Raw genomic sequence first — 112,946 nt, forward strand, 5'->3', positions numbered from 1 at the left:
TACGCGCCGTTCATGACCTCGACGCTGCAGCAGGAGGCCGGCCGCAAGCTGAGGTTCTCCTCGGAGCGCACCATGAGCATCGCGCAGCGTCTCTACGAGAACGGCTACATCACCTATATGCGTACCGACTCGACCACGCTGTCGCAGTCGGCCATTGACGCCGCCCGCAACCAGGCTCGTCAGCTCTACGGCGAGGAATACGTGCATCCCACGCCGCGGCAGTACACCCGCAAGGTCAAGAACGCCCAGGAGGCCCACGAGGCCATCCGGCCCGCCGGCGACGTGTTCTCCACCCCGGGGCAGCTGCACAGCCAACTCGACAACGACGAGTTCCGGCTCTATGAGCTGATCTGGCAGCGCACGGTGGCCTCGCAGATGGCCGACGCGCGCGGCACCACGCTGAGCCTGCGCATCGCCGGAGCCGCGAGCACGGGCGAGCAGGTCGTGTTCAACGCCAGCGGCCGCACCATCACGTTCCCGGGCTTCCTGAAGGCCTACGTGGAGAGCATCGACGACCTCGCCGGCGGCGAGGCCGACGACGCCGAGAGCCGGCTGCCGAACCTGACGCAGGGGCAGCGCGTCGACGCCAAGGACCTCAGCGCCGACGGGCACACCACCTCCCCTCCCGCCCGCTACACCGAGGCCTCGCTGATCAAGGCACTCGAAGAGCTCGGCATCGGCCGGCCGTCGACGTACAGCTCGATCATCAAGACCATCCAGGACCGAGGCTATGTCCACAAGAAGGGCAGCGCGCTGGTGCCCTCGTGGGTGGCCTTCGCGGTGATCGGCCTGCTCGAACAGCACTTCAGTCGGCTGGTCGACTACGACTTCACCGCCGCCATGGAAGACGAGCTCGACGAGATCGCCGCCGGCAACGAGCGGCGGTCCAACTGGCTGTCGAACTTCTACTTCGGCGGCGAGCACGGCGTGGACGGTTCGATCGCGCGCGCCGGCGGGCTCAAGAAGCTGGTGGGCGGCAACCTCGAGGAGATCGACGCTCGAGAAGTCAACTCCATCAAGCTCTTCGACGACGCCGAGGGTCGTGCGGTCAATGTGCGGGTGGGCCGCAACGGCGCCTACCTGGAGCGCATGATCGTCGGCGAGGACGGCGAGCCGACGCCGCAGCGGGCCAACCTGAAAGACGAGCTGACCCCGGACGAGCTGACCCTGGAGTTGGCCGAAAAGCTCTTCGCGACACCGCAAGAGGGCCGTTCGCTGGGCGTGGACCCGGAGACCGGCCATGAGATCGTCGCCAAGGACGGCCGGTACGGGCCGTACGTGACCGAGGTGCTGCCCGAACCTCCCGAGGATCCCGACGCGGGATCGACGGCGAAGAAGGGCAAGAAGCCGACCGGGCCGAAGCCGCGCACCGGATCTCTGTTCCGCAGCATGGATTTGGAGACGGTGACGCTCGAGGACGCGCTCAAGTTGTTGTCGCTGCCCCGCGTTGTCGGTGTCGACCCGAACTCCGGTGAGGAGATCACCGCGCAGAACGGCCGCTACGGCCCATACCTGAAGCGCGGCACGGATTCTCGTTCACTGGCCACCGAGGACCAGATCTTCTCCGTCACGCTCGACGAGGCGCTGAAGATCTATGCCGAGCCGAAACGCCGTGGGCGCCAGGGCGCGGCGACGCCTCCGCTGCGCGAGCTGGGTAACGACCCGGTGAGCGGCAAGCCGATGGTGATCAAGGACGGCCGGTTCGGTCCCTACGTCACCGACGGGGAAACCAACGCGAGCCTGCGCAAGGGTGACGACGTGGCGTCGATCACCGACGAGCGGGCCTCCGAGCTGCTCGCCGACCGTCGGGCCCGCGGGCCGGTGAAGCGCGCCAAGAAGGCACCGGCGAAGAAGACGGCCGCGAAGAAGACGGCCGCGAAGAAGGCGCCGGCCAAGAAGGCCGCCAAGAAGGGCTGAGCGTCAGGTCGAGTGGCTGACGTCGCCGCGGACCTGCCCGTCGCGGCCGGCGTTCCGGGCGATCGCTTCGCTCGGTGAGGCCAGGTGGACCGGCCGGGCCAGCTGCGTGGGCCCGGTGCGGCCGCGCAGTTCCACGATCTCCCCGACGTCCCAGCACAGCGCCTCGGCATCGAGGGCGTCGCTGACCGCGACCGCCGAGGCCAGTACGTGACCCTGTTCCAGCTTGGCGAGCTCGGTCAGCCGCGCGGCCTCGTTGACCGGGTCCCCGATGACGGTGTATTCGAAGCGGGCCTGCGCGCCGATGTGGCCGGCGATCGCACGGCCGGCCGACACCCCGATGCCGAAGTCGGTTTCGCCGAGCACCTTGATCAGCTCGTCGTGCAGCTCGCGGGCGGCGGCCAGCGCGGCCCCGGACGCGTCGGGATGTTCGATGGGCGCGCCGAAGATGGCCAGCGCGGCGTCGCCCTGGAACTTGTTGACGAAACCGCCGTGGCGGTTGACGGTGTCGACCACCACGCGGAAGAAGTCGTTGAGCAGGTTGACGACCTCGGCGGCGGGGATGGTCGAGGCCAGCCGCGTCGATCCCACCAGGTCGACGAAGAGCACCGCGACCTCGCGTTCCTGCCCGCCGAGCTCGGTGCCACGCTCCAGCGCCCGCCGTGCGACGTCCTCGCCGACGTAGCGGCCGAACAGGTCGCGGAGCCGTTGTCGTTCGGCCAGGTCGCGCACCATGTCGTTGAAGCCGGCCTGCAGCAGGCCGAGCTCGCTGGCGTCGTAGATCTGCATGTGCGCGTTGTAGTTACCGCGCTGGACCTCGCCGAGCGCCCACCGCAGCTGGCGCAGCGGGTCGGCGATCGACATGGCCACCAGCACCGTTGACGACAGCCCGATCACCAGCGCGACGATGGCCAGCAGCAGGATGGTGGTCAGCAGCCGGTCGGCCGGGGCGGTCAGTACCGCGAACTTGCTGGCCACCAGGGCCAGCACGATGGCCAGCACCGGCACCCCGGTGGACAGCACCCACGTCAGCACCTGACGCAGGATCACCCCCGGCGCCTGGAAGTTCTCCGGGACGCCGCCGCGCAGCGCGGCCACGGCGACCGGCCGCAGCACGCGCTCGGACTGCAGGTAGCCGATGATCGCGGTGGCGGTGGCGCCCAGCGCCGTCGCCACGGCCACCACCGGCGCCGACTTGCTGGCCACCGGCCAGCTGGCCACGATGAACACCACCGAGCCGAGCAGCCAGTTCATGCCGCTGATCAGCGACCGGTAGAACGGCATCTTCAGCGCCCGCATGCGGGCGACCTCGGTGTCCCCGGGGTCGCGGTCGCCGAGCAGCATCTCCCGGCGCTGCCAGCGCATCACCGGGATCAGCATGCGCAGCGTCAGATAGGACGCGACGGTGAACGAGATGAACAGATAGCCCAGGAAGATCGCCAGGTTGTAGGCGGGCAGGTCCTGCAGCTGGATGCGGTCCTCGGGCGGCAGCCCGAACCGCAGGAAGCCGAGCACCAGCAGCGCGCCGATGATGTCGGCCTGCAGCATGCCCAGCGTGAACACCGGCCACGGGGTGCGCGCGACCCAGCGGACGAATGCGCTGATTCGCCCCGTCTCGGTCGCGTCGGTGGTCATTGCTTCACCGTAATAGGCGGAGCCGACGCTGACGGGGCCTCTGGGACTGACGTGTCGGTTCGCAGCATTACTGTTATCGGCGATGGCCGGGGTTTTCTCACGTTTGGTGGGTCAGGACGCAGTCGAGGCGGAGCTCGTCGCCGCGGCGCGGGCCGCCCGTGGTGATGCGCCTCACGTCGACGGCGATGCCGAGGTGGGCGTCATGACCCATGCCTGGCTGATCACCGGTCCGCCCGGCTCCGGTCGCTCGATCGCGGCACTGTGTTTCGCGGCGGCGTTGCAGTGCACCGCCGAGGGGACTCCGGGCTGTGGACAGTGCCGGGCCTGCTCCACGACGATGGCCGGCACCCACGCCGATGTGCGCCGCATCGTGCCGGAGGGGTTGTCCATCGGCGTCGACGCGATGCGCAGCATCGTGCAGATCGCGTCGCGCCGGCCGGGCACCGGTCGCTGGCAGATCGTGGTGATCGAGGACGCCGACCGGCTCACCGAAGGCGCGGCCAACGCGCTGCTCAAGGTCGTAGAGGAGCCGCCGCCGTCCACCGTGTTCCTGCTGTGCGCTCCGTCGGTGGATCCCGAGGACATCGCGATCACCCTGCGGTCGCGGTGCCGCCACGTCGCGCTGACCACGCCGCCGGTGTCGGCCATCGCGCAGGTGCTCATCGATTCCGACGGCATTCCGGAGGTCGCCGCGAACTGGGCGGCGTCGATCAGTGGTGGGCACGTGGGGCGCGCGCGTCGGCTGGCCACCGACGAGCAGGCCCGCGAGCGGCGCAAACGCGCGCTGGGCCTGGCCCGCGATGCGGCCACCCCGTCGCGGGCGTACGCCGCCGCCGAAGAACTGGTCGCAACCGCCGAGGCGGAGGCCAAGGCGCTCACCGAGGGCCGCAACGAAAGCGAGGCCGAGGAGTTGCGGACCGCGCTGGGCGCGGGCGGCACCGGCAAGGGCACCGCGGGCACCATGCGTGGCGCCGCCGGTGCGTTGAAAGACCTGGAGAAGCGGCAGAAGTCCCGGCAGACGCGCGCCTCCCGCGACGCGCTGGACCGCGCGCTGATCGACCTGGCGACCTACTTCCGGGACGCGCTGCTGGTCGCCACCGGCGCCGCCGACGTCACACCGAACCACCCGGACATGGCCGAGCGGGTCGCGGCGATGGCCGCGCACGCGTCGCCGGAAGCGCTGCTGCGCTGCATCGAAGCCGTCCTCGAGTGCCGGGAGGCGCTGTCGGTCAACGTCAAGCCCAAGTTCGCCGTCGATGCCATGGTCGGCACCGTCGGGCAGGCGTTGCGCAGCTGAGTTGGGCGGTGGGGAAGCCCTGCCGTAGACTCACTGCCGCCCGACAGCGCCGCCTTAGCTCAGTCGGCAGAGCGATTCACTCGTAATGAATAGGTCGGGGGTTCGATTCCCCCAGGCGGCTCCAACGTTCACCCTCCGCGCCGTTCGTAAGTCAGGAATGGCAAAGAGGCCTCTCCGCTGGGAAACTCTCGTCCAGAGTGGCGCGGTCCGAGGCGATATTGGCGGATTCCATCGTGTGACCCGTGGTGCATACTTCTGGCGGGGCCAGTCGTACGCGATCGCTGGGGAGGTGGTGACGAATTGAGTGTCGACATCTTCAGGGATCCCCTGTTCACCCCTCGAGAAGTCTCCATCTACCTCGAAATCCCGCGATCGACGGTCTACAGCTGGCTGCGTGTAGGGTCGCGCGGCGGCCCACCGCTTGTGCATCAGGTGCCGGTGGCGCGTAAGGGAATGGCTTCAGTTCCGTTCGCAGCCTTGGTTGAGGCCTTTGTTCTGCGTGCGCTCCGTAATGAACTGAGGTTCACCAAGCGACAGATTGCTGACACCGTCGCTGATGTACGTGAGGTTTTCGGTACCGATTTCGCTCTGGCCAGCAAGCGGATCGCAACTGACGGCATCGACATCTTCATCCAGCACGCCGAAGACCAATTTGCGCGGGTTGGCGACCACCAATTCTTGATCCGCGAAATCGTCGGTGACTATCTCCGATACATCACGTGGGACGACAAGACGGACTACGCCGCACGATTGAGACTGCCTGGCTTCGGCGAGGACGCCAAAGTGGTCGTCGATCCGCGATTCGCGTGGGGAGACCCGGTCGTTGAGCGAAATAAGGTTCCGGTCCGTTCGGTGCTGGACCTGTGGGCCGCTGGTGAACCGTTGACCGTGGTCGCTGACGAGTACGGGTTGTCCATCGCAGAGGCGGAAGAGATATGTCGCGTTGGACTCAAACGAGCCGCCTGAGTTTTTCCTTGACCGAAGCCTCGGCAAGCGGGTTGCGGCGGGGTTGACGGAGCTGGGTTGGCTCATTCATCGAGTAGTCGACCACTTTCCGGACGACGCCCAAGACATCGCCGACGACGTGTGGATGCGGTATGGCCTCGAACGGGGCTGGTACCCGTTGCACAAAGACGGTCGCATTCGAGGAACCGAGGCGGAACGGCGGCCGCTGATCGAGTTTGACGCTCCAATGTTCTACCTCGATAACCAACAACTCAGGATTGTGGAAATGGTCCAGCGGTTCCATTCAGCGCGTCACCAGATCTACATGAAGGCCCGAAATTCGGGGGCAGCGTGTTACGCGGTGTCGGCGGGTGGAATTAGAAGAACCTGGCCATAACGAACCCCATCTCTCAGCCCAGACGGCTCAAACCGTCGCCGGCGAGCTCCTCGCGCACCGCGTCGACGCGGCCGGTCATCGCCAGCAACAATGCCTCGCCGGCTCCGCGCACCTCGGGGCCACGGCCGGCCGACCAGTCCAGATCGGTGGCGACCAGGCGCAGACCGCGGGTGCGTCGCGTCGCGATGACGGGGCTGACGCGCGCGTAGGTCAGGCAGACGCGCAGCGCGTCCTCGGAGATCGGCCGCGCAAGTCCCAGCGGGCGGCGGATGTCCTGCTGGTGGATCAGGCACTCGATCAGGGCGACCCGCCCGCCGTAGAGGCCACCGGCCCCGGACGGTGCGGCGTCGCGGTGCATCAGGTCGACCAGTTGTGCGGGCGTCAGGGCCACGGATGTCGGTTGGATCGCGGCGTTGACGCGGTCCACGTCGCCGCGGGCGGCCAGCATGCGCTTCAGGAGCCGTGCAACCCCTTGGTCGAGGTAGCCGACGGTGTGGGCGGCGACGTCACGCACGGACCAGCCCGCGCACAGGGTGGGTGCGGTCCATTGTTCGGCGGTCAGCCCCGCCAGCAGGTCGGCGAATTCGAGGCGTTCGCGGTGGGCAAGCCGGCGCACGCGGACCATGCGAGGACGTTAGCCCTCGAGAACCTCGCGGGCCACCTTGCATGCGGCGCTGGCGGCCGGGAATCCCGCGTACCCGGTGGCGTGGTAGATGACCTCAGCGATTTCGTCGTCGGTCAGTCCGTTGGTGCGGGCGATGGCGACGTGGATTTTCAGTTCGTCGGTGGCGCGCAGCGCGATCAGGATGCCGAGCGTGACCAGGCTGCGGTCGCGCCGGCTCAGTCCGTCGCGTCCCCACAGCCGCCCGAACACGTTGTCGAGGCTGAGGTCGAGCAGTTCAGCGCCGAACTCCTCGCTGCGCACCGGTTCGTCGGGCAGCACGCCGGGCAGCAGTTCGCGAAAGATCCGGTATCCCTGGTCACGCGCGTCAGTCATGTGCCCAGCGTCGCATGGTCTATCGCGGCGCCAGGAAACCCACCGGTCCGGCGGCCAGGCACACCGACAGCGCCGCGGTGGCGGCGCGGGCGGTGATCATGTCGCCGGCTCCTGGCATCCGGACGTACACGCGGTTGAGGCCCGGCCGCACCGGCACCTTGACCTCGTCACCGTCGGACATCGACAGCATCATCGAACCGTCGCTGTTGGCGAGGTAGTTGATCTCGACCGTCCAGTCCGCCGGTAGGAGCGGGCCGTCCAACGGCATGTGCGCCGGGAAGTCGGGCTGCACCAGGTAGCCGCACTGCGGATCGGGACCGGGCCGGATCGCGCGCACCCACGTCACCAGGGCGTCCACGACCCGGCCCTGCGGGTCGAGCATCCGCAGATCGGTTGTCGCCGAGGCGAACTCGGGCCGCTCGGGTAGCAGCGCGAACATGTGCGAGGCCAGGTTCTCCGGCCAGGCCACCCGTTGCAGCACCAGGGGATCGACTTCCTGGTCGAGCATCGGCGCATCCGAGGTCCGGTAGGCCTCGGCCAGACCGGCCTGGGCATTCTGCAGGTAGCTCTTGGTCGGGTTGTCGCGCCAGCTGACCAGGAACGTCGCCGTCGAATACAGGCAGCTCGCGACGAATCCCGTTGCGACACAGGCGACGAGCACAGACCTGCCCCTCGAGCGGTCCAGCCGGGCGGTGCCGGGCCGGTTGGGTGCGCACAGCGCGACCGCGCCGAGCAGCGCCAGCATCACCACCAGGTCCGGCAGATAGCGCAGCGTCTGCGCCAGTTCGAGCGCGGTGAACCGCGACGACCGCATCAGATAGATCGGCACCTGGCAGGCCACCGCGTAGCCGGCAGCTGCCAGCCACACCACGCCGATCCGCTGCTTGCGCACCAGCGACAGTGCCAGCACGGCGGCCAAGACCACCCAGCCGAGGACCATCACCGCCACCCCGGGCGTGCCCCACGGGGACGCGGGTGCCCAGCGCTGCCAGTCCCACGGCCCGCCGACCAATCCCGGCACGATGCCGTGGGTCACCGAGCGTGCCAACAGATCCCACGTCATCGCCAGGTCGAAACTCCACCGCTGCTGATCGACGACCACCAGGTACACGCCGATCCAGGCGGCGGTCAGCGCCGCGGTGGCCGCCCACAGCCGCGCGCCGCGCCGCCAGACGTGCCGCACGGGCGTAGCAGTACCGGTGACGTGGAAGTACAGTGCCGCGACGACGAATGCGGCGAACGGAATGATGCCCGACTTCTCGAAGAACAGCAGCGCACCGAAATACACCAGCGCGCCCGACACCGCGTAGCGCGGCCGCCCGGTCCGCACCAGCAGGATCGCGTCAGCGCACACCCATGCCAGCGCGGCGATCATCGGCAGCGCGTTCAGCGCCGCGGCCCACCACGCGAACGACGGCACCGCCAGCGGGGTGAACAGCGCAAAAGCCAACGGCGCCAACAACACCGGGCGCCAACCCAGGATCACCCACAGCGCGCGCAGCAGCGCCAGTGCGGCGAGCAACGCGAGCACCACCAGGCTGACCGCCGGCCCCACCCAATTCAGCGGCGCCAGCCGCGTGATCGCCCCCGCCACCAGGAACGCACCGGGCATCACGTGGCCGTCGTGGTCGTCGAACAGATAGCCCGGGGACAGCAGCGGCTGCGTCCCGGCGCGGCCGACCAGGATCAGGTCGTCCCAGTAGAAGTAGCCGCCGAACGCCAGCACCGCCCGGATCACCAGGTGCAGCGCGATCAGCGCGACCGCGGTGCGGGCGACCCAGTTCCGCGCGCCCGTCAGCGGGCCGCCTTCGCGGTCGGATAGGACTGGCCTGCCGCCTGTCGTGCCGACCACGCCGAGGCGACCATGTCGGTCAACGAGTGCCGCATCTGCCAGTCCAGATCCCGTGCGGCCAGGTCCCCGTTGGCGACGATGCGCGCCGGGTCCCCGGGGCGGCGCGGCGCGATCTCCGGTTCGAAGTCGACGCCGGTGACCTCCCGCATGGTCGTCATGATCTCCCGCACCGACGTGCCCGACCCACTGCCCAGGTTGTAGACAGCCTCGATGGGCCGGCCTTCGTCGAGTCGGCGGGCCGCGGCGACGTGGGCGGCGGCGATGTCGGAGACGTGGACGTAGTCGCGCACGCAGGTGCCGTCGGGGGTGGGGTAGTCGTCCCCGTTGATCCGCGGGGTCTGACCGCGCAGGAGCATGTCGAACACCAGCGGGAAGAGGTTGAACGGGCTGACGTCGAACACGGCGTCGGATCCCGAACCGACCACGTTGAAGTAGCGCAGGCTCGTGTGGCGCAGGCCGGTCGCGGCGCCGACGTCGCGCAGCAGCCACTCACCGATCAGCTTGCTCTCGCCGTACGGCGACTCCGGGCCGGTGCCGGTGCTCTCGTCGACGACCTCGCCGGACGGCGTGCCGTAGGTGGCCGCGCTGGACGAGAACACGAACCTGTCGACGCCCGCGTCGGACGTGGCGTTGAGCAGCGTGACCATCGCCGACACGTTCTGCTCGTAGGTGTGCAGCGGACGCTGCACCGATTCCCCGGCGTACTTGTACCCGGCGATATGAATGACGCCGGTCACCTCGTACGTGTCCAGGGTGGCGCGCACGGTGTCGCCGTCGAGCAGATTCGCCTGCACGAAGGGCACCCCCTCGGGGATGAACTGCGCCAGCCCGGTGGACAGGTCGTCGATCACGACGGTGGGCAGCCCCGCGCCGCGCAGCGCGCGCACCACGTGTGCGCCGATGTATCCGGCGCCGCCGGTCACCAACCAGGTCACGATGTCTCCTTCGTCGGGGAGGGTCGGTATGCCACCGTAACGAGTGCGCCCAGGTGCACGGCGATGCCCAGCAGCGGACCGCACAGCAGCGCCACGATCGTGCGGGCCTCGAGGTCCAGCGGCAGCAGGAGGAGCAGCGCCGCCACCACCGTCGCGATGACCCAGCCCGAGGCGTACGCGCGGTGCAGCGCGGCAGCCACTGTCGCCGCCCCGGTCAGCGTCAGCAGCGCGATGGCCACCGCAGCGGCCGTCAGCCATGCCAGCAGCGCTCCGTCGGCGTCGTATTGGGTGCCGAACGCCGCCCGCAGCAGCCACGGTCCGAACGCGCCGGCCAGCACCACGCCCAGCGCGCCGAGCGTGACGACCACCGCGGTCGGTGTGAGCAGCGCCCGCAGCCGGCGGGCGCGCTGGTCGACGAAGTGGGCGATGAGATTGCCCTGCATCGCGGTCAGCGGCACCAGCAGCGGCGCACGCGTCAGGGTGACCGCGAGGATCACCACCCCGCCGGCCGCGCCCAACTCGTCGGAGGTGGCCTGCAGCAGCACCGGGAAGCCCATCACCAACACCGCCGATGCGCCCGACGCCGCGATCGAATGGCCGGTGCCGCGCAGGAACGCGCGCGTGCCGCCGGGGGTGAGCAGTGGGGCCGCCGCACGCGTGGTCGGCGACACTGCGAGCATCAGCAGCCACGCCCACGCGCCGGCCACGCTGGCCCACAGGTAGCCGCCCAGACCCCAGCCCAGAGCGAAGCCCGCGGCGGCCACCACGACCCGTAGCACGGCGTCGGTGACCATCAACGCGCCGTACTGGGACCACCGGTCCAGGCCCGCCAGCAGCCCCAAAAGTGTGGTGTGCACACAGAATCCGGCCAGCCCGAAGCACAGCAACACGATGCTGAGCCGCTGCTGCTCGACGAACACGTGGCCGGCCCACAGGGGCGCCGTCGCGCCGATCACCGCGGCCGCGCCGATCCCGACGCCCGCCGCGACACCGATGGGACGCGTGCGTTCGACGGGGGCCGGTGTGTAGGGCGCCGACCGGACCTCGCGGGTGGTCTCCTGCAGCAGCCCGAACGAGGCGCCGCTGACCAACCCGAACGCGCCCCAGAACACGCCGAACACGGAGAAGCCGGCGGGTTCGAGATCGCGTGCGGCCAGGTACAGCACCGCATATCCGCACAGCGCGGAGGCCGCGGTGGCCACCCCGACGCGGACCACGCTGCCCCGGGTGACGGCGCCGGCAGGACCGGCCGTCGCGTCGGTCACGCCCACACGTCCAGGGCCGGCAGTTCTTTCGAGTACAGCCAGGCCTGCCACAACGGTCGCAGCGAGGAGTCCGAGTAGTGGGCGGCCAGCCCGGTGAAGTCGTCGGTGACGGCGGTGGAGTGCCGGTACCGGGACGTCCAATCCTTCAGCAGCGCAAAGAAATCGGTGTCGCCGAGCTGCTTGCGCAATGCGTGCAGGGTCAGCGCGCCGCGCTTGTAGACGCGGTCGTCGAACATGTCCTGCGGTCCGGGGTTGGCCAGGACCATGTCCTGCGGCGAGTCGGCGAGCTTGGCGTAGTAGTGGCGGGCCAGTTCGTCGGCGCTGCGCCCGCCGCTGTGCTGCGACCACAACCACTCCGCGTAGCAGGCGAAGCCCTCGTGCAGCCAGATGTGGCGCCACCGTTGCGCGGTGACCGAGTTGCCGAACCACTGGTGCGCCAGTTCGTGGGCGATGAGCCGCTCGGCGGCGCCCTGGCCGTCGCAGTGATTGGCGCCGAAGATCGAAATGCCCTGCGCCTCAAGGGGAATCTCGAGCTCATCGTCGGTGACCACCACGGTGTAGCCGGTCGACAGCGGGTAGGGGCCGAACAGTTCGACGAACAACTTCATCATCTTCGGCTGCTGGGCGAAGTCGTGGTCGAAGGCGCGGCGCAGATGGTCGGGTATTACGGCCGCCATCTCCACACCGTTCTTGGTCATCCGGTGTCTGCGATACATGCCGATCTGCAACGTGATCAGGTACGTCGAGGTCGGCTCGGTCTGTTCGTAGACCCAGGTCGTCATGCCGGCGCGGGCGCGCCGGCTGACCAGCTCGCCGTTGGCCAGCGCGTAGTACGGGCTCTCGGTGGCCACCCGGATGCCGAAGCTGGCCTTGGCGGCCGGGTGGTCGTCGCACGGGAACCACGACGACGCGCCGTTGGGTTGCCCGGCCACCAGCACACCCTCCGTCAGCTCCTCGAAACCCACTTCGCCCCAAGGGGTTCGGACCGGTCGCGGGTTGCCGCCGTAGCGCACCGCGATCGTCATGGCAGCGCCGGCGGGCAGCTTGTCGGGCAGCGTGATGTGCAGCTTGTTCCCGGTCGCGCGGAACTGCGCGGGCCGGGCCCCGTTGACGGTCACCTTCGACACCGTCAGCGCCGCGGACAGATCCAGTGAGAACGACTTGAGCTGAGCCAGCGCGACGGCGGTGATGGTCGCGGCGCCGCTCAGCCGGTTGCTGGCGACCTTGTAGTCGAGCTCGAGTTCGTACCGCGACACCCGGTAGCCGAAGTTCCCGGTACCGGGCAGGTACGGATCGATGACCGGCGCCGACGCCTTCGACCGCCTGCTCACGCCGCCGCGGACTTCTTGGATTTGGCGCCGCCGTTCTGCGCGCCCTTCTTGCGACGCGCCGTCCACGGCGCGATCGGGTTGCCCTGCCAGCGGGTCGATGCCGGGACCTCGTCGCCGCGCACCACCAAGGACGCCGGACCCACGGTGGCGCCGGCGCCGATGCGGGCGGCCGGCAGCGCGACGCAGTGCGGTCCCAGCGTGGCCCCTGTCTCCACCGTGACGGTGTCCATCCGCATGATCCTGTCGTGGAAGAGGTGGGTCTGCACGACGCAGCCGCGGTTGACCGTGGATCCGTCGGCCAGGGTCACCAGATCGGCTTCGGGCAGCCAGTAGCTTTCGCACCAGACACCGCGGCCGATCGACGCGCCCAGCGCCCGCAGCCACACGTTCATCACCGGCGTGCCGGCGGCGGCGCGCGCGAACCATGGTGCCGCGACCGTCTCGACGAACGTGTCGGCGACCTCGTTGCGCCACACGAACGACGACCACAGCGGATGCTCACCGGCGCGGATCGGACCAACGATCAGCCATTTGGCGATCACCGCGACCGCGCCGGCCACCGCCCCGACCGTCAACAGGACCGCGCCGGCCACCGGCACCGTCCACCACCATCCGAGCTGCACCGCGACCGCCTGCAGCGCGCCGAGCACCGCGACCCCGAGCGCGAACGTCACGATGACCGGCACCACCCGGCAGGTCTCCACGGCGGCGCGCAGCGCCTTGAGGCGCGTCGACGGCGCGAACGTGCGCAGCGCGTCGGCCGCGGTGGGCCGGCGCCGCAACCGCACCGGCGGGCTGCCCAGCCACGACGAGCCGGTCTTGGCTTTGGTCGGGGTCGCCGACAGCACGGCGACCAACCCGTCGTCGGGCACCCGTCGGCCCGGTTGGGTGATGCCCGAGTTGCCCAGGAACGCGCGCTTGCCGACGGTGGCCCGCGCGACGTGGATCCACCCGCCGCCGAGCTCGTAGGACGCCACCATGGTGTCGTCGGCCAGGAACGCGCCGTCCTCGATCACGGTGAACTTGGGGATCAACAGTGCCGTCGAGATCTCGGTGCCGTGACCGACCTGCGCGCCCAGCAGCCGCAGCCACACCGGGGTCAGTAGGCTCGCGTAGATCGGGAACAGGTAGTTGCGGGCCGCGTCCATCAACCGTTCGGTGGCCCACAGCTGCCAGCCGCAGCGACTGCGGACGGGGTGGTAGCCCTCGGTCAGGCCCAGCCCGAGCACCCGCACCCCGAGGACGGTCAGCGCGGCGTAGACCAGCAGCGCGGTCAGCGTCGCCGGTACCAGCCACAGCAGTGCCGGCGCCACCGCCGCGGTCACCGTGTCGGTGCCGCGCACCGCCCAGCCGATCACGGCCAGCCCGGCGCCCAACGCGACCAGCGGCAGGGCGGCCAAAACCAGCGACGTCATCCCGAACACCACCGCCCACTGCGGTGCGCGCGGCGGGCGGTGGTCCGGCCACGGGTGCCGCGCTTTGCCGGACTTCACCGCCGGTGAACCCTTCCAGTACTGCGCGTTCTTGACCTTGCCGACCACCGCCGAACCGGGGGCCACCGCGGCGTTCTTGCCGACGACGGCGCCGGGCAGCAGCGTGGTGCGCGCGCCGACGGCGGCGTCGTTGCCGACGGTGATCGGGCCGACGTGGAACTGGTCGCCGTCGATCCAGTAACCGGTGAGGTCGACCTCGGGCTCGATCGAGCAGCGGTGCCCGAGTGTGAGCATCCCGGTGACCGGGGGCGCCGAATGCAGGTCCACCCCCTGGCCGACCGAATTGCCCAGGGCGCGTGCGTAATACACCAGCCACGGGGCGCCGGCCATGTTCTCGGCGCCGCTGGCGGCGGCCAGGCGTTCGGCCAGCCACACCCGCAGATGCTCGTGGCCGCCGCGCCGGTAGGTGCCCGGCGCGAGGCTGCCCACCAGGATCCGCGCGCCGAACGCCGCGATGCCCATGCGGCCCAGCGGCGTGACGAACAACAGGAAGCCGGCCAGCACCCACCACCAGCTGACCGGGCGGGCCCAGCCGACGAGATCCAGCGCGGCGGCGACGTTGTTGGCCAGCAGCAGCCACACCACCCACTGTGCGCCGGACAGGACGGCCAGCGGCAGCGTCGCGAGCACCTGCACCGCCTGCGACCAGCGCGGCACCGGCGTCACCGTCCTCGGGGTGACCTCGGGCGCCGGCGCCATCTCGTCGAGGTAGGCCGCCAACGAGCCCAGCCGGGGGTGGTCGTAGAGGTCGGCGACGGTCACCTGCGGGTAGCGGGCGCGCAGCGCGGCGATCAGCTGCGCGGCCGACAGCGAGCCGCCGCCGAGGGCGAAGAAGTCGGCTTGGGGCCCGTCGACCGGCGCGCCGAGCACGTCGCGCCACAGCCCGGCCAGCCAGCCCGCGGTGCCGGCCAGGTCGGTGGCGTCGGCGTCGCGGTCGTCGCCGACGGGCCAGGGCAGTGCGTCGCGGTCGACCTTGCCGGAGGTGCGGGTGGGCAGTTCGTCGACCACGGCCAGTCGCGGGACCAGCGCGGCGGGCAGCTGCTCGGCCAGCTGGACGCGGGCTGCCGCGACGTCGAAACCGGCCGGGTCGGCGGCCACGACGTAGCCGACCAGCACCGGTGTCCCGCTGCGGGTGCGCCGCACCGCGGCCGCGCCGCCGGCCACGCCGGGCAGATTGACCAGCGCGGTGTCCACCTCGCCGAGTTCGATGCGCCGGCCGCCGACCTTGACCTGGTCGTCCGCGCGACCCAGGAAGTACAGACCGTCGGCTTCCAGCCGCACCATGTCGCCGCTGCGGTAGGCCCGGCTCCACGCGAGCGACGGCATGGGCGCGAATTTCTCGGCGTCCTTGTCGGGGTCGAGGTAGCGGGCCAGTCCGACGCCGCCGATGACGAGCTCGCCGGATTCTCCGATGCCGACCGGTTCACCGGCCGCGTCGACGACCGCGAGGTCCCAGCCCGGCAGCGGCAACCCGATGCTGACCGGACCCTCACCCGTGAGCCGGGCCGCGCACGACACCACCGCGGCCTCGGTGGGCCCGTAGGTGTTCCACACCTCGCGCCCGACGCCGTCGGGACCGGCCGCCAGCCGCTCGGCCAGTTCCGGTGGGCAGGCCTCGCCGCCGAAGATCAGCAGCCGCACCGACTCCAGCGCCTCCGGCGGCCACAGAGCCGCCAACGTCGGCACCGTCGACACCACGGTGATGTCGCGGGACACCAGCCACGGGCCCAGGTCCATGCCGCTGCGCACCAGCGACCGCGGGGCCGGCACCAGGCAGGCGCCGTGGCGCCACGCCAGCCACATCTCCTCGCACGACGCGTCGAACCCGACCGACAACCCGGCCAGCACCCGGTCTCCCGGGCCCAGGGGCGCGTCCCGGCAGAACAGCGTGGCTTCGGCGTCGACGAACGCCGCCGCGCTGCGGTGGGTGACCGCGACACCCTTGGGCGTGCCGGTGGACCCGGAGGTGAAGATGATCCACGCGTCGTCGCGGCTCAGCGGCGACGCGGCGCGCCAGCCGCGCGACGAGCCCGGCCCGCGGATCAGGCCGCGCTCGGTGATCACGGCGACGACGTCGGCCTCGGTGAACACCAGCTCGGCGCGCTCGGGTGGGTCGTCGGCGTCGACCGGGACGTACGCGGCGCCGGCGGCCAGCGTCGCCAGGATGGCGACGTAGAGCGCGTAGCTGCCCGACGGCATCCGGATCCCGATCCGGTCGCCGCGTCCGATGCCGCGCGCCGCCAGCCACGCCACGCTGTCCTCGATGTCGCTGACCATCTCGGCGTAGGTCAGCTGCACCTCGCCGTCGTCGAGCGCGGGTGCCTCCGGATGCCGGCGCGCGGTATCGAACAGGATGTCGATCAGCGTGCGCGGCGGCGGCGCCTGCGCAGACAGGAGGAACTGGGCCGGAATCTGCGGCGTGAAATCCGCTGCTGTCACGGGTACAGACCCTAGGCGTCTTCGGCGGGCTGTTGTGTCCGGGCGGTCCGGCGTGCGCGTGTCGGCCACCGCCCTGGCAGAATGGCCCCGATTGGAGGGGAGTATTCCTTCGCCGCGGTGTCGTCATCACGTCGTCCGTCGTCGGACGACCGGTGTCGCGGGTCGCCCGTCACGGGCGATGGAAGAGACCTCCGGCGTTGAGACGACGACCGGAGGTTGAATTTGAACGTCAGCGGGCTCGAGTGGGCGATCACGCTCACGGTGACCATCGCAATCCTGCTCTTCGACGTGATCGTGATCGGGCGGCGGCCGCACGAACCGTCGCGGCGCGAAACGGCGACCGCGCTGAGCTTCTATGTGGGACTGGCCATCGCGTTCGGCCTGTGGACGTGGTTCTTCCACGGCAGCCAGTACGGCGTGGAGTTCTTCGCAGGCTGGCTCACCGAATACAGCCTTTCGGTGGACAACCTGTTCATCTTCTTGATCATCATGGCCAGCTTCAAGGTGCCGCGGATCTACCAGCAGCAGGCGCTGCTGGTCGGCATCATCCTGGCGCTGGTCTTCCGCGGCATCTTCATCGCGCTCGGCGCGGTGGCCATCCAGCGGTTCTCCTGGGTGTTCTACCTGTTCGGCGCGTTTTTGATCTACACCGCGATCAAGCTGATGCGAGACACCGAGCACGACGACGACGCCGACAACGCGGTGGTGCGGTTCGCGCAGAAGCGGCTGAAGTTCACCGATACCTGGGACGGGCTGCGGCTGTGGGTGAAGGAGAACGGCAGCCGGGTGATGACGCCGATGTTCCTGGTGATCGTCGCGCTGGGCACCACCGACCTGCTGTTCGCGCTGGACTCCATCCCGGCGATCTACGGGCTGACCCGAGAGCCGTACCTGGTGTTCACCGCCAACGTGTTCGCGCTGATGGGTCTGCGCCAGCTGTACTTCCTGCTCGGTGACATGCTCAAGCGCCTGGTCTACCTGTCGCAGGGTCTGGCGTTCATCCTCGGCTTCATCGGCGTCAAGCTGCTGCTGCACGCCCTGCACGAGAACGAGCTGCCGTTCATCAACGGCGGTGAGCACGTGCCGGTGCCGGAGATCCCCACCCTGGCCTCGTTGGGCGTCATCGTCGTCACGCTGCTGATCACCACTGCCGCCAGCCTGTACAAGACGCGGGTGCACGACGTGCGCAACGGCGGCACGGCGCAGCCGTCCCCGGAACCGACCACCGACGCCGGTCCGCCGCGCTGATTGGGCTCGGGGTGATCCCAACCGTCGTGGGTGCGCGGGCGCCCGGCTAGCGTGTGCCGGTGCGGCTTTTCGTTTCGGATGACACCGGTGTGCACGAGCTGACCGACGGCGCCGATCAGGCGGTCGTCCGGGTCAGCGCCCGCGACCTGCAGCAGGCCCGGCGGACGTGTCAGCGCATCCGCGCCCGAGCCGCGGACACCGCCGCGATTCTCGACGTCGCGGTGGCCGTCGCCGACGACTACCGCTCCGCGCGCAGTGCGATCTCCGCGGCCGCCCCGGACACCGTGCAGTACGCGGGCACCGTCGAAGGACTGGTGGGTCTGATCGCCGACATCGGCTCAGCCGGCGTGGCCGACGGGGTGACGCTGATCGCCGCGTCGCCGCAGCAGGATGTCGCGGCGCTGGGTCGCGCGGTGCTGGACCGGCTGCCGGCGCTGGCTCACCAGTTGTCGTAGCCGCCCTCGGGGCCGAGCATTCGTTCCAGGCGCGTGCGGTTGATGCGCGCCAGTTCGTTGCGCACGATCTTGCGCTCGGTGTCGTGGTCGTTGTGCAGGCGGTCGCGCATGGTGGCCAGCATCGTTTCGGCGCCGCAGCCGTTGACGAACATCACGAAACCGAATCCGAAGTGCTCGAGATAGGTCTTCGAGGCGGCGGCCAGCTCGGCCATCACCTCGGGGCGGTGGTCGGTGATGGCGCACTGTTCGGCCGCGGACTTCTCGCTGCCCGGCCGGCGCCCGACGTCCGGGTAGGCCTGCAGGATCGAGTCGATCGACTCCTCGCTCAGCCCGAACAGCAGCTCGTCGGCCAAGCGGAACAGCTGGTCGTGATTCTCGAACGGCCGTGCCCGCGCCAGGTCGGCGGCCAGGGGCACGCTGTAGCAGCACTCGAAGACGCAGTGCACGGCCCTGCGCAGCGGCAGGGCATTGAACGCGTCGAGCCCAATCCCTTGATGCAGCAGCACCCCGTAATGATCGGAAGCGCAGGGGACAGCGGCGTTACGCCGTGTTACAGGCAGGCAAATTTGTCGCGCTGGGCTGGTGGCTTGGGTCGCTTGAGTGGCGGCGCGGGGCTGGTGCGTCGCAGACGTCACTTCTGTCCCAGCTATCCACGTTTTGCAGCGACCTACTCGCACTTTCGCTGCAAAAAGCGGATAGGTGGGGCTTTTGAGGCCCAAGCGACGCAAGCGACCTGTGACCCCAGGCGCCCGGGGCTCAGTAACCCCAGGCGCCCCAGGCTCAGTGACCCCAGGCGCCCGGGGCTCAGTGACCGGAGGTCTTGAACCGCTCGATCGAGCGCTTGACCTCGGTTTCGGCCTCTTCGCGTCCCACCCAGTCCGCGGCCTTGACGAACTTGCCGGGCTCGAGGTCCTTGTAGTGCACGAAGAAGTGCTTGATGGCGTCGAGGTCGAACTGGTTCACATCGCCGATGTCCTGGATGTGGTCCCAGCGCGGGTCCGCCAGCACGCACAGCACCTTGTCGTCGCCGCCGGCCTCGTCGGTCATGCGGAACATGCCGACCGGGCGCGCCTCGACGACGCAGCCCGGGAACACCGGCTCCGGCAGGAGCACCAGCGCGTCCAGCGGGTCGCCGTCCTCGCCGAGGGTGTCCTCGATGTAGCCGTAATCCGTGGGGTAGCCGAACGAGGTGAACAGGTAGCGGTCCAACTTCACCTTGCCGGTTTCGTGGTCCACCTCGTACTTGTTGCGTGACCCCTTCTGGATCTCGATGAGGACGTCGAACTGCACCGCCGCGACTCCTAGGTGTGTATGTGCTCGGCCAATGACTGGGGGTCGTCTGTCGACGACGCGGGTTAACCCTAGACGAGCGATACCCTGCACTACATGCGGCCCACTCGGTGGCGACGATCCACCTTCGTGATCCTCGGCCTGGCAGTTGTGCTGCTGGTGGCCGTGGTGGCCGCGGCGACGGTGGTGGCGGCACGCCAGCCCGGCGAGCAGGTGGCCGTGCCGCCCGCCCCCGCTCCGGCGTCGGCGCAGCCGGCGGTGGTGCCGGTGACCGACTCGGCGGCCAAGCCGACGTCTCGCGGCCTGGCCGCCGCGCTGGCCCCCGTGCTTGCCGACCCGAACCTCGGCAGATTCACCGGCCGTATCTCCGACGCGATGAGCGCAGAGGTGCTCTGGGAGCAGGGCGCGCGCATCCCGATGCAGCCCGCGTCGACCAACAAGACGATGACGGCAGCGGCCGCGCTGCTGGCCCTGGACCGTCAGGACCGCCTCACCACGCGGGTGGTGACCCCGTCACCGGGTGTGGTGGTGCTCGTCGGCGGCGGCGACCAGACGCTGTCGGCCGCACCGCACGGCGAGGACACCTGGTATCGCGACGCGGCCCGCATCGTCGACCTGGCCGACCAGGTGCGACGCAGCGGTGTCGCGGTCAGGACGGTGCAGGTCGACGTCAGCACCTACCGCGGCCCGTCGATGGCCGTCGGCTGGGACCCGCTCGACATCGACGGCGGCGACATCGCGCCGATGGAGTCGGTGATGCTCGACGGCGGCCGCACCCAGCCCGTCACCGTGGAGTCCCGACGCTCGAAGACCCCGGCTCTGGACGCGGGCCGCGCGCTGGCGGCCGCACTGCGGGTGGATCCGGCCACGGTGACGGTGCTGCCGTCGGCCGCCCGCGGCCGCGAGATCGCCGCGGTGCAGTCTCCGCCGCTGATGCAGCGGCTGCGCGACATGATGAACTTCTCCGACAACGTGATGGCCGAGTCGATCGGCCGCGAGGTGGCCGCCGAGCTGGGGAAACCGCAGAGTTTCGACGGCGCCGCCGAAGCCGTGCTGGCCACGCTGAAGAAGGCCGGGATCGACACCGCGGGAGCCAGACTGCTGGATTCCAGCGGACTTTCGGTCGACAACCGGCTGACGGCGGCCACCCTCGACGAGGTCGTCACCGCGGCCGCGGGTACGGAGAGCCCGCAACTGCGCCCGCTGGTCGACCTGCTGGCGATCGCCGGGGGCAGCGGCACGCTGTCCTACCGCTACCTCGACACCGACGCCGCCGGCTATCTGCGCGCCAAGACCGGATCGTTGACCGCGACGAACACGCTGACCGGCATCGTCACCGACGCCGACGGCCGGGTGCTGACGTTCGCGCTGCTGTCCAACGACGCGGGCCCCACCGGCCGCACCGCGCTCGACAAGTTCGCCGCGACCCTGCGAACGTGTGGGTGCCGCAAGTGAATCGGCCCGCGAAAACCACGTTCAGCGTCGGGCGCGCGGTGGACTGGGAACTGGCCGCCACCCTCGGCGGCAAGCTGGCCCGCCCGGAACCGCCGGCCACCGACTACACCCGGCGCCAAGCCGTCGAGCAGCTCGCCGAGTCCGCGCGGGCATCGGAGATCCCGGTACGTGAGGTCACCGGCCTGATCGAGGGCGGCGAGATCCCGGAGGCCCGAATCGTCGACCGGCCGCAGTGGATTCGCGCGGCCACGCAGTCGATGAGGGTGATGACCGGCGGAAGCGATACCGACGCCAAGCCGGGCATGATCAGCGGCCGCATCGCCGGAGCGCAGACGGCCGCGGTGCTGGCGTTCGTGTCTTCGGGAATCCTCGGCCAGTACGACCCCTTCGGTGTCGACGGGGGAGAGCTGCTGCTGGTCTACCCCAACGTGATCGCGGTCGAACGGCAACTGCGGGTGGTGCCCGAGGACTTCCGGATGTGGGTGTGTCTGCACGAGGTCACCCACCGCGTGCAGTTCCGCGCCAATCCCTGGCTGGCCGACCACATGTCCAGCACGCTGGCGGTGCTCACCGAGGACGCCGCCGACGACCTGACGCAGGTGGTGTCCCGGCTCGCCGAGTATGTGCGCGGCCGCAGATCCGCAGCGCCGGATGCGAATTCGGCGGGTGTGCTGGGTCTGCTGCGCGCCGTGCAGTCCGAGCCGCAGCGCGAGGCGCTGGACCGGTTGCTGGTGCTGGGCACGCTGCTGGAAGGCCACGCCGAGCACGTGATGGACGCCGTCGGGCCCGCGGTGGTCCCGACGGTGGCGACCATCCGGGCCCGCTTCGACCAGCGTCGGCAACGCAAACAGTCTCCGCTGCAACGGATTGCGCGTGCGTTGCTGGGTGTGGACGCGAAGATGAGCCAGTACACCCGCGGCAAGGCCTTCGTCGACGAGGTGGTGGGCACGGTCGGGATGGCGCGCTTCAACACTGTGTGGACCGACGCCGACACCCTGCCGCGTCCCGCCGAGATCGATGTGCCGCAGCGATGGATCGACCGGGTGCTGTAGCGCAGGTCCGCGCCGCGGTCGCGCAGTTCGCGCGCGACCACCAGCCGGATCCGGCCGCGTGGTGTGTGGCGCTCTCCGGCGGCGCGGACTCGCTGGCGTTGACCGTCGCCGCCGCCGCGCTGCGGCCCACCACGGCGTTGATCGTCGACCACGGGCTGCAGCCGGACTCGGCGACGGTAGCCGCAACCGCGCGCGGACAGGCACTGTCGGCGGGTTGCGTTGACGCGCAGGTGATTTCGGTGCGGGTGGGCACAGCCGGCGGGCCGGAGGCGGCAGCCCGCGCGGCCCGGTACGACGCGCTCGAGAGGACCCGCGACGGCCGGCCGGTGCTGCTGGCGCACACCCTCGACGACCAGGCCGAGACGGTGCTGCTCGGGTTGGGTCGCGGCTCGGGTCCCCGCTCGATCGCCGGGATGCGGCCGCACGACCCGCCCTGGTGTCGTCCGCTGCTCGGTGTGCGCCGCACGGTGACGGTCGCCGCGTGCGCGGAGGCCGGGGTGACGGCATGGCAGGACCCGCACAACAGCGACCCGCGCTACACGCGGGTCCGGCTGCGCACCGAGGTGCTGCCGCTGCTCGAGGAGGTGCTGGCCGGCGGGGTGGCCGAAGCGCTGGCGCGCACCGCCACCGCGCTGCGCGAGGACGGCGACACACTCGACGAACTGGCCGACGCGGCGCTGGCCGGTCTCGGCGCGCAACCGGACGTCGCGACGCTGGCGGCGCTGCCCGGCGCGGTCCGGCGGCGTGTCCTGCGCGGCTGGCTGCTCGCTCACGGCGCGTGCGACCTGACCGACAAACACATCCGCGGCGTCGACGCGCTGGTCACAGCGTGGCGCGGCCAGGGCGCGGTCGCGGTGCCCGGCACCGGCCGCCGCGAGCGGTTGTTCGCCGGCCGGCGGGGCGCCACGCTGCGGCTGCACCGCGAACCGGTCTGACCGGGACACCGGGGCGGGTGGACGCGTCGGTCCCCGCTACGCTGGGGCCCGTGGCTGCGAACGCTGGTCAGTTGTATGCCGGGGATATCAAGTCGGTGTTGCTGTCGGAGGAGCAGATTCGTTCCAAGACCGAAGAACTCGCGGCCCAGATCGCCGACGAGTACCGGGACGCGCTGGCCACGCCCGGCAGCCAGGATCTGCTGCTGATCACCGTGCTCAAAGGCGCGGTCATGTTCGTCACCGACCTGGCCCGCGCCATCCCGCTGCCCACGCAGCTGGAGTTCATGGCGGTCAGCTCCTACGGCTCGTCGACGTCGTCGTCGGGTGTGGTGCGCATCCTCAAAGACCTCGACCGCGACATCAACGACCGCGACGTGCTGATCGTCGAGGACATCGTCGACTCCGGGCTGACGCTGTCGTGGCTGCTGCGCAATCTCGCCACCCGCAACCCGCGATCCCTTCGGGTCTGCACCCTGCTGCGCAAACCGGAGGCGGTGCGCGCCGACGTCGACATCACCTACGTCGGCTTCGACATCCCCAACGAGTTCGTCGTCGGTTACGGCCTCGACTACGCCGAGCGCTACCGCGACCTGCCCTACATCGGCACTCTGGAACCGAAGGTGTACGAAGGGCACTGAGGAGCGCACAATGCGGGCATGGCCGACACCGCGCTGAGGATCTGCCCGTTCTGTGAAGCGACCTGCGGGCTCACGCTGACCGTGGAGGCCGGGCGCGTCACCGGCGCCCGTGGCGACCGCGACGACGTGTTCAGCGCCGGCTTCATCTGCCCCAAGGGCGCGAGCTTCGGTGAACTCGACAACGACCCCGACCGGTTGAGCGCACCGCTGATCCGCCGGGACGGCGTCCTCACCGAGGCCGGGTGGGACGAGGCGTTCGCCGCCGTGGCCGCCGGCTTCGGCGACGTCGTCTCCACACACGGCGGCGCCTCGGTCGGCGTGTACCTCGGAAACCCCAACGCGCACACCGTCGCCGGCTCGCTCTACCCGCCGCTGATCATCCGCGCGCTCGGCACCCGGCAGGTGTTCTCGGCCAGCACGCTCGACCAGATGCCCAAGCACGTCGCGCTCGGGCTGATGTTCGGCAACCCGGTCGCGTTCACCGTGCCCGACCTCGACCGCACCGACTACCTGGTGATCATCGGCGCCAACCCCCTGGTGTCCAACGGCAGCCTGGCCACCGCACCGGACTTCGGCGGCCGCCTGCGCGCGCTGCGGCGTCGTGGCGGCCGGCTCGTGGTGATCGATCCGGCGCGCACCCGCACCGCCGAGCTGGCCGGCGTGCACCTGGCTCCGCGCCCGGGCACCGACGCGGCGCTGCTGTTCGCCGTGGTGCACGTGCTGTTCGACGAGGACCTCGTGGACCTGCGCCATCTGTCCGACGACGTGGCCGGCCTCGAGCAGCTGCGCGAGCTGGCTGGCGATTTCGGGCCCGACAAGGTGGCGGCGTACTGCGGCGTCGACGCCGACGCGATCCGCCGCCTCGCCCGCGAGCTGGCCGCCGCGCCGAGCGCCGCGGTGTACGGCCGCATGGGCACCTCGACCGTCGAGTTCGGCACGCTGGGCAACTGGCTGGTCGACGTCGTCAACGTGTTGACCGGCAACCTGGACCGGCCGGGCGGGGTGATGTTCCCGTGCTCGCCCACGGCCCCGCGCCCACGCCGCGGGGGCCGCGGATGGCGCACCGGCCGCTGGCACAGCCGCGTGTCCGGCCATCCGGAGGTGCTGTCCGAACTGCCGGTGGCCGCGCTGGCGGAGGAGATCGAGACGCCCGGCGACGGCCAGATCAAGGCGATGATCACCATCGCGGGCAACCCGGTGCTCTCAGCGCCCGACGGCGACCGGCTGGACCGCGCGCTGGCCGGTGTCGACTTCATGGTGAGCGTCGACCCGTACCTCAACGAGACCACCCGGCACGCCGACGTGGTGCTGCCGCCGCCGGCGCCGTCGCGCAGCCCGCACTTCGACTTCGCGCTCAACGGCCTGGCGATCCGTAACAACGCGCGCTACTCACCGCCGGCGCTGCCGCTGTCGGACCGCCCGGACGAAGCCGAGATCCTGTCGCGGATCGCGTTGGCGCTCTATGGAATCGGTCAGGACGCCGACCCCGCGCTGGTCGACGAGCAGGTCATCGCGACGACGCTGGCCAAGGAGAGCACCGACCCGGACTCACCGGTCGCCGGGCGCACGGTCGACGACCTGCTCGCGCAGCTGCCGGCGGGCCGCGGCTACGAGCGCCGCCTGGACATGATGCTGCGGCTGGGCGCCTACGGCGACGCGTTCGGCGCGCGCCCCGACGGGCTGACGCTGGCCCGGCTGATCGCCGCCCCGCACGGCATCGACCTCGGCCCGCTGCAGCCCCGCCTGCGCGAGGTGCTGCGCACCGAGTCCGGCCGCATCGAGCTGGCCCCGCCGGCGTTGGTCGCCGACACCGCACGTCTGCGGGCGGCGCTGACGTCCACACCGGCCGGCCTGGTGTTGATCGGCCGGCGGCATCTGCGGTCGAACAACAGTTGGATGCACAACCTGCCCGCGCTGGCCGGCGGCACCAACCGGTGCACGCTGCGTCTGCATCCGGCCGACGCCGCCGATCTCGGCGTCACCGACACCGCGCGCGTGAAGGGTCCCGGCGGGGAACTGGTGGTGCCGGTCGAGCTCGACGACGGCATCCGTCGCGGCGTGGTGTCACTGCCGCACGGCTGGGGCCACGACCGCGCCGGCACAGGTCAGCGGGTGGCCGCGGCCGCGCCGGGCGTCAACGCCAATCAACTCAACGACGGGGCGACGCTGGATCCGCTGTCGGGCACCGCGGTGCTCAACGGCATCCCGGTGCTCGTCGAAGCCGTCAGGTGAGCTCCCAGATCACCGTCACCGCGAACCCGACGGTCTGCTGACCGGGCTCCAGCGGCACGGCCGCCTCCATCGCGCGTGGCGCAGCGGGCATCATCGGTACCGGCGGGGTCGGGCCGCCGGACTCGTTGATCGAGATGACCTTGCCCAGCGTCAACCCCGACAGCTGCGCGTACTGCTGCGCTCGGTCCTGCGCGTCTTCGAACGCACGGGCGCGCGCGTCGCGGACCAGCTGCGAATCGTCGTCGATCGAGTAGCTGATCGAGTTGACCCGCGCGGAGTTCCCGCCGGTCTCGACCACCAGCCCGATCGCGTCGGAGGCCTTGGCGAGGTCGCGGATCTTGATGTTCAGGGAGTTGGTGGCCCGGTACGCCGTGATGGTCGAGTTGTCCGACCCGCCGAACTGCGGCTGCAGGCTGGCCTCGGTGGTCGCCAGGTCGCTGCGGTCGATACCGAGTCCCACCAGGGCGTCGATGATGGCCTGCGCCCGCTCGTTGGTGTCGTTCATCGCGGAGGTGGCGTCCGGCGCCAGCGACTCCATCGATGCGTTGACCGTCAGCGTGTCCGGGGTGCCCTGCACTTCACCTTCGCCGACGACGGTCACCTGCCGGCTGTCCGAACTCGGTGCCGGGGTCGGGCCGGCCTGGGCGTCACACGCGGTCAATGCTGCGATCAAGAGTCCGACGGCAGCGACGATCTTGACTCTCATGCACGGCAGAGTAGTCAGCCGGGGTGTACCTGCGAGAGGAACTCGATCAGCAGGCGTGTCACGTCCTCGGGTCGCTCCTCGGGCAGCCAGTGCCTGGCGCCGTCGATCATCACCTCGCGGTAGTCGCCGGTCACCACTTCGCGCACGCGGTGGCGCGGGGTGTAGGCCAGGGTGGCGTCGGCGCTGCCGCCGATGAACAGCGCGGGCACGTCGACGGTCGGCGCCTCGGTGTGCGCGGTCAGCTCCCAGTTGCGGTCGAAACAGCGGTACCAGTTCAGCGGGCCGGTGAAGCCACCCCGGGTGAACTCGTCGACGTAGACGTCGAACTCCGCAGACGTGAGCCAGCCGGGCAGCCCGCCCGGTTCGGGGAGGCGATCGAGGAAGCCGGTCGGCTCGGCGGCCACCTCGCCGTCCACCGCGCCCATCGCGAACAGCCGGCGGAACGTCGTCGCCGGGTCGCGGGCGAGCTCGGCGTCGGCCGGGCCCGACTCCTGGAAGTAGAGGATGTAGAAGAACTGATCGCCGAAGATCCGGCGGAACGCCTGAGTGGTCGGCACCTTCGGCCGCGGCACCGGCGGCAGGCTCAGCCCCGCGACCGCGCGGAACCGGTGCGGGGCCAGCAGCGGCGCCGCCCACGCCACCACCGCGCCGAAGTCGTGGCCGACCAGCACCGCCTGCTCGGCGTCGACGTCATCGAGCAGGCCGACGACGTCGGCGGTCAGCTCGTCGACCGAGTAGGCCCTCACGTCGTTGGGCTTGTCCGATCCGCCGTAACCGCGCTGGTCAGGGGCCAGGACGTGGTAGCCGGCAGCCGCCAGCGCCGGAATCTGGTGACGCCACGTGAACGCGAGCTCGGGGAACCCGTGGCAGAGCACCACCACCGGAGCGCCGCGCTGCCCGGCCTCGAGCACCCGCAGTGTGACACCGTTGGTTCGCACCATCCGAGCGCGCACGAGAAACCTCCGTGAACTCCGGGCTCCAGCCTGATCGTTCCCTCCGCTAGCTCCGGGCTCCAGCCTGATCGTTCCCTCCGTGAACTCCGGGAACTGCCAATCGTTGGTCTAGCGGTAGCCTTGACTATTCCAGCTGCGCATATTGGAAGGATTTGTTGGCGGGGACGTCCCGTCGGCTGTACACATTGATGAACCGTATTCACTCATGAACCGCAAGAATGTGATCCGCACGCTCACGGTGATCGCCGTGGTGCTGCTGCTCGGTTGGTCGTTCTTCTACTTCAGCGACGACACCCGCGGCTACAAGCCCGTCGACACATCCGTCGCGATGGCGCAGATCAGCGGCGAAAACGTCGAGCGCGCCCAGATCGACGACCGGGAACAGCAGCTGCGCCTGGAGCTGAAGAACGGCAACAGCGACACCGAAGACAGCAAACAGATCATCACGAAGTACCCCACCGGGTTCGGCGTGCCGCTGTTCGAGGAGCTGCAGGACAAGAACGTCAAGGTCAATACCGTCGTCAATCAGTCCAGCATGCTCGGCACCCTGCTGATCTACATGCTGCCGCTGCTGCTGCTCGTCGGTTTGTTCGTGATGTTCTCCCGCATGCAGACCGGCGGCCGGATGGGCTTCGGGTTCGGCAAGTCCAAAGCCAAGATGCTCAGCAAGGACATGCCCAAGACCACCTTCGCCGACGTCGCCGGCGTGGACGAGGCGGTCGAGGAGCTCTACGAGATCAAGGACTTCCTGCAGAACCCCACCCGGTATCAGGCCCTGGGCGCCAAGATCCCGCGCGGTGTGCTGCTCTATGGCCCGCCCGGCACCGGTAAGACGCTGCTGGCGCGCGCAGTCGCCGGAGAGGCCGGCGTCCCGTTCTTCACCATCTCGGGTTCGGACTTCGTCGAGATGTTCGTCGGCGTCGGCGCCTCCCGTGTGCGCGACCTCTTCGAGCAGGCCAAACAGAACAGCCCGTGCATCATCTTCGTCGACGAGATCGACGCCGTCGGCCGCCAGCGCGGCGCCGGCCTGGGCGGCGGCCACGACGAGCGCGAGCAGACCCTCAACCAGCTGCTCGTCGAGATGGACGGCTTCGGCGACCGCCAGGGCGTCATCCTGATCGCGGCCACCAACCGGCCCGACATCCTCGACCCGGCGCTGCTGCGTCCCGGCCGCTTCGACCGCCAGATCCCGGTGTCCAGCCCGGACCTCGCCGGCCGTCGCGCGGTGCTGCGGGTGCACGCCCAGGGCAAGCCGATCGCCCCCGACGCCGACCTCGACGGGCTGGCCAAACGCACCGTCGGCATGTCCGGTGCGGACCTGTCCAACGTGATCAACGAGGCCGCGCTGCTGACCGCCCGCGAGAACGGCACCGTGATCACCGGCGCCGCACTCGAGGAGGCCGTCGACCGCGTCGTCGGCGGGCCACGCCGCAAGAGCCGCATCATCAGCGAGCAGGAGAAGAAGATCACCGCCTACCACGAGGGCGGTCACACCCTGGCGGCCTGGGCGATGCCCGACATCGAGCCGATCTACAAGGTGACGATCCTCGCGCGCGGGCGTACCGGCGGCCACGCCGTCGCCGTCCCCGAAGACGACAAGGGTCTGATGACCCGCTCGGAGATGATCGCCCGGCTGGTGTTCGCGATGGGCGGCCGCGCCGCCGAGGAACTCGTGTTCCGCGAGCCCACCACCGGCGCGGTGTCCGACATCGAGCAGGCCACCAAGATCGCGCGCGCCATGGTCACCGAGTACGGCATGAGCTCCAAGCTGGGCGCGGTGCGCTACGGCACCGAGCACGGCGACCCGTTCCTCGGCCGCACCATGGGCACCCAGGCCGACTACAGCCACGAGGTCGCCCGCGACATCGACGACGAGATCCGCAAGCTCATCGAGGCGGCCCACACCGAGGCGTGGGAGATCCTCACCGAGTACCGCGACGTGCTCGACACGCTGGCAGGGCAGCTGCTCGAGAAGGAGACGCTGCACCGCAACGAGCTCGAGACCATCTTCGCCGACGTGCGGAAGCGTCCCCGGCTGACGATGTTCGACGACTTCGGTGGCCGCATCCCGTCGGACAAGCCGCCCATCAAGACGCCGGGCGAGCTCGCGATCGAGCGCGGCGAACCGTGGCCCAAGCCGGTGCCCGAACCGGCGTTCAAGACGGCCATCGCGCAGGCCTCGAAGGCCGCGGCCGAGGCGGCCGCCAAGAACGGCAACAACGGCACCAACGGCACGCCCGCCGGCCCCACCCAGCCGGACTACGGCGCCCCCGCCGGCTGGCACGCGCCGGGGTGGCCGCCGCCTCCGCAGCAGCCGCAGCACCCCCAGCAGCAGCCGCCGCAGCGTCAGCCGCACGGCGCGCCGCAGCAGCACCCGCAGCAGGGGTACTGGTATCCGCCGTCAGGTGGCTGGCAGGGCGCCCCGCAGCCCTACTACCCGCCGTACCAACCGCAGCCGCAGCCCGGTCAGAACGAACAGGGTCATGAGAACGGCAGGGACAACGGTCGCAACGACGCTCCGCGTCGGGACTAGGCCCGCCGACAACTGAATGGAGACTTCGATGACGCAGTCGCACAACAACTCGGCGACGGTCACCACCGGCGTATTCGACCAGGAGCGCGCCGAAGCCGCGGTCCGCGAACTGCTGATTGCGGTCGGCGAGAATCCCGACCGGGAAGGCCTGGTGGACACCCCGGCCCGCGTGGCCCGCGCCTATCGCGAGATCTTCGCCGGGCTCTACACCGATCCCGACGACGTCCTCAAGACGATGTTCGACGAGCAGCACGACGAACTCGTCCTGGTCAAGGACATCCCGATGTACTCCACGTGTGAGCACCACCTGGTCTCATTCCACGGCGTCGCGCACGTCGGCTACATCCCCGGGGAGGACGGCCGCGTCACCGGCCTGTCCAAGCTGGCCCGCGTCGTCGACCTGTACGCCAAGCGGCCGCAGGTGCAGGAGCGGCTCACCGCTCAGGTCGCCGACGCGCTGATGCGCCGCCTCGACCCGCGCGGGGTCATCGTCGTCATCGAAGCCGAACATCTGTGCATGGCGATGCGCGGTATCCGCAAGCCCGGCGCGGTCACCACCACCTCGGCCGTGCGCGGACAGTTCAAGACCGACAAGGCATCTCGCGCCGAAGCTCTGGAACTGATCCTGCGCAAGTGAGCCTCGCTGACATGCCGCCGTCTGCCGCCGCCAGCGTGGCCGTGATGGGCGTCGTCAACGTCACCGACGACTCGTTCTCCGACGGCGGACTGTTCCTCGACCGGGACCGCGCCATCGCCCACGGGGTGGCGCTGGTGTCCCAGGGCGCGGTGATCGTCGACGTGGGCGGTGAGTCCACCCGGCCCGGCGCTGTCCGGATCGACCCCGAGGTGGAGACCGCGCGCGTGCTGCCGGTCGTCAAAGAGCTTGCGCAACAGTCGATCACCGTCAGCATCGACACCATGCACGCCAAGGTCGCCGAGGCTGCCGTCCGCAACGGCGCCGCCATCGTCAACGACGTGTCCGGCGGCCGCGCCGACCCCGACATGGTGCGGGTGGTCGCCGACGCCGGGGTGCCCTGGGTGCTGATGCACTGGCGGTCCGTCGACCAGGACCGGCCGCACACCGTGCCCGACTACCGCGACGTCGTCGCCGAAGTGCGCGACGAACTGATGGCCGGAGTGGACGCCGCGGTGCGCGCCGGAGTGGACCCGGCCAAGCTGATCATCGATCCCGGGCTGGGTTTCGCCAAGACCGCACAACACAATTGGGCACTGCTGGCCGCGCTGCCCGAGTTCGTCGCCACCGGGATCCCCGTGCTGGTCGGGGCGTCGCGCAAGCGATTCCTGGGCACCCTGCTCGCCGGACCCGACGGCACCCCCCGGCCCCCGGACGGCCGCGAGACCGCCACCGCGGCCATCTCGGCGCTGGCGGGATGGCACGGAGCGTGGGGTGTGCGGGTGCACGACGTGCGGGCTTCCGTCGACGCGCTGGCCGTGGCGGCGGCCTGGCAGAACGCGGGGAGGCCGCATGACTGACCGGATCGAGCTGCGCGGGTTACGGGTGCGCGGCTTCCACGGCGTCTTCGACCACGAACGCCGCGACGGCCAGGACTTCGTCGTCGACATCACGGTGTGGGCGGACCTGTCGGCCGCTGCCGACAGCGACGACCTCGCCGACACCCTGGACTACGGCGCGCTGGCCCAGCAGGCCGCCGCCGTGGTCGCCGGACCGCCGCGGCAACTGATCGAGACCGTGTCCGCCGAGATCGCCGACGGCGTGATGACCGACGAGCGCGTGCACGCCGTCGAGGTCACGGTGCACAAGCCGTCGGCGCCCATCCCGCTGGACTTCGCCGACGTGGCGGTGGTGGCCCGCCGCGAACGAGGAGCGCCATGACCTCCACGGTGCTCTCGATCGGGTCGAACCTCGGCGACCGCCTGGCCCACCTGCAGTCCGTCGTCGACGCCCTCGGCGACACGCTGCGCGCGGTATCCCCGGTCTACGAGACCGACGCGTGGGGCGGCGTCGAGCAGGGACCGTTCCTCAACGCCGTCGTGCTGGCCGAGGACCCGTCCCGCGACGCGCACGGCTGGCTGCGGTTGGCGCACGAGATCGAGGACGCGGCGCAGCGGACCCGCACCCAGCACTGGGGGCCGCGCACCCTCGACGTCGACGTCGTGCAGGTCCGCGCCGACGGCGTCGAGGTCACCGTCTCCGACGACGTGCTGACCCTGCCGCACCCCTACGCTCATCAGCGCGCGTTCGTGCTGGTGCCGTGGCTGGCGGTCGAGCCCGACGCGACGCTGACCCACGCCGGCTCACACGCCGACGTCGCCGCGCTGCTCGCGGCGCTCGACGCGGCCGAACGCGCCGGGGTGCGGCGCACCGACCTGACCTTGGTGGTGCGCTGATGGGTCTGACCCGGGTGCGCGACCTGGCCGTCGCCATCGCAGCGGTGGGCGTCCTGAGCTACCTGCTGATCCGCGTCGTCTACCGCTGGTTCCCGCCGATCACGCTGTGGACCGGGATGTCGTTGCTCGGGGTCGCCGTGGCCGTTGCCGGCTGGGGCTTCTATGTCCGTGCCCGCATCCGCGACGGCGACATCGGCGTCGGAGTCGACCGGCTGCATCCGCTGGCGGTGGCCCGATCGGTGGTGATCGCCAAGGCGTCGGCCTGGATGGGCAGCATGGTGCTCGGATGGTGGCTGGGCGTGGCGATCTACCTGGTGCCGCGCCGCAGTGAGCTGCGGGTGGCCGCGCAGGATTCACCCGGCGTCGTGGTGGCCGCGCTGTGCGCGTTGGCGCTGGTGATCGCTGCGTTGTGGCTGCAGCATTGCTGCAAGTCACCCGACGACGCATCGGCCGACGCCGACGCCGCGCACAGTTGATCAGGTGCCGGTGGAATCGCCGTGACGGTCGACACGCCAGGCGACCAGTGACAGGTACAGTCGGCCCATGATCGATCCGACCCGCGGCGCCCGGCTTCGGCGCAGCGGTCGAAGGCCGGGTTGGATCTTGATGACGGTGTTGCTGGTGCTGGCCATCGCGGCCAGCTCCGCACTCGTGTTCACCAATCGCGTCGAGCTGCTCAAACTCGCCGTGATCCTCGCGCTGTGGGCCGCTGTGGTCGCGGCGTTCGTGTCGGTCATCTACCGACGCCAGTCCGACAGCGACCAGGCCAAGGTGCGCGACCTCAAGCTCGTCTACGACCTGCAGCTGGAACGCGAGATCTCCGCCCGCCGCGAATACGAGCTGACCGTCGAGTCCCATCTGCGGCGCGAACTCGCCGCCGAGCTGCGCGAGCAGTCCGCCGACGAGGTCGCGGCGCTGCGTGCCGAGCTGGCCGCACTGCGCGCCAACCTCGAGTACCTGTTCGACACCGATCTGTCGCACCGCCACGCCATCGAGAACGAGCGCGCCGGACAGCCCGCGCTGGGGGAGTGGACGCCGAGCGCCGATACCGCGGGCCGGGTCAGCAGCAGCCGCGTCGACACCGCCGAGAGCCCTCCCGACCTCGATCCCGCCGCCCCCGACACCGTCGAGAGCCCGATCATCGACGTGCCTGCCGTCCCGCACCCGCCGGAGGAGGAACCGGCCGGAGGCACGCACCGACGCGACGGCGACGAACCACCCCGCCGGCGCCGCTACCGGGACGAGACAGCCCCCGAGCCGCAGTGGACGCCCCCGACCCCGCCGCAACCACAGGCGCCCGAGGCGCACATGCCGTGGCTGCCGCCGACCCCGCCTCCGCAACCGGCGCCGCAGCACTGGGCCCCGCCACCGGAGCCGCCGCAGACCGAGTACGTCGGCCGCCGCCGCCGTGAAGAGCAGACCGAACCCGTCGGCAGGCACTACGCGGCACCGGAACCGGAGCCCGAACCGCAGCCGGAGCCACCCCAACCCGACGAGGACGACGGCGGTGGAGCGCACACCGGCGGCCAGTCGGTGGCCGAACTGCTCGCCCGGCTGCAGGCCTCACCGGCGCCGGGCGGGCGTCGAAGGCGCCGCGAGGAGTGAGTTAGGCTCTGCACCGACCGTCCGGTACCCGTTGTCCGGGACCGGAACGAACGATGAGAATCTGCGAGGTCGTCTGCGATGGTGCAGCCCCCCGCCGGTGGCCATGACGGGCTACGTCCCGCCCGCCTCACGATCGGCCTGATCTCCGCCGGCCGCGTCGGCACCGCCCTCGGCGCGGCGCTCGAACGTTCCGACCACGTCGTCGCCGCGTGCAGCGCGGTCTCGGCCGAGTCGCGGCGGCGCGCGCAGCGCTGGCTGCCCGACAGTGCGGTGCTGCCCGTCGACGAAGTGCCGGCCCGCGCCGAGCTGCTGCTGCTGGCGGTGCCCGACGCCGAACTACCCGCGCTCGTCAGCGGTTTGGCAGCGACCGGGGTGGTGCGGCCCAATACGATCGTCGCCCACACGTCCGGCGCGAACGGCGTCGCGGTGCTCGCACCGCTGACCGAACAGGGCTGCCTGCCGCTGGCCATCCACCCCGCGATGACGTTCGCCGGCACCGACGAAGACGTCGACCGGCTGCGCGGCACCTGCTTCGGAATCACCGCCGCCGACGAGATCGGTTATGCCATCGCGCAATCGTTGGTCCTCGAGATCGGCGGCGAGCCGTTCCGGGTCCGCGAGGACGCCCGGACGCTCTACCACGCCGCGCTGGCGCATTCGGCCAACCATCTCGTCACCGTCGTCCTCGACGCGGTCGAGGCGTTGCGCGCGGCGCTGTGGGGCCAGGAGCTGTTGGGACAGCAGATCATCGACGACAACCCCGGCGGCGTTGCGGAGCGGATCGTCGGCCCGCTGGCGCGTGCGGCCCTGGACAACGCGCTGCAACGAGGGCAGGCGGCGCTGACCGGACCGGTGGCGCGCGGCGACGCCGCCGCGGTGGCTCGGCATCTGCAGGCCCTGACCGAAGTGGATCCCGATGTGGCGCAGGCCTATCGGGCCAATGCCCGGCGGACCGCCCAGCGGGCGGGCGCACCGAAGGACGTGTTCGACGCACTCGCGGAAGCAGGACAGTGATGATCCCCGGCAAGACACCGAAATTCGTGCCCGGCCAGCTCAACGTGTACTCCCGGCCCGCCGATGTGTCCGCGGTGACGCGCGCGCTGCGCACCAGTGGCCGCCGCGTCGTCCTGGTGCCGACCATGGGCGCGCTGCACGACGGCCACCTGAGCCTGATCCGGGCCGCCAAACGGGTCCCGGGCGCGGTGGTGGTGGTGTCGATCTTCGTCAACCCGTTGCAGTTCGGCGCGGGCGAGGATCTCGATGCCTACCCGCGCACGCTCGACGACGACCTGACCGCGCTGCGCGAGGCGGGCGTGCAGATCGCGTTCACCCCGACCGAGGACGACATGTACCCGGGCGGCAAACGCACCAGCGTGCTGCCCGGGTCGCTCGCCGACGAGCTCGAAGGAGCGGTTCGCCCAACGCATTTCGGGGGCGTGCTGACCGTGGTGCTCAAGCTGTTCAACGTGGTGCGGCCCGACCGCGCCTACTTCGGGGAGAAGGACTACCAGCAGCTGACGCTGATCCGGCAGATGGTCGCCGACCTCGATCTGGGCATCCAGGTGGTCGGCGTGCCGACGGTGCGCGAAGCCGACGGGCTGGCGATGTCGTCGCGCAACCGCTACCTCGACGCCGACCAGCGCGAGCAGGCCGGTGCACTGTCGGCGGCGTTGCTGGCCGGGATGTACGCCGCCGGCGGCGGAGTGGCCGCAGCGCTGGATGCCGCGCGCGCCGTGCTCGAGGAAGTGCCCGCGCTCGAGGTCGAGTACCTGGAGGTGCGGGACCCGATGCTGGGGCCCGCACCGGAACGCGGCGCCGCCCGGATGCTCATTGCGGCGCGCCTGGGCCGGACCCGGCTGCTGGACAACGTCGCCATCGACATCGGCGCCAGCGCCGGTATCGACGGCCACCCCGGGAGCGCCACCGACCAGATGCCTTGGAGGAATTGATGTTTCGCACCATGCTGAAGTCGAAGATCCACCGTGCCACGGTCACGCAGGCCGACCTGCACTACGTGGGATCGGTGACCGTCGACGCCGACCTGATGGACGCCGCCGACCTCATCGAAGGTGAACAGGTGACCATCGTCGACATCGACAACGGGGCCCGCCTGGTGACCTACGTGATCACCGGTGAACGCGGCAGCGGTGTCATCGGGATCAACGGTGCCGCAGCACATCTGGTCCATCCCGGGGACCTGGTCATCCTGATCGCGTACGCGACGATGGACGACGCGCAGGCGCGGACCTACCGGCCGAAGGTGGTGTTCGTCGACGCCGCCAACCGACCGGTCGACCTGGGCGACGATCCCGCCGCCGTCCCGCCGGACGCCTCCGGGCTGCTGGCGCCGAGGTGATGGCGTGCTGCTTGCGATAGACGTCCGCAACACCCACACCGTCGTCGGATTGATCTCCGGCGCCGGGCAGCACGCGAAAGTGGTGCACCACTGGCGCATTCGTACCGAGCCGGAGGTGACGGCCGACGAGCTGGCCCTGACCATCGACGGCCTGATCGGTGACGACTCCGAGCGGCTCACCGGCGCGTCCGGGCTGTCCACGGTGCCGTCGGTGCTGCACGAAGTGCGGGTGATGCTCGAGCAGTACTGGCCGGCGGTTCCGCACGTGCTCATCGAACCGGGCGTGCGCACCGGGATCCCGCTGCTGGTGGACAACCCGAAAGAGGTCGGCGCCGACCGGATCGTGAACTGCCTTGCCGCCTACCAGAAGTACGGTTCGGCAGCCATCGTCGTCGATTTCGGCTCCTCGATCTGCGTCGACGTCGTCTCGGCCAAGGGTGAGTTCCTCGGCGGCGCCATCGCGCCCGGTGTGCAGGTGTCCTCCGACGCGGCGGCAGCGCGGTCGGCTGCGCTGCGGCGGGTCGAGCTGACCAGGCCGCGTTCGGTGATCGGCAAGAACACCGTCGAGTGCATGCAGGCCGGCGCGGTGTTCGGTTTCGCCGGCCTGGTCGACGGACTGGTCAGCCGCGTGCGCAGCGACGTCGACGGCTTCGGCGGGGACAACGTCGCGGTGGTGGCGACCGGGCACAGCGCCCCGCTGGTGCTGCCCGACCTGCGCACCGTCGAGCACTACGACCGCCATCTGACCCTGGACGGGCTGCGGCTGGTGTTCGAACGCAACCAGCGGGCCAAGGCCACGCGACGGCCCTAGAAGAACGTTCGGACCAGACCGACCAGCCGGCCGTCGGCGTCCAGTTCGCAGATCACCCGCCACTTGTCGAACACCGTGCACGGGTGCGAGATCCCGAACCTCGACCACTGGCCCACCTCGACGTGCTCGTTGTCGGCCAACCGCAGGTAGGCGTGCTGGTCGTTGAGCTTGACCACCGCGCTGCCCGGCAGGTCCAGCGGGACCGGCAGATCCTGGTCGAATGCCACATCGCGGCGGCCCATCGTCACGATCGCCCGCCCCGGCTCGGGGCAGGACACCGCCTGCGCGTGCACCGTCAGCGCCGGACGCAGGACCGCGTGCAGCGGTGACGTGCGGGCATACAGGCCATGGTCGTGCGTCAGATAGCAGCCGCTGCGCAGCACACTGCGCACGGTCAGCGTGCTCGGCCAGTCGCCGAGCATCTCGGCGACCGTGTCGAAGTATGTGCTGCCGCCGGCGGTGACCAGCACCTGGTCGGTTTCGAACAACGGCGCCAGCCGCACCGCCGCCGCCCGCACCTGGTCGAGATGGGTCCGCACCACCGCCAGCGCGTCGCCGTCACGGCCGTGCCCGAGCGCGGCCTCGTAGCCGGCCACCCCGACCAGCCGCAGCCGGGGCGACGACGACGCCGCGCGGGCCACGTCGTCGATGTCGCCGTCGGTGCGGCACCCGGTCCGCCCACCCGGCAGACCGACCTCCACGCACACGTCCACCGGTCGCTGCGCAGGCGCCAGTGCCGCGGTCATCAGCTCGACACCGCGCACCGAGTCCACCCAGCACACCACCCGCAGCGCCGGGTCGGCGTCCAACTCGGCGCCCAGCCAGGCCAGACCCGCCGGGTCGACCAGCTCGTTGGCCAGGATCAATCGGCGCACCCCGAAGGCGCGGTAGGTCGCGGCCTGGCCGATGGTGGCCACGGTGATCGCGCACGCGCCGACCTCGAGCTGACGCGCCGCCAGCTGGGGCGACATGTGGGTCTTGCCGTGCGGTGCCAGTTCGACGCCGCGCTCGGTGCACCACTGCGCCATCGCGGCCAGATTGTGCGCCAGCGCGTCGGCGTCCAGCACACACACCGGACCGAACACCCCGTCGTCGAACAGGCGCGGCCCGGCCGCGACCAGTTCCGCGGGCGCGCGTCCCCACCACTGCGGCGGCACCCCCTTGAGGCCCGTCTCGAGCGGTCTTCGGTCGAGCGCGCGCAGCGTCGACCGGTCGATCAGCGCGTTGCCGGAGTCGGTCACGTGTTCATTTAAGCTGGCACGTCGTGACCTCCTCTGATTCCCACTCCGACCCGCGCGAGGACATCCCGGAGCAGTTCCGTATCCGGCAGGCCAAGCGTGAGCGCCTGCTCGACGAGGGACGCGACCCGTATCCGGTCGAGGTCGCCCGCACCCACACCCTGGCCGAGCTGCGCGCCGCGTACCCGGACCTGGAGGCCGACACCAAGACCGGACAGCGGGTCGGGGTCGCCGGCCGGGTCATCTTCGCCCGCAACTCCGGCAAGCTGTGCTTTGCCACCCTGCAGGAAGGCGACGGCACGCAGCTGCAGGCCATGATCAGCCTCGATGCGGCCGGGCAGGAGGCGCTGGACGCCTGGAAGACCGACGTCGACCTGGGCGACATCGTGTTCGTCGCGGGCGAGGTGATCAGTTCGCGGCGCGGCGAGCTGTCGGTGCTCGCCGACTCCTGGCAGATGGCGTCGAAGTCGCTGCGGCCGCTGCCGGTGGCACACAAGGAGATGAGCGAGGAGTCCCGCGTCCGGCAGCGCTACGTCGACCTGATCGTGCGTCCGGAAGCTCGCACGGTGGCCCGCCAGCGAATCGCGGTGGTCCGCGCGGTGCGTTCGGCACTCGAGCGGCGCGGCTTCCTCGAAGTCGAGACCCCCATGCTGCAGACGCTGGCCGGTGGCGCGGCGGCGCGGCCGTTCGTGACGCACTCCAACGCCCTGGACGCCGACCTGTATCTGCGCATCGCGCCCGAACTGTTCCTCAAGCGCTGCGTCGTCGGTGGGTTCGACCGGGTTTTCGAGTTGAATCGGGTGTTTCGAAACGAAGGCGCCGATTCCACCCATTCCCCGGAATTCGTGATGCTCGAGACATATCAGGCCTACGGCACCTACGACGATTCCGCGATCGTCACGCGCGAACTTATTCAGGAAGTCGCCGACGAGGCGATCGGTACGCGACAGGTGCCTTTGCCCGACGGGACGATCTATGATCTCGACGGCGAATGGGACTCCATTGAAATGTATCCGTCATTGTCGGCGGCCCTCGGTGAAGAGATCACACCGCAGACCACCGCCGAGCATCTCTGGCAGATCGCCGACCGCCTCGGTGTCGAGATTCCGCGCGACCGGGGTTTTGGGCACGGCAAATTGGTCGAAGAACTGTGGGAGTACACGGTCGGTGACAAACTGTGGGCGCCGACCTTCGTGCGTGATTTCCCCGTCGAGACCACGCCCCTGACCCGTTCGCACCGCAGCGTCGACGGGGTCACCGAGAAGTGGGATCTCTATGTGCGCCACATCGAATTGGCCACGGGGTACTCGGAGTTGATCGACCCGGTGATCCAGCGGGAGCGGTTCGAGGCCCAGGCCCGTGCAGCCGCGGCCGGCGATGACGAGGCAATGGCGCTCGACGAGGATTTCCTGGCCGCCCTCGAATACGGTATGCCGCCCACAACAGGCACCGGAATGGGCATCGACCGGTTGTTGATGGCGTTGACGGGACTGTCGATTAGAGACACAGTTTTGTTCCCCATTGTTCGCCGACACGGCAACTGAACCGCCACGATTCACGCGTTGTTGAATGGGCCCTGTATTTGTGGCACATTGGTGCAGGGCGTGGGGCCGATAGCGTAGAAGGGCTGTGGGGCAATGGCGAAGAAAGTCACCGTCACTCTGGTTGACGATTTCGACGGTGAAGGTGCCGCTGACGAGACGGTCGAATTCGGTCTCGACGGCGTCAGTTACGAGATCGATCTCTCCGCCAAAAACGCCCAGAAGTTACGCAACGATTTGAAGCAATGGGTCGAGGCCGGGCGCCGCGTCGGCGGCCGTCGCCGCGGTCGTGCGGTGGGCACCGGCCGGGGCCGGGCGGCCATCGATCGCGAGCAGAGCGCCGCGATCCGCGAGTGGGCCCGCCGCAACGGGCACAACGTGTCGACGCGCGGACGCATCCCGGCCGACGTCATCGACGCCTTCCACGCGGCTACCTAGACCGCGTTCGCTACCGGCGAAGCATATCCGGCCGCGCGGGGAAACGAATTCCCGAGCTTCCGCGTTGGTCCTGACAGCGCTGGGTAAGAGCCCAGATGTCACAACTCTGTCGTCCCGACAACGGACCGGCAGGCGGGGCGCCCGGTGCTGCCGCCCATTAGAGTGGACGGCAGGTGCGAAGCGCTCTCGAGGTGCTGCACTACCTATGCGATGGAGAGCAGGTAACCACGGATGTTCGAAAGATTCACCGACCGTGCGCGTCGGGTTGTCGTCCTGGCTCAAGAAGAGGCCCGGATGCTCAACCACAACTACATCGGCACCGAGCACATCCTGCTGGGCCTCATCCACGAGGGTGAAGGCGTGGCCGCCAAGTCACTCGAGTCGCTGGGCATCTCCCTGGAGGGCGTGCGCAGCCAGGTCGAGGAGATCATCGGCCAGGGCCAGCAGGCGCCGTCCGGACACATCCCCTTCACGCCGCGTGCGAAGAAGGTGCTGGAGCTGTCCCTGCGCGAGGCCTTGCAGCTCGGCCACAACTACATCGGCACCGAGCACATCCTGCTCGGCCTGATCCGCGAGGGCGAAGGCGTCGCGGCCCAGGTGCTCGTGAAGCTGGGCGCGGAGCTGACGCGGGTGCGCCAGCAGGTCATCCAGCTGCTGTCCGGCTATCAGGGCAAGGAGACCGCGGAGGCCGGCACCGGTGGCCGCGGCGGCGAGGCGGGCAACCCGTCGACGTCGCTGGTCCTCGACCAGTTCGGCCGCAACCTGACCGCAGCCGCGATGGAAGGCAAGCTCGACCCGGTCATCGGCCGCGAGAAGGAAATCGAGCGGGTCATGCAGGTGCTGAGCCGCCGCACCAAGAACAACCCGGTGCTGATCGGCGAGCCCGGCGTCGGCAAGACCGCCGTCGTGGAGGGCCTGGCGCAGGCGATCGTGGCCGGCGAGGTGCCCGAGACGCTCAAGGACAAGCAGCTCTACACCCTCGACCTGGGTTCGCTGGTCGCGGGCAGCCGCTACCGCGGTGACTTCGAGGAACGCCTCAAGAAGGTGCTCAAGGAGATCAACACCCGCGGCGACATCATCCTGTTCATCGACGAGCTGCACACGCTGGTCGGTGCGGGTGCCGCCGAGGGCGCGATCGACGCCGCGAGCATCCTGAAACCGAAGCTCGCTCGTGGTGAACTCCAAACGATCGGTGCCACCACGCTCGACGAGTACCGCAAGTACATCGAGAAGGACGCCGCCCTGGAGCGCCGCTTCCAGCCCGTCCAGGTGGGTGAGCCGAGCGTCGAGCACACCATCGAGATCCTCAAGGGTCTGCGCGACCGCTACGAGGCCCATCACCGCGTGTCGATCACCGACAGCGCGATGGTGGCCGCCGCGACGCTGGCCGACCGTTACATCAACGACCGCTTCCTGCCGGACAAGGCGATCGACCTGATCGACGAGGCCGGAGCCCGGATGCGGATCCGCCGGATGACGGCTCCGCCGGACCTGCGCGAGTTCGACGAGAAGATCGCCGACGCGCGTCGGGAGAAGGAATCCGCGATCGACGCGCAGGACTTCGAGAAGGCTGCGGCGCTGCGCGACAAGGAGAAGCAGCTGGTCGCCCAGCGCGCCGAGCGCGAGAAGCAGTGGCGCTCCGGTGATCTGGACGTGGTCGCCGAGGTCGACGACGAGCAGATCGCCGAGGTGCTGGGCAACTGGACCGGCATCCCGGTGTTCAAGCTGACCGAGGAGGAGACCACTCGGCTGCTGCGCATGGAGGAGGAGCTGCACAAGCGGATCATCGGCCAGGAGGACGCCGTCAAGGCCGTCTCCAAGGCCATTCGCCGCACCCGTGCCGGCCTGAAGGACCCGAAGCGCCCGTCCGGCTCGTTCATCTTCGCCGGCCCGTCCGGTGTCGGTAAGACCGAGCTGTCCAAGGCGCTGGCGAACTTCCTGTTCGGTGAGGACGACGCGCTCATCCAGATCGACATGGGCGAGTTCCACGACCGCTTCACCGCGTCGCGGCTGTTCGGTGCCCCTCCGGGCTACGTCGGCTACGAAGAGGGCGGCCAGCTCACCGAGAAGGTGCGCCGCAAGCCGTTCAGCGTGGTGCTGTTCGACGAGATCGAGAAGGCGCACCAGGAGATCTACAACAGCCTGCTGCAGGTGCTCGAGGACGGTCGCCTGACCGACGGTCAGGGTCGCACGGTCGACTTCAAGAACACCGTGCTGATCTTCACCTCGAACCTCGGTACCAGCGACATCAGCAAGGCAGTCGGGCTGGGCTTCTCCCAGGGCGGCAGCGAGAACAACTACGAGCGGATGAAGCAGAAGGTTCACGACGAACTGAAGAAGCACTTCCGTCCGGAGTTCCTCAACCGCATCGACGACATCATCGTGTTCCACCAGCTGACTCAGGACGAGATCATCAAGATGGTGGACCTGATGATCGGCCGGGTCGCCAACCAGCTCAAGGCCAAGGACATGGCCATCGAGCTGACCGATCAGGCCAAGGCCCTGCTGGCCAAGCGCGGCTTCGATCCGGTGCTCGGTGCGCGGCCGCTGCGTCGCACCATCCAGCGCGAGATCGAGGACCAGCTGTCGGAGAAGATCCTGTTCGAGGAGATCGGACCCGGCCAGCTGATCACGGTCGACGTCGAAGGCTGGGACGGCGAGAGTGCGGGCGAGGACGCCAAGTTCACGTTCGCGGGCAGCCGTAAGCCTGCGGCCGGCGCCGAGCCGGATCTGGCGCAGGCCGGCGCAGCCGGTGCGCCCAGCGCGGCAGAGTAACCAAGGCACGTCCCAACGGGCGGTCACCCTGACATCGCCAGTCGATGCAGGGGGCCGCCCGTTGAAATTTCCGGTCGTCGACGTCGTCACCCGAGCCCGGGCCTGGCTGGCGTCGTTGACGGAGGCGCGTCAGGGCTGCACGAGGCCGAACATCTGCTCGGCCATCGACAGCAGCCACGCCGCAGCGGTCTGGCTGCGGTACTTCGGCCAGTTGGACTGCATGCTGACCACCCACGGCTGGCCGGTGCGGTCGACCGCGTACCAGCTGAAGGTCAGGTCCCCGGGCAGGTTGCCGGCCTTGGCGCCGATGTAGGGCCATTTGTCGCGATCCAAGTCGATGCCCGGGATCGCGGACAGGATGTCTTTGACGGGCGCGGCTTCGTCGACGGCCGACTTCTGCAGTGCTGCGTGCAGCCGGCAGATGTCGGCGGCGCTGCCGTACCACTCGGCGCCGATGTCGGAGGCCGGCATGTGGGTGCGCTGCGGGTCGGGTTCGTAAGGCCGCGACTTGACCTGCTGAAGCAATTGGATGCGCTTCTGAGGTGTCGCCTGCTTCCACTGTTCGCGCACGTCGGGCTTGCCCCATCCCACAGAGAACAGTTCGTGCATCGTCGGGAACGGTGTCATGCTGGCCGGGTCGTGGTGACCGGCGGTCACCAGCGCGCGCTCCACCGCGCCGGGTCCGAGGTAGGCGATCAGCAGGTCGGTGGCCATGTTGTCGCTGGCCGAGATCATCTGCTGGGCGGCGTCCCGGACCGAGACGGTCGCGCCCGGCGGTAGCTGATCGAAGCCCGACGAGCCGACGGCCTTGGCCTCTTTGGTGATGGTCAGCGTGTCGTCCCAGCGCGCGTCTCCGGTCTTGACCGCTTCGGCGACGGCGAGCAGCACGTACAACTTGAAGATCGAGGCCAGCGGAAGAGACAGGTCGGTGTTGCTGCCGGCCACCTTCTCGCAGCGCCCGTCGACGACTTTGGCCACCTGGTAGGAGTACCGCGCGCCGGAGCTCGTCAGCGCGTCGTCGACGTCGGACCACTGGGTGATCTCCGGTTCGACGAGTGTGACCTGGAACCGGTCGACCATGCTGGCGTCGTCGGTGCGCAGCTCGATGGTCTGCTCGACCCCGTAGGACGTGGTGACGTGCAGGGTCGCGTTGCCGGCGCCGACCTCGACGTCGGTGACGGTGAACGGCCGGTCCCACCACATCCGGTCCAGGGTCACCCCGACGTGCTCGACGACCTCGGGGGCGGCGAGTGTGCGGATCCCGACCTCGCCGATCGGCCAGTCGCTGTTGAGCATGTCCATGGTCTGCTTGGCTCGCAGACCCTGCGGGGTGTTGATCGCGATCGGGACGCCGTAGGCAGCTTCGGCCGGCGCGGGGCGGGTGCCGGCGCACCCGCCGACCAGGGCCGCGACGAGGAACAGCGCGACCGTCACCACGGCCGCGCGGCGTCGCGCCCCTGTGCTACGCCGAGGCGTCGGTCCCGCCAACGTCGAGCACGACCTCGAACTCCAGCAGCGAGGCACCGGTGGCGACCGGGTTCTTGCGCTCGCCGGCGTGGGCCTCGACGGCCGGGCCGTTGGCCCAGGCCTGGAAGGCCTCGTCGGACTCCCACTGCGTCACCACGAAGTAGCGGTTCTCGCCCTTGACCGGCCGCAGCAACTGGAAGCCGAGAAAGCCCGGTTGGTTGTCGACGGCGTGGGCGCGGTGGGCGAACCGCTTCTCCAGTTCGGGTCCGGCGTTGGGTGGGACCTCGATTGCGTTGATCTTGACCACAGCCATATCGATCAGGCTACCGCGTGACGGTGACACGGTCGTCGGCATGATGACCGTATGGATCTGCTGACCGCGCGCGGCGGTGCGGGCCGCCCGTTGGTGCTGGTGCACGGTTTGATGGGGCGCGGCACGACGTGGTCGCGCCAGCTGCCGTGGCTGACGGCACTCGGTCGCGTGTTCACCTACGACGCGCCCTGGCACCGTGGCCGCGAGGTGCGCGACGCGCATCCGATCAGCACCGAGCGGTTCGTCGAGGACCTGCGCGACGCGGTGGCCGGACTGGGGGAGCCGGCGGTCATGATCGGTCATTCGATGGGGGCGCTGCACTCGTGGTGTCTGGCCGCCGCACATCCCGAACTGGTCGCCGCGCTCGTCGTCGAGGACATGGCCCCCGACTTCCGGGGCCGCACCACCGGGCCCTGGGAACCGTGGCTGCACGCGCTGCCCGCCGAGTTCACCTCCGCCGAGCAGATCATCGCCGAGTTCGGCCCCGTCGCCGGGCAGTACTTCCTCGAGGCGTTCGACCGCACACCCACCGGTTGGCGCCTGCACGGCGAGCCGAGCAAGTGGATCGAGATCGCCGCGCAGTGGGGCGAACGCGACTACTGGGCGCAGTGGCAGGCCGTGTCGGTGCCGGTGCTGCTTCTCGAGGCCGCCAATACCGTGGCCCCGCCCGGTCAGATGAGCGCCATGGCCGAGCAGGCCGGTGAGCGGGCCACCTATGTGCGCATCCCGGACGCCGGCCATCTGATCCACGACGACGCCCCTGCGAAATACCGGGGTGCGGTCGAGACGTTCCTATCGGCGTTCCCCCGTCGCGCCTGAGGCCGGCCAGGACGGCTGCCGCTCGAATCGGGTGCGGATGGCGTCGGTGTCGTGTTGAACTCGACGGAAGTCGGGGTCGGCGGGCATTGCGCGCGTCCGCCATGCCCGGTCGGCTGCCCAGCTGAGCAGCCCGGCGACGGCGAACGGGGCGGCCAGGAGCAGGAAGGTCAGTACAGTGGTCATGGCAGTAATCGTGCGTCCGGATAAGATCCGGCCAACAGTGGCAGAACTGACCTTGAGCAATAAAATACCGCCATGCCTTTGAAAACCGTCTCGACGCTCGTGCTCGACGACGTCGCGATGTTCGAGTTCGGCGTCATCTGTGAGGTGTTCGGCATCGATCGCTCAGCCGACGGCGTGCCCAACTTCGACTTCAAGGTGTGCGGCCCGCAGCCCGGCGTGCCGCTGCGCACCACAGTCGGTGCGTCGCTGACGCCCGACCACGGACTCGACGACCTCCTCGGCGTCGACCTGGTGGCCATCCCGGCGATCGGGTCCGCGGAATACCTGCCCGCCGCACTGGACGCGGTCCGCCAGGCCGCGGCCAACGGTTCGATCATCCTGACCGTGTGCTCCGGGGCGTTCGTGGCCGGCGCCGCGGGCCTGCTCGACGGCAGGCCGTGCACCACGCACTGGATGCACGCCGACGAACTGGCCCAGCGCTATCCGACAGCCCGGGTCGACCGCAACGTGCTGTTCGTCGACGACGGCAACCTGATCACCAGCGCCGGGACGGCGGCCGGTATCGATGCGTGTCTGCACCTGGTGCGCCGAGAGCTGGGCAGCGAGGTCACCAACAAGATCGCGCGACGCATGGTGGTGCCGCCCCAGCGCGACGGCGGCCAGCGACAGTACATCGACCAGCCGATCCCGGTGCGGTGCTCGGACCGCTTCGCCCCGCACCTGGACTGGATCCTGGCCAATCTCGACAAGCCGCACACGGTCAACTCGCTGGCCCGACGCGCGCACATGTCCGGGCGGACCTTCGCGAGGCGCTTCGTCGAAGAGACCGGGCGCACGCCCATGCAGTGGGTGACCGATCAACGGGTGCTGTTCGCGCGTCGCCTGCTCGAGGAGACGACGCTGGACATCGACCGCATCGCCGACCAGAGCGGCTTCGGCACCGCCACGCTGCTGCGCCACCACTTCCGTCGCGTCGTCGGGGTGACGCCGTCGGACTACCGCAGGCGTTTCAACGCGGTCAGCGCCGAAGCCGAGTGCGCCGAATCGGCTTAGGTCTGTTCGCCTTCCCCGCACAGCGCGAACAGCCCGGCGGCCGTCTGCTCCACCAGGCCGTCGACCAGGAGCGAGTCCAGCGCGCGGTCCCGCTGCGCGGTGTCGACGGTCCAAGCCACGTCCAGCTGGGCGCGGCTGACCGGAGTTGTGCTGGCGCGCAACACATCCAGCAGTCGGCCGCGCGCCTGCCGATCGGTTCCCGCGTACCGCTGAACCCGCTTGGCCGGACCTGTGCCGGCCGGGAAACCCGCAGCGCGCCAAGCGCATTCACTCAACGGGCACACGCCACAGCGCGGTGACCGGGCGGTGCACACCGTCGCACCCAACTCCATCAGCGCCACCGAGAACACCGGAGCGGTGTCGTCGTCGGGCAGCAGCGCCTCGACGTCGGCGAGGTCGCGCACCGATGCCGCGCCGCCGTCATGCCGGCCGTGCACGGCACGGGCGACCACGCGGCGCACGTTGGTGTCGACGACCGGAACGCGTTGACCGTAGGCGAAACACGCGACGGCGCGGGCGGTGTACGTGCCGATGCCGGGCAGCGACAACAACACCTCGACGTCGGCGGGGACGACGTCGTCGTGCTCGGTCGCGATCACCGTCGCGCACTCGTGCAGCCGCTTGGCCCGCCGCGGGTACCCGAGCTTGCCCCACGCGCGCAGCACGTCCGCGGGTCCGGCGGCCGCGGTCGCCGAGGGGGTGGGCCAGCGCGCCACCCACTCCCGCCAGATCGGCTCGACCCGGGCCACGGGGGTCTGCTGCAGCATGAACTCGCTGACCAGAATCTGCCACGCGGACACCCCCGGGCGCCGCCACGGCAGATCCCGCTGTTCGCGCTCATACCAGCCGAGCAGCTCAATGGGATCGATCATCGACGCTTCCTGGTGCAGAATGACGGCCATGCCGAACACCAGCCCATTGACCGCCTGGAAAGCACTCAAAGAGGGTAACGAGCGCTTCGTTGCCGGTAAGGCCATGCACCCCAGTCAAAGCGTCGAGCACCGGGCCAGCCTGGCCGCGGCGCAGAAGCCGACGGCCGTCGTGTTCGGCTGCGGGGACAGTCGCGTGGCCGCCGAGCTGCTGTTCGACCAGGGTCTGGGCGACATGTTCGTGGTGCGCACCGCCGGCCACGTCATCGATTCCGCCGTGTTGGGCTCGATCGAGTACGCGGTGTCGATCCTCGAGGTGCCGCTGATCGTGGTGCTCGGCCACGACAGCTGCGGTGCGGTCAAGGCGGCTCTCTCGGCGCTGGACGAGGGCGAGATCCCGGGTGGCTATGTGCGCGACGTGGTCGAGCGCGTCATGCCGTCGATCCTGACCGGCCGCCGCGACGGCCTCACCCGCGTCGACGAATTCGAGGCGCGCCACGTCATCGAGACGGGGCAGCAGCTGAAGAACCGGTCGACGGCCATCGACGACGCGATCAGGGACGGCAAACTCGCCATCGCGGGGGTCACCTATCACCTGTCCGACGGGCAGATCGCGCTGCGCGACCACATCGGCGACATCGGCGAGGGCTGACTCACAGGCGACACGCCGGTAAGCCTCGGCCAACGTGGGATGACCTGGGCTTACCGTTGTGACGTGCTGGATCTAGAACCGCAGGGCCCGCTGCCCACCCAGATCTACTGGCGACGCAGGGCGCTGGCGCTCGGCATCGCGGTACTGGTCGTCGCGATCATCGCCGCCGTGATCGCGGTCGTCGTCTCCAACAGCACCAGCAACGAGCAACCCACCGCCAACGAGTCCTCTGCGCCCAGCGCCGAGGCGCCGCCGCCGCTACCTGGGCAGGACCCCGAGGTGAAGTCCCCGATCCAGCCGCCGGCTCAGGACGCGCCGCCGCCCACCCCGACTCCGACCGCCGCCGTCGTCCCGCCGCCGATCCTCAAGGAGGGCGACGACTGCCCCGACTCGACGCTGGCGGTCAAGGGCATCACCAATGAGCCGCAGTACGTGGTCGGCGACCAGCCGAAGTTCACGATGGTCGTCACCAACATCGGTCTGGTCGCGTGCCAGCGGGACGTCGGCGCCGCCGTGCTCGCCGCCTACGTGTACTCGCTGGACAACCAGCGGCTGTGGAGCAACCTGGATTGCGCACCGTCCAACGAGACGCTGATCAAGACGTTCCAGCCCGGCGAGCAGGTCACCACCGAGGTGACGTGGACGGGCATGGGCTCGGCGCCGAACTGCCCGCTGCCCCGTCAGCCGATCGGGCCGGGCACCTACAACCTGGTCGTGCAGTTGGGGAACCTGAGATCGGCCACGGTGCCGTTCATCCTGGCCCCGACCGCGCAGCAGGCGCCCCCGCCGGCCGACGGCGTGCCGCACCTGCCGGCGCCGCCCGCCGGCTAGGCCAGCCGGTCGGCGATCGTCGACTCGGCGAGCTGCGACAAGCCTTCGCGGATGTGGCGGGCCCACATCGAACCGATGCCGTCCACCGACTGCAGATCGCTGGCGCTGGCCGCCAACAGCCCCTGCAGGGAGCCGAAGTTGCGCACCAGCAGGTCGACGTGCGCGAACTGCAGCCGCGGAATGCCCGCCATCGCGCGGTACCCGCGTGAGCTCATCGCCGAGTCCTGCGCCTCGGCCGTGGATGGATAACCGAAAACCCTTGCCAGCGCGGTGAAGTCGAGCAGTTCGTTGTCCGAGAGCGTGTCGAGTTCTTCGAGGGTGGCGCTGACCTGCGCGGCGGTCGGCGGGTCCGGGTTGGCGTGGTAGTCGCGCACGATCAGTTCGCGCGCGGTGTCGTTGTCGCCCACCAGTTCGTCGAGCTGCAGCTTCAGTTGGCGTCCGTCGGTGCCCAGTTCGACGACGTGGGCGTCGATCTCGAGGCTGATCCGGCGGACCATCTCGAGACGCTGGACGACGGTCATCACGTCGCGCAGCGTCACGAAGTCCTCGATCTCGGCGGTCGAGAGCTGCCTGCTGACCTCGTCCAGGCGCAGCTTGTAGCGCTCCAGCGTGGCGATGGTCTGGTTGGCGCGCGACAGGATGGTGGCCGAGTCGGGCACCACGTGCCGTTCCCCGGCGACGTAGACGGTCACGATGCTCATCGAGTGGCTCACCGAGATCACCGGGTAGCCGGTCTGGATCGCGGTGCGCTCGGCCGAGCGGTGCCGGGTGCCGGATTCCTCGGTGGGTATCGACGGGTCCGGCACGAGCTGCACGTTGGCCCGCAGGATCCGGCTGCCGTCGCTGCTGAGCACGACGGCGCCGTCCATCTTGGACAGCTCGCGCAGCCGCGTGGGCGCGTACCGGACGTCGAGCTCGAACCCGCCGTCGCAGATCGCCTCCACGCTGTCGTCGTAACCGATGACGATCAGCGCGCCGGTCCGGCCGCGCAAGATGCGTTCCAGCCCGTCGCGCAGGGCGGTGCCGGGGGCCAGGCGGGCGATGGTTTCGCGCAGCGTGGGTCGTGTCATCGGCACGACCGTCCGCGCGGTGCGGCTGGTCGACGATTTCACGCCCATGTTCTCTCCCTCAGCTCGCGTCATTCTGGCCGATTCGGCGCAGTACCTGCAATGCCGAGGTGATGTCGTCGGCGCCGATGGTGCGCAGGCCGGCCGGCGGATCGGCGACCCCGGCGGGCACGATCGCGGTGGTGAAGCCCAGCCGCGCGGCCTCGGCGAGACGGCGGTCCATGCCCGTGACACGACGCAGGTCCCCGGCCAGGCCGACCTCCCCGATGGCGACCGCGGTGGCCGGCAGTGGCAGGTCGATGTAGGCCGATGCGATCGACAGCGCCACCGCGAGGTCGGACGACGAGTCCGTCAGGCGCATCCCGCCGACCGTGGACAGGTAGATGTCGTTGGTGCCGACGGGTAGCCGGGCCCGCTTCTCCAGCACGGCGGTGATCATCGCCGCGCGCGACGAGTCGATCCCGCTGACCGCGCGGCGCGGGGTGCCGGTGGCCGGCGCCCCGATCAGTGCCTGCACCTCGCCGATCATCGGCCGTTTTCCGTCGAGGGTGACCGTCACCGCGGTGCCCGGCACCGGCTTGGGACGCTGGTCGAGGAACAGTCCCGACGGGTCGGACACGCACTCGATCCCGTTGTCATGCAACAGGAAACAACCGACTTCGTCGGCGGCGCCGAACCGGTTCTTGATGCCGCGCACCATCCGCAGCGCCGAGGCGCGGTCGCCTTCGAAGTGCAGCACCACGTCGACCAGGTGCTCGAGGGAGCGGGGACCGGCGATCGCGCCGTCCTTGGTGACGTGACCGACGAGCAGCATCGCCACCCCGGTGGTCTTGGCGGTCATGGTCAGCGCGGTGGTCACCGCGCGCACCTGGGTCACCCCACCGGTGACACCGTCGACCTCGGCGGTCGACAGCGTCTGCACCGAGTCCACCACCACAAGCGAGGGCTGCACCGCCTCGATGTGTCCGAGCGCGGTCTGCAGGTCGGCCTCGGCGGCCAGGAACACCTCGTCGTGGGTGCAGCCGGTGCGTTCGGCGCGCAGCCGGATCTGTCCGGCGGACTCCTCGCCCGACAGGTACAGCGCGCGTCGACCGGAGGCGGCCCAGCGGTGGGCGACCTCGAGCAGCAGCGTCGACTTTCCGACGCCGGGGTCACCGGCCAGCAGCGTCACCGAGCCGGGCACCACGCCGCCGCCGAGCACCCGGTCGAGCTCGCTGATGCCGGTGTGGAAGTGGCGGGTGCGACCCGGGTCGATCGAGCTGATCGGCACCGCCGGCGAGGTGGGGGCGACGGCACGCCGCGTCGCCGAACCGCCGACCGCGGTCAGGGCAACTTCGTCGACCGTGCCCCACGTACCGCATTCCGGGCACCGCCCCACCCACTTGAGCATGACGTGGTGACACTCGGAGCAGCGGTACTGCGAACGTACTTTCGAATTCGGCCTGGCCACGTGCTGACCGTAGCGGCCCGCGCCGACAGATCCCGTCAGGCGCGGCTTTGCTCAGTGTCCGCCGGAGTGGCTGCCGCCGCCGGACTCGCCGGGGGAGTCCCGACGCGGCGCCTCACCGGCGGAGACCGGCACGGCCAGCTTGGCCTCGCCGGCGCGCTCGAACGAGAACACGAAGTCGTAGGTGAGGCCGTTGGTGATCGGCTGGCTCAGCTTGACGGTGGCCTTACCGGAGTCGGCGGGCTCGACGGCTTCCAGCGGCGTGGGCTGCCCGTCCGGGGTGCCGATCACCAGCGTGCCGCCGGCGGGCACGTCCTTGCTGCCGGTCAGCTGCACGCTGCCGATGTCCGACGTGACCGACACCAGCTTGTCGCCGGTGTCGGCGCTCTGGTTGGTGACGACGAAGACGAGCTCGACGTCGCGGCCCGGCTGGATCGCCGCGCTGGTCTGGGTGGCGAAGATGTGGACGTTGCGAAGGGCGAGTTCACCGAGGTTGCCGTTCACCCCGTTGATTGCCGGCTCCTGCGTCGCCGTCTGCGAAACCTGGCCGGCACCGCAGCCGCTCAACGCGGCCGACAGCACCACACCGGATGCCGCCAGCGCAGCGATGGACCGGCCGGCGAACGTGGTGCGGCGTGTCATCTGGATCACTGTCGAAAGGCCTCCTGCTCGGCCGGCAAGGCGACTCTGGTGCCGGTTGCTGTGGTTCGACTATGCAGAGTAGTAGGTGACGTTGCGGCGCGGTAGCGCAGGGCCGCGGCGGCGTCGGCATTGCACGGATCGAGCGGTGTGTCAACCCCTAGTAAAGGCCGACTGTGCCCCTGACCTGCATCGTTGATCCGCGCCCGGCAGCGGCGCGTGTTAAGATGGCGGGGTGAAAGGGGCTCGAAACTGATGATTTTCAAGGTCGGAGACACCGTCGTCTATCCACACCACGGTGCTGCGTTGATCGAGGCGATCGAAACCCGGACCATTAAAGGCGAGCAGAAGGAATATCTCGTCCTCAAGGTTGCACAGGGAGATCTCACCGTTCGGGTGCCCGCTGACAACGCGGAGTATGTCGGCGTCCGTGACGTGGTCGGACAGGAAGGCCTCGACAAGGTCTTCCAGGTGCTGCGCGCACCCCACACCGAGGAGCCGACCAACTGGTCGCGGCGTTACAAGGCCAATCTCGAGAAGTTGGCTTCCGGTGATGTGAACAAGGTCGCCGAGGTCGTCCGCGACCTGTGGCGGCGGGACCAGGAGCGTGGCCTGTCCGCGGGCGAGAAGCGGATGCTCGCCAAGGCTCGCCAGATCCTGGTCGGTGAGCTCGCGCTGGCCGAGAACACCGATGACGCCAAGGCCTCGACCATTCTCGACGAGGTTCTGGCCGCCGCATCCTGACCGTGCTACCTCGAATCGGGCTGGGCACGGACGTCCACCCGATCCAGGCCGGTCGGCCATGCTGGCTGTTGTGTCTGTTTTTCGACGGCGCTGATGGCTGCGCCGGTCATTCCGACGGAGACGTCGCTGCGCACGCGTTGTGCGATGCCCTGCTGTCCGCGGCAGGGCTGGGCGATCTCGGCGGCGTCTTCGGCACGGATCAACCGCAGTGGCGTGGCGTGAGCGGAGCAGACATGCTCCGCCACGTCCACGGCCTGCTCACCACGAACGGCTTCCGGGTCGGCAACGCCGCCGTGCAGGTCATCGGCAACCGTCCCAAGGTCGGTCCGCGACGCGTCGAAGCCCAGCAGGTGCTGTCCGCACTGGTCGGGGCGCCGGTCTCGGTCTCGGCGACCACCACCGACGGTCTGGGTCTGACCGGGCGCGGCGAGGGTTTGGCCGCGATCGCCACGGCACTGGTCATCGCCGAGCAATAGTGTCGGTAAGCTGGCACGTCGTGACCGACGGCCCCGCCACTTCAATGCGGCTTTACGACACCATGGCGGGTGCCGTGCGCGAATTCGTCCCGGTGCGCCCCGGACATGCCTCCATCTATCTGTGCGGCGCGACCGTGCAGGGGCTTCCGCACATCGGGCACGTGCGCAGCGGCGTCGCGTTCGACGTGTTGCGCCGCTGGCTGACCGCCAAGGGCCTCGATGTCGCGTTCATCCGCAACGTCACCGACATCGACGACAAGATCCTGATCAAGGCCGCCGACGCCGGCCGCCCGTGGTGGGAGTGGGCCGCGACCTACGAACGCGCGTTCACCGCCGCCTACGACGCGCTGGGTGTGCTGCCGCCGTCGGCCGAGCCCCGCGCAACCGGCCACATCACCCAGATGGTCGAGTTGATCGAGCGGCTGATCGAACGCGGACATGCGTACCAGGGGTCGGGTGCCGGAGCCGGCGACGTGTACTTCGACGTCTTGAGCCTCGCCGACTACGGCAAGCTGTCCGGCCACCGGATCGACGACGTCCACCAGGGTGAGGGCGTGGCCAAGGGCAAGCGCGACGAACGGGACTTCACCCTCTGGAAGGCGGCCAAGCCCGGCGAGCCGTCCTGGCCGACGCCGTGGGGCCGTGGCCGTCCCGGCTGGCACACCGAATGCGTCGCGATGTGCGAGGCCTATCTGGGCGCAGAGTTCGACATCCACGCCGGCGGCATGGATCTGGTGTTCCCGCACCATGAGAACGAGATCGCCCAGGCCGAGGGCGCCGGAGACCGGTTCGCGCGTTTCTGGCTGCACAACGGCTGGGTGACCATGGGCGGCGAGAAGATGAGCAAGTCGCTCGGCAACGTACTGGCCATCCCCGCGGTGCTGCAGCGGGTGCGTGCCGCCGAGCTGCGGTACTACCTGGGCAGCGCGCACTACCGTTCGATGCTGGAGTTCTCCGAGACCGCGCTGCAGGACGCCGCCCGGGCCTATTCGGGCATCGAGGATTTCCTGCACCGGGTCCGCAACCGGGTGGGCGCGGTGGCGCCGGGTCAGTGGACGCCGAAGTTCGCCGCCGCACTCGACGACGACCTGTCGGTGCCGATCGCGCTGGCCGAGGTGCACGCCGCACGCGCCGAGGGCAACCGCGCGCTCGACGCGGGCGACCACGACGCCGCCCTGACTCAGGCGATGTCGATCCGGGCGATGATGGGCATCCTGGGCGCCGACCCGCTCGACGAGCGGTGGGAGACGCGCGACGAGACGTCGGCGGCGCTGGCCGCGGTCGACGTGCTGGTGGCCGCCGAGGTCAAGCGGCGCGAGGAGGCGCGGGCCCAGCGCGACTGGGCAGAGGCAGACGCGATCCGCGACCGTCTCAAGGAAGCGGGGATCGAGGTGACCGACACGGCGGACGGTCCGCAGTGGTCACTGATCGAGGGATCGGACAAGTAGTGGCGGGCAATTCGAAGCGCCGCGGCGCGGTACGCAAAGAGGGCACCAAGAAGGGCCCCACCGTCGGCTCCGGCGGTGTGCGGCGGCGCGGCCTGGAGGGCCGGGGCGCGACGCCGCCGGCGCACCAGCGGCCGCATCACCCGGCCGCCAAGCGCGCGGCCAAGGCGGCCCGCCAGCAGCAGGGACGGCCCAAGAAAACTGACGACACGGAGATCGTGCTGGGCCGCAACCCGGTCGTCGAGTGTCTGCGCGCCGGGGTGCCGGCCACGGCGCTCTATGTCGCGCTCGGTGCGGACAACGACGAGCGGTTGACCGAGTCGGTGCAGATGGCCGCGGACAAGGGCATCTCGATCTTGGAGGTGCCCCGCCACGACCTGGACCGCATCGCCGCCAACGGCATGCACCAGGGCATCGCGCTGCAGGTGCCGCCGTACGAGTACGCCCACCCCGACGACGTGCTCAGCGACGTCCGCCGCGATGCGACGCCTGCGCTGCTGGTGGCCCTGGACAACATCTCCGACCCGCGCAATCTCGGTGCGATCGTGCGTTCAGTCGCCGCGTTCGGCGGCCACGGCGTGCTGATCCCGCAGCGCCGGTCGGCGTCGGTGACCGCGGTGGCCTGGCGCACCAGCGCCGGTGCCGCGGCGCGGGTTCCGGTGGCGCGGGCGACGAACCTGAACCGCACGCTGAAGTCGTGGGCGGACGCCGGGCTGCAGATCGTGGGTCTGGACGCCGACGGTGACACCGTGATCGACGAACTCGACGGCACGGTCCCGACGGTCGTGGTGGTCGGCTCCGAGGGCAAGGGCCTGTCGCGTCTGGTGCGGGAGAACTGCGACGCGGTGGTGTCCATCCCGATGGCCGGCCCCACGGAGTCTCTGAACGCGTCGGTCGCCGCGGGTGTGGTGCTCGCCGAGATCGCCCGTCAGCGCCGTTCCTAGAGACCCAGTAGCCGGCCGCTCAGCCACAGCGCCGCCACCGCGGCGACCAGCACCACCGGCGTGGTGCACGCACCGACCCTGCTGAACTCGGCGAAGCTCGCTGTTTCGTCGGTGTCGCGACGAATCACCCGGCGCCACAACAGGTTCGCCAATGATCCGAGGTAGGTCAGGTTGGGGCCGATGTTGACGCCGAGCAGTACGGCCAGCACCGCGAGCGGCCCGGACGCCCCCACCAGGGGCAGCATCACCAGTACGGCCGGCAGGTTGTTGACCGCGTTGGACAACAGCGCCGCCACCGCTGCGATCGCCAGCAGCGAGGGCAGGCTGTCACCGCCCGGAATCACATGCTGCATGGCGCTTTCCAGGCCGTTGCGCATCACGGCGTCGACCACCACCCCCAGGCACAGCACGAATGCCAGGAACGGGACGTCAAGGGCGGCAAGGATTCCGCGTATTGTGCTGCGTCCGGCGGTGAGACTGCGTGCGCCGAGGACGATCACGCCGGCCAGGGCCGCCCATCCCGGGGACCACCCGAGCAGCGAGGTCACGGCGAAGCCGGCCAGGGTCGCGGCCACCACGACCACGGCGAAGCGGGGCACCGGCACCGGCTCCTCTGCCGTCACAGGGCGCGGCGCGACAGCCAGATCCCTGGCGAAAATCCGGCGGAGCAACAGGAATTCGGCTGCCACCGCGAGGAGCCACGGCAGCGTCATGGCTGCCGCGAACTGCAGGAACGACAAACCGGCGGCGGTGAATGCCAGCAGGTTGGTCAGGTTCGACACCGGCAGGAGCAGCGACGCACTGTTGGCCAGGTGTGCGGTGGCGTACGCGTGAGGTCGCGACGGCACCCGCAGCGTGCGGGCGGTGGCCAGCACCACCGGCGTCAGCAGCACCACGGTCGCGTCCAGGCTGAGCACCGCGGTCACCACAGCGGACACGGCGAACACCGAACCCAGAAACCGGTGCTGGCTGCCGCGGGTGGTCCGCGCCATGAAGTCGCCGGCGGCGCGGAACAGTCCTTCGTCGTCACAGAGCTTGGCCAGCACCAGGATTGCCGCGAGGAAGCCGACCACCGGTGCGAGGCTGCTGATCTCGGCGGCCGCATCTTGCCATGACAGCGCTCCGACGGCGACCACCACCGCCGCGGCCGGGACGGCGACGACGGCTTCGGGCCACCCGTGTGGGCGCACGAGCGCGAATGCGAGCACCGCGATCAACGCGGCGGCGGCGACGATCAGCGCCACGGGTCGCTGCGCTGCCACAGCGTCGGCAGGTGCAGCGCAACACCGTCGGCGTCTGCCAGCGCGGCCAGTACCCGCATGGACGCGTCGAGGTCGTCGACGGCGCGCGGCAACGCCCGCAGGGGTTTGTGCAGCGGGCGGAAGAAGTCGTCCCAGTGGATCAACACCACGCGCCGGGCGCCGACCGTGCGCACGGTCTGCTGCCAGTACTCGGTCAGGTACTCGCGTGGTTGCAGACCGAGTTGACCGACACCGAGGTACACCACGTCGGCCTGATGGCCGGTCAGTGCGCCGGGCAGAAAGCCGGCGCTGCCGACGATCAGCAGGCGCCGCCCGCTGGGCCGGTGCGCCACGAGCGTCGACCACGCCTCTCCGCAGCGGTAGGCCGACACCCGCGCCGGCTGCCGGATGGGTTCGGTGACGGGGCCGGGGAAGCGGTCCGGCGGACAGTGCGCGCCCTCGACGAGGGTGAGATCGAAGGCGCCGGCGGTGACGACCCGGCCGGGGGTGACCACCTCGACGCGGGTCGGCGCGTGCCCGCGGGCGATCTGCGCGGCGGACTCGCCGCCGATCAGCCGCGCGCCGGTGCGCTCGGCCACCACCGCGGAATCGAGGGTGTGGTCGTAGTGGGTGTGCACGGGGGTGACCGCGTCCAGGCGTCGCACTCCCAGCCGTGCCAGCCCGGTCTCGATCCGCGGCACCGACGACGACAGGGGACGGGTCGCCACGGTGAAAAGACTTGGCCGCGAGAAGAATCCGTCGGTCAGCACCGCCGAGTCGCCGGCATCGATCAGCAGTGTCGTCACCCCTGCCCAGGTCACCGTCACCGGGGTGTCGGCCGTCGCCGCGGGCACGTCGAAGCGCCGCGCGTAGGCGCGCAGGTCGGGCCGGCGCAGCGTCAGCCGCATGTCACTCCTTGGCGGGCGGGAAGTACATCTCCTGGCGGACCGTGCACACCAGTTCGCCGCTGCGGTTGTACATCCGGCCGCTGGCCAGCGCGATACGGTCCACGGCGCTCGGCGAGCTCTGGTCGTAGAACATCCAGTCCGACAGCCGCGGCGGGCGGTGGAACCACACCGAGTGGTCGCGTTGCGCCGTCGGGCCCAGCCCGCCGCGCGCCGCGAACGCGGGCTCGGTGAGCGTGACCGCCGACAGGTAGGCGACCAGCGCGGTGTGGACGGCCGGATCCTCCGGAAGGTTGCCGTCGGGCCGCCACCAGATGCGCGCCGGGGCCGGCGGCGCGGCGGCGGCGTCGACGACGCGTCGCTCGAACCAGCGCAGGCTGGCCCACTGGCCTCGCCCGTTCTCGGCGTCCTCCGCCGCATGCGTCGGGGCGGCGGGCAGTGACTCCGGCGCGGCGACCTCGGGCATCGGCGGCTGGTACTCGACGTCGTCGGCGGTCGCGTTCTTCAGCGACGCCATCGCCTCGAGCAGGACCTCGCCGTCCTGGCGGGCCGTGACGCGTCGCGCCGAGAACGTCCGGCCCTCCTGCAGCGGCACGACCTCGAACTCGACCGGGCGGCTGGCGTCGCCGGGACGCAGGAAGTAGGTGTGGGCGCTGTGTGCTCGGCGCTCGGGCGCGGTGAGCCCGGCGGCCAGCAGCGCCTGCGCGGAGATGTGGCCACCGAGGATGTGGTTGAACGGCGCGGGCAGCTGCTCGCCGACGAAGGTGCGCTCGCCGGTGCGGTCCAGCCGCAGGGAGGCCAGCACGTCATGCAATGAGGAGGACATCGACGCACATCTTGCCCGACGGTCAGCAGAACGACGTCACGGTCACCCCGTCGGTGACCAGTCGCTCACGCACGGCGGTGGCGATCTGCACGGCGCCGGTGGTGTCGCCGTGCACGCAGATGGAGTCGACGTGGATCGCGACGGTGGAGCCGTCGATCGCGGTGACCGTGCCGTCGCGCACCATCGACGCCACCCGGTCGCTGATGTGCTCGACGTCGTCGAGCACGGCGCCGGGTTCGCGGCGTGACACCAGGCGGCCGTCGGGCCGGTACGCGCGGTCGGCGAACGCCTCGGCGACGGTGCGGAGTCCGCGGGCCTCGGCGGCGCGCAGGAATGCCGATCCGGCCAGACCGAGCACCGGAAGCTCGGGATCGACGGCGTGGACGGCTGCGGCGACGGCCTGGGCCTGTTCCTCGTGATCGACGATGGCGTTGTACAGCGCACCGTGTGGTTTGACGTAGCTGACGGTGGAGCCGGCGGCGCGGGCCAGGGCCTGCAGCGCCCCGATCTGGTAGATCACGTCGGCGGTCAGTTCGTCGGGCGCCATGTCGATGAAGCGGCGTCCGAAACCGGCGAGATCGCGGTAGCTGACCTGGGCGCCGATGCGCACTCCGCGCCCGGCGGCCGCCCGGCACGTGCGCGCGAGCGTCGCGGCGTCGCCGGCGTGGAATCCGCACGCGACGTTGGCGCTGGTGACGATGTCGAGCATGGCGTCGTCGTCGCCCAGGCGCCACACACCGAAGCTCTCGCCGAGGTCGGCGTTGAGGTCGACGGTCGGGTGGGCCACCTGCGCCAGCCTAATGTGCTGACCGGCGGGCGCCGATCACCCAGCAGACCAGGAAGATCGTGAACGAGATCGCGGTGACGAACACCGACACGGGCACCCCCGGAGCCAGCGACGCCACGATGCCGCCCACCGCGGCGATCTCGGCGAACACCACCGACGCGGCCATGGCTTTGAGCGGGGAGGTGAACACCCGCGCCGCCGCGGCCGCCGGGGTGATCAGCAGCGCCATCACCAGCAGCGCCCCGACGATCTGTACGCCTTGGGCGGCGGTGACGCCGACCAGCGCGGCGAACACGATCCCCAACGCGCGCACGGGCACTCCACGTCCGGCGGCGACCTCGGGGTCCACGGTGGCGAACAGCAGCGGCCGGAAGGACACCGCGAGCACCGCCATGACCACGACGGTCACGACCGCCAGCAGCGTCAGTCCGGAGTAGCCGACGCCGACGATCTGCCCGGTCAGCAGTGAGAAGCTGGTCCCGGTGCGCCCGGGGTAGAGGTGGATGAACAGCACGGCCAGGCCCAGCCCGAAGGCCAGCACGACCCCGATCGCGGAGTCGCGGTCGCGGGTGCGTTGGCCGAGAATGCCGAACAGCACTGCGGCCAGCGCGGATCCGAGCAGGGCGCCGATGCCGACACTGAACCCGGCGAGCAGCGCGAATGCGGCGCCGGTCAGGGACAGTTCGGCCGAGCCGTGCACGGCGAACGACATCTGCCGCATCACGATCAGCGGCCCGATCACACCGGACACCAGGGCCAGCAGCGCGGACGCGATCAGTGCCTGCTGCACGAAGTCGCGGCCGAGCAGTTCCGCGGTGGTGTCGAACGCGAACAGGTCGGCGAACAACTTCTGCAGCGTCTCAGTCATGGTCGTGTCCGGCGTGCGCGTCGAGATGGTCGTGGTGGTACTGGCTTTCGTCGCCGACCACGATGTAGCGGTTGCCGACCTTGAGCACCTCGATGTCGGCGCGGTACAGCTCCGACAGGGTCGCCGAGGTCATCACCTCGTCGACGGACCCGATGCGGAACCGCCCGTCGACGAGGTAGATCACCCGGTCGACGTAGGGCAGGACCGGATCGACTTCGTGGGTGACGAACAGCACGGCGGTGCCGGCTTCGCGACGGCGCCGGTCGATCAGACTGCACACCAGGCGGGCGTTGGCGGGGTCGAGGTTGAGCAGCGGTTCGTCGCACAGCAGCAGCGCGGGGTCGGTGGCCAGGGCTTGGGCCACCCGCACCCGCTGCAGTTCGCCGCCCGACATCACCCCGACCGGCACGTGCGCCAGCGCGGTGCCGTTGACCTGTGCCAGCGCGCGGCGCACCGCTTCCCGTTTGGCGGCCCGGGCGCGCGGGCCCCAGCCGGTCAGGCCCCACCGGTGACCGTCGTAGCCCAGCGCGACCAGGTCGGAGCCGCGCAGCGACACGCCCCGGTCCATGGAGCGGTGCTGGGGCACGTACCCGATGCGCTCGCTGCCGGTCCGCACGGGCTGACCTTCGACGGCCACGGTGCCCGAGGTGAGCGGCAGTTGGCCGAGCAGCACTTTGAGCAGCGATGTCTTGCCGGTGCCGTTGGGGCCCAGGACGGCGATGAATTCGCCTGCGGCGACGGTCAAGTCGAGGTCGTCCCAGAGCACGCGCTCACCGAACGCCAGACGTGCGCGCTCGAGGGCGACGACGTCGCGCGGCGGGGTGGTCACTTGCGGAGATTATTCGCCGGGACTGCGCGCGGCGTCCAATTGGGCGGCTATCTGGTCGATGGTCGCCCGCTGCCACTGCAGGTAGTCCGAACCTTCGGGCAGGGTCTCGGTCACCGTGATCACCGGCAGCGACGCCTCAGTTGCGGCGTCGGCGATCTGCCGGGTGACCGGTGAGGCGGTCTGCGAATTCACCACGACGGCGGACACCTGCCGGGTGGTGATCAGGTCGAGCATCGCCGCGACGTCGGCCGGTGCCGGGTCGCCGCCGTGCTCGACGGAGCGGGCGAACGACGGTGGTGTCTTGTCGGTGATGCCTGCGTTGCGCAGCGCGTAGTAGGCCACCGGTTCGGTGGAGACCACCGACGCACCGGGGTGCGCCTGGCCGACGGCGCGCTGGGCCATGGCCAGGGTGTCGATCTCCGAGCCGAACCGCTCGGCGTTGGCGGCGTAGTCGGCCGCGTTGACCGAGTCCGCCTCGGTCAACAGTTCGGCGACGCGGTCCGCGACGGCCTTGACGGTGGGCAGGTCGTAGAACACGTGCTCGTTGGGTGTTTCGGTGGCGTTCTCGGGGACCGGTGTCAGCGAGTACGCGTCGACGCGCGTGACGTCCGGGGCGTTCTGCAGCACCTGGTCGATCCAGTGGTCGTAGTGGCCGCCGTTGTAGACGACCAGCGACGCGTCGGAGACCGCCGCCGCGTCGGCCGGGCTGGCCTCGAACGAGTGCGGGTCGGCGACGGTGCCGGTCATGATCGAGGTGACGGTGGCGTGGTCTCCGACCACCGCCTGGGCGACGCTGCCCCAGACGTCGGTGGAGGCGACGACCGCGACGCCGTCGGGCGGGTCGTTGTCGTCCTGCGAGGTGGAGCAGCCGACCATCGAGAACGTCAGTGCAGCGCTCACAGCTGCGGCGACGAGCGCGCGCATAGAAATCTCCTCATGCAAATGAAAACCGTTTCCAATAACTGTAGCGCATGAGCGACGCCACTCGAGTTGGGCTAACGTCGAGGAGCATGTCCAGAAGTCCCGCCCCGCGTCGGCGGGCCACGCTGGCTTCTCTGGCCGCCGAGCTCAAAGTCTCGCGCACCACCGTCTCCAACGCCTACAACCGGCCCGATCAGTTGTCGGCCGAACTGCGCGAGCGGGTGCTCTCGACGGCCAAGCGACTCGGTTATCCCGGCCCGGACCCGGTGGCCCGCTCACTGCGCACCCGCAAGGCCGGTGCGGTGGGCCTGGTCATCACCGAGCCGCTGAACTACGCGCTGCGCGACCCCGAAGCGCTGGATTTCGTTGCCGGACTTGCCGAGTCGTGCGAGGCCGCCGGGCAGGGCCTGCTGCTGGTGGCGGTCGGGCCGAACCGCGACGTGAGCGAGGGATCCGCGGCGGTGCTGGCCGCAGGCGTCGACGGGTTCGTGGTGTACTCGGCCGCCGACGACGACCCGTACCTGCCGGCGGTGCTCCAGCGACACCTGCCCGTCGTCGTGGTCGACCAACCCAAGGACGTCGCCGGCGTCTCGCGGATCGAAATCGACGACCGCGCCGCGATGCGCGCGCTGACCGACCATGTCCTCGAGTTGGGCCATCGCGAGATCGCACTGCTGACAATGCGTCTGGACCGTCAGCGGCCCTCGGGCGGGCCCAATCCGGCGGCGGCCGAACCCGCCCGGGTGCAGACCCCGCAGTTCCACGTGCAAGCCGAACGGATCGGTGGGGTGCGCGATGCGATGGCCGCGGCGGGCCTGGATCCGGATTCGTTGACGATCGTGGAGAGCTACGAGCACGGACCCGCCTCGGGCGGTGCGGCCGCGGAGGCGGCGCTTGCGGCCAACCCGCACGTGACGGCGTTGATGTGTACCGCTGACGTGCTCGCACTCTCGGCGATGGACTATCTGCGGGGTCGCGGCATCTACGTGCCCGGCCAGATGACGGTGACCGGCTTCGACGGGGTACCCGAGGCGCTTCGTCGCGGATTGACCACCGTCGTGCAACCCAGTGTCGAAAAAGGCAGGCGCGCAGGAGAATTGCTGCACGAGCGCTCGGGTGTGCCGGTCGTCGAGGTGCTGCCCACCGAGGTGGTGCGGGGCCGCACCTCGGGTCCGCCGGCCTAACCGCGGCGGCGCTGCAGCAGATGATGCAGCGCCGCGGCGACGTCGTCGGGGGAGTCCACGCGGTAGCGCGCCAACGTGTCACCGGAGCCGACCTTGACGCCGACGTCGTCGCCGTCGAGGCGCCGGAACGCCTTCTCGTCGGTGACGTCGTCGCCGAAGAACACCACCGCCGAGGCAGCGTGCTCACTGCGCAGGATGTCGACCGCCTCGCCCTTGTCGGTGTCGATCACGGCGAACTCCAGCACGGCCTTGCCTGTGGTGACGTGCGCGTCCCAGCCCGCAGCGGCGTCCCAGGCGGCCGCCAGTGCGGCTTCGGCGTCGGACTCGCCGGCGTTGCGCACATGCAGCGCCACGCTGGCCGGTTTGGTCTCCACGGTCACGCCCGGTTTGTCGGCCGCGATCGCACGCAGGGTGTCGGTGATCGTCTGCAGCAGCTGGGGATCGATGCGGTGGGTGAAGCCGGAGGCGAACTCGGCGCCGTGGCTGCCCACCAGGTGCACCGAGGCGGGCAGGCCGGAGAGCACCCGCAGGTCGGCCAGCGCGCGGCCGGAGATCAGCGCCGCCTCGGTGTCGGGCAGCTCGGCGAGCGCGGTGAGCGCGTCGGCGGCGGCCGGCAGTGGGCGCGCGTCGGACGGGTGAGCGACGATCGGGGCGAGGGTCCCGTCGAAGTCGGAGGTGACCAGCAGGCGCGGCACACGCGCGACGGCGTCCAGCGCTGCGGTCAGATCGGCCGGCAGGTCACCCACGCGTCAGATCTTAGGTTGGTCGCCATCGCCGATCAGCAGACGCACGGCCAGATCGAGCCGTTTGGCCACGTCGGTGGCCGACGCGCGGCGCGTCAGCCACGCCAGCAGGTTGCTCAGCCACACATCCGAGATCACGCGCGCGATGTGGTACTGGTCCTCGGTCGGTTCGCCGTCGCTCATGGCGCGCGCGAACATCGAGTCCATCAGCTTGCCGACGTGGTCCACCTCGCCGGCCGCGGACGCATCGGCGAACACGAACGCGCGCGTCATCGCCTCGGTCAGCAGCGGGTTGCGCTGCATCGCGCGGTTGAGCTTGCCGACCATGATGTTGAGCCGCTGGTAGGCGCTGGCGCCGGCCGGGAACGCCGACCGGTCGGTCTTGGCGTCGATCCGTTCGAACTCGCGGCCGAGCGCGGAGACCAGCAGGTGCACCTTGGACGGGAAGTAGCGGTAGAGGGTGCCGACGGCGACGTCGGCGCGCTCGGCCACGGCCCGCATCTGGACGGCTTCGTAGCCGCCTTTGGACGCGATGGCCAGCGTGGCGTCCAGGATGCGCTTGCGGCGTTCGCGCTGCGCCTCAGAGCCCAGTTCGGACTCGGCCAGTACTGCGACGTTCATGACCTGGCGGGGTCGTGAGTCGGCTTCGGAGCCACCGGCTGCGCGCGTCGTCGGCTGCGACACCTTGGCTGACTCGGACGTCCCGGACATTGCGGCCTGCGCTCCTCACGTGATGCGGTCTCGTTCGAAAACGATACGCACGCCCGTCTTGGATTCCCCACCCGCGCGGTGTGCCGACCCTGGCGCGCGCTGCTGCGATGGCGGTCGACTTGACGGTCGAGCGCTGGCACTATTAGAACACGTTCTAGTGAGAAGCACTGTCTTCTCTCCCAAACGCTAGGAGTCACGGTGTCGGTATCTTCCTCGGCGAGCATCACCGACGAGCAGGCCGCGGCCCGCGAACTGGTCCGGACCTGGGCAAGCGGTTCCGGCGGCGTCGAAGCCGCGCGCGAGGTGGAGCAGGGCGACAGTGACGCATGGCGCATCCCGTTCCGCGGTCTGGCCGAACTAGGACTCTTCGGTGTGGCTCTCCCCGAGGAACTGGGTGGCGCCGACGGCTCGATCGGTGACCTGTGCGCGATGGTCGACGAGGCGGCCGCGGCGCTGGTACCGGGGCCGGTGGCTACCACGGCGCTGGCCACCCTCGTGGTGGGCGATGCCGATCCGGAACTGGTCGGGGCGTTGGCCGCGGGCGAGCGCACCGCAGGGATGACGCTGACCGCCGCCCTGGACTTCGCCGACGGGCGCGTGTCGGGAACCGCGCCGTACGTGCTGGGCGCCGACGCGACCGCAGTGCTGCTCGTGCCCGCCGGACAGCGCTGGCTCCTGGTGGATGCGGCGGCCGACGGCGTGACCGTCGAACCGCTGACCGCGACCGACTTCTCCCGCCCGCTGGCGCGGGTGACCTTCGACGGCGCCGTCGCCGCCGAGCTCGAGGTGCCGGCGCAGCGGGTCGTCGACCTGGCGGTGACCCTGATGGCCGCCGAAGCCGCCGGCCTGGCGCGGTGGCTGCTGCAGACCGCCACCGAGTACGCCAAGGTGCGCGAACAGTTCGGCAAGCCGATCGGCAGCTTCCAGGCGATCAAGCACATGTGCGCCGAGATGCTGCTGCGCTCCGAGCAGGCGTCGGTGGCCGCCGCGGATGCCGCCGAGGCGGCCGCGGGCGGGGACGCCGATCAGCTGTCGATCGCCGCGGCGCTGGCCGCGTCGGTGGGCATCGAGGCGGCCAAGGCCAACGCCAAGGACTGCATCCAGGTGCTCGGCGGCATCGGTATCACCTGGGAGCACGACGCGCATCTGTATCTGCGGCGCGCGTACGGCATCGCGCAGTTCCTCGGCGGCCGCTCATGTTGGCTGCGCCGCGTGGTGGAGCTGACGCAGGCCGGGGTGCGCCGCGAACTGCACATCGATCTGGACTCGGTGGCCGACCTGCGGCCCGAGATCGCCGCGGCCGTCGCCGAGGTGGCCGCCGCCCCGGAGGACAAGCGGCAGGTGGCGCTCGCCGAGACCGGGCTGCTGGCGCCGCACTGGCCGCGCCCGTACGGGCGGGCTGCCGGCCCGGCCGAGCAGCTGTTGATCGACCAGGAACTGGCCGGGGCCGACATCGTCCGTCCGGACCTGGTGATCGGGTGGTGGGCGGTGCCCACGATCCTCGAGCACGGCAGCACCGAGCAGATCGAGAAGTTCGTGCCGGCCACGCTGCGCGGCGAGTTGTCGTGGTGCCAGCTGTTCAGCGAACCCGGTGCCGGCTCCGACCTGGCGGCGTTGCGGACGAAGGCTGTCCGGGTGGACGGCGGCTGGAAATTGACCGGCCAGAAGGTGTGGACCTCGGCGGCGCAGCAGGCGCACTGGGGCGTGTGTCTGGCCCGGACGGACCCGGACGCGCCGAAACACAAGGGCATCACGTACTTCCTGATCGACATGCGCTCACCGGGCATCGTGATCCGTCCATTGCGCGAGATCACCGGCGACGAACTCTTCAACGAGGTCTTCTTCGACGAGGTGTTCGTGCCCGACGAGATGGTGGTCGGACAGGTCAACGACGGCTGGCGGCTGGCGCGCACCACACTGGCCAACGAGCGCGTCGCGATGGCCAACGGCACCGCGCTGGGCAACCCGATGGAGGAGTTGCTGCGCGTCATCGCCGACTCCGGAATCGATGCGGCACAACAGGATCGGCTCGGCATGCTGATCGGCCTGGCGCAGGTCGGCTCGCTGCTGGACCAGCGCATCGCTCAGATGGCGGTGGAAGGCCAGGATCCCGGTGCCCAGGCCAGTGCCCGCAAGCTGATCGGCGTGCGGTACCGCCAGGGGTTGGCGGAGTTCCGGATGGATTTGTCCGAAGGCGCCGGCGTGGTGAGCAACCAGCAGGTGCACGACTTCCTCAACACACGCTGCCTGACCATCGCCGGCGGCACCGAGCAGATCCTGCTGACGATGGCGGGGGAGCGGTTGCTCGGCCTGCCGCGTTAGCTATGGCTGGGGAGCGGCGCGCTCGCAATCCTCAATTAGGGAGATGAACGTGCTGCACTCGACACAGGCAGTGTTCTCGTAGGTTTCGCCGAGCTCGTTCAAGGCGCTCGATATGCCCTTATTCGTACGTTCGGAGGACTTTCGTAGCGGGCCGAGGCTGCTACCGTTTGCGCAGCGTTCGCCGATGCCGAATCGAGGTCGTCTCTCCTCACCTAGTACCGCTAGCAGGACTGAATATCGTCCGAACGAATTGCGCCCTGACAGGCGCGAGGCCAGTGGAAGTCATCTGACGAACAAAACAGGTCGAGAGGCGAATCCAAAGACATGCAAAACACTTACAGCACTTTGGGATTGGCGGCAGCGGCAACGGCAGCGCTGACCATCACATTGGCGCCTCAGGCTGAGGCAGGTCCATATGAGGACTGCATGGCCAATTCGTCGCGAAGTCTGATTGCACACGTCATGTGCGCCGACAGGGCAAACCAACCGCCGCCACCCCCAGTCCCTGGGCCACCTCCGCCCTACATGTGGCAGAAGGATCCCGGTGTGTGGCAAGGCCCTTGTCCGCCGACCTGCCCTAGCTGACCCCTTCGCTACCCGAATCCGCCTGCCGCGTTAGAACCGCGTCTGCGCGCAGGCGGTCGGGGTGGTCAGGTTCACCCCGCCGTAGACGACCTGGATCTGTGAGCAGGCCAGGAAGTCGGCTTCGGTGGCCGGCAGACCGGTGGTCCACACCGTCGGCATCGAATCGCCGTCGACGCGGAACCGCTCGAGCGGCCCGCCGCCGAAATACGTCACCGAGATCTCCACGTTGTTGAGCGCCTTGTACATCTTGGAGAGCACGTTGTTGTGGTTGGCGCCCTTGAGTTCTCGCGGCACGCCCGCCGGCGCGCTGTACCAGGCTTCCTGCCAGACGCTGCGCTCGTTGCTGCGCAGCGTGATGGTCTGCCGCGCCCAGGTGTCCTGCGGGAAGCCGACCGGTCCGGTGGGGGTCAGCAGGTTGGCCGCCGTGTCGAAGTAGCACTTGTTCTCGGCCGGTACGCAATTGGCGTTGACGTGCATCTCGATCCGGGTGGCGCCGTCGACCGGGATCGAGCTGACCGCAGAGTTCGACGCCGCCGTCGCGGTCGCGGGATGGCAGAGCGCCGACAGGAGCAGCGCCGCAGTGCCTGCGGTGGCAAGCCGGTTCATCGTCACGAAGCTAGTCCTTCGTCATTCGTCGTAGGTGACTTCGACCGAATCGGTGCGCGGCAGCGCCTGACACGCCAGGATCAGGCCTTCGTCGAGATCCTGCTGCTCGAGCACGTCGTTGATCTCCATTTCGACGTCACCGGACTTCTTCACCACCGCGCACGCGCCGCAGTGTCCCTCCCGGCAGGAGAACGGAGCGTCGAGACCCTTGTCGAGTAGGACGTCGAGCAGCTTGGCCTTGCGCGGCCACGTCACCTCCTGGGTCTGGCCGTCCAGCGTCACGATCGCGGTCGCCGGGCCCTCGTCGCTGTCGTCTTCTTCAATCGCGACGGTCGCGAACGGGTCGGACTCCAGCGATTTGAACACCTCGATGTGGATGCGTTCGGCAGGCAGTCCGGTGGTCTTGAGCGCTTCCTCGGCCGCGGCCATGAACGGCCCCGGCCCGCAGATGAAGGCTTCCCGGGCGGCGTAGGGCGCGACGAGTTCGCACAGCCCGGCCACGGTGGGCAGGCCCTGCACGGATTCCAGCCAGTGCACGGCAGTCAGGCGGTCGGGGTACTTCGCGGCCAGGTCGCGCAGCGCCTCGGCGAAGATCACCGACTTCTCGTCGCGGTTGGCATAGATCAGCGTCACCTTGCCGGTGCCCTCGGACAGCGCGGACTTCAGGATCGCCATCATCGGCGTGACGCCGCTGCCCGCGGCCAGCAGCAGGAAGTCGGTGTCGAGGCTCTTCGGGACGAACGTGCCTGACGGCGCGAGCACGTGCATCCGCATGCCGGCATGGGCGTTGTCGCACAGCCAGTTCGATGCGTAGCCGTCGGCGGTGCGCTTGACGGTGACGGTCAGCCGGTCGTCGGTGAACGGCGAACTGCACAGCGAGTAACACCGTGCGACCGAGCCCGTCCGGTCGCTCGGGATGCGCAACGTCAGGAACTGCCCGGGCGAGTAGCGCAGTTTGGCCGGGTCGACGGACGCGTCGGCCGGGGCCTTGAACACCAGCGAACGGGCATCGGCCGTCTCGTCCACGACCTGGGCGATCTCCAATTCGAGAACGTGACTGCCCAACGGTTGGTCGTCGGCAACGTCGGTCACAGGATCACCCTTCCTCAGCCGGTTTCGGCCCTACAACTAGAACAGGTTACAGAAACGCATGTTCGCAGGTCCAGCGCCCACAGGACACCGCTACTCGACACAAATCGTAACGTGTTCTAATCTCATTGGGTTACTTCGCACGCCTCGGGAGGCACACCAGTGACGTCCATTCAACAGCGCGACGCGCAGTCGGTTCTCGCCGGTATCGACGACCTGTTGCCGCGGATCGCCGAGCGCTCACAAGCCGCCGAAGAGCTGCGTCGTCTGCCCGACGAAACCGTGACCGAACTCGACGAGGTCGGCTTCTTCAAGCTGCTCCAGCCCGAGCAGTGGGGCGGCCTGCAGTGCGACCCGAGCCTGTTCTACGAGGCGGTGCGACGCATCGCCAGCGCCTGCGGTTCCACCGGCTGGGTCGCGTCGATCATCGGCGTGCACAACTGGCATCTGGCGCTGTTCGACCAGCAGGCCCAGGACGACGTATGGGGCAGCGACCCGACCGTGCGGGTGTCCTCGTCCTACGCGCCGATGGGTGCCGGCCACGTCGTCGACGGCGGTTACCTGGTCAGCGGCGCCTGGCAGTGGTCGTCCGGCTGCGACCACGCCACCTGGGCGTTCCTGGGCGGCCCGGTGATCAAGGACGGCAAGCCGGTCGACTTCGGCAGCTTCCTGATCCCGCGCACCGAGTACACCATCGACGACGTGTGGAATGTGGTGGGCCTGAAGGCCACCGGAAGCAACACCGTGGTCGTCAAGGATGTCTTCGTCCCCCGGCACCGGTTCCTGTCCTACAAGGCGATGAACGACGGCACCGCCGGCGGCTACCAGAACAACACCGCGCCGGTCTACAAGATGCCTTGGGGCACCATGCATCCCACCACCATCAGCGCCCCGATCATGGGGATGGCCTACGGCGCCTACGCTGCGCACGTCGAGCATCAGGGCAAGCGGGTGCGTGCGGCGTTCGCGGGGGAGAAGTCGAAAGACGACCCGTTCGCCAAGATCCGGATCGCCGAGGCGGCCAGCGACATCGACGCCGGCTGGCGGCAGCTGATCGGCAACGTCCGCGACGAGTACGAGCTGCTGCAGGCTGGTAAGGAGATCCCGTTCTCACTGCGCGCCGCCGCCCGTCGTGACCAGGTGCGCGCCACCGCGCGCGCGATCGCGTCGATCGACCTGCTGTTCGAGGCGTCCGGCGCCACGGCGCTGCAACTGGATCAGCCCGTGCAGCGGTTCTGGCGGGACGCCCACGCGGGCCGGGTCCATGCCGCCAACGAGCCCGAGCGGGCCTACCTGATCTTCGGCAACGACGCGTTCGGGCTGCCTCCCCAGGACACGATGGTATGACGTCCTACATCCAGGAGACCGAGCAGCAGGTCGAGGTCACGTTCGAGTCGACCTCGCGCTACGCGCAGGTCCGCGAGGACATGCGGCTGCACTACCACGAAGCGGGCGTGGGCAATTCCCAGACCGTCGTGCTCCTGCACGGCGGCGGCCCGGGGGCGTCCAGCTGGTCGAACTTCAGCCGCAATATTCCGGTGCTGGCCAAGCACTTCCATGTGTTGGCCGTTGACCAGCCCGGCTACGGGCACTCCGACAAGCACACCGAACACGAGCAGTACAACCGCTACAGCGCCACCGCACTGCTGAACCTGTTCGATCATCTCGGCATCGAACGCGCTGCGCTGGTGGGCAATTCACTCGGCGGTGGCACCGCGGTCCGCTTCGCACTGGACAACCCCAAGCGGGCGGGCCGGCTGGTGCTGATGGGGCCCGGCGGGCTCAGCGTCAACCTGTTCGCACCTGATCCCACCGAAGGGGTCAAGCTGCTGGGCAAGTTCGCTGCCGAGCCGACGCGCGAGAACATCGAGAAGTTCCTGCGCATCATGGTGTTCGACCAGAGCCTGATCACGCCGGAGCTGGTCGAGGAGCGCTTCCAGATCGCCAGCACGCCGGAGTCGTTGGCCGCCACCAAGGCCATGGGCAAGTCGTTCGCCGGCGCGGACTTCGAGCTGGGCATGATGTGGCGCGACGTGTACAAGCTGCGTCAGCGGGTACTGCTGATCTGGGGTCGCGAAGACCGGGTGAACCCGCTCGACGGCGCGCTGGTGGCGCTGAAGCAGATTCCGCGTGTGCAGTTGCACGTCTTCGGGCAGTGCGGACACTGGGCACAGCTGGAGAAGTTCGACGAGTTCAACAAGCTGACCACAGACTTCCTTCTGGAGGGATGACCATGACCATCCGATCACTGGGATACCTGCGCATCGAGGCCACCGACGTCGCGGCGTGGCGCGAATACGGGCTCAAGGTGCTCGGCATGGTGGAGGGCAAGGGAGACACCGACGGTGCGCTCTATCTGCGCATGGACGAGTTCCCGGCACGGCTGGTCATCGTCCCCGGTGAGCGGGACCGGTTGATCAGCTCGGGCTGGGAAACCGCCAATGCCGCTGCGCTGCAGGAGATCCGCAACAGCCTCGAAGTGCACGGCACGCCGTACAAGGAAGCCACCGCTGCCGAGCTGGCCGAGCGCCGCGTCGACGAGATGATCATCTTCGACGACCCGTCGGGCAACGTGCTGGAGGTGTTCCACGGCGTCGCGCTCGAGCACCGCCGCGTGGTCAGCCCGTACGGGCACAAGTTCGTCACCGAGGAGCAAGGCCTCGGCCACGTCGTGCTGACCACCCGGGACGACACCGAGACCCTGCACTTCTACCGCGACGTGCTGGGCTTCAGCCTGCGCGACTCGATGCGGCTGCCTCCGCAGCTGGTCGGCCGCCCGGCCGACGGTGCCCCGGCCTGGCTGCGTTTCCTGGGCGTCAACCCGCGGCACCACAGCCTGGCGTTCATGCCGGGCGAAACACCCAGCGGGATCGTGCATCTCATGGTCGAGGTGGAGAACTCCGACGATGTCGGGCTCTGCCTGGACCGCGCGCTGCGCCGCAACGTGAAGATGGCCGCGACGCTGGGCCGCCACGTCAACGACAAGATGTTGTCGTTCTACATGAAGACTCCGGGCGGGTTCGACATCGAATTCGGTTGTGAGGGGCTCGAAGTCGACGACAGCAACTGGGTGGCCCGGGAGAGCACGGCGGTGTCGCTGTGGGGCCACGACTTCAGCGTGGGCTTCAAGAGCTAGCAGCCGTGAGCTCTCCGGCGATCGATCCGCGCACGTTCCGCAATGTGCTCGGGCAGTTCTGCACCGGCATCACGGTGATCACCACCGTGCACGACGACGCCCCGGTCGGGTTCGCCTGTCAGTCGTTCGCGGCACTGTCGCTGGAGCCGCCGCTGGTGCTGTTCTGCCCGACCAAGCAGTCACGGTCCTGGCAGGCCATCGAGGCCAGCGGCCGGTTCTGCGTGAACATCCTGCACGAGGACCAGCAGCACGTCTCGGCGCGGTTCGGCTCCCGCGAGCCCGACAAGTTCGCCGGAATCGATTGGGCACCATCGGAACTGGGCTCACCGATGATCAAGGGCAGCCTGGCGCACCTCGACTGCACGGTGGCTTCGGTGCACGACGGCGGGGACCATTTCGTGGTGTTCGGTGCGGTCCATTCGCTGTCCGGGGGTTCTGACAAGAAGCCGCGACCGCTGCTGTTCTATCAGGGCCAGTACACCGGCATCGAGCCGGACAAGAACACCCCGGCCGACTGGCGCAACGATCTCGAGGCGTTCCTCACCGTCGCCGGCGAGGACACCTGGTTGTAGGAGCCAGCGTGCGTTGGATCGCTTCGACATGTGCGGCGTCGATGCCCCATGGTTCATCGAGTCCGAGGCGGACATCGAGGTTCCAGAGCACGCATCGTTCGTCCGGTCGGGCGACGAGCTCCCAGGCGACGATCGTGCGGCCCAGTTGCGCGCCGACGGCGTCGACCGGCGCGCCGGCAGGCGCGCCGCCCTCCGGGTGATGGTGCAGGTACCGGCCGTACGCGTGCGTGCAGAAGTCCGAGTATCGGACCGTGCAGAGGATGAAGCCGTGCCATGCCTCATCCACCGCGCGCGACGGCATACCGATGACCTGCCCGTCCCAGATGGCGGGGCCGCAGCACCGCAGCCATTGACGTAGTCCGGTCGCGACCAGCTCCCGCGGCTCCCAGGGACAGGTCTTGAACACCGCTGGCGGGAGTTCGAGATCCGCCACCGCTGCGTTCATCCGGTCGAGCCGATGTCTGCTGCGAAGCAGCACTTTTTCACTGTATCCGCCTGCAGCGAACGGGCGTACGCTTCGAGGATGAGCACCACGGACATCGTGGTTTTCTTCGGCTCAGCGGCGATATTCCTGGTCGCCTCGTCTGTGGCGTACTTGTTCATGGGCGGCCTTCAGCAGCAGCAGGCTGACGGCCAATCCGTTGCCGGCGACGATCCGGACGAGGACGGGCGGACCGACCGCTGGGATGTCGGCCATTCAGGTTGCGCCGGCGGCGGCTGCGGTGGTGGAGGCGGGGGATCGTGAACGTCCTCCTGTGGTGTGGGCTCGCGGCGATGGGGGTCGCCGCGCTCGGTACAGCGGTCGCGTGGCGTCGCCGTGAGCGCCGGCGTGCATCGCCTCTCGAGCGGTACCGATCCGATGTGGCGCACCTGTACCTGTGGAGTGACCGATCGCTGGACCGTGAGAAGCGAGCGACTCCGGGGGCCGGTCAGCGGCACAGGATCTGGGCAGCGGGTACGGCGGCCAGCACTTTCTTCTACACCAGCGGCGGCGACGGTGACGGCGGCGGCTGCGGTGGAGGTATCGGCTGCGGAGGTGGTGGTGGTTGCGGCGGCGGCTGATCACGAGATCCCGGTGATTGTCGCAGCGCGATTCGGGTAGTCCGCATCGGGATGACGATCCGCGACGAGGTTCCGACCCGCACAGTCTTCGGTCATCCGATCGGGCTGACCAACCTCTTCGGCGTCGAACTGTGGGAGCGGTTCTCCTTCTACGGGATGCTCACCATCCTGGGTTACTACCTGTACTACTCGGCCACCGACGGGGGTCTGGGTCTTGCGCAGACGACGGCCACCGGCATCGTCGGCGCGTACGGCGGGCTGGTGTACCTGTCGACGGTGTTGGGCGCGTGGGTCGCGGACCGTCTCCTGGGTATGGAGCGCACCGTCTTCTACGGCGGAGTGATCGTGATGCTGGGCCACCTCGCGCTGGCGGTGTTGCCCGGCCTGGCCGGGGTCGGCGTGGGTCTGGTGTTCGTCGCGCTGGGCTCGGGGGCGTTGAAGGCGAATGCGTCGTCGTTGTTGGGGACGCTGTACGCCAAAGGTGACGCGCGCGCCGACGGTGGGTTCACCTTGTTCTACCTCGGCATCAACCTGGGCGCCTTCGTCGGGCCGCTGCTCACCGGCCTGCTGCAGACCCGTATCGGTTTCCACGTCGGGTTCGGTGCGGCTGCGGTCGGCATGGCCCTCGGACTGATCCAGTACGTGGTGTTCCGGCGCAACCTGGGCGGCCACGGGCGCGAGGTGCCCAATCCGCTGGCCCGCGGTGCGGCGAACAAGGCGGCCGGCGTCGCGGCCCTGGCGGCGGTCGTGATCGCGGCGACGATCGCCGTGGGATGGGTGACGTTGGAGAACCTGTCGCAGATCACCACTGCAGTCATCGTCGTCGCGTCGGTCGGCTACTTCGCGGTGCTGCTGCGGTCGGCGAAGGTGACCGCGCAGGAGCGGGCGCGGGTGCGCGCGTTCATCCCGTTGTTCGTCGCCAACGCGGTGTTCTGGTCGTTGTTCCAGCAGATCTTCACGGTGCTGGCGGTCTACTCCGACGAACGGATGAACTGGTCGGTGTTCGGCTGGGTGGCCCCGTCGAACTGGATCGGTTCGATCGAGCCGGTGTGGATCATCGCGCTGTCGCCGCTGTTCGCCGCGATGTGGACGAGGCTCGGAAATCGTGCCCCCACCACTCCGCGCAAGTTCGCCTACGGCGTCGTCGGCATGGGTTTGGCATTCCTGTGCTTCGTCCCGTTGGCCGGCATCGACCGGGTACCCGCGCTGCTGGTCATGGCGATCCTCGGGGTGTTCGCGGTCTCGGAACTGCTGCTGTCGCCGATCGGCCTGTCCGTCACCACCAAGTTGGCCCCCGAAGCGTTCCGCGCACAGATGATGGCGCTCTACTTCTTCTCGGTAGGTATCGGAACCTCGATGTCAGGGGTGTTGTCGGCCTGGTACGAGCCGGCCCGCGAAGTCGCATACTTCGGAGTTCTCGGTGGCTTCACGGTGGTCATCGGAGTAATGGTGTGGCTGCTCTCCCCGTGGATCAGCCGTCACATGGAGGGCGTGCACTGAGAAACCGGGTGGAATGACATCAGTGTGATTCATCCACACTGTGGACAAGTCCTGTGGATAACTTTCACCGCTTGCCGAGCAGGACGTCGCGTTGGTCCAGCATCCGCGCACGGATGGCGTCGACGACGGCCGCGACCTCCGGACGGCGCAGCGTCTCGGCGCGCGTCACCAGCCAGTAGCTCAGACGGATCGACACCGCGTCGGGCAGGACCCGCACCAGATCGGGATGGCGGTCGGCCATGAAGCAGGGCAGCAGACCAAGACCGGCCGAGGCCCGGGTGGCCTCGACGTGGACGAACACGTTGGTCGACGTGACCGACTCCCGCATGGCCGGGGCGAAGCTGGTGGCCAGGTCCAGGTCGTCGACCTGCAGCATCGAGTCGATGAAGTACACCAGCGGAAATCGGTGCAGATCGGCGACGTCGGTGGGCCGGCCGTGTTCGGTCAGGTAGTCGTTCGAGCCGTACAGGCCCAGGCAGTAGTCGCCCAACCGGAGCGCCCGGGCGCGATGCACCTTCGGCTCGCCGACCACGACCTCGATGTCCATGCCGGAGCGCTGTTGGGTGGCGCGGCGGGTGGTGGCCACGAGTTCGACCGCAACCTGCGGGTGGTCGCGCTGGACTGACGCTGCGGCCGGCGCGGCGATGTAGGCCGAGAAGCCGTCGGTGGCCGAAATCCGTACGACGCCTTCCAGCGTGCGCCGCCCGGCGGTGTCGGCGGCCAGCGAGCGCACCGCGCTCTCGACGGCCTCGGCGGCGGCGAGCGCTTCGCGCCCCAGGTCGGTGAGTTCCCACCCGCCGCCCACCCGCGCGAGCACCCGGCCGCCCATCGCACGTTCCAGCGCCGCAATGCGTCGGCTGATGGTCGTGTGGTTGAGCCCCAGCTCGTCGGCGGCCGTGGTGTACCTGCCGGTTCTGCCCACCGCCAGCAGCACCAGCAGGTCGTCGGCGCTGGGACGGCGCACCGGAGTCGACACCTCTGCATTTTTGCAGATCGCTGGTGCACTTTTGCCCATTGCCGGTTCGGGGTAGCTGCATGAATACTCACTGCCATCTGTGGTGGGCATCACAAAGGAGGGGTGTGCGATGAGCACGCAGCAGTCCGACAGCTCGGTCACGGCGGGTCTCAAGCGCGTGGTGGTGGCCTCGATGGCGGGCACCGTCGTCGAGTGGTACGAGTTCTTCCTGTACGCGACCGCCGCGACGCTGGTGTTCAACAAGGTGTTCTTCGCCGAGGGCACCAGTGAGGCCGCCGGCCTCATCGCCGCGCTGCTGACGTACGCAGTCGGCTTTGTCGCACGCCCGCTGGGCGGCATCGTGTTCGGTCACTTCGGCGACAAGTACGGCCGAAAGAAGTTGCTGCAGTTCGCGATCCTGCTCGTCGGCGCGGTGACATTCCTGATGGGCTGCCTGCCGACGTATGCACAGATCGGGGTGTGGGCACCGATCCTTCTGGTGGTGCTGCGCTTCCTGCAGGGCTTCGCGGTCGGCGGCGAGTGGGGCGGCGCGGTGCTGCTGGTCGCCGAGCACAGCCCGAGCAAGGAACGCGCGTTCTGGTCCAGTTGGCCCCAAGCCGCGGTGCCGGTCGGCAACATGCTGGCCACCGTGGTGCTGCTGGTGCTGACCGGCGTGCTACCCGAAGCGGCGTTCCTGTCCTGGGGCTGGCGTGTGGCGTTCTGGCTCTCGGCGGTCGTGGTGCTGATCGGCTACTACATCCGCACCAAGGTCACCGACGCGCCGATCTTCGTGGCCGCGCAGGAAGAAGTGGAGCGGGTCAAGTCCGTGTCGTACGGCGTGTTCGAGGTGCTGCGCCGTTATCCGCGTGGCGTTTTCACCGCGATGGGGCTGCGCTTCGCCGAGAACATCATGTACTACCTCGTCGTCACGTTCTCCATCGTCTACCTGCGCACCCACGTGGGCACCGACACCAGCGACATCCTCTGGTACCTGCTGGCCGCACACGCGGTGCACTTCGTGGTGGTGCCGCAGGTGGGCCGGCTCGCCGACCGGTACGGCCGACGCCCCGTCTACATCGCCGGGGCGGTCCTGGCGATCACCTGGGGCTTCTTCGCGTTCCCGATGATGAACACCGGCGACTACCTGATGATCATGGGCGCGGTCATTCTCGGTCTGATGATCCACGCGCTGATGTACGCGCCGCAGCCGGCGCTGATGGCCGAGATGTTCCCGACCCGCATGCGGTATTCCGGTGTGTCACTGGGTTATCAGGTCACCTCGATCGTCGCCGGCTCGCTCGCCCCGGCCATCGCGACCTGGCTGCTGGACCGATTCGACACCTGGGTGCCCATCGCGGTGTATCTGGCCGGCGCCGCGGTGATCACGCTGATCGCCGCGCTGTTGACCCGCGAGACCAACGGTATCGACCTGCGCACCCTCGACGAGGCCGACCGCGAGCAACTGGCCAAGGCCGGACTGCTGTGAGCGATCTGGATGGCCGAACTGCGCTGGTCACCGGAGGTGCCGGTGGCATCGGTGCGGCGTGCGCACGCGAACTCGCCGGTCGGGGCGCCGCGGTCACGGTCGCCGATCTGGACGCCGCCGGTGCGCAACGGGTGGCCGACGAGATCGGCGGAACCGCCTGGGCGGCCGACCTCCTCGACGTGCATGCACTCGAGACCCTGCGACTGGAGACCGACATCCTGGTCAACAACGCCGGGGTGCAGAACGTCGACGCGATCACCGACTTCCCGCCGGAGAAGTTCCGCATGATGCTCGCGCTGATGGTCGAGGCGCCGTTCCTGTTGATCCGTGCCGCCTTGCCGCACATGTACCGCAACGAATTCGGTCGCGTCATCAACATCTCCTCGGTGCACGGGCTGCGCGCCTCACCGTTCAAATCGGCGTACGTCACGGCCAAGCACGCCCTCGAAGGACTGTCGAAGGTCACCGCGCTCGAGGGTGGACCGCACGGTGTGACCAGCAACTGCGTCAACCCCGGATACGTGCGGACCCCGCTTGTGACCAAACAGATCGACGACCAGGCGCGAACGCATAACATTCCTCCTGAGCAAGTGCTCAGCGAGATCCTGCTCAAGGAGAGCGCGGTCAAGCGCCTTGTCGAACCGGAGGAGGTAGGGGCGTTGGTCGGTTGGCTGGCATCGCCGCACGCGGGAATGGTGACCGGAGCGTCGTACACGATGGACGGCGGGTGGAGCGCCAAGTGACCGACGCGCCCCAGTGGACTCCCACCGCCGACGACATCGCCTCCGCCCGGATCACCGATTTCACCCGCTTCGTCGAGGAGCGCACCGGTGCGGAGTTCGACGACTACCGCAGCCTGTGGCAGTGGTCCGTGGACGACCTCGACGGATTCTGGTCGGCGCTGTGGGACTACTTCGAGCTCGGCGAGCGCGGCCAGACCGTGCTGTCCGGTGCGGAAATGCCCGGCGCGCAATGGTTTCCGGGTACGACAGTGAACTATGTCGATCAGGTGATCCGCAACGCCCGCACCGATCGTCCCGCGATCATCCACGTCAGCGAAGAGGGCCGCGACCGCGAGGTGACCTGGGCCGAGATGCTGGGCCGGACGGGGGCGTTCGCCGCGAAACTCCGGTCGGCGGGCGTCGAGCCAGGGGACCGCGTGGTGGGTTACCTGCCGAACATCCCGGAGGCCGTCATCGCGTTCCTGGCCGCGGCCAGCATCGGCGCGGTGTGGAGCGCGTGCGGGCAGGACTACTCGGCCAAGGCCGCGCTGGACCGGCTCGGGCAGCTGGAGCCCAAGGTCTTGGTCGCCGCCGACGGATATCTGTTCGCCGGCAAGTACCGCGACAAACGTGACGACGTCGAGGCGGTGCGCGCAGGCCTGCCGACGCTGCAGGCAAGCTTCGGCCTCGACGATCTGGCGGAGGTGGCCGACGAGCCGCTGACGCCGGTGGCCCTGCCGTTCGACCATCCGCTGTGGACCCTGTTCTCGTCGGGCACCACCGGATTGCCCAAGGGCATCATGCACGGCCACGGCGGCGTGGTACTCGAACACCTCAAAGCCGCTGCACTGCACTGCGACCTCGGCCCGGACGACACCTTCTTCTGGTACACCAGCCCCAGCTGGATGATGTGGAACTTCCAGGTCGCCGGCCTGCTGGTGGGGTCGACGATCGTCTGCTACGAAGGCAGCCCCAACTCGCCGCAGCCAGATACTTTGTGGGACATCGCCGCTCGCGTACGGGCGACAGTGCTCGGCACCAGCCCCGGCTACGTGCTCGGCTGCATGAAGGCCGATGCGCACCCGAAGAAGACACACGACCTGTCGGCGCTGCGCTCGGTCGGCATCACGGGATCCTCGTTGCCGCCGACATCCTCGCTGTGGCTGCGCGACCACGTCGGTGTGCACGTGGCCTCGATCAGCGGTGGCACCGACGTGGTCTCGGCGTTCATCGGTGGCGTTCCCACGGTTCCGGTGTGGCCCGGTGAGTTGTCGGCGCCCTATCTCGGTGTCGCGCTCGCAGCGTGGGACGAGGCGGGGCAGCCGGTGATCGGCGAGGTGGGCGAACTGGTCGTCACCAAGCCTCTGCCGTCGATGCCGGTCGCGTTCTGGAACGACCCCGACGGATCCCGTTACCACGACGCCTATTTCGACACCTATCCCGGCGTGTGGCGCCACGGCGACTGGATCACCGTCACCGATCACGGCAGCATCATCGTGCACGGCCGGTCCGATTCCACGCTGAACCGGCACGGCATCCGCATGGGCAGCGCCGACATCTACCAAGCCGTCGAGCGCCTGCCCGAGGTCGTCGAAGCGCTCGTGATCGGTTCCGAACAAGCCGATGGTGGCTACTGGATGCCACTGTTCGTCGTCCTCGCTGACGGCGTGGAGCTCACCGACGCGGTCCGCGACAAGATCAACGACACCATCCGCACCGAGGTGTCCCCACGGCACGTGCCGGACGAAATCATCGTCGCGCCAGGCGTTCCGCACACCCGCACCGGCAAGAAGCTCGAGGTGCCGATCAAGAAGCTGTTCCAGGGCCGCGACGCCGCCAAGGTCGTCGAACGCAGCGCTGTCGACGACCCCGCGCTGCTCGACTGGTACGTCACGCAGCGTCGAACGTAACCAGGTCAACACTGAGTCGGCCTTCCATGAGGCTGAGGCGTCGGCGTACCGGTGGTCCGGGCAGTGGTGGGGCGGTCGAGTGGTAGACCGTCCCGGTCGGCGTCATGAACTCCGCGACGTGCCGGCCGTCCGCATCCTCGGTGGTCACGCGCCAGCCGGGTGTCTCCTTGGCGTAGTTGCACGCCTCGCACTCGCCGAGTCCATTCCGCGCGCTGGTAGGCCCGTTGTCTCGGGCCGGCCTGGCGTGGTCGTGATGGCGGATCGGGGCATCGCAGTACGGGGTGCGGCACATGCGGTCGCGTAGTTCGAGGAACCGCGCCAGACCCTTGGGGAAGATCCGGGACTTCGATTCCATGGCGACCAGTTGGCCGCTGTCGGGGTGGCGATACAGGCGCCGCAGGGTGGCCTTCGTGCCGGCATCCAGGGCGGCGTCACCGACCAGCGCGCGGCAGAACCCGGCCGGGACCGGGCCGTAGCCGTCGAGCCAGGCCAACTCGTCGTCGTCGCCGGCCAGCGTGGTGTCGGCCATCACCAGGTTCAGCGCCACCGGCACCGGCGCATCTGCCGCGCGCCCGGTGACGCGCTCGTACACCGTGTCGGCCATGATCTGACCCCGCGACCGATCGTCGAACGTGGTGTCCGCAGCCCGCTTACACGCCGCATACAGCCCGACACCCTTGGCCAGCGGCAGCCGCACGGTGAAATACACCATGCCGTTGGGCGCGGGCCGGCAACTGACCGCGCAATCCGCAGCCGCCTTCTCCGACCGGTCCACCACCGCCGCCGCATCCAACCGGGCGGTGATTCGCTTGGCCTCGGCCTCCACCCGCTTGTTGCCCCAGCCGGACAACCGCGACGGATCGGCACACAGTTCGAAATCCAGCCGGCGACGGTCCTCGAGGCTCAGGCACGCCGACTCCCGCACGATCAGCGTCGCCCGCCACTCCGACAGCGCTCCGCACTCCAAAGCCGCCAACGTGTGAGGCATTTCGTGCACCAGCGCCCGAGCGAAGCCCAGGTGCCGGTTGCCATTGACCGGAGCCTCCCGGCGGGCCAACGCCACCTCCGAGCTCAGCCCTTTGCCACGCTTTGCCGCCGGCACACCGTCGGCCTCTTCACGAGCGCGCCGCTTGGCCGCCCACAACGCCGTCGCCCGCGCCTGCGCAGCTGCCGCCCGCGCCTTGAGCGCCTCAAGGCCTTCAACCGCAGCGCGCAGCTCAGCCTCACCGGCGGCATCAGAGAAGTCGAACAAACTTTCGAACACGAAACCGACTGTACTCAGACAGTCCGACAAATCCGCTACCGCAGCGTCAGCGGCTCCGCCGCCTGGTATTGCTCCCGCACCCAGGGCGTCGCGTCTGCTTCATAGCGCGCCACGTCCCCGACCGTCCAGCCCGGCGGTGCGTCGGCACCGGACAACACCCACGCCGCCTGCCGCGCGGCGCCCAACGCGACGTACTCGCCCGGCGCCGGGACGTGCACCGCGGCGCCGAGGACCGCCGGAGCGATCCGCCGCACCGCCTCCGACCGCGCCGCACCGCCCACCAGGATGATGCGCCGAGTCTCGACGCCCTGGTCCCTGATCCGGTCGATGCAATACGCCATCGAACTGAGCAGACCCTCGACCGCAGCACGAGCGAGGTTCGCGGCGTTCATGTTTCGTGTCGTCACGCCGTGCAGTGCGCCGGTGGCCCGAGGCAGGTTCGGCGATCGCTCACCCTCGAAGTAGGGCACCAGCACCAGACCCTCGGCGCCCGCCGGCGCGGACAGCGCGAGGCGGTCGAACTCGGCGAAATCCACCTGCAGCATCTGCGCCGCGGCGGCCAGCACCGGTGCACCGTTGAGGGTGCACACCAGCGGAAGTTGACGTCCCGTCGCATCGGCGAACCCGGCGACGATACCGTCGGGGTCCTGTGCCCCGACGGACCCGACGGCGCTGACAACTCCCGACGTGCCCAGCGACACCACGCAGTCGCCGGATGAAGCACTCAAACCCAGTGCAGCAGCGGCATTGTCGCCCGCACCGGGCCCCAGCACGGCCCCCTCCGGGAGGGTGCCTGCCCGCTCCCGCGGACCCAGCACCGGCGGCACCGCAGGGCGCCGACCGCGCATCGCCTGCTCCAACAAATCCAGGTGATAGCTGTCGGTCCGTGCGGAGAAGTAGCCGGTGCCGCTGGCGTCGCTGCGATCGGTACGTACGTCGGCGATGTCCGACGAGCCGCTCAAGCGCCATGTCAGCCAGTCGTGCGGCAGGCACACCAGTGCGGTGGCATCGGCGTGGTCGGGTTCGTGGTCGGCCAGCCACCGCAGTTTGGTCGCGGTGATCGAAGCCACCGGCACGACACCGACCCCCTGCGCCCATGCATCCGGCCCGCCCAACTCGTCCACCAACTGCGCTGCGGCGTCGGCGGAGCGAATATCATTCCACAACAACGCATCCCGCACCGCAGCACCGGTACTGTCCAGGCAGATCATTCCGTGCTGCTGTGCACCGACCGACACCGCCGACACGTCCGCGAATCCGCCCGCAGCGGTGATCGTGGCTTGCAGCGCATCCCACCACACCTGCGGATCGACCTCGGTGCCGCCCGGGTGCGGCATGGCAGCGGACCGCACGATCCGGCCGGTGTCGGCATCGCAGACGACGACCTTGCACGACTGCGTCGAGGAATCCACGCCCGCCACCAGCGTCATGACGGCAACCACTTCCCGATGCGGCGCAGCGCCTCCTCGATCTCCAATGGCGGACCGGCGAAAGACAGCCGGACGAACGCACCGCCGCGCACGGTGTCGAAGTCGACGCCCGGCGCGATCGCGACACCGGTGTCCTCGAGCAGCTTCGAACAGAACGACAACGAATCGGTGGTCAGGTGCGAGACGTCGGCATAGACGTAGAACGCACCATCAGCGGGCGCCAGCCGGTCGATGCCGAGGGCCCGTAACCCGTCGAGCAGCATGGTCCGGTTCGATGCGTAGCCGTCGAGCAGCGACTCGGCCTCGGCGATCGACTCCGGGGTGAACGCCGACACCGCGGCCAACTGCGGCAGCACCGGCGGACAGATGGTGAAGTTCCCGGTCAGACGGTCCACCGCGCGTTTGAGCTCATCGGGCACCAGCAGCCAGCCCAGTCGCCACCCCGTCATCGCGAAGTACTTCGAAAAGCTGTTGGCCACCAAAGCATCTCGCGACGTCTCCCACGCACAACTGGTCGCGGGCGCACCCGGATAGACCAGGCCGTGGTAGACCTCGTCGCTGATCAACCGCACACCGGACGACGCGCACCACGAGGCGATGGCCGCCAGCTCTTGCGGGGGGATGACGGTTCCGGTCGGATTGGCCGGGCTGGCCACGATGACGCCCGCCACCGGAGGATCGATCTCGGTCAGCATCTGCAGCGTCGGCTGGAACCGGGTCTCGGGTCCGCAGGGCAGCTCGACGACTTCGCAGCCCAGCGCCGAGAGGATGTTGCGGTAGCACGGGTAGCCGGGGCTGGCGATCGCGACGCGGTCGCCGGCGTCGAAGCACGCCAGGAACGCCAGTAGGAAGCCGCCCGAGGAACCGGTGGTGATGACGACGTCGTCCGGTTCGACGGACAGGCCGTGGCGGGCGGCGTAGGAACCGGCGATGGCCTCTCGCAGCTCGGGGATGCCGAGCGCGACGGTGTAGCCGAGCTGGTTGCGTTGCAGCGCGGCGACGGCCGCGTCACGCACCGCGGTCGGCGCACCGGCGCTGGGCTGCCCGGCGGACAGGTTGACCAGATCGCCGTGGCTGCGCTGACGTTCGGCGGCGGCCAGCCACACGTCCATCACATAGAACGGCGGGATGCCGGAGCGCAGCGAAGGGGTCACCTCGCCAGGCTAGAACACCTCGGCTTCGAGCCGGCGAAGCTGCTCCCGCGGCGGTGCGAACAGCTGCGCGCTGCCGTGCGCCCGCTTGAAGTACAGCTGGATGTCGCTTTCCCAGGTGATGGCGATGCCGCCGTGCATCTGCACGGCTTCGGCGGCCACCTTCGTGAACGCCTCGCTTGCCGCCAGGCGTGCCAGCGCCGCCGACGTGGGCGACGGCTCGGCGACCGCCTCGTCGACGACGGCCTTGGCCGACTGCACGGCCACGTACAGATCGGCCATCCGGTGCTTGAGCGCCTGGAAGCTGCCGATCGGCCGACCGAACTGGACACGGTCTTTGGTGTATTGCACGGTCAGTTCGAGGCACCGGGTCGCGGCGCCGATCTGCTCGGCGGCCATGAGGATCGCCGCGGTGTCGGCCAGACCGGGATCGGCGCCCAACGGAGTCGTCTCGGTGGGCTCGAGCGCGGCCAGCGGGCGGGTGATGTCCATGGCCACCGCGGGTGTCGCGGTGAACGACGTCCAGCGCGTCAACGTCTGGCCGTCGGCGGCGATCACGACGTCGGCGACGTTCCCGTTGAGCACGTACCCGGGGTCGAAGACGACGGTACCGATCGACGCTCCCTCGGCCAGCCGTTCGAGGGTGTCGGTGTCCGGTTCGTCGGCCGACAGCAGCGCCAGCTCGGCGAGCGTGGTCCCCAGCAGCGGGGTGGGCACCAGAGCCTTGCCGAGCTCCTCGAGGACGACTGCCGCGTCGGCCAATTCACCACCGGCGCCCCCGAGTTCCTCGGGAACCACCAGCGCAGCCGCACCGACCTGCTCGCACAGCATCGTCCACAGGGTCTCGTCATAACCGCGTTCCGACGTGGCCGCGCCGCGGACCGCCTCGGGCGATGCGTGCTTCTCGACGAGTGCGGCGACGGTGTCGCGCAACAGGTCCCGTTCTTCGCTCATTTGGTCAGTGCCTCCAACACTCGCCGCCGGTGCCATGTCGGGTCGCCCCATGCCGGGCGCAGTGCCTGCACACGCAGCAACAGCAGCGACAGGTCGTGTTCCTGGGTGAAGCCGATCGCCCCGTGCGTCTGCAGCGACGAGCGTGCGGCCAGCAACGCGGCATCGGCCGCGGCCACCTTCGCCGCACTCACGTCGCGGGCCGTGTCGGCCGACCCGTCAGCCAGCGACAGCGCCGCGCCGTAGACCAGTGGGCGGGCCAACTCGACCGCGATCAACACGTCGGCCAGCTTGTGCTTGATGGCCTGGTAGGTGCCGATCACCGTGCCGAACTGGCTGCGCTGCTTGGCGTATTCGACCGACGCGTCCAGCATCGCCTGCGCGGCGCCGACCAGCAGCGCCGACGTCGCCAGCGCACCGAACTCGACGGCGCGCTGCACATCGGCCGTCCACGCCTCGCCGGATGCGTTGACCTCGAACAGCTTTCGGCTCGGGTCCACCGATTCGTGCTCGGCGCCGGTGGTCGCCTCGGTGACCGAGCCCTCGGTGGCCAGCAAGGTCAGGCCGGCGGTGTCGGCGTTCACCGCCCGGGGCACCAGCGGGGGCGCGGCGACCGTCGCGATCAGCTCGCCGGCGGCCAGTGCCGCGCTGCGCTCGTCATCCGACAGCAACGCCGGTGCCACCGCGATCGATTCGGCCACCGGGCCCGGAACATTCCACTTTCCGAGACGCTCCAACGCCACGACAAGGTCGACCGGGTGGGCGTCGATGCCGTCGAACTTCTCCGGCACCATCAGCGCGGTCACGCCCAGCTCGGCCAGCTGCGCCCACACTTTGCGGCCCAGCGACGTGTCACCGTCACCCCAGGCCCGCACGGCAGCCGGCACGTCAGCCGCACCGAGGGCGGCGTCGATGCTGGCCGCGAAGTCGCGCTGCTGTTCGTCGATCTCAAAGTTCACGTTCGTCTACTTTCGGGGCAGGCCCAGGAGCCGCTCGGCGATGATGTTGCGCTGGATTTCGTTGGTGCCGGCGTAGATCGGGCCACCGAGTGCGAAGAGCAGGCCCTCGGTCACCGAGTCGACCAGCTCGCCGTCGGCGGCGCGAAGATCCAGCGCCGTCTGGTGCAGGGCCACGTCGAGGTCGGACCAGAACACCTTGGTGATCGACGACTCCGCGCCGAGTTCGCCACCGTTGGAGACGCGGGTCACGGTGCCGAACGTGTGCAACCGGTAGGCCTGGGCCTTGATCCAGGCGTCGGCCACCCGATCGGTGAACGCGGGGTCCGGATTGTCTTTCCACTGTGCGACAAGACGTTCCGCCGGAGCCAGGAACCGCGCCGGGCTGCGCAGCGACATGCCGCGCTCGTTGCTCGACGTGCTCATCGCCGCGCGCCAGCCGTCGTGCACACCACCGATCACGTCCTGATCGGGCACGAACACGTCGTCGAGGAAGATCTCCCCGAAACCGGTGTCCCCGCCCAGTTGGGCGATGGGACGCACCGTGACGCCGTCGGCTTTCAGGTCGAACATGAAGTACGTGAGACCTTTGTGGCGTTGCGCTTCCGGGTCCGAGCGGAACAGTCCGAAGGCCCGCTCGCCGAACACCGCGCGCGAGCTCCAGATCTTCTGCCCGTTGAGCAGCCAGCCGCCATCGGTCCTGGTGGCCGTCGACCGCAGCGACGCCAGATCGCTGCCGGACTCGGGCTCCGACCACGCCTGGGCCCAGATCTCCTCGCCGCTGGCCATCTTCGGCAGGATGCGGTCCAGCTGCTCCTCGGTGCCGTGCGCGAACAGCGTCGGCGCCAGCATCGAGGTGCCGTTGGCGCTGGCCCGTCCCGGAGCGCCCGCGCGGAAGTACTCTTCCTCGTAGACGATCCACTGCAGAAGTGAGGCGTCGCGCCCGCCGTACTTTTCCGGCCAGGTGATCACCGACAGCCCGGCGTCGAAAAGCACCTTGTCCCACCGGCGGTGCTGCTCGAAGCCCTCTGCGGTGTCGTACGACTTGGTCGGAAACGCGTCACGGTTCTCGGCGAGGAACTCGCGCACCTCAGCCTGGAACTCGCGTGTCGCGTCGTCGAAGGTCAGGTCCAACGTCAGGCCCTTTCACTGTGTTGGCGGAGCACCGGTTTGACGACCTTGCCGCCCGGATTCCGCGGGAGCGCGTCGAGGAACTCGACCGACCGCGGGGTCTTGAAGTTCGCGAGATGCGCCCGCGTGTAATCGATCACGGTCTGCTGGTCGAGTTCGGAGCCGGGCCGGGTGACCACGAACGCCTTGCCGACCTCGCCGAGGCGTTCGTCGGGGACGCCGATCACCGCGGCTTCGGCCACCCCGTCGAGGCGTGCGAGCACCTGCTCGACCTCGGCGGGGTAGACGTTGAAGCCGCCGCAGATGTACATGTCCTTGAGCCGGTCGGTGATCTTCAGGTTGCCGGCGTCGTCGAGTTCGCCGACGTCGCCGGTGTGCAGCCAGCCGTCCGCATCGATCGCGGCCGCGGTGGCGTCGGGGTCGTCGAGATAACCGAGCATGACGTTGGGGCCGCGCAGCAGCACCTCGCCGTGGTCACCGATACGCAGTTCGAAGTCCGCGATCGGTCGCCCCGACGTGGTGGCGACGGTGACGGCGTCGTCGTCGGCGCGACACATCGTGCCGAAACCTGCTGCCTCCGTGAGGCCGTACGCGGTCAGCACGATGTCGATGTCGAGCTCGTTCTGCATCCGCTCGATCAGCACGACCGGGATGGTGGCGGCGCCGGTGACGGCGAACCGTAGCGAGCTCAGGTCGTAGTCGCCGCGCTTCGGGTGATCCAGCAGCGTCTGGTAGATGGTCGGGGGACCAGGCAGCACCGTGATGCGGTGCTCTTCGACGGCACGCATGGTCCGTTCCGGATCGAAGGTCAACTCGGGGAAGAGCGTGGCTCCGGTTTGCAGGCACGCCAGGATGCCGGCCTTGTAGCCGAAATTGTGGAAGAACGGGTTGATGCACAGGTAGCGGTCGGCGGCGGAGACCTGCCCGCACTCGGCCCAGGCCGCCGACGCGTCGAGCGATTGGCGGTGCGCGCACCGCACACCCTTGCTGCGGCCCGTGGTTCCGGAGGTGAACAGGATGTCGGACACGTCATCGTCGGTGACGGCCGCGGCGCGCTCGTCGACTGCAGCGAGATCCGTTCCACGCGCGACGAACTCATCCCAGGTACCGTCATCGGCCTCGATCGGGATGCGCACGATGTGGCGCAGCGCGGGCAACGCTGATCGATCGACCTCGCCCGCCTTGTCGGCGCCGAGGAACTCCCCGGAGGCGAACAGCAGCGGCGCCTCGGTGCGCGCGAGGATGTCGGCCGCCTCACTGGCGGTGTAGCGCGTGTTCAGCGGCACGAGCACGGCGCCGGCGTGGTGGATGGCCAGGCACGCGACCACCCAGTGCCAGGTGTTGGGAGACCAGATGGCGACGCGGTCGCCGCGTTCGATGCCCAGGTCGATCATCGCCGCGGCGGCCCGGCGGACGTCGGCGCGCAACTCGGCGTAGGTCAGTGTCTTCGTGGGGGTCACGACGGCGGCGTGGTCGGGCAGCTCGCGCGCGGCGCGGTCGAGAACCGCGGGGGTGGTCCGCGAGCGGATCGTCATCGATGCTCCTCAGGGATCGGCTACCCAAGCAAGTGCTTGGTAGGCTACCCTACAGGGGTGATAGAGGTCCAGGAGTTCAGGGCTGAGGTCCGCGACTGGCTCGCCGAGAATCTGGTCGGCGAATACGCGGCGTTGAAAGGTCTGGGCGGTCCCGGCCGCGAGCACGAAGCCTTCGAGGAACGGCTCGCGTGGAACCGCCATCTGGCTGCTGCCGGGCTGACCTGTCTGGGGTGGCCGGTCGAGCACGGCGGACGCGGCCTGTCGGTCGCCCACCGCGTCGCCTTCTACGAGGAATACGCCAGGGCCAACGCCCCCGACAAGGTCAACCACCTCGGCGAGGAGCTGCTCGGTCCGACGCTGATCGCCTACGGCACACCCGAACAGCAGCAGCGCTTCCTGCCCAAGATCCTCGACGTCACCGAGCTGTGGTCACAGGGCTACTCCGAACCCGGAGCGGGCAGCGACCTCGCCAACGTGTCCACCACCGCGGTGCTCGACGGTGATCACTGGGTCATCAACGGGCAGAAGGTCTGGACCTCGCTGGCGCACTGGGCCCAATGGTGCTTCGTGGTGGCCCGCACCGAGAAGGGCTCGAAACGCCACGCCGGTCTGTCCTACCTGCTGGTACCGCTGGACCAGCCCGGTGTCGAGGTCCGGCCGATCATCCAGCTCACCGGCGACTCCGAATTCAACGAGGTGTTCTTCGACGACGCCCGCACCGACGCCGACCTGGTGGTCGGCGAGCCGGGTGACGGGTGGCGGGTCGCGATGGGCACGCTGACCTTCGAGCGCGGCGTCTCCACCCTGGGGCAGCAGATCCGTTATGCGCGTGAACATTCCAACCTCGTCGAACTGGCCAAGCGCACCGGCGCGGCCGACGACCCGCTGATCCGCGAGCGGCTCACCCGCTCGTGGGCAGGCCTGCGGGCGATGCGGTCCTATGCACTGGCCACCATGGACGTGGAGCAGCCGGGTATGGACAACATCTCGAAGCTGTTGTGGGCCAACTGGCATCGCGAGCTCGGTGAGATCGCCATGGACGTGCAAGGCATGGCGGGCCTGACCCTGCCTGACGGCGAGTTCGACGAATGGCAGCGGCTGTACCTGTTCAGCCGCTCCGACACCATCTACGGCGGATCCAACGAAATCCAGCGCAACATCATCGCCGAGCGGGTGCTCGGCCTGCCCCGGGAGGCTCGCGGATGAGCGCTAGCGCGAAGACCATAGAAATGAGCGCTCGCGCGAAGACCATCGAGGAGGCCTGATGACCGATCTTTCCGTCGCACCGCACGAGATCGAAGGCCACGGACTGCTCAAGGGGAAGGTTGTGCTCGTCACCGCCGCCGCAGGCACCGGTATCGGGTCGACGACCGCACGACGCGCACTGCTCGAAGGTGCCGACGTCGTCGTCTCCGACTATCACGAACGCCGGCTGGGGGAGACCCGCGACGAGCTCGCCGCCCTCGGCCTGGGCAAGGTCGAGGCGGTGGTCTGCGACGTCACCTCCACCGAAGCGGTCGACGCGCTGATCGCCTCGACGGTCGAAAAAGCCGGGCGCATCGACGTTCTGGTCAACAACGCGGGCCTGGGTGGGCAGACGCCCGTCATCGACATGACCGACGACGAATGGGACCGGGTGCTCAACGTGACCCTGACGTCGGTGATGCGCGCGACCCGCGCCGCGCTGCGGTACTTCCGCGACGCCCCGCACGGCGGCGTCATCGTCAACAACGCCAGCGTGCTCGGTTGGCGCGCCCAGCATTCGCAGTCGCACTACGCGGCGGCCAAGGCCGGCGTGATGGCGCTGACCCGGTGCAGCGCCATCGAGGCCGTCGAGTACGGGGTGCGCATCAACGCCGTCTCGCCGAGCATCGCGCGGCACAAGTTCCTCGAAAAAACCAGCAGCGCCGACCTTCTCGACCGGCTCGCCGAGGGTGAAGCCTTCGGGCGGGCAGCCGAACCGTGGGAGGTCGCCGCCACCATCGCGTTCCTGGCCAGCGACTACTCCAGTTATCTGACCGGAGAAGTGATCTCGGTGTCGAGCCAGCGGGCATGACCGACTCGCGCCCGGCCGCCGTTCCCCCCGCGGCCAACTCCAGGCGCGACGAGCTCCTCCAGCTCGCCGCGGCGATGTTCGCCGAGCGCGGGCTGCGTGCCACCACCGTGCGGGACATCGCCGACTCGGCGGGAATCCTCTCGGGCAGCCTGTACCACCACTTCTCGTCGAAAGAGGAGATGGTCGACGAGGTCCTGCGGGGCTTTTTGGACTGGCTCTTCGCGCGCTATGAGGAGATCATCGATACCGAGTCCAATCCGCTGGAGCGCCTCAAAGGCCTGTTCATGGCGTCGTTCGAGGCGATCGAGTCCCGTCACGCCGAGGTCGTGATCTACCAGGACGAGGCCAAGCGGTTGTCGTCGCACGAGCGGTTCTCCTACGTCGACGAACGGAACCGCCAGCAACGCAAGATGTGGGTCGACGTGCTCACCCAAGGCATCGAGGAGGGCTATTTCCGCCCCGATGTCGACGTCGACCTGGTGTACCGGTTCATCCGCGACACCACCTGGGTTTCGGTCCGCTGGTATCAGCCGGGCGGACCGCTGACCGCACAGCAGGTGGGTCAGCAGTACCTTTCGATCGTCCTCGGCGGGATCACCGTCGGGCCAACAAGCAAGGAGAACACCAATGGCTGAGGCGTATGTCATCGACGCTGTACGGACCGCGGTCGGCAAGCGCAACGGGTCGCTGGCCGGTGTCCACCCCGTCGACCTCGGTGCAGCGGGCTGGCGCGGCCTGTTCGCCCGCAACGACGTCGACCCCGGCGCCGTCGACGACGTCATCGCCGGCTGCGTCGACGCGATCGGCCCGCAAGCCGGCAACATCGCCCGCCTGTCCTGGCTGGCTGCGGGTTTCCCCGAAGAGGTCCCCGGCGTCACCGTCGACCGGCAGTGCGGTTCCAGCCAGCAGGCGATCTCCTTCGGCGCCCAGGCCATCATGTCCGGCACGGCCGACCTGATCGTCGCCGGCGGCATGCAGAACATGAGCCAGATCCCGATCAGTTCCGCGATGACGGTCGCCGAGCAGTTCGGATTCACCTCTCCGACAAACGAATCCAAGAGCTGGCTGCACCGGTACGGCGATCAGGAGATCTCCCAGTTCCGCGGCGCCGAGCTGATCGCCGAGAAGTGGGACATCTCGCGCGAGGACATGGAGCAGTTCGCGTTGACCAGCCATCAGCGCGCGCAGGCAGCGATCCGCGCCGGTCACTTCGAGAAGGAGATCATCGACGTCGACGGCTTCGCTGTCGACGAAGGTCCCCGCGACACCTCGCTGGAGAAGATGGCCGGCCTCAAGACCCTCGTCGAGGGCGGACGCCTGACCGCGGCCATGGCCAGCCAGATCTCCGACGGTGCCAGTGCTGTGCTGCTCGCTTCCGAGCAGGCGGTCAAGGACCACGGCCTCACACCGCGCGCCCGCATCCACCACATCAGTGCCCGCGGCGCCGACCCGGTGTTCATGCTGACCGGGCCCATCCCCGCGACGCGCTACGCGCTGGACAAGACCGGCCTGTCGATCGAGGACATCGACACCGTCGAGATCAACGAAGCGTTCGCCCCGGTGGTGCAGGCGTGGCTCAAGGAGACGAAGGCCGACCCGGAGAAGGTCAACCCGAGCGGCGGTGCCATCGCACTCGGGCACCCCTTGGGGGCCACCGGCGCGAAGCTGTTCGCGACGATGCTGAACACGTTGGAGCGCACCGGCGGCCGCTACGGGCTGCAGACGATGTGCGAGGGCGGGGGCACTGCCAACGTGACGATCATCGAGAGGCTCTGACCCGCCATCTTGTGACGTAGGTCACCGATCAGCCCCTTTCGGTAACGAACTGGTAACAACCTGTGAAGTTGCTGGGAGGGGCTGATTTTTGGTTTCTGCGCAGATAGGCGCGCTGTATGCGGTGCGCTGACCCACGTCCGACGCCCCGCCGCCGCTTGCATCGTCGACGTTTGCCCGAATACGGTCGTAACACCGATGACATAACTGACGACGCACGGAACTTTTCTTTCGGTGGTGATTTCGACGTGGCTGACGATGAACCGCGCGGTACCGACCTCATGCCGCGCACGTGGACCAAGGCGCCGAAAAGCGCTTCGCAACAGAGGATTTCGTGGGGTCGATTTCTTCGCCGCCCGAACGAGGGTGACGCGATCGCGATGCGGCGTCTGGTCATCGAAACCGACGTACTCGACGTCAACTCGACGTACACGTATCTGCTGATGGCCACAGACTTTGCCGACACCACCATTGTCGCCGACCGTGACGGTGATCTGTGCGGGTTGATCACCGGTTACCACCCACCGAACCGTCCCGGGGTCCTGTTCGTCTGGCAGGTGGCGGTCGCGCGCTCGGCTCAGGGCACGGGGTTGGCCAGCGTCATGCTCGACAGCCTGGTCGACCGCGTGCGCAACGACCGCCACGGACACCCGGTGACTGTGGAAGCCACGGTCGAGCCCGACAACACCGCCTCGCGTGCGTTCTTCGGCGCATTCGCCCGCCGCCGGGGTGTGCCACTGGTCGAGCAGCCCCACTTCACCGCCGATCAGCTCGATGCCGATCAGCAGCACGCTGATGAGCCGCTCCTGCGGATCGGCCCGATCAGCACCTCCATTTGTGATTGACACCATTTGAAAGGACACATGTCAACGCCTGCAACGATCACCCGGTCCGATGAGCCCGATCTCCCTACGGTGTACAGCTCCGTCGAATCCGAGGTCCGTAGCTACTGCCGAGGCTGGCCCGCCACGATGGCCAGCGCCCAGGGATCTTGGATCACCGACAGCACCGGCGCCCGCTACCTCGACTTCTTCGCCGGCGCAGGCGCATTGAACTACGGCCACAACAATCCGATTCTCAAACAACCCCTCATCGACTACCTGACCGGCGACGGGATCGTGCACTCGCTGGACATGGCGACCGAGGCCAAGACGAGATTCCTCGAGACGTTCGACCGGGTGATCCTGAAGCCCCGCAACCTCGACTACAAAGTGCAGTTCCCGGGGCCGACCGGAGCGAACTCGGTGGAGGCCGCACTCAAGCTCGCTCGCAAGGTGACCGGTCGCGAGTCGATCATCAGCTTCACCAACGCTTTTCACGGCATGACCCTCGGGGCGCTGTCGGTGACCGGCAATTCGATGAAGCGCGCCGGTGCCGGCATCCCGCTCGTGCATTCGACACCGATGCCCTACGACAACTACTTCGGCGGCGTCACCGAGGACTTCCACTGGTTCGAGCGCGTGCTCGACGACTCCGGCAGCGGCCTGAACCGGCCCGCCGCTGTCATCGTCGAAACCGTGCAGGGCGAAGGCGGCCTCAACGTCGCACGCGCGGAATGGCTGCAGGGGCTGGCCGAGCTGTGCCGCCGCCGAGAGATTCTGCTCATCGTCGATGACGTCCAGATGGGTTGTGGCCGTACCGGTCCATTCTTCAGCTTCGAAGAGGCCGGCATCGTCCCCGACATCGTCACGCTGTCGAAGTCGATCAGCGGTTACGGACTCCCGATGGCGCTGACCCTGTTCCGCCGTGATCTCGACGTCTGGGCGCCCGGTGAGCACAACGGTACGTTCCGGGGACACAACCCCGCATTCGTGACCGCGACGGCCGCCCTCGAGACCTACTGGGAAACCGAGACTTTCGTCGAGGACACGCTGGCCAAGGGGCGACGGATCCGGCAGCGCCTGGAGGACATCGCCGCCGCTTACCCCGGTGTGAGCGCACGTGGGCGCGGTATGGCACAGGGGCTGAAGTTCGAGGACGAGTCACTGGCGTCGACGATCTGCAGCGCGGCTTTCGAGCGCGGTGTGCTGATGGAGACCAGCGGCCCGTCCGACGAGGTGATCAAACTGCTGCCTCCGCTGACCACTTCGGAGGAAGACCTCGAGTCCGGCATCGACATCCTCGCCGAGTCGATCGCCGCTACCCTCGCCTGAACAGGCACGACGAGAAAGGAGGGGGTGCGACCGTGATAGTCCGCACCACCGAGGAGATCACCGGCACCGAACGCGATGTCGCGGCCAAGGATTGGCGTTCCAAGCGCATCATCCTGGCCGACGACGGCGTCGGGTTCTCCTTCCACGAGACAACGATCAACGCGAACTCGGTGAGCGAGTTCCACTACCAGCATCACGTCGAGGCGGTCTGGGTGGTCGAGGGAACGGGCACGCTGACCGACCTCGAGACCGGCCAGGAGTATCCGTTGAAGCCCGGCACGATGTACCTGCTCAACGGTCACGAACGGCACCGGGTCACCTGCGAGACCACCATGCGGATGCTGTGTGTCTTCAACCCGCCGGTCACCGGCCAGGAAGTGCACGACGAGAGCGGCGCCTACCCCCCTCCGGCGGTGGCAGCGAGTTGAGTTACCAACCACTTTCACCCGGAGAAGACCGCTACCCGACCCGACTCGACGAACGCGCAGCCCCCATCGCGCGCGTCGAGCCGACCGTGTGGGGCGATGCGTCTGACGGTCCGCTGAACGCGCACGATCTGCAGGTGATGGGCGAGAAGGGTTACCTGGTGCGGCCGGGCGCGATCCATGACGAGCGGCTGCCGGACCTGAGTGCAGAGCTCGAACGGATCGGGACCCGCGCCGAAGCCGGTGACCCGCGGATCATTCGCGAGCCCGGTGGATCGGTGCGGTCGGTGTTCGAACCGCATCTGCTCAGCGACGCGATCTCCGACATCGTCGCGCTCGACACGGTGCTGCCGGTCGCGCGCCAACTGCTGGGTAGCGACGTCTACCTGCACCAGGCACGCATCAACCTGATGCCCGGCTTCACCGGAACCGGCTTCTACTGGCACTCCGACTTCGAGACCTGGCATGCCGAAGACGGAATGCCGGAGATGCGCGCGGTGTCCTGCTCGATCGCTCTGACGCGGAACTACCCGTACAACGGCTCACTCATGGTGATGCCCGGTTCGCATCGGGTGTTCTATCCGTGCGTCGGTGCGACCCCGCGCGACAACCACACGTCGTCGTTGGTCAAGCAGGAGATCGGTGTCCCGGACCACGCCACTCTCACCGAAGCCGCCGATCGGTTCGGCATCGACCAGGTCACCGGGCCGGCCGGAACCGCACTGTGGTTCGACTGCAACATCATGCACGGATCGGGTTCCAACATCACGCCGTATCCGCGGTCGAACATCTTCCTGGTGTTCAACTCGGTGGAGAACAAGCTGGTGGAGCCGTACCGGGCCGAGAAGCCGCGCCCGGAGTATCTGGCCGCCCGGTCGGTCACGCCGCTGCGCGCGCCCTCGCTGAGCGCCTGATCCTGCCGAAATCGCCGACGTGCTCGGCTGCCTCTGGTTAACTCTCATCTGACATCTGGCGTTGTCAGATTTGGTCGGAGTGACAGGGGCGTCGCGATGGAAGCTGCCGTGCGGTCGGAAGATCGTCGGAAGGTCAGGAACCTCGGTTACGGGATCGCAGTCCTCACGCTCTGTGCGGGTCTCTTCGTGGCTCCGGCCGAGTCCGTCGCCTGGGCCGACACCACCGGCTCGGGCACGACATCGAGTCAGTCGGAGACGACGAGCCGGGCCGACGAGACCCGCACGGAGCGCACGGAATCCGACGCAGGATCCTCCCGGCGCCGGGCCGCCCACCGCTCCGTAGAGCGCAGCGAGACCGTCGGGGTGCCGCAGGCGGACGAGTCGGTACCCGAGCTCGACGAGTCGGTCCCCGAGCTGGACGACGCCGCATCCCCGACGGAATCGGAGCCACCGGCTTCCGGTGACACGCAAGAGAAGGTCGTCGCCCGGGTGACGCCGGATCACGTTGTGTTGCAGGCAGAGCCGACGGCACGTCGCCGCCATGCCGCCGCCCTTGAGGCGGCTACGCCGGAACGCGAGGAACGGCTGGCTCGACGCACCGCCATCCGGCCGGAACGCCCCGAACGGACCGTGCTCCCCGCCTCGGTGCCGATCTCCACGCTGGCCCCGGTAGAGACGACGCGGCCCATCCCGCCGGCGCCCTTGTCGCCGATCGCCGAACTCCTGACGTTGCCCGGCCGCCTGGTCAACGCGGTTCTGCAGGTACTGGACCTGACCGCGACCGCGGACCGGCCCGATCGACCGTACGGGCTACAGCCGATCAACGACCTGATCTTCGGCGCCTTCCGGGAGATCGAGCGGCTCCTGGGCCTGCACCGCCCGCCGCCTCCGCAGCCGGAGATCCCCACCCTCACCTACACGGGTCCGGCCACCCGACCGACACCGACCGTGGCGCAGTTCCTCAACGCATCGGCGGCGGGTTATGTACTGGGCGGGACGCCTGGGGGCTTGGTTCCGTTCACAGTCAACGGTTTCCAGATGTCGTCGACGAACATCTTCTCGGGCATGGTGGCCAAGACCTGGGTCACTCCCGAGGGCCAGCTGATCATCGCCTACCAGGGCACCACGGGTGGGTCGCACCTGCTGTTCAACCCGCTCATCACGATCAGTCAGGTGATCACCGACCTTCAGGTCATCTTCACCCGCACCACTCCGCCGGCGTTCCACCACGCGCTGGCGTTCGCCGACCGGGTGCAGGCCGCGGCGGCGCTGCAGGGCTACACATCCGACGACATCTTCGTCACGGGACATTCGCTGGGCGGGTGGGAGGCCCAGTTCGTCGCGCAGCAGACCGGTCTCGCCGGCGTCGGATTCGAGGCCCCCGGCTTCAACACCCGAGTGCCCGGCAACGGCGCCGACTCGATGTTCGTCAACATCGGAACCTACGGCAGCACCGCACCGTTCATGGCCACCGATCTGCCTGGCCTGCAACCGTTCATGCCGCGCTACGTCCCCGGTGGGGGATCCAAACCGCACTACGGGCCGATCATCCTGATCGGTGACCCCGCGGCGATGACCCCTCTCTACAACGCATCCGCGCTGTGGGGTAAGGGTCTGATCGGCAGCACGATCTTCCTCGTCGACTTCCTGGTGAACTTCTTCCAGTACCACCTACCCGGAGTGCAGGCATACCACCTCGACGTGAAACCGGATCCGGGCATGGTGCTGTTCCTCGGCACCGCGCGCGGACCCGTCCACACCGGCTACGGAACCCTGACGATCCCCGAGCTGCTCCAGCGAGCGTCGGACGACGGAATTCTGTTCCGGCCGTGAGTCAGTGGTCGTGCAGGATCACGCCGCGGATGTTGCGCCCTGACCGCATGTCCTCGTAGCCCTCGTTGACCTCGGCGAGCTTGTACTCGTGGGTGACGGTCTCGTCGAGCAGCAGCTTGCCGTCGCGGTACAGCGACAGCAGGCGCGGGATGTCGGCACGTGGGTTGGCTTCGCCGTAGAGGCTTCCCAGCAGCCGCTTCTGGAACAGCGTGAACATCATCATGCCCAGGGTCGGCTGGTTGTCGGCCATGGTCGACAGGGCTGTCATCACCACGGCGCCACCCTTGCGGATGATGTTGGCTGCCTCCTCGAGCATCGAGCCCTCGAGCAGGCCGACGGTCAGGATCGCCGAGTCGGCCATGACTCCGCGGGTGAGGTCGGCCACCAGTGCGGTGGCCTCTTCCATCGAGGTGACGAAGTGGGTGGCGCCGAACTGAAGAGCTTTCGATCGCTTCTCCTCGATAGGTTCCACGACGATGATCTTCTCGGCGCCGGCCAGCCGTGCCCCCTGGACCGCGCCGCTGCCGATGCCGCCCAACCCGATGATGACGACGGTGTCGCCGGGGGAGACGTCGGCAGTGTTGACCGCCGAACCCCACCCGGTTGTGACACCGCAGCCCAGCAGGCAGGCCCGCGCCAGCGGGATGTCGTCGTCGATTTTGACGATCGACGCCTCGGGCACCGTGCCGTACTGGGAGAAGGTGCCGACCAACGCCATCACGCCGACATCCTGGCCGTTGATGTGCCGGCGGTAGGTGCCGTCGAGTTGAGTGCCCGCCATGATCATGGCGCCCAGGTCGCACAGATTCTGGTGGCCGGTGGAGCAGAACCGGCAGCGCCCGCAGGCCGGCAGGAACGAGGCGACGACGTGGTCGCCGGGGGCCAGGCCGACGACACCGGGGCCGACCTCGCGCACGATGCCCGCACCCTCGTGGCCGCCGATCAGCGGCAGCGGGGCGGGCAGATCACCGGTGCGGATGTGCTCGTCGGAGTGGCACAGGCCGGTGGCCTCCCAGGAGACCAACACCTCACCGTCGCCCGGGGGGTCCAGATCGATCTCTTCGACGGTCCAGTCACCGCCGTACTCCCACAGAATCGCCGCATTGGTCTTCATGCGGCCAAGTCTAGGAATGTTGCCGTGGCACAGAGCCGTTTTCGGTGGATGCTCCTTCAGGTCGCCGCGACCAGCGCCAACCCCGTGAACGCCACGATCCAGCTCGCGAAGCTGCCGACCAGGAAGTACTCGGTGACCTCGTCGATCCCGACGGCGCTCTTGTCGCGGTCGCGTTTGGCGCTGATCTCGGGGAACCGGATGATGCTCTTGGCCGCCACCACGGCCGTGGCCATGGCCGGCTGGCCGGCCAGGCCCAGCCCGACGATCAGCAACCGCTCCATCGGCCCGAGCAGCCTGCCGCCCTTGAGCTGATCCGACGGTTGCGGCTGGCCGGCGGGCTTGACCGCACCGACCGATCCCAGGATCAGCCGTACCACCTGGTTGGCAGTGCTCACCTGGACCAGCAGCACGCCGGTGGCCATCAGCACTCGATCCGGGGACACGTCACCGGTCAGCGTCGTCCAGGACGTCCACCGGCCGATCACGCCGCCCACCTCGGAGGCCCAGCCGGACAACAGGATCAATGCTGTCACCGTGACGCCGAACATCATGAGCGCGAGGACCTGTCGCGTGCCGGTGCATTCGGCGCGTGCACACCAGAGCTGCCAGCTCGCCAAGCCGATCGAGGCGAGCGCGAGCAGGGCGAGATCGCCGGGTCGCCACAGTCCGGCCAGCATCGCCCCGCCCACCAGGACGCCGGCGCCGAGTACCAGGGGCGGCCACCTGCGGCGGCTACCGCGGCGACTGATGTCGCCGATCCCGACGGCGATGAAGAACACCGCCAGCACGCTCATGAGAGCTCCGAAAGATACTGCGAAACAAGCACGATGAGGTCCAGGCCGTCTCTTCCGGCGCGCTGTGAGACCGCCGACGGGCTGATCTGCTCCGCGGCGGCGAGCTGCTTCTTGGACCGGTGCGACATGAGACCTCTCAGGATGCGGATCGAGCGCTCATCGAGCGATCCAAACATGTGGTCCCGACACATCAGTGCCGCGTTGACGAGATCGGCGGGCGGGCCGGTCTCGGCGTGGTTGCGGTAGGTGATCCGGACCTGGGCGAGGCCCGGCTGGCGCTGTGTCTGGGCTGTCGCCTCGATGGCGGCGCGTGCTGCCCACCATCCCGGCCCGTCCTGGATGCGGGTGGCCGCATCGAGCACACTGATCTCGCCCCACCCGATCCCGAAGCGGACATCGATACCTGGCGCGACGGCCAACCGAATCGCCCACGCCGCGGCGAGTGCCTCTCCGACGCGGAGGTAACTGCCCTGGAACTCGTCACCGACGGTGAAGGCCGGCGCATCGAGAGCGCCTTTCGCGACCGCGGCCAGGGCGGCGGTGATTTGGCGATGCAGAGCCCGGCGGTCGGCGGCCTGGCGTGAGCCGACCACATCGCCGATCAGGGTCGCCCGCAATGCCGCCATGTGAAGATCTTAGCTTCACTGGCTGGGAATGAAGTTATCTACTTCATTACGGTCGGATGAAGGAAGATGCTTCAGTCAGGTGCTGGATGGCGTCGGCCACGATCTGCGGCACCAGTTCGGCGCACGACGGCAGGTCTCCGATCATGCCCGCCACCTGGCCCGAAGCGAGCACGCCGGCATCGGTGTTGCCCTCCACCAGACCGGCCTTGAGCAGCATCGGTGTGTTGGCCGCCATGACCACCTGCGACCAGGTGAGGTCCTTGGTTCGGCGCATCGCCAGCCCGTCCTTGACCATCGACGTCCACGTCATGCCGGTCATCTTCTTGAACTTCTGCGCATTGCCCACCGCGGCAGCGAATCCCTTCACCGGGGAACCGCTCTCCAGCTTCTCCACCAAACCGGTCCGCAGCACGCGGTGCGGCATACCGTCGACCCGGGTCGAGACCACCGTGCCGTCCAGCGCGGCCTGCAGGTAGCGCTGCTTGACCGCGTCCGGCACCGTCGAGTCCGACGTCAGCAGGAACCGGGTTCCCATCGCGACGCCCGCGGCGCCGTAGGACAGGGCCGCCGCCAGCCCGCGCCCATCGAAGAACCCGCCCGCGGCGACCACCGGCATGCCGGTGTCGGCCACGGCGTCGAGCACCGACGGCAGCAGCAGGGTGGTGGCGATCGGCCCCGTGTGCCCACCGCCTTCCCCGCCCTGCACGATCACCGCATCCGCGCCCCAGCTCGCGACCTTCTTGGCGTGCTTGGCCAGTCCCACCGACGGGATGACCACCACGTCGGCGTCTTTGAGCTTGGCGATCAGGTCCGGTTTCGGCGCCAGCGCGAAGGACGCGACCTTGACCCCTTCGGAGATCAGCAGGTCGACGCGCTCGTTCGCGTCGCCCGCGTCGGCGCGGATGTTGATCCCGAACGGCTTGTCGGTGGCCGCCTTGACCTTGGCGACGGCGGTCTTGAGCTCGTCGAGCGTCATCGTCGCCGAAGCCAGGATGCCCAGCCCGCCCGCGTTGGACGTCGCCGACACCAGGCGCGCACCGGCGACCCACCCCATCCCGGTCTGCACCACCGGGTGCTCGATGCCGACCAGCTCGGTCAGCGCGGTCTTCAAACCGCTCATCGCACTGCCTTGTCGCGCAACGACTTCGGATCGATCGCCTCACGAATCAGCGTGAGCTCCTCGACGGACGGGAGGCGCGTCGTCTCTGCCTCGCCGAGCCCGTGCACCTCGAACGAAGTGTTCTCGACAATCTGGTCGGCCTCGACGCCCGGGTGCAGCGACACGGCACGCATCTGGTGGTCGGGTCCGTTGAAGTCGAAGACTCCGAGGTTGGTCACCACGCGGTAGACGTTGAAGAAGCGGTACGCGGGGTTGTCGGGATCGACCTTGTCCCAACCGATTCCGGACACCACGTCGACGGATTCGCCGAAGACCCGCCGGGAGTGGTTGCCCACCCAGTAGCTGGTGATGTGGTTGATGGTGTTGCCCGGAGCGCCCCGCACCCCGAACATCTGCCGGGTGGGCTGCTGCAGCGGACCGAACGCCGACAGGTTCTGGTTGCCATAGCGGTCGATCTGGTTGGCGCCCATGACCACATGCCGCCGGCCCCAGGTCAGGGTCTCGAAGACCCGGCCGAACGGCATCCACCCCTCGATGGCCGCCGAGGCGCCGATGGCCGGGGTGTCGGCGATCAACCGCGCCTCGCCGTCGGTGAGCAGGATGTCGGGGGAGAAGGTCAGCCGAGCCAGCCGGGCGCCGATCGACACCATCGTCGTCATCGGGCTGACCATGATCTCGCCGGCGTCGCGGAACAATTCGGCGCACGCGACGGCGCACACCTCGGCGCGGGTGGGGGACGTCATGACTGCTGCTCCTTGAACTTGGCCACCGCGGCCTGGTAGTCGGCCTCGCTACCGGACAGATAGGTGTCGACGAACTGCGCCCATGTCTCGTCGGAGCCGGCGGCTTCGGCGTAGTGGCGCTGGAACTTCTCGTCCCGGCGGTAGTCGGGCTCGGCAGTGGTGAAGTGGGCGCCGTTGGGGGCTTCGACCACGGTGTCGACCATCATGCGGTTGACCAGCAGCGCCTGTGGTGGAACGGCTTTGACCAGTTCCTCGGTCGACACGATCTTCTCCACCGAGAGATGACGCTGTTCGGCGGCCATCAGATAGAGGTCGTCGAAGTACGGGTCGATCCCCGTGTAGGCGGCGTTGCCCTGTGCGTCACCGAGATTGAGGTGGACGAACGCCGCATCCAGGTTGAGGGCGGGCATCGCGACGAGTTCTTCGTACTTGTCGCCGGTGGGGTACGGCGAGCGCACGGTCTTGAGTTCGTCACCCCAGAAGTTGCGGACGTCGCTGCCCAGCCCGGCGCGGGTCGGCAGGAACGGCAGCCGCTGGGCAGCAGCTTGCAGGCCGCACCGCAGCATGCCCTCGTCCATCTCGCGCGATTCGATGCTGCCGGACATGCGGGCCTTGGCGAACCAGGGGTCGTAGAAGGGCGGCGAATCCAGCGACACGAAGCCGTAGTACACCTGCTTGACCTTGCCGGCCGAGCACAGCAGGCCAAGGTCGGGACCGCCGTAGGTGACCACCGTCAGGTCGGTGACGTCGGTGCGCAGCAACGCCCGCACGAACGCCATCGGCTTGCGCCGGGAACCCCAGCCGCCGATGCCGATCGTCATACCGCTGCGGATACCTGCCACGGCCTCGTCGAGAGTGGTTGTCTTGTTGCTCATTTCGTTCCCTTGTTGGTGCCCGCGAAGGCATCACGGTGCTCGTCGGAGACACCGGCGAGGTTCAGCTCGAAGGTGAAGCCCTGCTCCATGCGGTATCTCGCGTTGACCGGTTGCACGTCGATGAAGTTCAACGCCTCCTTGGCGGCGCGGATCACCCGGGTGTCCTTGCTTGCGATGTCACGGGCCACCCGCAGCGCGGCTTCGTCGAGTTCGGCGCGCGGAACCACTTCGTGGACCGAACCGAAGTGATGCAGCGTGTCCGCGTCCACGGTGGCGGCCGTGAAGAACAGGCGCCGCATCAGATGTTGGGGCACCAGCCGCGACAGGTGCGTGGCCGCGCCCAGCGCGCCGCGTTCGACCTCGGGGAGTCCGAACTTCGCGTCATCGGAGGCGACGATGACGTCGGCGTTGCCGACCAGGCCGATCCCGCCGCCGACGCAGAACCCGTTGACCGCTGCCACCACGGGCACCGCACACTCGTACACCGCGCGAAAGGCTTCGTAGCAACCACGATTCGCATCGATCAGCGCCGTGAAACCCTCGGTCTTCTGCATCTCCTTGATGTCCACACCGGCGTTGAAGCCGCGACCCTCGGCGCGCAGCACCACCACATGGGTGCTCATGTCGCGGCCGGCTGCGGTGATCGCGTCGGCCAGCTCGAACCATCCGCGGGAGGGGATCGCGTTGACGGGCGGGTAGTCGACGGTGACCGAGACGATGCCCGGCTCGACGGTCTTGGTGCTGATGGTCATGCGGACTCCTGAGGGGGTGGCTACCTAAGCAAGCACTTGCTTGGTACGCTAGCACAGTGACTGACGCCGTCGATAGCGCCATCAAACTGGGCCTGACCGGCCGAGTCGTCCTCGTCACCGGCGGGGTGCGGGGCGTCGGAGCCGGCATCAGCAAGGTCTTCGCCGATCAGGGCGCCACCGTCGTGACCTGTGCCCGCCGCCCGGTCGAGGACCTGCCCTACGAGTTCCACTCGTGCGACATCCGCGACGACGACGCGGTCAAGGAACTGATCGACCGGATCGTCGCCGACCACGGGCGCCTCGACGTCGTGGTCAACAATGCCGGCGGATCTCCCTACGTGCTCGCCGCCGAAGCGTCCGCGAAGTTCAACACCAAGATCGTCGCCCTGAATCTCCTTGGCGCGCTGTCTGTTTCCCAGCACGCCAACACCGTCATGCAGGGCCAGGACACCGGCGGGTCGATCATCAACATCACCAGCGTGAGCGGTCGGCGCCCGACGCCGGGCACCGCGGCCTACGGCGCAGCCAAGGCCGGGATGGAGAACATGACCACCACGCTGGCGGTCGAGTGGGCGCCCAAGGTGCGGGTGAACTCCGTGGTCGTCGGCATGGTCGAGACCGAGCAGTCCGAACTGTTCTACGGCGACGCCGATTCCGTCGCCGCGATCTCGCGCAACGTGCCGCTGGGCCGTCTCGCGCAGCCCACCGACATCGGCTGGGCCGCAGCGTTCCTGGCCTCTGATGCGGCGGCCTACATCAGCGGCGCCTCCCTCGAGGTGCACGGTGGCGGGGAGCCGCCTCACTATCTTTCGACCACCACTGCGGACATCAAATAGGTGAGGAGACAACGCTAATGGGATTGCTTGACGGTCGGGTGGTCATCGTGACCGGCGCCGGCGGCGGGATCGGCCGCGCGCACGCGCTGGCGTTCGCCGCCGAGGGCGCACGTGTGGTCGTCAACGACATCGGCGTGGGTCTGGACGGTTCCCCGGCCGGCGGTGGCAGCGCCGCCCAGAACGTCGTCGACGAGATCGTCGCCGCCGGAGGGGAAGCCGTCACCAGCGGTGCGAACGTCGCTGACTGGACCCAGGCCGAAGGGCTGATCCAGACCGCCGTCGACAGCTTCGGCGGCTTGGACGTGCTGGTCAACAACGCCGGCATCGTGCGGGACCGCATGTTCGCCAACACCAGCGAAGAAGAGTTCGACGCCGTCACCGCCGTGCACCTCAAGGGGCACTTCGCGACCATGAAGCACGCGGCCGCCTACTGGCGCGCCAAGTCCAAGGCCGGTGAGCAGGTCGACGCGCGCATCATCAACACCAGCTCCGGTGCGGGACTGCAGGGCAGCGTCGGGCAGGCCAACTACAGCGCGGCCAAGGCCGGTATCGCTGCACTGACCCTGGTCGGCGCGGCCGAGATGGGTCGCTACGGGGTGACCGTCAACGCGATCGCGCCGTCGGCTCGGACGCGGATGACGGAGACCGTGTTCGCCGACATGATGGCCACGCAGGACAAGGATTTCGACGCCATGGCCCCGGAGAACGTCTCGCCGCTGGTGGTGTGGCTGGGCAGTGCCGAGTCGCGCGATGTGACCGGCCGGGTCTTCGAGGTCGAGGGCGGCATCATCCGCGTCGCCGAAGGCTGGGCGCGCGGCGGCGAGATCGACAAGGGTGCGCGCTGGGACCCGGCCGAACTCGGGCCGGTGGTCGCCGATCTGCTGGCCAAGTCGCGGACACCGCTACCGGTCTTCGGCGCCTAGAAGACGGCAGCTCCGGACCTCAGGCGGCCGCCTTCCTGGCGTCGGACTCGGTGCCACCCGTGGGATCCGAGTCGGCGCCGGTCGTGGCATGCGAGTCGTCCGACACCGATGCATCGTCGGTGTCGGTGTCGGTGTCGGTCTCGGTGTCGGTGAGGCCAACCGAGTCCTCGTCCTGGGCTGCCGGGGACTCGTCCTCGGATGGGGTGAGCACGCGGATCCGGTCGGAGCGGTGGAGCTTGTCGGCGGTCCGCGCCTTCTCCTGCACAGGTTCGACGGCCGGCTCCGACTCCTGTTGCGCTCCTACGGATTCGGGTGCCGAGGAGGTAGCCGCCGCGGGCGGGTCGGGGTTGGTGACGGCGTTGACGACATCTCGCACCACCGCGGTCACGAACGTGATCGGTGCCTTCAGCACGTCGCCGATGCCGTCACGCAAGGCATCGGAGATCTGGCGGATGTCACCGGTGCGGAAGGCCTGCACCACGTTGTAGATGGCCGTCTGCGGTGCGACCACCAGGTCGCGAACGTTGACGAGCAGCTTGGTGCCCAACGTCGCGGGTCCGACCGGCTTGCCCGCCCACGACTTCAAGGTCCAGCCTTCTTCGGCGCTGCCCTCCACCACGACCACATCGGTGTTGTCCAGCTGGTGGCTCAACATCAGGCCGAGATCCGGATTGTCGACGTTCATCATCGTCCAGAACATGATCGTCGCTCCGTGCGAGAACACCACGGGCATCTGCGCGCCGCTGTCCTCGACCACCTTGAGCGCGCCGTCCACCCGGGCGTCGAACGCGTTGCCGTCACTGCCGCCGAGGATCGGCAGCGCCCGGGCGCCCAGTATCCACAGCGCCGGGCTCAGCGCATATCCGATGCGACCCAGCCCGGAGTTCTCCGATGAGCCTTCGAAGATACCGGCGCCGATCTCGCGGAACCCGGCCAGTGCGATCGGATCCAGACCGGTCTCCGCAGCGAACGGTGCGGCAGTCTGGCTGGTGCGCACCATGTTCGAGGTGTAGATCGCGTCGTAATCCATCCCGCTCGCCGCGAGGGCGGCGGCCACCGCTGCGGCCTGCGGGACCCCGACATCGGTGGTGATGTTCGGGCCCGGCACCAAGGTGTCGATGATCCCCGCGGCGTTGGCTTCGGACTGCGCGTGCCGGACGAACGTCACCGTCAGCGCCGCCGCGGGTATGGCCGCTGCCACCCACAGCAACGCGGCGGTCAACACCGCCAACAGCGTCGACGTCAGTTTGCGGTGTGACCCCGCGACCATTGGGTCAGATTAACCAGTTATGCGGGGTCGCAGATGATGATCGGGATTTTCCGCTCGGTGTAGGACCGGTAGTTGGCGTAGTCGGGGTACATCGCGTCGAGCTTGGGCCAGTACTCGTCGCGTTCGGCGTCGGTCGCCTCACGCGCCACCAGCTCCAGCTTCCCGGTCTTGGTCTGGAACGTGACCGCGGGGTTGGCCTTGATGTTCAGATACCACATCGGATGGGTGTCGCGGCCGCCCTGGGAGGCGACGAGCACGATCCGGTTGCCCTCCTGGAGGAACAGCAGCGGAACGTCACGGGGCTCGCCGCTCTTGCGTCCGATCGTGGTCAGGATTCCGACTTCGGACCCGCGCAGGAACTTGTCGCCGAAGCGCCCGTTGGTCTTCTTGAACAGGAACGTCTGTGCGCGCGACATCCATTTGATGCCGATGCCGACGGCCTTGGAATTCAGGCTCTTGATCTGCTTGTCGGTCAGCGGGCGGGAGGCTTCGGTCACGGAGTGGTTCCTTCTCTGGTCAGAAACGGTCGGATCGAGGCGTTGATGCGGTGGATCTGGGCGCGGCCCGACGGGTCGCCGGCCGGGATCAGGAACGTCTCGTCGACGCGGGCGCCGACCCGTCGTCCGGCCAGTGACGGCTTGGTCGACAGCTCGAAGCGGGCCCGCACGGTGTCGCCGTCGACGGTGAACTCCGGCGTCGACACCGACGCGATGACCCGGTACTGCAGCCCCCGGTTGAGGCTGCGGCGCAGGTGTTTTCCGGAAAAGCCGGTCTTGATGCCGACCTCGGTGCGGGTGCAATCCGGGGCGAACGGCACCGCGTCGGCCCGATGTGAGCCGAGCGCGGTGATGTAGGCCTGCGCCGCGGCGATGCGGTCGGCATCCGGGATCATGTCGCGGTCAGATCCGCTCGATGATCGTCCCGGTCGACAGTGCCCCGCCGGCGCACATCGTGATCAGGGCGGTGGTCTTGTCGGTCCGCTCGAGTTCGTGCAGCGCGGTGGTGATCAGACGGCTCCCGGTGCTGCCGACCGGATGGCCCAGCGCGATCGCACCGCCGTTGACGTTGACGGTGTCCATGTCCGGCTCGTGCACCCGCGCCCAGGACAGCACCACCGACGCGAAAGCCTCGTTGATCTCGGTGATGTCGATGTCACCCATCTTCATCCCGGCCTTCTCCAGCACCTTCTGCGTGGACTGGACGGGTCCGTCGAGGTGGTAGTACGGCTCGGCGCCCACGAGCGCCTGGCTGACGATGCGGGCCCGCGGCTTCAGACCCAGCGCCCTGGCCTTGTCCTCGTCCATCCACAGCACCGCAGCCGCCCCGTCGGAGATCTGAGAGGAGGTGCCCGCGGTGTGGATGCCGCCCTCCATGACCGGCTTCAGCGATGACAGACCCTCGAGCGTGGTCTCGCGCATGCCCTGGTCCCGGCTGACCGGGGCACGCTCGTCGGTGGGTTGCTTGTTCTCGTCGAGCACCGGCGCCTCGATGGGGGAGATCTCCCGGTCGAAGCGGCCCTCGGCCCAGGCCTGGGCGGCCTTGCGCTGTGAGTCCAGACCGAAGCGGTCGATGTCCTCGCGGGTGATCCCGCGCCGCTTGGCGATCCGCTCGGCGGCCTCGAACTGGTTGGGCATGTCGATGTCCCACGATGCCGGCCGGATCAGGCTGCGGTCGGGCCCGGCGTTGGCGCCCAGCCCGACGCGGCTCATCGCCTCGACGCCGCACGCGATGCCCACGTCGATTGCCCCGGTCGCGATCAGGCCGGCGATCAGGCCGTTGGCCTGCTGGCCGCTGCCGCACTGGCAGTCGACGGTGGTGGCGCCGACGTGCTCGGGCAGGCCGGCGACCAGCCAGCTCACGCGCGTGATGTTGTTGGACTGCTCGCCGTACTGCGTGACGCAGCCGCCGATGACCTGTTCGACCATGTCTGCGTCGAAGTCGGAAGCGAGTCCGACCTTGTCGACGAGCGCCTTCTGGACCGCGCCCAGCAACTCGGTGGCGTGCAGACCGGACAACCATCCGTTGCGTTTGCCGATGGGGCTGCGAGTGGCTTCGACGATGACAGGGTTACCCATTGCGCCAGGCTAGAACACGTTTCATTAGTCTGACAAGCAGGGATGTCGCCACGCCTTTCATCTGCGGTGGAGGCATGTTTTACTGGCACTAGAACACGTTCCAATTGAGGAGTGCTTAGCTATGTCCGGCCCGAACACCTGCCCCATCAGTCCCGAGTTCGACTTCCTCGACGCGAGCTTGAACCTGGAGCGGCTTCCCGTCGAAGAGCTGGCCGAACTGCGCAAGTCCGAGCCTATCCACTGGGTCGACGTGCCCGGCGGCACGGGCGGCTTCGGCGACAAGGGTTATTGGTTGGTCACCAAGCACGCCGACGTCAAAGAGGTGTCCAAGCGCAACGACATCTTCGGCAGCTCGCCCGACGGAGCCATCCCGGTCTGGCCCAAGGACATGACGCGCGAGGCCATCGATCTGCAGAAGGCCGTACTGCTGAACATGGACGCGCCGCAGCACACCCGGCTGCGCAAGATCATCTCCCGCGGTTTCACCCCCCGCGCGGTCGGCCGGCTCGAAGACGAGCTGCGTGCGCGTGCGCAGAAGATCGCCGAGACCGCCAAGGCCGAGGGTTCCGGCGACTTCGTCGAACAGGTGTCGGCCGAACTGCCCCTGCAGGCCATCGCCGAACTGCTCGGTGTGCCGCAGGACGACCGCGACAAGATCTTCCGCTGGTCCAACGAGATGACCGCCGGTGAGGATCCCGAGTACGCCGATGTCGATCCGGCGATGTCGTCGTTCGAATTGATCAGCTATGCCATGAAGATGGCGGAGGAGCGGGCGAAGAACCCGACCGAGGACATCGTCACCAAACTGATCGAGGCCGACATCGACGGCGAGAAGCTCTCGGACGACGAGTTCGGCTTCTTCGTCATCATGCTCGCGGTGGCCGGCAACGAAACCACGCGCAACTCGATCACCCACGGCATGATCGCCTTCTCGCAGAACCCCGATCAGTGGGAGCTCTACAAGAAGGAACGGCCGGAGACCGCCGCCGACGAGATCGTCCGCTGGGCGACCCCGGTGTCGGCATTCCAGCGCACCGCGCTCGAGGACACCGAACTCGGCGGCGTGCACATCAAGAAGGGTGAGCGGGTGGTGATGTCGTACCGCTCGGCCAACTTCGACGACGAGGTCTTCGAGAACCCGCACAAGTTCGACATCATGCGTAACCCCAACCCGCACGTCGGGTTCGGCGGCACCGGCGCGCACTACTGCATCGGCGCCAACCTGGCCAAGATGACGATCAATCTGATCTTCAACGCGGTCGCCGACAACATGCCCGACCTCAAGCCGATCGGCGAGCCCGAGCGGCTGAAGTCGGGATGGCTCAACGGCATCAAGCACTGGCAGGTGGACTACACCGGTAAGGGCTGCCCCGTCCAGCACTGACGCGCTGACAGGCACGAAGGCTCAAGGAGGAGTCGGGTGGATTTCAGTCCAGACGAGGGACAGCAGGCTGTCGCCGATGTGGTGACGTCCGTTCTCGAGCGCGACAACACATGGGAGGCATTGGTTTCCGGCGGCGTCACCGCGCTGGCGGTGCCGGAGCGGCTCGGCGGCGACGGGGTAGGCCTGGCCGAGATCGCGACCGCGCTGAGCGAGATCGGCCGGCACGGCACGGTCAGTCCCGCGCTCGTGACGCTCGGGGCCACCGCGGTGCTGCTCGACCTCGCGTCGGAGGCCCAGCAGGACCGCTATTTGTCCGGTGTGGCGAAGGGATCGGTTCTGACGTCGGCGCTCAACGAGCCGGGCGCGGCACTGCCGGACCAACCCGGCGTCACCCTGGCCGGCGGCAAGCTCAACGGCACCAAGATCGCGGTCGGCTATGCGACACAAGCTGATTGGTTCGTCGTGACGGCCGACAGCGGTGTCGTGGTGGTCTCCGCCGGCGCTGACGGCGTCCGCGTGACCGCGACGCCGGCCGCCAACGGCGGCGAGGAAGCCACCGTCACGTTCACCGACGTCACGGTCGCCGACGACGACGTGCTGGCCGGTGCGCAAGCCTCCCGGGTGAACCAGCTCGCGCTGGCCGCCATCGGGGCGTTCGCCGCCGGGCTGGTGGCCGGCGCCCTACGGCTGACCGCCGACTACGTCGCGAACCGGGAGCAGTTCGGCCGCCCGCTGTCGACGTTCCAGACCGTGGCCGCGCAGCTGTCGGAGGTCTACATCGCTTCGCGCACCATCGATCTGGTGTCGACGTCGGTGGTATGGCGGCTCTGCGAGGGGCTGGATGCCGAAGACGACCTGGCAATCCTCGGGTACTGGCTGACGTCGCAGGCGCCGCCGGCGATGCGGCTCTGCCATCATCTGCACGGCGGTATGGGCATGGACATCACCTACCCGATGGACCGCTACTACTCGTCGATCAAGGACCTGACGCGTCAGCTGGGTGGTCCCTCGCAGCGTCTGGATCTGGTGGGAGCTTGATGTACATCGATTTGACGCCCGAACAGCGGGCGCTGCAATCTGAGCTGCGGGAATACTTTTCGACGCTGATCACGCCCGAAGAGGCCGAGGCGATGAAGTCGGATCGCCACAACGAGGCCTACCGTGCGGTGATCAAGCGGATGGGCAGCGACGGCAAACTCGGCGTGGGCTGGCCGAAAGAATACGGCGGTCTGGGCTTCGGTCCGATCGAGCAGCAGATCTTCGTCAACGAGGCCAACCGAGCCGACGTGCCGTTGCCGATGGTCACGCTGCAGACGGTGGGACCGACCCTGCAGGTGCACGGCACCGAGGAGCAGAAGAGAAAGTTCCTGCCCGGAATCCTCTCGGGCGACGTGCATTTCGCCATCGGGTACTCCGAGCCCGAAGCCGGCACCGACCTGGCGTCGCTGCGTACCACCGCCGTCAGGCATGGTGACGAATACATCGTGAACGGCCAGAAGATGTGGACGACGGGCGCGCACGACGCCGACTACATCTGGCTGGCCTGCCGGACGGATCCGAGCGCGGCCAAGCACAAGGGCATCTCGATCCTTATCGTCGACACCAAGGACCCGGGCTACTCGTGGACCCCGATCATCCTGTCCGACGGCGCCCACCACACCAACGCGTCCTACTACAACGACGTGCGGGTGCCCGCGGACATGCTCGTCGGCGAGGAGAACGGCGGCTGGAAGCTGATCACCACGCAGCTCAACCACGAGCGCGTCGGCCTCGGCCCGGCCGGTCGCGTCGCCGGCATCTACGACGAGGTCCGGGAGTGGGC

At 69.0% G+C, this 112,946-nt stretch carries 109 protein-coding genes and 1 tRNA gene (2 of these 110 only partly in view); 59 read left to right on the forward strand and 51 right to left on the reverse strand.

The window, feature by feature from the left end; translation table 11 throughout:
• Positions 1-1,917, forward strand: partial view of a type I DNA topoisomerase gene (gene topA, locus ACQI46_RS09300; RefSeq protein WP_427093695.1) — the 3' portion only. It extends 900 nt beyond the left edge of the window; the window shows 1,917 of its 2,817 coding nt (coding positions 901-2,817); the start codon falls outside the window, past its left edge; its stop codon occupies positions 1,915-1,917.
• A 3-nt stretch (positions 1,918-1,920) separates the two neighbouring features.
• On the opposite strand, the gene ACQI46_RS09305 is transcribed toward topA, so the two are convergent.
• Complete coding sequence (locus ACQI46_RS09305; protein ID WP_427093696.1) at positions 1,921-3,549, reverse strand: adenylate/guanylate cyclase domain-containing protein; 1,629 nt, start codon at positions 3,547-3,549, stop codon at positions 1,921-1,923.
• A gap of 82 nt (positions 3,550-3,631) precedes the next feature.
• On the opposite strand from ACQI46_RS09305, the gene ACQI46_RS09310 reads away from it, so the two are divergent.
• The 4 genes from ACQI46_RS09310 (at position 3,632) to ACQI46_RS09325 (ending at position 6,188) form a co-directional block, all read left to right on the forward strand.
• Entirely contained in the window at positions 3,632-4,846 is a 1,215-nt protein-coding gene (locus ACQI46_RS09310; RefSeq protein WP_427093697.1) for a DNA polymerase III subunit delta', read from the forward strand.
• A gap of 48 nt (positions 4,847-4,894) precedes the next feature.
• Positions 4,895-4,970, forward strand: a tRNA-Thr gene (locus tag ACQI46_RS09315).
• Between the two features lie 176 nt (positions 4,971-5,146).
• Complete coding sequence (locus ACQI46_RS09320; RefSeq protein WP_427093698.1) at positions 5,147-5,812, forward strand: DUF433 domain-containing protein; 666 nt, start codon at positions 5,147-5,149, stop codon at positions 5,810-5,812.
• 43 nt (positions 5,813-5,855) lie between these two features.
• Entirely contained in the window at positions 5,856-6,188 is a 333-nt protein-coding gene (locus tag ACQI46_RS09325) for a hypothetical protein (protein WP_427093921.1), read from the forward strand.
• Between the two features lie 13 nt (positions 6,189-6,201).
• On the opposite strand, the gene ACQI46_RS09330 is transcribed toward ACQI46_RS09325, so the two are convergent.
• The 7 genes from ACQI46_RS09330 to ACQI46_RS09360 are packed head-to-tail and all read right to left on the reverse strand — an operon-like array spanning position 6,202 to position 16,500.
• On the reverse strand, positions 6,202-6,813 hold the full coding sequence (locus ACQI46_RS09330) for a maleylpyruvate isomerase family mycothiol-dependent enzyme (protein WP_427093699.1): 612 nt from the start codon (positions 6,811-6,813) through the stop codon (positions 6,202-6,204).
• Between the two features lie 9 nt (positions 6,814-6,822).
• A complete protein-coding gene (locus ACQI46_RS09335; RefSeq protein ID WP_427093700.1) occupies positions 6,823-7,185 on the reverse strand; it encodes a carboxymuconolactone decarboxylase family protein in 363 nt (120 codons plus the stop codon).
• A gap of 19 nt (positions 7,186-7,204) precedes the next feature.
• Positions 7,205-8,983: a hypothetical protein gene (locus ACQI46_RS09340; protein WP_427093922.1), complete on the reverse strand. Its 1,779-nt coding sequence runs from the start codon at positions 8,981-8,983 to the stop codon at positions 7,205-7,207.
• Positions 8,980-9,972, reverse strand: a complete 993-nt coding sequence (galE, locus tag ACQI46_RS09345) for a UDP-glucose 4-epimerase GalE (RefSeq protein WP_427093701.1) — start codon at positions 9,970-9,972, stop codon at positions 8,980-8,982. Before galE ends, ACQI46_RS09340 begins: the two co-directional genes overlap by 4 nt.
• Positions 9,969-11,237: a hypothetical protein gene (locus ACQI46_RS09350; RefSeq protein WP_427093702.1), complete on the reverse strand. Its 1,269-nt coding sequence runs from the start codon at positions 11,235-11,237 to the stop codon at positions 9,969-9,971. The genes galE and ACQI46_RS09350 overlap by 4 nt, the downstream gene beginning before the upstream one ends.
• Positions 11,234-12,568, reverse strand: coding sequence for a M1 family metallopeptidase (locus ACQI46_RS09355; protein WP_427093703.1), 1,335 nt, complete (start codon positions 12,566-12,568; stop codon positions 11,234-11,236). The genes ACQI46_RS09350 and ACQI46_RS09355 overlap by 4 nt, the downstream gene beginning before the upstream one ends.
• Positions 12,565-16,500: a Pls/PosA family non-ribosomal peptide synthetase gene (locus ACQI46_RS09360; protein ID WP_427093704.1), complete on the reverse strand. Its 3,936-nt coding sequence runs from the start codon at positions 16,498-16,500 to the stop codon at positions 12,565-12,567. The genes ACQI46_RS09355 and ACQI46_RS09360 overlap by 4 nt, the downstream gene beginning before the upstream one ends.
• 222 nt (positions 16,501-16,722) lie before the next feature.
• Here ACQI46_RS09360 and ACQI46_RS09365 point away from each other — a divergent pair, with 222 nt between their 5' ends.
• Complete coding sequence (locus ACQI46_RS09365) at positions 16,723-17,748, forward strand: TerC family protein (RefSeq protein WP_427093705.1); 1,026 nt, start codon at positions 16,723-16,725, stop codon at positions 17,746-17,748.
• Positions 17,749-17,807: 59 nt separating this feature from the next.
• The gene (locus ACQI46_RS09370) at positions 17,808-18,203 is read left to right on the forward strand and encodes a hypothetical protein (protein WP_427093706.1); all 396 of its coding nucleotides are present in this window, start codon (positions 17,808-17,810) and stop codon (positions 18,201-18,203) included.
• Here the strand turns inward: ACQI46_RS09370 and ACQI46_RS09375 are convergent.
• The gene (locus tag ACQI46_RS09375; RefSeq protein ID WP_427093707.1) at positions 18,188-18,709 is read right to left on the reverse strand and encodes a 2-oxo-4-hydroxy-4-carboxy-5-ureidoimidazoline decarboxylase; all 522 of its coding nucleotides are present in this window, start codon (positions 18,707-18,709) and stop codon (positions 18,188-18,190) included. The genes ACQI46_RS09370 and ACQI46_RS09375 overlap by 16 nt on opposite strands.
• A gap of 298 nt (positions 18,710-19,007) precedes the next feature.
• Complete coding sequence (locus ACQI46_RS09380) at positions 19,008-19,493, reverse strand: inorganic diphosphatase (RefSeq protein ID WP_427093708.1); 486 nt, start codon at positions 19,491-19,493, stop codon at positions 19,008-19,010.
• 96 nt (positions 19,494-19,589) lie between these two features.
• Between ACQI46_RS09380 and dacB the strand changes: the two genes are divergently transcribed.
• Genes dacB through ACQI46_RS09405 form a run of 5 tightly spaced genes read left to right on the forward strand, consistent with a single transcriptional unit; the run spans position 19,590 to position 25,805 of the window.
• A complete protein-coding gene (gene dacB / locus ACQI46_RS09385) occupies positions 19,590-20,948 on the forward strand; it encodes a D-alanyl-D-alanine carboxypeptidase/D-alanyl-D-alanine endopeptidase (RefSeq protein WP_427093709.1) in 1,359 nt (452 codons plus the stop codon).
• Positions 20,945-22,000: a zinc-dependent metalloprotease gene (locus ACQI46_RS09390; RefSeq protein WP_427093710.1), complete on the forward strand. Its 1,056-nt coding sequence runs from the start codon at positions 20,945-20,947 to the stop codon at positions 21,998-22,000. The genes dacB and ACQI46_RS09390 overlap by 4 nt, the downstream gene beginning before the upstream one ends.
• On the forward strand, positions 21,979-22,935 hold the full coding sequence (tilS, locus tag ACQI46_RS09395; protein WP_427093711.1) for a tRNA lysidine(34) synthetase TilS: 957 nt from the start codon (positions 21,979-21,981) through the stop codon (positions 22,933-22,935). Before ACQI46_RS09390 ends, tilS begins: the two co-directional genes overlap by 22 nt.
• Entirely contained in the window at positions 22,830-23,573 is a 744-nt protein-coding gene (hpt, locus tag ACQI46_RS09400) for a hypoxanthine phosphoribosyltransferase (RefSeq protein WP_427093712.1), read from the forward strand. The genes tilS and hpt overlap by 106 nt, the downstream gene beginning before the upstream one ends.
• Before the next feature lie 18 nt (positions 23,574-23,591).
• Positions 23,592-25,805: a molybdopterin-dependent oxidoreductase gene (locus ACQI46_RS09405; protein WP_427093713.1), complete on the forward strand. Its 2,214-nt coding sequence runs from the start codon at positions 23,592-23,594 to the stop codon at positions 25,803-25,805.
• Here the strand turns inward: ACQI46_RS09405 and ACQI46_RS09410 are convergent.
• Complete coding sequence (locus tag ACQI46_RS09410; protein ID WP_427093714.1) at positions 25,798-26,511, reverse strand: SIMPL domain-containing protein; 714 nt, start codon at positions 26,509-26,511, stop codon at positions 25,798-25,800. The two genes, ACQI46_RS09405 and ACQI46_RS09410, sit on opposite strands and share 8 nt — an antisense overlap.
• Positions 26,512-26,525: 14 nt before the next feature.
• On the reverse strand, positions 26,526-27,452 hold the full coding sequence (locus ACQI46_RS09415; protein WP_427093923.1) for an alpha/beta fold hydrolase: 927 nt from the start codon (positions 27,450-27,452) through the stop codon (positions 26,526-26,528).
• A 217-nt stretch (positions 27,453-27,669) separates the two neighbouring features.
• On the opposite strand from ACQI46_RS09415, the gene ftsH reads away from it, so the two are divergent.
• From ftsH to ACQI46_RS09470, 11 genes are all read left to right on the forward strand, one after another.
• A complete protein-coding gene (ftsH, locus tag ACQI46_RS09420) occupies positions 27,670-29,997 on the forward strand; it encodes an ATP-dependent zinc metalloprotease FtsH (protein ID WP_427093715.1) in 2,328 nt (775 codons plus the stop codon).
• Positions 29,998-30,025: 28 nt separating this feature from the next.
• The gene (folE, locus tag ACQI46_RS09425) at positions 30,026-30,634 is read left to right on the forward strand and encodes a GTP cyclohydrolase I FolE (RefSeq protein ID WP_427093716.1); all 609 of its coding nucleotides are present in this window, start codon (positions 30,026-30,028) and stop codon (positions 30,632-30,634) included.
• Positions 30,635-30,645: 11 nt separating this feature from the next.
• Positions 30,646-31,491: a dihydropteroate synthase gene (folP, locus tag ACQI46_RS09430; RefSeq protein ID WP_427093924.1), complete on the forward strand. Its 846-nt coding sequence runs from the start codon at positions 30,646-30,648 to the stop codon at positions 31,489-31,491.
• Positions 31,484-31,852, forward strand: coding sequence for a dihydroneopterin aldolase (gene folB, locus ACQI46_RS09435; protein ID WP_427093717.1), 369 nt, complete (start codon positions 31,484-31,486; stop codon positions 31,850-31,852). Before folP ends, folB begins: the two co-directional genes overlap by 8 nt.
• Complete coding sequence (gene folK / locus ACQI46_RS09440) at positions 31,849-32,367, forward strand: 2-amino-4-hydroxy-6-hydroxymethyldihydropteridine diphosphokinase (protein WP_427093718.1); 519 nt, start codon at positions 31,849-31,851, stop codon at positions 32,365-32,367. The genes folB and folK overlap by 4 nt, the downstream gene beginning before the upstream one ends.
• Positions 32,367-32,843, forward strand: a complete 477-nt coding sequence (locus ACQI46_RS09445) for a DUF3180 domain-containing protein (RefSeq protein ID WP_427093719.1) — start codon at positions 32,367-32,369, stop codon at positions 32,841-32,843. The genes folK and ACQI46_RS09445 overlap by 1 nt, the downstream gene beginning before the upstream one ends.
• A 67-nt stretch (positions 32,844-32,910) precedes the next feature.
• Complete coding sequence (locus ACQI46_RS09450) at positions 32,911-33,972, forward strand: DUF6779 domain-containing protein (protein WP_427093720.1); 1,062 nt, start codon at positions 32,911-32,913, stop codon at positions 33,970-33,972.
• 78 nt (positions 33,973-34,050) lie between these two features.
• Positions 34,051-34,986, forward strand: a complete 936-nt coding sequence (locus ACQI46_RS09455) for a Rossmann-like and DUF2520 domain-containing protein (protein WP_427093721.1) — start codon at positions 34,051-34,053, stop codon at positions 34,984-34,986.
• The gene (panC, locus tag ACQI46_RS09460; protein WP_427093722.1) at positions 34,986-35,921 is read left to right on the forward strand and encodes a pantoate--beta-alanine ligase; all 936 of its coding nucleotides are present in this window, start codon (positions 34,986-34,988) and stop codon (positions 35,919-35,921) included. Before ACQI46_RS09455 ends, panC begins: the two co-directional genes overlap by 1 nt.
• Positions 35,921-36,328: an aspartate 1-decarboxylase gene (gene panD, locus ACQI46_RS09465; protein ID WP_427093723.1), complete on the forward strand. Its 408-nt coding sequence runs from the start codon at positions 35,921-35,923 to the stop codon at positions 36,326-36,328. Before panC ends, panD begins: the two co-directional genes overlap by 1 nt.
• Before the next feature lie 4 nt (positions 36,329-36,332).
• Positions 36,333-37,139 (forward strand): type III pantothenate kinase, encoded by an 807-nt coding sequence (locus tag ACQI46_RS09470; RefSeq protein ID WP_427093724.1) that lies wholly within the window; start codon positions 36,333-36,335, stop codon positions 37,137-37,139.
• On the opposite strand, the gene ACQI46_RS09475 is transcribed toward ACQI46_RS09470, so the two are convergent.
• Complete coding sequence (locus ACQI46_RS09475; protein WP_427093725.1) at positions 37,136-38,380, reverse strand: alanine racemase; 1,245 nt, start codon at positions 38,378-38,380, stop codon at positions 37,136-37,138. The two genes, ACQI46_RS09470 and ACQI46_RS09475, sit on opposite strands and share 4 nt — an antisense overlap.
• 23 nt (positions 38,381-38,403) lie before the next feature.
• Here ACQI46_RS09475 and lysS point away from each other — a divergent pair, with 23 nt between their 5' ends.
• From lysS to clpC1, 3 genes are all read left to right on the forward strand, one after another.
• Entirely contained in the window at positions 38,404-39,921 is a 1,518-nt protein-coding gene (gene lysS, locus ACQI46_RS09480) for a lysine--tRNA ligase (protein ID WP_427093726.1), read from the forward strand.
• A 93-nt stretch (positions 39,922-40,014) separates the two neighbouring features.
• On the forward strand, positions 40,015-40,356 hold the full coding sequence (gene lsr2, locus ACQI46_RS09485) for a histone-like nucleoid-structuring protein Lsr2 (RefSeq protein ID WP_427093727.1): 342 nt from the start codon (positions 40,015-40,017) through the stop codon (positions 40,354-40,356).
• Between the two features lie 231 nt (positions 40,357-40,587).
• Complete coding sequence (gene clpC1, locus ACQI46_RS09490; RefSeq protein WP_427093728.1) at positions 40,588-43,131, forward strand: ATP-dependent protease ATP-binding subunit ClpC; 2,544 nt, start codon at positions 40,588-40,590, stop codon at positions 43,129-43,131.
• A 129-nt stretch (positions 43,132-43,260) separates the two neighbouring features.
• Here the strand turns inward: clpC1 and ACQI46_RS09495 are convergent, their stop codons facing one another.
• Together ACQI46_RS09495 and mhuD are read right to left on the reverse strand one after the other, a co-directional pair.
• Positions 43,261-44,619, reverse strand: a complete 1,359-nt coding sequence (locus ACQI46_RS09495; RefSeq protein ID WP_427093729.1) for a serine hydrolase — start codon at positions 44,617-44,619, stop codon at positions 43,261-43,263.
• Positions 44,594-44,911 (reverse strand): mycobilin-forming heme oxygenase MhuD, encoded by a 318-nt coding sequence (mhuD, locus tag ACQI46_RS09500; protein ID WP_427093730.1) that lies wholly within the window; start codon positions 44,909-44,911, stop codon positions 44,594-44,596. Before mhuD ends, ACQI46_RS09495 begins: the two co-directional genes overlap by 26 nt.
• Positions 44,912-44,962: 51 nt before the next feature.
• Here mhuD and ACQI46_RS09505 point away from each other — a divergent pair, with 51 nt between their 5' ends.
• Positions 44,963-45,730: an alpha/beta fold hydrolase gene (locus tag ACQI46_RS09505; RefSeq protein WP_427093731.1), complete on the forward strand. Its 768-nt coding sequence runs from the start codon at positions 44,963-44,965 to the stop codon at positions 45,728-45,730.
• Here ACQI46_RS09505 and ACQI46_RS09510 read toward each other — a convergent pair.
• On the reverse strand, positions 45,704-45,913 hold the full coding sequence (locus ACQI46_RS09510) for a hypothetical protein (RefSeq protein WP_427093732.1): 210 nt from the start codon (positions 45,911-45,913) through the stop codon (positions 45,704-45,706). The genes ACQI46_RS09505 and ACQI46_RS09510 overlap by 27 nt on opposite strands.
• Positions 45,914-45,985: 72 nt before the next feature.
• On the opposite strand from ACQI46_RS09510, the gene ACQI46_RS09515 reads away from it, so the two are divergent.
• Positions 45,986-46,966 (forward strand): GlxA family transcriptional regulator, encoded by a 981-nt coding sequence (locus ACQI46_RS09515; RefSeq protein ID WP_427093733.1) that lies wholly within the window; start codon positions 45,986-45,988, stop codon positions 46,964-46,966.
• Here ACQI46_RS09515 and ACQI46_RS09520 read toward each other — a convergent pair.
• The gene (locus tag ACQI46_RS09520; protein ID WP_427093734.1) at positions 46,963-47,868 is read right to left on the reverse strand and encodes an A/G-specific adenine glycosylase; all 906 of its coding nucleotides are present in this window, start codon (positions 47,866-47,868) and stop codon (positions 46,963-46,965) included. The two genes, ACQI46_RS09515 and ACQI46_RS09520, sit on opposite strands and share 4 nt — an antisense overlap.
• Here ACQI46_RS09520 and ACQI46_RS09525 point away from each other — a divergent pair.
• The gene (locus ACQI46_RS09525) at positions 47,867-48,487 is read left to right on the forward strand and encodes a carbonic anhydrase (protein ID WP_427093735.1); all 621 of its coding nucleotides are present in this window, start codon (positions 47,867-47,869) and stop codon (positions 48,485-48,487) included. The genes ACQI46_RS09520 and ACQI46_RS09525 overlap by 2 nt on opposite strands.
• A 63-nt stretch (positions 48,488-48,550) precedes the next feature.
• Positions 48,551-49,318 carry a hypothetical protein gene (locus ACQI46_RS09530; protein WP_427093736.1) on the forward strand — a complete coding sequence of 256 codons (768 nt, stop codon included), beginning with the start codon at positions 48,551-48,553 and terminating at the stop codon, positions 49,316-49,318.
• On the opposite strand, the gene disA is transcribed toward ACQI46_RS09530, so the two are convergent.
• Genes disA through ACQI46_RS09545 form a run of 3 tightly spaced genes read right to left on the reverse strand, consistent with a single transcriptional unit; the run spans position 49,315 to position 52,474 of the window.
• Positions 49,315-50,436 (reverse strand): DNA integrity scanning diadenylate cyclase DisA, encoded by a 1,122-nt coding sequence (disA, locus tag ACQI46_RS09535; protein ID WP_427093737.1) that lies wholly within the window; start codon positions 50,434-50,436, stop codon positions 49,315-49,317. The two genes, ACQI46_RS09530 and disA, sit on opposite strands and share 4 nt — an antisense overlap.
• Before the next feature lie 10 nt (positions 50,437-50,446).
• On the reverse strand, positions 50,447-51,835 hold the full coding sequence (gene radA, locus ACQI46_RS09540; protein WP_427093738.1) for a DNA repair protein RadA: 1,389 nt from the start codon (positions 51,833-51,835) through the stop codon (positions 50,447-50,449).
• Between the two features lie 51 nt (positions 51,836-51,886).
• Positions 51,887-52,474 (reverse strand): hypothetical protein, encoded by a 588-nt coding sequence (locus ACQI46_RS09545; RefSeq protein ID WP_427093739.1) that lies wholly within the window; start codon positions 52,472-52,474, stop codon positions 51,887-51,889.
• 252 nt (positions 52,475-52,726) lie between these two features.
• Here ACQI46_RS09545 and carD point away from each other — a divergent pair, with 252 nt between their 5' ends.
• Genes carD through rlmB form a run of 4 tightly spaced genes read left to right on the forward strand, consistent with a single transcriptional unit; the run spans position 52,727 to position 56,080 of the window.
• A complete protein-coding gene (gene carD / locus ACQI46_RS09550) occupies positions 52,727-53,215 on the forward strand; it encodes an RNA polymerase-binding transcription factor CarD (protein ID WP_011892341.1) in 489 nt (162 codons plus the stop codon).
• Positions 53,212-53,691, forward strand: a complete 480-nt coding sequence (gene ispF, locus ACQI46_RS09555) for a 2-C-methyl-D-erythritol 2,4-cyclodiphosphate synthase (RefSeq protein WP_427093925.1) — start codon at positions 53,212-53,214, stop codon at positions 53,689-53,691. Before carD ends, ispF begins: the two co-directional genes overlap by 4 nt.
• Before the next feature lie 44 nt (positions 53,692-53,735).
• Positions 53,736-55,139 carry a cysteine--tRNA ligase gene (gene cysS, locus ACQI46_RS09560; RefSeq protein ID WP_427093926.1) on the forward strand — a complete coding sequence of 468 codons (1,404 nt, stop codon included), beginning with the start codon at positions 53,736-53,738 and terminating at the stop codon, positions 55,137-55,139.
• Positions 55,139-56,080 (forward strand): 23S rRNA (guanosine(2251)-2'-O)-methyltransferase RlmB, encoded by a 942-nt coding sequence (gene rlmB, locus ACQI46_RS09565; RefSeq protein ID WP_427093740.1) that lies wholly within the window; start codon positions 55,139-55,141, stop codon positions 56,078-56,080. Before cysS ends, rlmB begins: the two co-directional genes overlap by 1 nt.
• On the opposite strand, the gene ACQI46_RS09570 is transcribed toward rlmB, so the two are convergent.
• From ACQI46_RS09570 to ACQI46_RS09600, 7 genes are read right to left on the reverse strand one after another with little or no spacing between them, the layout of a single operon-like run.
• A complete protein-coding gene (locus ACQI46_RS09570; protein WP_427093741.1) occupies positions 56,077-57,324 on the reverse strand; it encodes an SLC13 family permease in 1,248 nt (415 codons plus the stop codon). The genes rlmB and ACQI46_RS09570 overlap by 4 nt on opposite strands.
• Positions 57,315-58,229, reverse strand: coding sequence for an MBL fold metallo-hydrolase (locus tag ACQI46_RS09575; RefSeq protein WP_427093742.1), 915 nt, complete (start codon positions 58,227-58,229; stop codon positions 57,315-57,317). The genes ACQI46_RS09570 and ACQI46_RS09575 overlap by 10 nt, the downstream gene beginning before the upstream one ends.
• A gap of 1 nt (position 58,230) precedes the next feature.
• Positions 58,231-59,052, reverse strand: a complete 822-nt coding sequence (locus tag ACQI46_RS09580) for an acyl-CoA thioesterase (protein WP_427093743.1) — start codon at positions 59,050-59,052, stop codon at positions 58,231-58,233.
• A 22-nt stretch (positions 59,053-59,074) separates the two neighbouring features.
• Positions 59,075-59,839, reverse strand: a complete 765-nt coding sequence (locus tag ACQI46_RS09585; protein ID WP_427093744.1) for a LamB/YcsF family protein — start codon at positions 59,837-59,839, stop codon at positions 59,075-59,077.
• A gap of 10 nt (positions 59,840-59,849) precedes the next feature.
• Positions 59,850-60,707: a metal ABC transporter permease gene (locus ACQI46_RS09590; RefSeq protein ID WP_427093745.1), complete on the reverse strand. Its 858-nt coding sequence runs from the start codon at positions 60,705-60,707 to the stop codon at positions 59,850-59,852.
• Positions 60,700-61,536, reverse strand: coding sequence for a metal ABC transporter ATP-binding protein (locus tag ACQI46_RS09595; RefSeq protein WP_427093746.1), 837 nt, complete (start codon positions 61,534-61,536; stop codon positions 60,700-60,702). Before ACQI46_RS09595 ends, ACQI46_RS09590 begins: the two co-directional genes overlap by 8 nt.
• 9 nt (positions 61,537-61,545) lie before the next feature.
• A complete protein-coding gene (locus ACQI46_RS09600; protein WP_427093747.1) occupies positions 61,546-62,460 on the reverse strand; it encodes a metal ABC transporter solute-binding protein, Zn/Mn family in 915 nt (304 codons plus the stop codon).
• Between the two features lie 86 nt (positions 62,461-62,546).
• Between ACQI46_RS09600 and ACQI46_RS09605 the strand changes: the two genes are divergently transcribed.
• Positions 62,547-63,641, forward strand: coding sequence for a LacI family DNA-binding transcriptional regulator (locus tag ACQI46_RS09605; protein ID WP_427093748.1), 1,095 nt, complete (start codon positions 62,547-62,549; stop codon positions 63,639-63,641).
• Here ACQI46_RS09605 and otsB read toward each other — a convergent pair.
• Together otsB and kstR are read right to left on the reverse strand one after the other, a co-directional pair.
• Positions 63,638-64,387, reverse strand: coding sequence for a trehalose-phosphatase (gene otsB, locus ACQI46_RS09610; protein ID WP_427093749.1), 750 nt, complete (start codon positions 64,385-64,387; stop codon positions 63,638-63,640). The genes ACQI46_RS09605 and otsB overlap by 4 nt on opposite strands.
• A gap of 3 nt (positions 64,388-64,390) precedes the next feature.
• Positions 64,391-65,005: a cholesterol catabolism transcriptional regulator KstR gene (gene kstR, locus ACQI46_RS09615; RefSeq protein ID WP_427093927.1), complete on the reverse strand. Its 615-nt coding sequence runs from the start codon at positions 65,003-65,005 to the stop codon at positions 64,391-64,393.
• Positions 65,006-65,293: 288 nt separating this feature from the next.
• On the opposite strand from kstR, the gene ACQI46_RS09620 reads away from it, so the two are divergent.
• The gene (locus ACQI46_RS09620; protein ID WP_427093750.1) at positions 65,294-67,417 is read left to right on the forward strand and encodes an acyl-CoA dehydrogenase; all 2,124 of its coding nucleotides are present in this window, start codon (positions 65,294-65,296) and stop codon (positions 67,415-67,417) included.
• 615 nt (positions 67,418-68,032) lie between these two features.
• On the opposite strand, the gene ACQI46_RS09625 is transcribed toward ACQI46_RS09620, so the two are convergent.
• Positions 68,033-68,608: a hypothetical protein gene (locus tag ACQI46_RS09625; protein ID WP_427093751.1), complete on the reverse strand. Its 576-nt coding sequence runs from the start codon at positions 68,606-68,608 to the stop codon at positions 68,033-68,035.
• 21 nt (positions 68,609-68,629) lie between these two features.
• Complete coding sequence (locus tag ACQI46_RS09630; RefSeq protein WP_427093752.1) at positions 68,630-69,700, reverse strand: 2Fe-2S iron-sulfur cluster-binding protein; 1,071 nt, start codon at positions 69,698-69,700, stop codon at positions 68,630-68,632.
• A gap of 159 nt (positions 69,701-69,859) precedes the next feature.
• Between ACQI46_RS09630 and hsaA the strand changes: the two genes are divergently transcribed.
• From hsaA to hsaB, 4 genes are read left to right on the forward strand one after another with little or no spacing between them, the layout of a single operon-like run.
• Positions 69,860-71,044 (forward strand): 3-hydroxy-9,10-secoandrosta-1,3,5(10)-triene-9,17-dione monooxygenase oxygenase subunit, encoded by a 1,185-nt coding sequence (hsaA, locus tag ACQI46_RS09635; RefSeq protein WP_427093753.1) that lies wholly within the window; start codon positions 69,860-69,862, stop codon positions 71,042-71,044.
• The gene (gene hsaD / locus ACQI46_RS09640) at positions 71,041-71,928 is read left to right on the forward strand and encodes a 4,5:9,10-diseco-3-hydroxy-5,9,17-trioxoandrosta-1(10),2-diene-4-oate hydrolase (RefSeq protein ID WP_427093754.1); all 888 of its coding nucleotides are present in this window, start codon (positions 71,041-71,043) and stop codon (positions 71,926-71,928) included. The genes hsaA and hsaD overlap by 4 nt, the downstream gene beginning before the upstream one ends.
• Positions 71,929-71,930: 2 nt before the next feature.
• Complete coding sequence (gene hsaC / locus ACQI46_RS09645; protein WP_427093755.1) at positions 71,931-72,833, forward strand: iron-dependent extradiol dioxygenase HsaC; 903 nt, start codon at positions 71,931-71,933, stop codon at positions 72,831-72,833.
• A gap of 5 nt (positions 72,834-72,838) precedes the next feature.
• The gene (gene hsaB / locus ACQI46_RS09650; protein ID WP_427093756.1) at positions 72,839-73,405 is read left to right on the forward strand and encodes a 3-hydroxy-9,10-secoandrosta-1,3,5(10)-triene-9,17-dione monooxygenase reductase subunit; all 567 of its coding nucleotides are present in this window, start codon (positions 72,839-72,841) and stop codon (positions 73,403-73,405) included.
• Here hsaB and ACQI46_RS09655 read toward each other — a convergent pair.
• The gene (locus ACQI46_RS09655) at positions 73,374-73,850 is read right to left on the reverse strand and encodes a hypothetical protein (RefSeq protein ID WP_427093757.1); all 477 of its coding nucleotides are present in this window, start codon (positions 73,848-73,850) and stop codon (positions 73,374-73,376) included. The two genes, hsaB and ACQI46_RS09655, sit on opposite strands and share 32 nt — an antisense overlap.
• Before the next feature lie 78 nt (positions 73,851-73,928).
• Here ACQI46_RS09655 and ACQI46_RS09660 point away from each other — a divergent pair, with 78 nt between their 5' ends.
• Positions 73,929-74,150, forward strand: a complete 222-nt coding sequence (locus ACQI46_RS09660; RefSeq protein WP_427093758.1) for a hypothetical protein — start codon at positions 73,929-73,931, stop codon at positions 74,148-74,150.
• Between the two features lie 368 nt (positions 74,151-74,518).
• On the forward strand, positions 74,519-75,967 hold the full coding sequence (locus ACQI46_RS09665) for a peptide MFS transporter (protein ID WP_427093759.1): 1,449 nt from the start codon (positions 74,519-74,521) through the stop codon (positions 75,965-75,967).
• 64 nt (positions 75,968-76,031) lie between these two features.
• Here ACQI46_RS09665 and ACQI46_RS09670 read toward each other — a convergent pair whose 3' ends face one another.
• On the reverse strand, positions 76,032-76,982 hold the full coding sequence (locus ACQI46_RS09670; protein ID WP_427093760.1) for a LysR family transcriptional regulator: 951 nt from the start codon (positions 76,980-76,982) through the stop codon (positions 76,032-76,034).
• 70 nt (positions 76,983-77,052) lie between these two features.
• Between ACQI46_RS09670 and ACQI46_RS09675 the strand changes: the two genes are divergently transcribed.
• Genes ACQI46_RS09675 through ACQI46_RS09685 form a run of 3 tightly spaced genes read left to right on the forward strand, consistent with a single transcriptional unit; the run spans position 77,053 to position 81,040 of the window.
• Positions 77,053-78,408 (forward strand): MFS transporter, encoded by a 1,356-nt coding sequence (locus ACQI46_RS09675; RefSeq protein ID WP_427093761.1) that lies wholly within the window; start codon positions 77,053-77,055, stop codon positions 78,406-78,408.
• A complete protein-coding gene (locus tag ACQI46_RS09680) occupies positions 78,405-79,151 on the forward strand; it encodes a 3-hydroxybutyrate dehydrogenase (protein WP_427093762.1) in 747 nt (248 codons plus the stop codon). Before ACQI46_RS09675 ends, ACQI46_RS09680 begins: the two co-directional genes overlap by 4 nt.
• Complete coding sequence (locus tag ACQI46_RS09685) at positions 79,136-81,040, forward strand: acetoacetate--CoA ligase (RefSeq protein ID WP_427093763.1); 1,905 nt, start codon at positions 79,136-79,138, stop codon at positions 81,038-81,040. Before ACQI46_RS09680 ends, ACQI46_RS09685 begins: the two co-directional genes overlap by 16 nt.
• On the opposite strand, the gene ACQI46_RS09690 is transcribed toward ACQI46_RS09685, so the two are convergent.
• The 7 genes from ACQI46_RS09690 to fadD3 are packed head-to-tail and all read right to left on the reverse strand — an operon-like array spanning position 81,021 to position 89,458.
• Positions 81,021-82,304, reverse strand: a complete 1,284-nt coding sequence (locus ACQI46_RS09690; protein WP_427093764.1) for an HNH endonuclease — start codon at positions 82,302-82,304, stop codon at positions 81,021-81,023. The two genes, ACQI46_RS09685 and ACQI46_RS09690, sit on opposite strands and share 20 nt — an antisense overlap.
• Positions 82,305-82,339: 35 nt before the next feature.
• Positions 82,340-83,734 carry a xylulokinase gene (locus ACQI46_RS09695; protein WP_427093765.1) on the reverse strand — a complete coding sequence of 465 codons (1,395 nt, stop codon included), beginning with the start codon at positions 83,732-83,734 and terminating at the stop codon, positions 82,340-82,342.
• Positions 83,731-84,846 (reverse strand): pyridoxal phosphate-dependent aminotransferase, encoded by a 1,116-nt coding sequence (locus ACQI46_RS09700; protein ID WP_427093928.1) that lies wholly within the window; start codon positions 84,844-84,846, stop codon positions 83,731-83,733. Before ACQI46_RS09700 ends, ACQI46_RS09695 begins: the two co-directional genes overlap by 4 nt.
• 51 nt (positions 84,847-84,897) lie before the next feature.
• Complete coding sequence (gene ipdE2, locus ACQI46_RS09705; protein WP_427093766.1) at positions 84,898-85,839, reverse strand: acyl-CoA dehydrogenase IpdE2; 942 nt, start codon at positions 85,837-85,839, stop codon at positions 84,898-84,900.
• Positions 85,836-86,795, reverse strand: coding sequence for an acyl-CoA dehydrogenase family protein (locus ACQI46_RS09710; protein WP_427093767.1), 960 nt, complete (start codon positions 86,793-86,795; stop codon positions 85,836-85,838). The genes ipdE2 and ACQI46_RS09710 overlap by 4 nt, the downstream gene beginning before the upstream one ends.
• Positions 86,796-86,801: 6 nt before the next feature.
• Complete coding sequence (locus ACQI46_RS09715; protein WP_427093768.1) at positions 86,802-87,926, reverse strand: acyl-CoA dehydrogenase family protein; 1,125 nt, start codon at positions 87,924-87,926, stop codon at positions 86,802-86,804.
• Positions 87,927-87,928: 2 nt separating this feature from the next.
• Positions 87,929-89,458 (reverse strand): 3-((3aS,4S,7aS)-7a-methyl-1,5-dioxo-octahydro-1H-inden-4-yl)propanoate--CoA ligase FadD3, encoded by a 1,530-nt coding sequence (gene fadD3 / locus ACQI46_RS09720; RefSeq protein ID WP_427093769.1) that lies wholly within the window; start codon positions 89,456-89,458, stop codon positions 87,929-87,931.
• A 57-nt stretch (positions 89,459-89,515) separates the two neighbouring features.
• Between fadD3 and ipdE1 the strand changes: the two genes are divergently transcribed.
• The 9 genes from ipdE1 to ACQI46_RS09765 all read left to right on the forward strand — a co-directional run bounded on the left by ipdE1 (position 89,516) and on the right by ACQI46_RS09765 (position 98,612).
• Positions 89,516-90,664, forward strand: coding sequence for an acyl-CoA dehydrogenase IpdE1 (gene ipdE1, locus ACQI46_RS09725; RefSeq protein ID WP_427093770.1), 1,149 nt, complete (start codon positions 89,516-89,518; stop codon positions 90,662-90,664).
• Positions 90,665-90,722: 58 nt separating this feature from the next.
• The gene (ipdF, locus tag ACQI46_RS09730) at positions 90,723-91,514 is read left to right on the forward strand and encodes a (5R,7aS)-5-hydroxy-7a-methyl-1-oxo-2,3,5,6,7,7a-hexahydro-1H-indene-carboxyl-CoA reductase (RefSeq protein WP_427093771.1); all 792 of its coding nucleotides are present in this window, start codon (positions 90,723-90,725) and stop codon (positions 91,512-91,514) included.
• Positions 91,511-92,149, forward strand: a complete 639-nt coding sequence (kstR2, locus tag ACQI46_RS09735; protein ID WP_427093772.1) for a TetR family transcriptional regulator KstR2 — start codon at positions 91,511-91,513, stop codon at positions 92,147-92,149. Before ipdF ends, kstR2 begins: the two co-directional genes overlap by 4 nt.
• The gene (fadA6, locus tag ACQI46_RS09740) at positions 92,142-93,290 is read left to right on the forward strand and encodes a steroid 3-ketoacyl-CoA thiolase FadA6 (protein WP_427093773.1); all 1,149 of its coding nucleotides are present in this window, start codon (positions 92,142-92,144) and stop codon (positions 93,288-93,290) included. Before kstR2 ends, fadA6 begins: the two co-directional genes overlap by 8 nt.
• Before the next feature lie 278 nt (positions 93,291-93,568).
• Positions 93,569-94,132: a diaminobutyrate acetyltransferase gene (ectA, locus tag ACQI46_RS09745; protein WP_427093929.1), complete on the forward strand. Its 564-nt coding sequence runs from the start codon at positions 93,569-93,571 to the stop codon at positions 94,130-94,132.
• 18 nt (positions 94,133-94,150) lie between these two features.
• Positions 94,151-95,440, forward strand: coding sequence for a diaminobutyrate--2-oxoglutarate transaminase (ectB, locus tag ACQI46_RS09750; RefSeq protein ID WP_427093774.1), 1,290 nt, complete (start codon positions 94,151-94,153; stop codon positions 95,438-95,440).
• Positions 95,441-95,472: 32 nt separating this feature from the next.
• The gene (locus ACQI46_RS09755; protein WP_427093775.1) at positions 95,473-95,868 is read left to right on the forward strand and encodes an ectoine synthase; all 396 of its coding nucleotides are present in this window, start codon (positions 95,473-95,475) and stop codon (positions 95,866-95,868) included.
• A complete protein-coding gene (gene thpD, locus ACQI46_RS09760; protein ID WP_427093776.1) occupies positions 95,865-96,779 on the forward strand; it encodes an ectoine hydroxylase in 915 nt (304 codons plus the stop codon). The genes ACQI46_RS09755 and thpD overlap by 4 nt, the downstream gene beginning before the upstream one ends.
• Positions 96,780-96,875: 96 nt before the next feature.
• Positions 96,876-98,612, forward strand: a complete 1,737-nt coding sequence (locus ACQI46_RS09765) for a hypothetical protein (protein WP_427093777.1) — start codon at positions 96,876-96,878, stop codon at positions 98,610-98,612.
• Between the two features lies 1 nt (position 98,613).
• Here the strand turns inward: ACQI46_RS09765 and ACQI46_RS09770 are convergent, their stop codons facing one another.
• The 7 genes from ACQI46_RS09770 to echA20 are packed head-to-tail and all read right to left on the reverse strand — an operon-like array spanning position 98,614 to position 104,636.
• Positions 98,614-99,726 carry an NDMA-dependent alcohol dehydrogenase gene (locus ACQI46_RS09770; protein WP_427093778.1) on the reverse strand — a complete coding sequence of 371 codons (1,113 nt, stop codon included), beginning with the start codon at positions 99,724-99,726 and terminating at the stop codon, positions 98,614-98,616.
• 56 nt (positions 99,727-99,782) lie between these two features.
• Complete coding sequence (locus tag ACQI46_RS09775; RefSeq protein ID WP_427093779.1) at positions 99,783-100,520, reverse strand: hypothetical protein; 738 nt, start codon at positions 100,518-100,520, stop codon at positions 99,783-99,785.
• Positions 100,517-101,146, reverse strand: a complete 630-nt coding sequence (locus ACQI46_RS09780; RefSeq protein ID WP_427093780.1) for a SatD family protein — start codon at positions 101,144-101,146, stop codon at positions 100,517-100,519. Before ACQI46_RS09780 ends, ACQI46_RS09775 begins: the two co-directional genes overlap by 4 nt.
• Positions 101,147-101,192: 46 nt before the next feature.
• Entirely contained in the window at positions 101,193-102,266 is a 1,074-nt protein-coding gene (locus ACQI46_RS09785) for a nitronate monooxygenase (RefSeq protein WP_427093781.1), read from the reverse strand.
• The gene (gene ipdB / locus ACQI46_RS09790; RefSeq protein ID WP_427093782.1) at positions 102,263-103,009 is read right to left on the reverse strand and encodes a cholesterol ring-cleaving hydrolase subunit IpdB; all 747 of its coding nucleotides are present in this window, start codon (positions 103,007-103,009) and stop codon (positions 102,263-102,265) included. Before ipdB ends, ACQI46_RS09785 begins: the two co-directional genes overlap by 4 nt.
• Complete coding sequence (gene ipdA, locus ACQI46_RS09795; RefSeq protein WP_427093783.1) at positions 103,006-103,884, reverse strand: cholesterol ring-cleaving hydrolase subunit IpdA; 879 nt, start codon at positions 103,882-103,884, stop codon at positions 103,006-103,008. The genes ipdB and ipdA overlap by 4 nt, the downstream gene beginning before the upstream one ends.
• A complete protein-coding gene (gene echA20, locus ACQI46_RS09800) occupies positions 103,881-104,636 on the reverse strand; it encodes a (7aS)-7a-methyl-1,5-dioxo-2,3,5,6,7,7a-hexahydro-1H-indene-carboxyl-CoA hydrolase (protein WP_427093784.1) in 756 nt (251 codons plus the stop codon). Before echA20 ends, ipdA begins: the two co-directional genes overlap by 4 nt.
• A 56-nt stretch (positions 104,637-104,692) precedes the next feature.
• Here echA20 and ACQI46_RS09805 point away from each other — a divergent pair, with 56 nt between their 5' ends.
• Both ACQI46_RS09805 and ACQI46_RS09810 read left to right on the forward strand, forming a co-directional pair.
• The gene (locus tag ACQI46_RS09805) at positions 104,693-105,472 is read left to right on the forward strand and encodes an SDR family oxidoreductase (protein ID WP_427093785.1); all 780 of its coding nucleotides are present in this window, start codon (positions 104,693-104,695) and stop codon (positions 105,470-105,472) included.
• 17 nt (positions 105,473-105,489) lie between these two features.
• Positions 105,490-106,395 (forward strand): SDR family oxidoreductase, encoded by a 906-nt coding sequence (locus ACQI46_RS09810; RefSeq protein WP_427093786.1) that lies wholly within the window; start codon positions 105,490-105,492, stop codon positions 106,393-106,395.
• A 19-nt stretch (positions 106,396-106,414) separates the two neighbouring features.
• On the opposite strand, the gene ACQI46_RS09815 is transcribed toward ACQI46_RS09810, so the two are convergent.
• From ACQI46_RS09815 to ACQI46_RS09830, 4 genes are read right to left on the reverse strand one after another with little or no spacing between them, the layout of a single operon-like run.
• Entirely contained in the window at positions 106,415-107,665 is a 1,251-nt protein-coding gene (locus ACQI46_RS09815) for a histidine phosphatase family protein (RefSeq protein ID WP_427093787.1), read from the reverse strand.
• 17 nt (positions 107,666-107,682) lie between these two features.
• Entirely contained in the window at positions 107,683-108,162 is a 480-nt protein-coding gene (locus tag ACQI46_RS09820; RefSeq protein WP_427093788.1) for a nitroreductase family deazaflavin-dependent oxidoreductase, read from the reverse strand.
• Entirely contained in the window at positions 108,159-108,557 is a 399-nt protein-coding gene (locus ACQI46_RS09825) for a hypothetical protein (RefSeq protein WP_427093789.1), read from the reverse strand. Before ACQI46_RS09825 ends, ACQI46_RS09820 begins: the two co-directional genes overlap by 4 nt.
• Positions 108,558-108,564: 7 nt before the next feature.
• Positions 108,565-109,740 (reverse strand): steroid 3-ketoacyl-CoA thiolase, encoded by a 1,176-nt coding sequence (locus tag ACQI46_RS09830; RefSeq protein WP_427093790.1) that lies wholly within the window; start codon positions 109,738-109,740, stop codon positions 108,565-108,567.
• Between the two features lie 121 nt (positions 109,741-109,861).
• Between ACQI46_RS09830 and ACQI46_RS09835 the strand changes: the two genes are divergently transcribed.
• The 3 genes in view from ACQI46_RS09835 to fadE29 are tightly spaced (at most 36 nt apart) and all read left to right on the forward strand, a layout consistent with a single transcriptional unit that may run on beyond the window.
• Positions 109,862-111,124, forward strand: coding sequence for a cytochrome P450 (locus ACQI46_RS09835; protein ID WP_427093791.1), 1,263 nt, complete (start codon positions 109,862-109,864; stop codon positions 111,122-111,124).
• 36 nt (positions 111,125-111,160) lie between these two features.
• Positions 111,161-112,162 carry an acyl-CoA dehydrogenase family protein gene (locus ACQI46_RS09840; RefSeq protein WP_427093792.1) on the forward strand — a complete coding sequence of 334 codons (1,002 nt, stop codon included), beginning with the start codon at positions 111,161-111,163 and terminating at the stop codon, positions 112,160-112,162.
• On the forward strand, positions 112,162-112,946 hold the 5' portion of the coding sequence (fadE29, locus tag ACQI46_RS09845; protein ID WP_427093793.1) for an acyl-CoA dehydrogenase FadE29. The gene runs 379 nt beyond the window's last position; 785 of the gene's 1,164 nt are visible here — the first part of the coding sequence; the start codon lies at positions 112,162-112,164; its stop codon lies beyond the right edge, outside the window. Before ACQI46_RS09840 ends, fadE29 begins: the two co-directional genes overlap by 1 nt.

Origin of the sequence: Mycobacterium sp. SMC-4, assembly GCF_050205565.1 — a bacterium.
Taxonomy (GTDB): domain Bacteria; phylum Actinomycetota; class Actinomycetes; order Mycobacteriales; family Mycobacteriaceae; genus Mycobacterium.

Excerpts from the sequence above, each read along its gene's own strand:
- ectB (WP_427093774.1), top strand. The coding sequence starts at position 94,151 with ATGTCAACGCCTGCAACGATCACCCGGTCCGATGAGCCCGATCTCCCT.
- ACQI46_RS09505 (WP_427093731.1), top strand. The coding sequence starts at position 44,963 with ATGGATCTGCTGACCGCGCGCGGCGGTGCGGGCCGCCCGTTGGTGCTG.
- ACQI46_RS09525 (WP_427093735.1), top strand. The coding sequence starts at position 47,867 with ATGCCGAACACCAGCCCATTGACCGCCTGGAAAGCACTCAAAGAGGGT.
- ACQI46_RS09785 (WP_427093781.1), bottom strand. The coding sequence starts at position 102,266 with ATGAGCGGTTTGAAGACCGCGCTGACCGAGCTGGTCGGCATCGAGCAC.
- ACQI46_RS09765 (WP_427093777.1), top strand. The coding sequence starts at position 96,876 with ATGGAAGCTGCCGTGCGGTCGGAAGATCGTCGGAAGGTCAGGAACCTC.
- clpC1 (WP_427093728.1), top strand. The coding sequence starts at position 40,588 with ATGTTCGAAAGATTCACCGACCGTGCGCGTCGGGTTGTCGTCCTGGCT.
- ipdB (WP_427093782.1), bottom strand. The coding sequence starts at position 103,009 with ATGACGTCCCCCACCCGCGCCGAGGTGTGCGCCGTCGCGTGCGCCGAA.
- mhuD (WP_427093730.1), bottom strand. The coding sequence starts at position 44,911 with ATGGCTGTGGTCAAGATCAACGCAATCGAGGTCCCACCCAACGCCGGA.
- ACQI46_RS09575 (WP_427093742.1), bottom strand. The coding sequence starts at position 58,229 with ATGCGGCTGACGCTGCGCCGGCCCGACCTGCGCGCCTACGCGCGGCGC.
- hsaD (WP_427093754.1), top strand. The coding sequence starts at position 71,041 with ATGACGTCCTACATCCAGGAGACCGAGCAGCAGGTCGAGGTCACGTTC.
- echA20 (WP_427093784.1), bottom strand. The coding sequence starts at position 104,636 with ATGACCATCAGCACCAAGACCGTCGAGCCGGGCATCGTCTCGGTCACC.
- cysS (WP_427093926.1), top strand. The coding sequence starts at position 53,736 with ATGCGGCTTTACGACACCATGGCGGGTGCCGTGCGCGAATTCGTCCCG.
- ACQI46_RS09305 (WP_427093696.1), bottom strand. The coding sequence starts at position 3,549 with ATGACCACCGACGCGACCGAGACGGGGCGAATCAGCGCATTCGTCCGC.
- ACQI46_RS09770 (WP_427093778.1), bottom strand. The coding sequence starts at position 99,726 with ATGAAGACCAATGCGGCGATTCTGTGGGAGTACGGCGGTGACTGGACC.
- kstR (WP_427093927.1), bottom strand. The coding sequence starts at position 65,005 with ATGAACGTCGCAGTACTGGCCGAGTCCGAACTGGGCTCTGAGGCGCAG.
- fadD3 (WP_427093769.1), bottom strand. The coding sequence starts at position 89,458 with ATGACGATCCGCTCGCGGACCACCCCCGCGGTTCTCGACCGCGCCGCG.
- panD (WP_427093723.1), top strand. The coding sequence starts at position 35,921 with ATGTTTCGCACCATGCTGAAGTCGAAGATCCACCGTGCCACGGTCACG.
- ACQI46_RS09405 (WP_427093713.1), top strand. The coding sequence starts at position 23,592 with ATGGCCGACACCGCGCTGAGGATCTGCCCGTTCTGTGAAGCGACCTGC.
- ACQI46_RS09335 (WP_427093700.1), bottom strand. The coding sequence starts at position 7,185 with ATGACTGACGCGCGTGACCAGGGATACCGGATCTTTCGCGAACTGCTG.
- ACQI46_RS09545 (WP_427093739.1), bottom strand. The coding sequence starts at position 52,474 with ATGACACGCCGCACCACGTTCGCCGGCCGGTCCATCGCTGCGCTGGCG.
- ACQI46_RS09815 (WP_427093787.1), bottom strand. The coding sequence starts at position 107,665 with ATGGTCGCGGGGTCACACCGCAAACTGACGTCGACGCTGTTGGCGGTG.
- ACQI46_RS09310 (WP_427093697.1), top strand. The coding sequence starts at position 3,632 with ATGGCCGGGGTTTTCTCACGTTTGGTGGGTCAGGACGCAGTCGAGGCG.
- panC (WP_427093722.1), top strand. The coding sequence starts at position 34,986 with ATGATCCCCGGCAAGACACCGAAATTCGTGCCCGGCCAGCTCAACGTG.
- folP (WP_427093924.1), top strand. The coding sequence starts at position 30,646 with ATGCCGCCGTCTGCCGCCGCCAGCGTGGCCGTGATGGGCGTCGTCAAC.
- ipdA (WP_427093783.1), bottom strand. The coding sequence starts at position 103,884 with ATGAGCAACAAGACAACCACTCTCGACGAGGCCGTGGCAGGTATCCGC.
- ACQI46_RS09775 (WP_427093779.1), bottom strand. The coding sequence starts at position 100,520 with ATGAGCGTGCTGGCGGTGTTCTTCATCGCCGTCGGGATCGGCGACATC.
- ftsH (WP_427093715.1), top strand. The coding sequence starts at position 27,670 with ATGAACCGCAAGAATGTGATCCGCACGCTCACGGTGATCGCCGTGGTG.
- lsr2 (WP_427093727.1), top strand. The coding sequence starts at position 40,015 with ATGGCGAAGAAAGTCACCGTCACTCTGGTTGACGATTTCGACGGTGAA.
- ACQI46_RS09660 (WP_427093758.1), top strand. The coding sequence starts at position 73,929 with ATGAGCACCACGGACATCGTGGTTTTCTTCGGCTCAGCGGCGATATTC.
- ACQI46_RS09780 (WP_427093780.1), bottom strand. The coding sequence starts at position 101,146 with ATGGCGGCATTGCGGGCGACCCTGATCGGCGATGTGGTCGGCTCACGC.
- ACQI46_RS09415 (WP_427093923.1), bottom strand. The coding sequence starts at position 27,452 with ATGGTGCGAACCAACGGTGTCACACTGCGGGTGCTCGAGGCCGGGCAG.
- ipdE2 (WP_427093766.1), bottom strand. The coding sequence starts at position 85,839 with ATGAGCGAAGAACGGGACCTGTTGCGCGACACCGTCGCCGCACTCGTC.
- ACQI46_RS09330 (WP_427093699.1), bottom strand. The coding sequence starts at position 6,813 with ATGGTCCGCGTGCGCCGGCTTGCCCACCGCGAACGCCTCGAATTCGCC.
- ACQI46_RS09450 (WP_427093720.1), top strand. The coding sequence starts at position 32,911 with ATGATCGATCCGACCCGCGGCGCCCGGCTTCGGCGCAGCGGTCGAAGG.
- ACQI46_RS09600 (WP_427093747.1), bottom strand. The coding sequence starts at position 62,460 with ATGCGCGCGCTCGTCGCCGCAGCTGTGAGCGCTGCACTGACGTTCTCG.
- ACQI46_RS09700 (WP_427093928.1), bottom strand. The coding sequence starts at position 84,846 with ATGGACGTGTGGCTGGCCGCCGCCGAACGTCAGCGCAGCCACGGCGAT.
- kstR2 (WP_427093772.1), top strand. The coding sequence starts at position 91,511 with ATGACCGACTCGCGCCCGGCCGCCGTTCCCCCCGCGGCCAACTCCAGG.
- ACQI46_RS09605 (WP_427093748.1), top strand. The coding sequence starts at position 62,547 with ATGTCCAGAAGTCCCGCCCCGCGTCGGCGGGCCACGCTGGCTTCTCTG.
- ectA (WP_427093929.1), top strand. The coding sequence starts at position 93,569 with ATGCCGCGCACGTGGACCAAGGCGCCGAAAAGCGCTTCGCAACAGAGG.
- ACQI46_RS09670 (WP_427093760.1), bottom strand. The coding sequence starts at position 76,982 with ATGGGCAAAAGTGCACCAGCGATCTGCAAAAATGCAGAGGTGTCGACT.
- folK (WP_427093718.1), top strand. The coding sequence starts at position 31,849 with ATGACCTCCACGGTGCTCTCGATCGGGTCGAACCTCGGCGACCGCCTG.
- ACQI46_RS09830 (WP_427093790.1), bottom strand. The coding sequence starts at position 109,740 with ATGGGTAACCCTGTCATCGTCGAAGCCACTCGCAGCCCCATCGGCAAA.
- dacB (WP_427093709.1), top strand. The coding sequence starts at position 19,590 with ATGCGGCCCACTCGGTGGCGACGATCCACCTTCGTGATCCTCGGCCTG.
- ACQI46_RS09825 (WP_427093789.1), bottom strand. The coding sequence starts at position 108,557 with ATGATCCCGGATGCCGACCGCATCGCCGCGGCGCAGGCCTACATCACC.
- folE (WP_427093716.1), top strand. The coding sequence starts at position 30,026 with ATGACGCAGTCGCACAACAACTCGGCGACGGTCACCACCGGCGTATTC.
- folB (WP_427093717.1), top strand. The coding sequence starts at position 31,484 with ATGACTGACCGGATCGAGCTGCGCGGGTTACGGGTGCGCGGCTTCCAC.
- hsaC (WP_427093755.1), top strand. The coding sequence starts at position 71,931 with ATGACCATCCGATCACTGGGATACCTGCGCATCGAGGCCACCGACGTC.
- ACQI46_RS09675 (WP_427093761.1), top strand. The coding sequence starts at position 77,053 with ATGAGCACGCAGCAGTCCGACAGCTCGGTCACGGCGGGTCTCAAGCGC.
- ACQI46_RS09515 (WP_427093733.1), top strand. The coding sequence starts at position 45,986 with ATGCCTTTGAAAACCGTCTCGACGCTCGTGCTCGACGACGTCGCGATG.
- ACQI46_RS09625 (WP_427093751.1), bottom strand. The coding sequence starts at position 68,608 with ATGAACCGGCTTGCCACCGCAGGCACTGCGGCGCTGCTCCTGTCGGCG.
- ACQI46_RS09835 (WP_427093791.1), top strand. The coding sequence starts at position 109,862 with ATGTCCGGCCCGAACACCTGCCCCATCAGTCCCGAGTTCGACTTCCTC.
- carD (WP_011892341.1), top strand. The coding sequence starts at position 52,727 with ATGATTTTCAAGGTCGGAGACACCGTCGTCTATCCACACCACGGTGCT.
- ACQI46_RS09580 (WP_427093743.1), bottom strand. The coding sequence starts at position 59,052 with ATGTCCTCCTCATTGCATGACGTGCTGGCCTCCCTGCGGCTGGACCGC.
- ACQI46_RS09810 (WP_427093786.1), top strand. The coding sequence starts at position 105,490 with ATGGGATTGCTTGACGGTCGGGTGGTCATCGTGACCGGCGCCGGCGGC.
- ACQI46_RS09655 (WP_427093757.1), bottom strand. The coding sequence starts at position 73,850 with ATGAACGCAGCGGTGGCGGATCTCGAACTCCCGCCAGCGGTGTTCAAG.
- ACQI46_RS09445 (WP_427093719.1), top strand. The coding sequence starts at position 32,367 with ATGGGTCTGACCCGGGTGCGCGACCTGGCCGTCGCCATCGCAGCGGTG.
- ACQI46_RS09665 (WP_427093759.1), top strand. The coding sequence starts at position 74,519 with ATGACGATCCGCGACGAGGTTCCGACCCGCACAGTCTTCGGTCATCCG.
- ACQI46_RS09695 (WP_427093765.1), bottom strand. The coding sequence starts at position 83,734 with ATGACGCTGGTGGCGGGCGTGGATTCCTCGACGCAGTCGTGCAAGGTC.
- ACQI46_RS09410 (WP_427093714.1), bottom strand. The coding sequence starts at position 26,511 with ATGAGAGTCAAGATCGTCGCTGCCGTCGGACTCTTGATCGCAGCATTG.
- ACQI46_RS09455 (WP_427093721.1), top strand. The coding sequence starts at position 34,051 with ATGGTGCAGCCCCCCGCCGGTGGCCATGACGGGCTACGTCCCGCCCGC.
- tilS (WP_427093711.1), top strand. The coding sequence starts at position 21,979 with ATGGATCGACCGGGTGCTGTAGCGCAGGTCCGCGCCGCGGTCGCGCAG.
- ACQI46_RS09510 (WP_427093732.1), bottom strand. The coding sequence starts at position 45,913 with ATGACCACTGTACTGACCTTCCTGCTCCTGGCCGCCCCGTTCGCCGTC.
- ipdF (WP_427093771.1), top strand. The coding sequence starts at position 90,723 with ATGACCGATCTTTCCGTCGCACCGCACGAGATCGAAGGCCACGGACTG.
- ACQI46_RS09590 (WP_427093745.1), bottom strand. The coding sequence starts at position 60,707 with ATGACTGAGACGCTGCAGAAGTTGTTCGCCGACCTGTTCGCGTTCGAC.
- disA (WP_427093737.1), bottom strand. The coding sequence starts at position 50,436 with ATGGGCGTGAAATCGTCGACCAGCCGCACCGCGCGGACGGTCGTGCCG.
- fadA6 (WP_427093773.1), top strand. The coding sequence starts at position 92,142 with ATGGCTGAGGCGTATGTCATCGACGCTGTACGGACCGCGGTCGGCAAG.
- ACQI46_RS09520 (WP_427093734.1), bottom strand. The coding sequence starts at position 47,868 with ATGGCCGTCATTCTGCACCAGGAAGCGTCGATGATCGATCCCATTGAG.